Origin of the sequence: Rhizobium sp. SU303 (genome assembly GCF_021052345.1) — a bacterium.
GTDB classification, from domain to species: Bacteria; Pseudomonadota; Alphaproteobacteria; order Rhizobiales; family Rhizobiaceae; genus Rhizobium; species Rhizobium laguerreae.
In genome coordinates this window covers 675264-782988 of the sequence record NZ_CP088095.1, presented here as the reverse complement: position 1 = coordinate 782988, position 107725 = coordinate 675264, and the positions used below count along the sequence as shown (strand labels likewise).

Below are 107725 nucleotides of genomic sequence, written 5' to 3'. Positions count from 1 at the left end.
CCGCCCAGTTGTGTCGGCATCGTTTTTCAAGAAAAGTTGCGACATGAGTGAACACATCAAGATCGACATTGCCGCCCTCCGCAAAATTGGGTGGAATCATTGGGACCCTATCGGCATTCGCCAGCTCGATGATTCAGCTTCGCGAACCAACGCAGGCGATGAATACGACACCTATCTCCTTCAGGCCGCCAACATGATCCTGCAGGGCGCGACATGCGAAACGGTTGCTGCCTATCTCGATGAGATCATGTCCGGTTCGATGGCGCTCGGACCTCCAAGCGAGGCCGTTCATCGCGCTTCCCTGCTTACGGCCGAAGCAATCTCGGCCTATTTGCAGGTCGATCGAGCAAGCTTCTGACACAAAGGCATCCTCGAACGGTCTTCGCAAAGGAGAAAAAACTTGGCCGAGAATGATTACGACGCGTTCGCGGCGGCTTATGATGCCGATAACGAGGTCAACGCCTGGAATGCCTATTACGAGCGGCCGGCCATTCTTGCGCTGGTTGGCGAGGCCGCTGGGCTTTCCGTGCTCGATGCGGGATGCGGCGGCGGGGCGCATGCGGCAGCGCTGCTTGAGCGCGGGGCTGTCGTGATTGGGATCGACGCAAGTGCCGGTATGCTCGACATCGCGCAACGTCGCCTGGAAGGGCGCGCGCGGCTGCTGTCGGCGGATCTCAATGAAGCATTGCCATTTGCGGACAAAGCTTTCGATCTGATCCTTGCCTCGCTGGTCATGCATTACCTGCCCGACTGGTCGAAGCCCCTTTCGGAATTCAACCGACTGCTGCCCGAAGGCGGTCGCCTGGTTTTCTCCACCCACCATCCCTTCATGGATCACGCCTCGACCGGCCGCGACAATTATTTCGAGACCTACAGCTTCGATGAGATCTGGCAGCGCGGCGGCAAGGATATCACCATGCGCTTCTGGCATCGGCCGCTGCACGCCATGTTCGACGCGCTGAAATCGGCCGGATTTCAGATCGACATCGTCAGCGAGCCCCAGCCCGATCCTCGCGCCCGCACGCTTTTTCCGCAGGCCTATCAGAGCCTGACGACCAAGCCGCGGTTTCTGTTCTTTTCAGTGGTAAAAGCTTGACGAGGGGTAGACATCGTTTTTCGCCTCCTGCGCGGTCGTGCTCCATTGCGACCACACACCACGCCGCGTCCGAGTAACGAGCGAGTTCCGGTCGTTTGCCAAAATTGCGCCGGCCAGACCCCCGAAAGAATGAAGAGCCGTCGGCGAAGACCTGGTGTATGCTAGGCGACGGGATCCGTCACACGTGAGGATCGTCATGGTCGGTTCGCCAGCAACTGCCACCCTTATCCTCAACGACAAGGTTGTCGTCGACCTGGAAGGCGAGACGCTCCGTCTTGAGAACGGCGATGCAATCGCTCTCAGGCCGCAGGCCTTTGCGGTCCTTCGCCACCTCGTCCAGAACGCGAACAGGCTGGTCAGCAAGGCCGAGCTGCTTGAAGCCGTCTGGGGAGGCGTCGCCGTTACCGACGACAGTCTCGTTCAATGCATCCACGAGATCCGGCGAGCGCTCGGCGACGAGCGGTATGCGGTCTTGGCCACCGTCTCGCGGCGGGGCTACCGCCTGTCCCTGGAGCGTAGCGACGAGAGTGCGCTCGGGGGCCCTTCGATCGCCGTGCTGCCGTTCGCCACCATGCGCGGCGACGAGCCCAATGACTACTTTGCCGATGGCCTGGTCGAGGACATCATCACCAACCTCTCGAAGATCCCGGGTCTGTTCGTCATCGCACGCAATTCCTCCTTCGGCTTCAGGGGCGAGAAAGCCGATCTGCGCACAATTGCCGCCGAACTACGCGTTCGCTACCTGCTGCAGGGCAGCTTGCGGCAGTCCGGGGGGAGGCTGAGGATCAATGCCCAGCTTGTCGACGGCGCATCGGCCACTAATGTCTGGGCCGACAGGTTCGAGGGCGCGGCAACGGACGTGTTCGATCTCCAGGATCGATTGACTGAGCAGATCGTGGGCTCGATCGAACCGAGTGTTCGCCGTGCGGAGATCGAGCGTGCGCACCGCAAGCGGCCCGAAAGCCTGGACGCGTACGATCTCTACCTTCGGGCGCTGCCGCACGCCCACGCGAACACGCCCGTCGAGACGGACAAGGCCCTGCAATTGCTGGCGCGCTCGATCGAGCTTCAGCCCGACTATGTCGCTGCGCATGGCTATGCCGCATGGTGTTACGAGCAGCGCTACCTGCGCAACGGGTTGGATCCCGCAGACAAGGCGACCGCACTCAGCCACGCCGATATTGCGTTAGGCATCAACAGCGACGACCCGCAGGCGATGAGCATCGGCGCGTTCGTCCGCGCCAACCTCACCCGGGACTACGACGCCGCCGTCGAGGTGCTCGACCGGGCTCTCGCATTGAACAACAATTCGGCCCTGGCCTTTGGCTTCAGCGCTTTGGTCAGTGCCCACAGCGAGCGACACCAACGGGCGGTGGAACATGCGCACAAGGCGCTGCGGCTGAGCCCGCTCGACGATCCGCTGAGCTACCATCCCTACTGCGCACTCGCCCTGACCCACCTCTTTGCCGGCGCCTTCGCCGACGCAGCCAGATACGCCGCTCTGGCGGTCCGGGCAAATCCCGGCTTCAGCATCCCGTACGCCTATCTGGCGGTCAGCCACGTCGGCCTTGGCAATGTCGAAGCCGCGCACTCTGCGGCACGACGACTGATCGAGGTGGCGCCGAATTTCTCGGTCGGCGGCTACGTGCGAACGAACCTGTTTCAGCCGTACTTGATGGACGCGCTGGCAGCGGCCTTGCGAACGGCAGGGCTTCCCGAATGAGGCCGGCCAGCGGCGACCAAACCGCGCGTCAGATGCGGCGCTGTCACAAGCCGCCGGTCCCCAGATCATATCCGTTGGACGAATAGACCAGTCGAGCCGCGATGCGAACAACATCTGCGTCGTGAAACGTCCATGACGCATCCCCTGCCTTGGTCGGCGTCGAGGAATTCGCGGGCGACCATATCAGCAAACGATTTTCTAATTCGAAACAGGGTCGGGCAAAGATGCCGATCGGGGAAATATCGTCATTTGATCGGAGTCCGTTCGTTACATGCGGCAGGACCTCGCTCACAATTGCCGGCAGATTTGCGACCTGCCGCCCCCGGAACACAAAAGATGAATCGCGCTTTGTATTTCTCAGCTATCCTATCGACGCTGTCTTGCTGGAATGGCGCTACCGCCCACGACACCGAGTCGGGATGGATCTATCCACCCGCTTGCTGCCGAGGGGACAAAGAACGAGGCGATTGCCACGAAATTCCGAGTACCAGCGTGAGCACCGGTTCTGACGGTTTCAGAGTGCTGCTCAATCCGGGCGACCATCACCTCGTCACAAAGCAACACTTCTTCCGAATTCCGTATGGTGACACCATTCCGTCCGGAGACAGTCATTTTCACATTTGCTTGCACCCAACCGAAGACCACGCGAACTGCTTCTTTGCCCCTCCTTACGGATCTTGATTTGCGAGGCATAGGAGGCGCCGCCTGCGGGCGGGATGCTGACAGTCAGCTTATTGTTGGAGGCACCACAAAGCAGCCAGTAGGTTGGACGACCTCACGGTGCGCTCACCCATGCGCTCCGTCTTGACCCCCAAGCAGAGCGGTCCTACAAGACAGACCATGGCAACACACCTCTGATTGGCCGCGCCTTGCGGCCTTGAGCGAAGCGCAGTCCTGCACGACACCGCGGGGCGGCTTCCCCTTGCCAAGCCAAAATCAGAGATTTTCCAATGCCCACGCTCTACCTCACTTGCGGTCTTCCCGGTTCGGGGAAGACGTCGCTCGCCAAGATCATCGAACATGAAGCATCTGCCCTCCGTCTGACCGGAGACGACTGGATGCACAGGCTTTACCCCGGCATCTCCACGCCGGAAGCCGAAACCGGTCCGTGCCGAGGCAGAGTCGAGAGCCTGCAATGGCAGATCGCTCTGCGTGCCATCAGGCTCCAGTGCAACGTTGTCGTGGATTGGGGTGTGTGGTCACGGGCAGAACGCGACACCTGCCGGGAGGAAGCGCGCGCAGCTGGTGCCCGCGTCGTCCTCTGCTTCCTCGACGTTCCCTTTGATGCGCTTTGGGACCGGGTCTCCCGGCGAAACGCCGCGCTTCCTGCCGGCACGTTCGATATCTCGCGGGCGGACCTGCTCAGGTGGTCGAAGCTGTTCGAGCCGCCAACCGCCGAGGAGTTGGCGCTTTACGATCGGCAAACCCATCCAGCCATCACCGCCCTTAGATGAAACGCCACAGCGCTGGGGCTTTCAGCGCAGACCTGCCGCCAAAGAGCATTTCATTACTTGGGCGATCAACAATGGTGTTGCGCTCTGACCGAATCTGGACACGTGGTCGTCTCTTTGGGAACCCTGACATGGGGCTAAGCGACGGGCACCGACCCCGTCACTGCTTTTCCTCCCATTCTCAACACTTTCAGGGCGTCAGGTGAGTTGAGCGAGGATATCGTCGACGACACTTGGGACGGTACCCGTCGTGTCGATATTGATGCCGATGGGAAGATATTCCCGGGTATGATGGTAGCGGAGCACCAGCGCCCGCTCGGCCGGCTCGAAGCCCGGCTCATTTGGCCGCCCATCCAATCGTCGGTTCAAGGTCTCAACGTCTATATCGAGCACGAAAACCTTATCGAAAAGGTCCAGGAATTTGTGGAAATTGCGCGAGCCGCCACAGAAGAAGGTGGCAGGATGGGTGGTGTCGGCAGCAATAGCGCGGACCTTGTCGACAGGCCAGATCCAATGGGCGTATCCCCAAACGATGCGGTCCGCGCCTTCGGGTGGTCCTGCGAGTGCCTGGCCCGTCTCGGGGTCGCCGACATAGGCCAAGACCCGGTCACCATGAACGACATGGTAGCCCCGCCGCTCCAGTTCGGTAGCGACAGACGTTTTCCCAGTGCCGGAACCGCCTTCGATCAGATAGTTCTTGATTCCCATAGGCGCCGCTTATCATGGACTTCGATCTGGTGAAAAGACACTCTACCTGGGAACGCTTCGCCAACGAAATGACGGCGCGGTATCATAGCGGTGCAAGCTGACATTGCGACTTCCCCGGAAACCACTACTGTTTGGGCAGGCGACTGCTCAACGGAGTGTTCGATATGGATGAAGAAATTTCGGATCGTGTGATTGAACAACGGTTGCGAAATCGAGTGATCGACGCCATCGAAGTTCTCGCTCGGGGAAACGAAGGGCTCATTGAGGTCAATTACAATGAGTTCTTTTTAGCGTTTTACGACTGCTGGGATAATGGACGGTTGATCAGGTGGCCAAATAACGCGTTCACGGACGAGGAAGAACAGACCGTCAACGACCTGGGGGGAATGTTGGAGGGTATCACGACAGAAACACTGCACTTCCAAAGCGAGGCGGAATACATCCAATCAGGATGCGCTGAACGGATCAAACCAGTGGCGCAGCAAGCTCTGAAGTTGTTTCTGACGCGAGGCCGATTTAGCGAGGATTGCGAGGAGCTAACTCCAGCTCTCAATGCATCCCAAACATAAACCGAACTTCCGCTTTCACTCTCGTGAACTACATGGACAAAAAGCAAGTCTGCATTGATCGCTTCTGGCGCTTTGCGGTGACGTTTCGACCGCAAACCCGGCGGCGGGGCTGCTTCTGGTGGTTCATCTTCGAAAGTGGACGAAATGTTCCAATCCATGGTCACCCATTGACGTGAACAGGTTTCACCCCAATACGGTCAGGCCAGCCAGACGACAACAGGAGTGCAATTCGTGAGCGAACCAACCGTAGCAGATGCAACAAACCGCATTTATGAGTCGCTCCAGGCGGACAACGCCGACATCGACGTGCATATCGCGACGCTCAAGGCAGCGTTGACGCGGGCGGGTTTAAATGAGGCCGTATTCGACCCGGCTAAGCTCGTGCAGAATAACCGTTCCGGCAGGAAGCGAATGCAGGCCTACTTTCGCCAGCGCGGCGTCCTGGTGAAATTCTCAGCCTCGTGAAGCCTTCCAGACGGCTTCGCTACCCCCGCTGAATGGCGCGACAACGGTGCCAGAAATCGGGCGGCGCCGACCCCGTCACTGCTTTTCCTCCCAATATTTTTGCCAGAGGTCGAGCCTCAGCTTCAGCGGATCTGCTCCGAACGTCACGCCGTGATTGGTGAAGTCGATGACCCTGTGGACGAAGGGGTCGTGGTGAGGCCATTTTGGCCGTGAGCCTCCATTGGGGTCACCGCTCGTCGCAAATTGGACCCAGTAGGCACTCGCCAATGTGGCCATGGCCCAGTCGGCAGGCGTAACCTTGTCTTTCACCAGCGCGTCTGGAATGTTGAGCGTATAGGGAATTTCGAAGCCGTGCAGAGTGCCTTTCCATGCCGGATCGTTACGGAGGGCCTCGGCGACGTAGGAGAAACGATACCACCACGTCGGCTGACCAGCGCGGATCATCTCGTCAGCGAGGTGGCGAGACGGTTCGACAAGTGTTTTGTCGGCCAGAACCTGCTGCTTCAGCTCATCGAGCGTCTGTTGGCCGGTCGGATCGTAGAGGGAGCGGGCTTCGGCGGCATGGTTCCCGAACAGTGCGAAGAGATCGTCTTTCGTCGCGGCCTGACCGAGACCGAGATCTCGATTATTTGCCCCGACGATGACGGGAACCGGCGCCTGCCGGCCTGCCGCAAAAGCCGCTTCCGGCGTTTCGAGCAAAAACTTTCCGTCAATGATAGGGCCTGAGACGCCGATGACGGGCTTGCCGGTCGACATTCCCGCCAGCACGTCATGTGCCGATGCACCTTCGGTCAGCTTTTCCGCAGGCAGCGCCCGAAGGGCGGTGAGAGCGTCGGCATCGCTTCCATTGATACCCAGAGAAGCCGCATAGTCCAACGCGGTTTTCTCTGCCGCTGTCAAAGGTGATAAAGGCGTACTCTCAGCACGCGCGGTAGGCAGACCAGGCGACTGTAGAATCGCGCCGCGGAAAAGCCCCCGTGACAATGGCGATATCATGTGCGCCATCACCGAGCCGCCACCGGCCGACTCTCCGAATATGGTCACTTTCTTCGGATCGCCGCCGAAGGCTTCGATATTTTTCTGGACCCATTTCAGGGCTGCAAGCTGGTCCATGTAACCATAATTGCCAACGGGCTCGTCAGGGGATTCCTTCATGAGCGCCGGATGGGCAAAGTACCCCAATCGGCCTACACGGTAGTTCATGCTGACGAACACAACTCTCCGGGCGGCCAGCTGGTCACCGGGATATTGAAGGGTGTTTCCCTCGGCAAGAGCGCCGCCATAAATCCAAACCATCACCGGCAAGGGTGTCCGGGAACGTTTGGCGGGTGTCCAGACATTGAGGGTCAAACAATCTTCTGACTTCGGCAGATCACCGGCCTGCATGCAGGACGGACCGAAATTGCGGGCATCCTTGATACCGCTCCATGCCTCCATTGGTCTCGGATTGCGCCATCTCAGATCACCCACCGGCGGTGCCGCATAGGGTATGCCTTTGAAGCTGACGACCGTGCCCGACCTCTCACCCTTCAGCATTCCGCCGTCGATCGTCACGGTGTCTTCTGCCGCACCCAATGGTGGCGCCAACGTCAGTTGACACGATGCGACGGCCAAAAAGAGCAGGAACGTGCGACGGCCGTCCACAAACACTGCACTCTCCAGCGCCAATTGTGACAGTTTGGGAGCAAAATACTCCCATGGAGCGGCAACGAAAAGGGGCATGGCCTATCCCCTCGCCCGGTCTACTGGGTCCGAAGGGCGGGTCGAGACGAGTGGCTCTCGACCCCGGCAAGGCTAGGGCGAAGGGCGGCCCTCGGCATGAACCGGATAGCGCGGGAGCCCGGGCTTTCGCGGCTATTGCCTGGGGCGAACATCGATGATGTCGGTTCGACGCTCCTCGCCTTTGCGGGATCTTCTCCGTTGACCCGTCAGTTCGCCCTCGCCTAATCTCGGGTATGGACGAGCCAGAAATTCCACTTATCGGCGGCAAGGATTCGAACGTCGTGCGCATAGGCGAAACGGTGCGGCGTGGCGGACGTGCGTGGTCTCCCGCCGTTCTCGACCTGCTGCGGCACGTCGAGCGCCAGGGATATGATGGGGTCCCCTCGTGCGCTGGGCCTCGATGATCAGGGACGGGAAGTCCTCACCTATATCGAGGGTGAAGTCGGCAACGGCGAAGGCTTCCTTCCCGATAAAGGCGGTCGCTTCGACCTCCGTCTCCCGGATTATGTCTGGCGCGACAACGTCCTCGAGCGCTTGGGACAATGCTGCGATCCTACCACGATGCTGCAGCCAGCTTCTTATGGAGAGATCGCGAATGGCGACTTGAAGCCCGCCACCCCGTTGAAACGGTCTGCCACAATGACCTGACGCCGTGGAATACGGTCTTTCAAGCAGGGCTCCCCGTGGCCTTCATCGATTGGGACGCGGCAGCGCCGGGACCGCGCTCCTGGGACCTTGGCTTTGTTGCGTGGCGTTGGGTGCCGTTCTGGCGTGACGAGAAATGCGAGGCGCACGGCTTGCGAACGGGCGTCCGCGAGAAAGCCCGGCGCTTTCAATTGTTACTCGATGCCTACGGGATAGAGCCGGAGATCGGCATCATGCAGGCCGGCATCGAACGGGTTCGGCAAATGCAGCAGCATATGCGCAACCTTGCTGCAGCGGGCTCCGCATGGGAGATGGAATTAGCCAGCCGCGGTGTGCTTGACGAGGGGATGCTTGAGGTCGCCTGGATGGAAGAGCATGCGATGGACCTGATTCAGCGCCCGCGCGGATGAGCGTCAGGCCGAGTAGCGGCGTCCGGCGCAGGTATTCGGGTCGATCGGCACGGTTCTGGCGAAAACACATGCCCCACCCTCCGTCATCCCAGGCCTTGAGCCTGGGATCCATGGCCGTTGCTGATGGAGGCCGGCGTGGATCCTCGGGTCAAGCCCGAGGACGACGGAGGGTGGGGTGAGCTCTGCGGCAAGTACAGCGATGGCGGATGGGATGTACGCGAATTTCGCGTCCGTCGCCCCACTCCATCACCCACCCCTCGCCCCCGCAAAGCCGTCAGCCCCCGCCGCAGCCACAGCAACTGCTGCGGCGGCATCTGGCGCAGGTGGTCGTAGTCCATCACCGTGACGTTATAGACCATGCTGCGCACCTGCGGTCCATCCGGGCAGCGGAGCAGGATGCCCTGCAGGGCCATCATGCGGTTGCTGGCCTTGCGGGCGCGGTCGGCGAAGGTTTCGGTCTGCTCGCCTTCATGGCCTTTGACTGAGAACAGCGATTGCGCTCTCGGGCTCGGGGCGGGGATGCCTGTGGTCTTGTGGTAGCGGGCGATCGCCTCGGCATAGTCGTCGCCGGCCTGGCGCTGTTCGGCGGTGATCAAGCCGTCGAGGAACATGCGGCCGAGGGTGTAGCCGGCAAAGGGGCTTTTGACCGTCTCGTCGGCAACCGTGCGGCCGAAGCCGTGGATGCGCCTGCGGGCGGCGACCGCGACGCTGATATTATCCTTCTCGGTTTCGAAGGGCTTGATCTTGCCGCAGGGAAAACGCTCGACATTTTCCTTGCGCGGCCGGCCGGCGCCCTTGTTTGCCCGTCCTGTCTTCACCTTGGTGGCTTTGCCGCCCATGCTGATCGTCCTTCTATCGAATGATGCCGTTTCTGAGTGCCGCGGCGACCAGCGCCGTTTCCTTGAAGACGCCGAGCTTCATCTTGGCGTTGGCGATGTGCGTATTCACGGTGATCGGCGAGATGCCGAGAATGGTGCCGATCTCGCAGGCGGTCTTGCCCTCCGCCATCCAGCGGATCACTTCGGTTTCGCGTGGGGTGACGTGGCTCATGGCTCTGCAGGCCCATCGATGCTGGGCACCCGCGGCATCGTCACATGCGCGCCCGACAGGGTCACCCGCGTCACGCGGTCGGGGTGGCGGATCGGCTGGACGGGCGGGCCTGCCTTGGGATGCGGATGCCAGGTGTCCTGCCTCGAGGGGAACCTGTCGCGGTTGCGGTGCGCCATGTTGATGACGGTGTTCTTCTTCGAGCCGAACAGGTTGGCGATTTCTCTGGCCGACAGCCCTTCCTTCCAGAGCTTTTCCGCCTTGGCGATCTTGTCTTCCGTCCAAAAGGTGATGGTCACTTGGTGGCCTCCTGTGCGTCGCGCGCGGCGCGGGCAATGATCGGGTTGTCGGGAAACATGCGGGCGAGTTCCCGCTTGGCGTTGTGGCTGCCATTGGCCGCATCGCGCAGCAGCTGCATCTTGTAAGCCGGCACTTTCGGCCGTGGCATCTCGGGCTCGGCTTCCAGGCGCGGCCGGCGCTCAGCCTCGATCGCCGCCTGCTGATGGCGGCACTCTTCGGCAAAGCTTGCCGAGCTCGGGGCAAAGGCGCGGTTATGGTCCCTGACCTGGCCGGAGATGAAGCGTTTGGCGGCCCGCCAGACCGCCTCTGCCGGCAGGCCCTCGACGGCAACGAGATAGGCGCGGATCTGCATGTCGGGATCAGTGCCTGCGGATGCCGGGAAGCCAGAAAGCATCCCCGAAATGATCTTCACCAGAGGGGAAATCTCGTGCGGCATCCACTGCTGTCCTTCTCATGCTGCTGTTGATCGACCCGGCCTCCCTCGCCTTCTCCTTGAGGTACCAGTCGCATTTGATCGCCTGCCAGCCGCGGAAGATCTGCATCTCGGCGGCGCCGACCGGATCGCCGGTCATCAGATATTCCCTGGCCTGCATCCGCGCGGCGTAAGCTGTCAGCGGCTTCTTCAGCGTGCGCTTGCGATGCTCGATGATCGCTGCCGCCAGCTCTTCGCCCAGCACCGGGCGGAGGATCTCCATGATCTCCTCACTCACCATGTCCTTACCCATGCGATGTCCCTTTCCCGCTTGAGATGGCCTCTTCAAATCCGCAGCCCGCCGGCAAAATTGACTGGGGCACCGGGCCTGGCGGTGCGGCGGGGAAACCGCCTGATCTCTGAGCCGGCATGGTCCTGCTGGGCGGTGTCGCCCTTTTCCGCGCTTCGAAGCCGGTGGATCTCGGTTTCTACCGACGGCACCGACCTCCCGAGGAGGGCCGCGATCTCGATGTAGTCCCGGCCGCTGCGGAAGAGCTCGAGCGCGTTCATGTGCGTGCTGTGCTGCGCTGGCGCGGCCTCGGCCTGGATGCTCATCGCTTGATCCTTCTTTCCGATTTCGAACGCGCTCGCCGTTCCCGCCGAAGCGGGTGGCTCGTCCCGTGCTTGATTCAAATTCATCGATGACGACCGGAGCCGGCTCTTGCGCGAGCAAAGGCTCCGGTCGTCTGCCAGGCCGCCGCCTGGGTCGGGCACGACACAGTCGCGCCGGTGGGCACGACACAGTCGCGCCCGGGGATGCTGGCGTCGCCGAGGGAGGGCGACGACGCCAGCCACCGATAGCCGTCAGGGAGGGGCTGGGCTATCGGGGTCGGAGATCGGCAGAGCGCCGGGCGGGATCATCGTTTCCCGCATGTCTTCCGGGCTGGTCGACCGACCGCAATTCTCGCAGTGGCGCTCGATCACTTCAGCGATCGACAGCGCCTTGCCGCAGTTCGGGCAGCCGGTGTAGCGGGCGGCAGTCAGGGCGGAGATGGTCATATCGATTCCACCTCCCGGTTGGCGTTCAGCACCTGCTGCAGCGCCTTGGCGAGGAAGGGGATATCCTCGTTGCGAACTGATATCACCGACATCCGCCCTCCCCTTGGCCCTTGCGGCCGGTGAATGACGACGCCGGTCGGCATGACGTCCATGGCGAGCCGCTCTTCGGCTGATATGGTGAACCTCATGGCGCCGTCTCCGCAGCCAGAAAAGCTTTGTGGTTGTTGATGATGTCTCTGTTTGCCATGGCGATTAGGGTATAATTAATACCCGTAATGTCAAGCACATTAGGGCATGACATGTACCTTAATTTAGGGTATTTTTTATATCATGTTGAAAGATCAGGAACAATTTGAGCGCGAAGAACGCGCAAAGCGCCTCGTCATGGCCCGGAAGAATGCGGGCTTTGCCGGCCCGAAGGCGATCGTCGATCAGTTCGGCTGGAATGCGAATGTCTACAAGGCGCATGAATCCGGCCGCAACGGCTTCGGCATTGCCGATGCGAAGAAGTATGCCCGCGCTTTCAAGGTCAATCTCAACTGGCTGCAGTTCGGAACCGGCAATGCGCTCGATCCGGATGAGCTGCCCGCCTCCGTCGCCGATGTGCCGAAAATCTCCTGGGTCAGCGCCGGCCAGCTGAGCGAGCAGGCGCCGATCACCGATTTTTCGGAATTCCCGACGGTCGCCGCCCTCGATCTGCCCGATGGCGAATGGATCGCGCTCGAGGTCGAGGGCAATTCGATGAACAAGATCTCGCCGCCGGGCTCGATCATCTTCGTCAATCTGCGCGACAAGCGCCTGGCGCCGAACGCGCTCTATGTCGTCGCCGACGAAACCGGGGCCGCAACCTACAAGCGCTATCGCCCGAACGACGACCCGCCCTTCCAGCCGGCCTCCTACGAGGACGTGCCGCCGCCGGAATTCCAGGGCGCCGTCACCATCGTCGGCCGCGTCCGCCGATCGATCATCGAGATGTAGGGATGAGAGCGCAAGGCTCGGAAATAATGCCGCGAATCAATTACATTTCAACAGGGAAAACAGGATGATACGCCCTTCCTCACGCGCTGGCCGAATCTGGTTCTATATCGTCACACTAGCGGTGTTGCTCCTGGCGTACAGCGCCGCGCGCGAGATGTACGGCCTGTAGGATTTCGCTCCTGAGCTCGCCGATCCCCAGCCGGGATCAGGAGGGGTATCGGGAGGATTCATCCTCTGAAACCACAAATTGCGGAAGCTCGGGATGCCGTTCGCGCACCACTCTCGACACCGCCACCAGGATGGAACGGATGGCTGCGGGGAACATGTCCTTCGGCAGCGTCTCCTCCCATGGATCGTAAATTCGGTGATCCCAGGCCCGCCTCGATCACCTCGTCGGTGATTTCGATTTCGTTGCGCATGGCCGGCCTCCTTTTTCTCTTAGCTTCATACTCCAATTTCAGTTCTCTATCCTCTCTCTTAGGCTTGGGAGGAGAAGGTTCCTGAAGGCTGGTGAGGGAGGGTTCCGGCCAAAGCTTCCCCCTACCCCATGAGCAAAGCCCATGAAGCCGGGAGAGCATTGGCCAAGTCCTGAAGGCCGGAGCCGGGATGGGACACGTGCCAGAGGGGCCATTCGCTTCGCCCTCGTCCTGATTTTCTGACAGCGCACTTAAGGACTTTCGCTTCCCGCGCCGCTGGGCTTCGTCAGCTCGGGAGTTGCACCCGGTCGCCCAATCACTGGCGACAGACATACGCCTATGATTCGTACCCCGTCAATCTCTGAGGTATTTTTTATACCTTTCACAGTTGACGCAATCGGGTATTATTAATACCTTTCTCTCATAAGCCGATCAGAGGCGCGAGAGGACAAGGCGATGCAGCACATTCGCAAAATCGAGACCGAGGAAAGCAGGCGGGATGCCCGCTGGAATGGCGCGCAGACGATCGGCGACTGCCGCGCCTATATGGCGATCGAGGCCCAGCGCATGGGCGCGCTCGGCTTCGCGTTCCTCCGCCGCCCCGAACATTCGATCCGCGGCCCGTCCTGGCTTCGCGGGGCGGCGGCTTCCGTCGAGGAGCATTACCGTTATGCCCGCGAGATCATGGGCATTGCCAATAACGATCAATTCTACGCCTGAGGGGAACGGAGATGTCTGCCGCCAATCCCGCACCAGAGCCATCGACCGCGAGCCCTTCCCTTCCTGCCGCCCGGCGGGCCGGAGCAACCGAAAAGACCCGCGCCAACGCCCGCTTCACGGCCGGAGCGCCCGATCTGATGAAGGCGCTGGTGGAGGCCGAACGCTTTTTCGATGGCAGCGACGATCACGGCTGCCCGCTTCACCAGAAGATCCTGGCCGCCATCGACACGGTGAAAGGCGGTGCAGCGTGAGCGATTGCCTGATCAAAGCCTTTTCCGGCTGCGCCTGCCCGCCCGGCGAATGCGCAGAAAAGCCCGTCACCCCGGCGCCGGTAACTTTCATCTCGTGGCGAACCCAGGCCATCGCCTGCCTCACTTTCGGCTTCCTCGCGGCGATCGTCTCGGCCGCCTGGATGGAGACGCAGTTCAAAACCCGGGATCTGCGATACCAGGAGCGCGTGTCATGGAAGTGAGCCCGGGCTGTTGCCAACACCGCCGGTCAGGAACTGAACTTGATGTCGCTGGCCTTCGCCGCAGTAATGAATGCCCGCCGCACCTGCTCCGGCCCGGCCGCATCATTGAACACATCAAGCACAAGCCGTTCGGCCACCTTGGCCGCCGGCGTCTGCTCGGGCCAGTCATTCAGCAAAGTGTTGCCGGCCTGCACGACATTGTAGACGGTTCTGGTCTTCCCATTGATGGTGATCTTCACCGGCTTGAACCTTCGTCGCCTGCTCATGGCGCCGCCCCCTCACACTGGACACGCGACTCAACGAATCACTGCGGGACTCGTTCCGGTTGAGATGATTCTTCGTTCGCCAGCCGGGCGCCGAGCCCGATGTCCTCCGCCTGCATGACAGAGCCCGGCTCGGATGCGTGCGAGGATGCGGCAGATGAAGCCCGAACCGGGAGGCAACACAATGGACCTTCAGAGTCTCGTCGCCGCGCATATGCCAAACCGCCGCCGCCCGACGCAAATGGGTGCTTCGGTCGAGGACCGATACTACCGAAATCAGATCACCCTGCCGCGCCTGAGGCTTCGGCTCCTCGGGCTGATCGCAACCACCGCCGGCGCAGCGCTGCTTCTGGCCGGCGTCATCCAGGCATGAGGTGCCGCCATGCTCCGACAGAGCGATCATGCTATGCTGCGATCCGTTGTCACGGGGGACCGCGAGATGGACGACGGCGAGGCTGATCGGGCGGCGATCATGGCAGTGATCCGCGCCGAAACCGAGGCCTGGCTGCAGCGAGACTTCGAGGCGCTGGCAAGCCACTGGGTGCAGTCGCCGCAGACCCGGCGGATGGAATACTTCGCCTCGCTCGGCGTCCGGGTCGACGAAGGCTGGGACCCGATCGCCACGCGAATCAAGAAGATCGTCGAGCGATTCCCGGAGAAACACGCCTTTTCGGAGCGCGTCCGCTGGGAAAAGGTCAACATCGTCGTCGACGGCAACATGGCCTGGATGACCTTCGATCAGATCGGCAGCGACACCGGCGAGGATCGCAAGCGCCAGCTCCGGATCCTCCACCGGATCGACGGCGCCTGGAAGATCGGCTGCATGGTGATGATGGAGAGCAGCGTCGAGGAGGCGAGCTGCCCGCTGATCGAGGTCGACGCGGATGCGAGGATTCTCTGGACGAACCGGTTGGCGCGGGAACGGATGCATGGCCATCCCGGGCTGGTCGCCGCCGCCGGCCGCCTGCGTGCCAGGCAGCGCGAACGCGACCCTGCGCTGCGCGAGGCGGTGCGGCTGGCGTTCCGCGAGCTGCAGAGCCAGCGACCGCTGAACATCGCGCCGAAGCAGGCCTGGTCGGTGGTGCTCGGCGAGGACGCGGCGGGGATTCCGCTCCACTGCTGGGTTCTGCTCGAGGACGGCAAGGCGCTGGTCTCCTTCGACGACGCCGAGACGCTGGTGCGCCGGATCGCGAGCGCGCGGGAGGTCTTCGGCCTCTCGCCGGCGCAGACCCGGCTCGCGCGCCTGATCGTCGATGGCCATGACCTTGCCGCCGCCGCCGGTCTGCTCGGGGTCAGTGTCAACACGTTGCGCACCCAGCTACGGCGCATCTTCGACAAAACCGGCGTCCGCAGCCAGGTAGCATTGGTCCGGGCGCTGTTGAGCGCCGGGGCTCCGAGCCAATAGCCTCAAGCGCCGGCGTCTCGGCCGCGCTACGATTGCTACGCGTCGGCTCAATGATGTCCCGCCCCGATATTCATCTGAGGCACTCATTGCTGGCTAGCTAGGCCGGAGCTTTCCGCGTCCATCTGACCCGACCGGGGGCCAAGGCGCTCCGTCAAGTTCTGGAGGAGCCTATCCCGGGCGGAGTTCTGAACGAGATCGATGGCAAGGGTCAGGGCGCGGCGGCCTTCGTTGCTATCGATCTCACAGTGGTTCTTTGTACACCACTGCCCAACCGCAGTGATGACGACTTCGATGTCTTGATCGGACAATGTAATGAGGGACTGAAGCATTTCGATGCCTCCAAAATCCGAGAGCGCCTACGGTCCGCCAAGGGATGAAACCGATCGCTAAAGCGTGTCGCAATCTTTCAGATTCGCTCCTTGCGCTTTAGGTCTTTGTTTTTACGCATGTCGTTATCGCAAAACCGCAGCACACTTTTGCGCGACATGCTTTAGTGATGAGCAGTGGACGTCGCTGCGTTGACCTGCAGCGAATAGGGGCTATCAAACCTCGTGATCAGCAGCGTAGCCTGTTCCTCCGGCGTCCTGTGCCCTTGGCTATAAAGATCGGCAGCCGCGCTGCAGAGCAATTGCGTTGCTCGTTCCGTCGGCGTGACGCGATTATGCCGGTACCAGGTCCGAATAGCCTCCGTAAGCACGTTCACGTCTTTCGTCCGGAGCGAGAGATTGAAATCGATCATATCATCCTCCTACGTCACGCCGCTCCGGGTTAATCTTGAATTTAAGCTCGTGCTAAAATTTAATCCATTGGCTCCTCGCCGCCAACTATCAGTGCGGTTGCGCACAGTGGCCGTAAGGGCATCGGCAGCGATGACGAAAGCCATGCCCAAGGCTGTTGATTTGAACCCTGCTGAACGGCAAAATAAGCGACTTATCCTGCTGGGCTTTGAAGGATTTCGAATGCCACGCTTCTACTTCAACATTCTGTCTGAAGCAGGATCGCTCGACGACTGGGAAGGAACCGAGCTTGCTGATCTGGATGCCGCTCGCATGGAAGCGGTGTGTGATGCTCGCGCATTGATGAGCAGTGCCGTGCTGCTTGGATATGACATTGCGTCAAGAAGCGTCGAGATCAGAAACGAAACAGGCGATATCCTGCTCGTGTTGCCCTTTTCGGAAGCGATTAACCGAATGGGCTGATCTACCTGGCGCGGAGCGGAAGACCCAGCAGCTTTTCATATTCGCGCTCCGGCACTCCATAGCAGCCACCGGCAATTTCGATCAATTTTTCCCTGTCCATTATTCGCACGTTTCCGCGGGTCGATCGGATCGCGTGGACGCCCTCAAGGACGTGCAGTTCATTGGTGACGCCGGAACGCCGGACGCCGAGCATCAACGCCAGAAATTCATGGGTAATGGCCAGGTTGTTGCCTTCAAGGCGATCGTGGCACATCAGGATCCACCGAGCCAGCCGTTCGTGCATATTATAGCGGGCGTTGGCGAGCGCCGAATAGGCGAGTTGCAGCACGGTTGTGTGAACATAGCGAAGGAAGAACGCTTTCATCTCAGGATCATCGGCGAGTGCGCGCTGAAACGTCTCCATCGGCACCATAATTCCCGACCCTGCGACTTGCATGAAGGTGCGCGTGGGGGTGGTCTCTACCGCCAGGACGACATGCATGCCGGATGCGCCTTCGCGCCCGATATGGCCAATTTCCACCACCTCTTCGTCTATGCTGCTGACAACCATGGATGCCAGGCCTCTTTCCAAGAAGCAGACATGCGTGGTTGGGACGTCGCTGGCAACAAGAACGTGCCGTAATGGCAGGTCGACACGCTCCATCCCTTCTGAGAGGCGTGCGAAGCGGTCCGTGCTCAATATTTTCAGCAGAGTGTTTTCGACAGTCGATTGGTCGATGTCAGCCATAGCGGCTCCGCATAGGAGCTTGGATGTCAAACCAAACGCCTGTGAGTTGGTGAAAAACTAAGGGACGGTCGTTGGTTTGACCATAGGTCCCAAGGAACTGTGCGTTTATGACAAAACCGCACATAAGCCGCTGAAATTGTTGACAACCAGCGACGAGAAATCGGTAACGATCTTTCGATACCTGCCAAAGACCTTAGCACATTTTGCCTCGGCATGCGCGCGCGTTGCGAAAGGACGAGCGATTGCCAATATAGATATCTGCCTTTTGTGGATCGTTGATATAAGTCGCAATCAATCTCGCCAGCCAAGCCGGCGGCAATGCGCTTCGGCGGTCAGGACGGCCGCCTTTCGGTCAGCATAAGGACCTGGCAGATAGACCGTGACTCCGCGGAAACTGACGATCACCGCCTTTGTCGCGCTATCGAAGACGATAGCCATATCAGGCTCGTAAGCCATTTGTTTTCCTGACGGCGCTCACTCCATCGAGATGTGCTCTTATTCGAATGAAACAAGGTGCCGTCAGCCATCCTTCCGGCGCGGGGCGCTTGGTGCGGAACCGCACGGGAACTTTTCCGACTATCTATGGGTTAGGTCACAAGGATCGCACAGGTGCCCCCTCTTGTGACGGGGCCGTACGCCAACTCTTTCTTCCTGTGCGATCCGTCCGTTCCCATTTGCCCCGTTTCGGCGGGGCTCCTTTTTGATACGCGGCGCGCAACGCCCGAGGACGGTCAGGGACGCGGGCAGGGTTTGGCGATGATGTCACACGCACGTTCTGCGCCACACGGAGCCGGTACGCCGCTCCCCGTTCAGCCACGCCGCTGGTTATAACTTTTCTGCAGAAAAATTATAACCAAGAAAGCATGGCATTGCGAGGCGTGGGAACGCGGCCAGTCGTGGCGTGAGGCAATTGCACGCGGACTGTCGTTCCTGCGACCGGACCGCCGTATACAGCTCATGTCCGTTCTCACCGAAGGCATGGAGGAAATTGGCGAGGACGCCGTCCGTTACTGGGTTCAAATTGGCCATGACGGCGTCGGGGGAACTTCATGATGAAGACACTGAGAGGGCAGCCTGAACTGGCGGCCAATGCCAATGGCGCCGTCCCGCCGCGCTCAGTTAGCCGGAGCGCTCGTCAACCCAGTGATGTGCCACGTCGACCGTCGTTTAATACCAGCGTCCCCGGCCGTACCAGCCGCCGCCGCCTAGTAAAAGAAGTATCACAACGATGATGAGAAGGGTTGTGAGATCCATGTGCGTTCTCCTGGGAGTACCATCACCATCTCGTTTGCGCCTGACGGGCGTTGCTCATAGTGGGACTCCCTCGCGTACAACGGCGCTGGCCGGGGTTAGTTCCATTCCATGGCCCTACCCGGCCGTCGCCGACCTGGGTGGATAGACCGGCGCGGCGGCAAATTTTTCACGTCCGCAAAATTCGCAATTTGGAGTGTGGCGCCATGGCAGCGAGTCAATGCCCGCCCGCCAGCGCGCTGACGGCGACGACGTAGGATAAGGCAATCATGAGACAGACGAGTTGGAGCAAGGTCACGGTCCAGCCTTTCGTTGGTGGACCTCCCGCATATTCAGACTTTTGCGGCTGGTCATGTCCGCAAAAGCCCGGACTTATGTAGCAAATGCCACAAGACTCCAAGTCAACCAGGGCGTGAACTCATAAAAACGCAGCGATAATCGGATGAAGGCGACGGGGTCCGCTCGCCAGTGGTTGCATCTCCTGATAAGATCAGCATCACAAGCCCCGATCTGGAGGCCTCGCATGCCCTGCAGCAGCGCGCTCGCTCCGTTCGTCATCGCCGCTCTCGTGGCCCTCGGTCCGCTGCCGGCTAGAGCGCAGAACAATGCTGCGCCACCGCCGGCGGCAATCTCCCACAAGGCCAAGCTTTGCCAGATGTGTCACGGTAGGAAAGGTCTGCCGACTGTTAAGAACACGCCGATCATCGCCGGCCAGCACGAGTCCTCTTTGCTGATAGCTTTGCAGGAATATCGCAATGGAGCGCGCACCGACGACCTCATGGGCCGGATCGCGAAGAATCTTTCGACGACGACATGAAGGCGCTTGCGGCCTACTTCTCCGCACTGCCCTGGCCCGCCTACCGCGAGCCGGCCGACGCAGCGAGCATTACCCGCTTCCATGCGCTCGACGTCGAGAAGAAGTGCACCTCGTGCCACCGGGAGGGTTTCGTCGGATACGCCAACACTCCGCGCGTCGCAAATCAGAAGCTGGACTACCTGATCAAAATCCTCTCCGACTTTCACGATAACAAGCGCCCGAACATGCCCCGCATGACGGCCTTGGTGCGCAATTTGCCGGCCGACGACATCGCTGCCATGGCTCACTATCTTGCCGGCCTCTGAAGATCAGTTCGCGTCGGCGATCCACCGAATAGGGCCGCCGAAATAGAGTTCCGCGGCGGAGCCAGCATTTTGCTCTCTTGAGCCGGTGAGGACAAGCAATAAGTCGCCTGCTTAACAACCGCTCTGATTGCACTGCGTGACCTTTGTGGCAATTGCTACATAGGTCCGAAAAAGCCTGCTGACTTCCCTGGAGACGCTGGAGAAGACCTATGTCATCACCACCCGGATCACCAAGCCAATGTTGGCGCGGCATTCACTACGGGTAGAGCTGGTTGCAAGAGATGATCAATCGTTGCCGGGCAAAAATCGGCATAGCAGCGACACAAACGAAAAACCCCGCCGGAGCGGGGTTTCTAGCTGGTCGGAGTGGAGTGATTCGAACACTCGACCCCCACGTCCCGAACGTGGTGCGCTACCAGACTGCGCTACACTCCGTGACCAGCGGCGCTTCTATAGAACAGCCTATCTGGTTGCACAAGCACCAAATTCTAAAAAGCCGGCGGAAATTTTGACGGGGTTGTGACAGGTTTGGGGTCATGCGGCTGCAGCAAAAAGCCACACCTCTCGCAAATCGAACGGAAGTCTCTCAGGAGCAATTTTCTTTTGCCAGGTTCCGCGCTAAAGGGCAGACGGGACAGGCGAAACCGCTGCGACGGCGGCTTCGCAGCCAATGCGCTTGAGATCAGGGACGACACGATGAATTTCCGCACCATGACCGCGGCCGGGCTTGCAATTGCGCTTGCCGGATGCACGACCATTCCTTCCGCCGGCAATCCGATCGAGGCCCGCTGGGTCGGCAAATCGGCCGGCATCTTCTTTGCCGCCTACGGGCCGCCGATCAGCGACAGCGAGCAAGGCTCGAGCACCGTCTATACCTGGCGCGGCGGCTACAAGACCGTGCGCATTCCGGCGAAATATGCCGAAGGCGCCGATGGCAAGCGCGGCAAGCAGATCGCATCGGCCCGCACCGCCTATCTGCGCTGCCAGGCCGAAATCACCACCAACTCCGATTACACGATCCGCGACATCCGCACCGTCGCCGACATCCCCGGCGTCAACGGCCCGTCCTATTGCGCAGAGTTCCTGGCGCCCGAACAGAAGTAACGGACGGTTTGTCCGCAATGCGGAAACAGGCGGCCCGGATGCCGCCTGTTTTTGTTTTGGCAGGTGACCGCGCCGGTTCATTCATTTCATCGAAGCCGACTGGGTCAGCCCTGCGCCTCTTTTGGCCCGGAGCCTTGCCCAGAACCGATCGGTTTAGATCCTTTACGGCCGATCGGTTCCGCCTAAGCCGTCCTTGCGATTTATGAAAGTTTCGGCTTCATCCACCACGCGTTCCTTGACGGCATCATGAGCATCGGACGCAACATCCACGGCCTTTTGATAGACCTCCGACGCTACCTCTTTACCCTGCGCGACGGCGTCCTGCGCCTGATGGCTGAGGGTGTCTTTCGCGCTATCTGCGGCTTCCCCGACCAATTCATCCTCGGTGTCGGTGTGCGGCAGCGCCGCGCCGATCGCCGCTCCGACCGCGAAAGCCAGAGCTCCGCCAACCAGCGGCTGGTCGCGGAAATGGATGAGGATCGCCTCGTTGAGCTTGCTCGTTTGCTCCTGAAGACTGGTCGCCGCCGAAGAGGATCGGCTCGAAAGCGAGCTCGCCGCGCCAGACGCACGGGCGGTCAGGTCGCTCGCGGCGTTTTTCGCCTGCTCCCATTTCTCCGCCGCCCAGCCGGTTGCCGCGTCGAGCATTGCACCAGTCTCGTCGGTGATCTGACTGATCTGTTTTCCGCTAGCGTCGGCGAAGCCGCGATAGGTCTTGCCTGCCTCGTCCATGAAATGGCCGGCACGCCCCCCTGTTTCGTCAGTCAACGCTTTCAACCTCTTGCCGGATTCGTCGGCAAAATGGCTGTAACGCGCTCCGTTTTCCATTGCCGGCGGGCCAATCCTGCGGACCGGGCCAGTCGCCGGATAAAGCGGGTATTCAGGTTCCTCCCTCCAGGTCGCCGTGTCGCCTGATGACGGGCTGCCTTTTGCCATGAGCCAGGCTAGGCTCACGCCCATCAGCGCGACCGGCAGAGGGTTCGCCTTGAGGGCGTGGCCAAGATTGCTGACATATTCTGCGCCGCCGCTTCCCTTGGCGTAGGCAATCACCTCATCGATCAGCTGGCCTGGCGACATCCGTTCCTGGATAGCGTCAATCCGGTCGCCGATGCGGCGGCGGTCCTGGTCGATCTCCCGCTGAAGCTCGGCCGATGTTTTCTCCATTGGATTTTCCATCAGATTTTGTCCTTCACAACATCAACGTCGCGGCGAAGCGAGGCCGCAGTTCGATCCAGAGTCATGTTGCTCCCGCGAAGTGCGGCGAGGCCTCGGGAGACCAATGCCCACGCGATGCCGGCAATGATGATGCCGACGATAAGCGAGGCGAGCGCACTGGCCGTGGTTTCGCTAAATCCCTGTGTCACGAGAAAGGCCGCGAGACCGCCGACAAGGGCACTCAGCAGGACGCCGACCGCCCCGATTGCGAGGACCAATCCGAATAGGAGGATCTCCACGCCGCTGAGCGCCTGCGAAAGTTTTTCCGAAGCCTCCGTCTTGGCAAGATCGATTTCCTTGCGGAGCAGGCCCGTGACATCACTAACCAGGCCACTGACCAGTTCGGAGAGGGGCGTGTTCTCTGAAGATTTAGCCATTGTTCTCGCCTCCGGTCGTTGCTGGGCCGGAGCGACCGATTGATGGTTCGCGCGACGCGGCAGTTGTTTGCCTTTTCGCCGACGCTGTGAGGAAGCGGCTCGCGGCCAGGCCTGCAAGTGCGGCGATGCCGAGAAAGGCGAGCGGTTGTTTGCGCCCGAACTCTTCGGTCATGTTGGCGATTTCGCCGATGTTCTTGCCTTCCATCCGCCGAGCAACAGTCTGCACGCTCCGCCCGATTTGCTTGGCGTATCGTCCGACTTCTTCCTGACCGGAGCTTTCCATTTCGGCGCCGGCCTTCTCGAGCGCCATCGCAACACCGCCGACCTGGCGAGCGGCAAAGTTGGTGCGTTCGGAAATGACTTCCTTGGCTTTCTCGACGGCGGTGTCGGCACCGTCCCTGATCGTTTCCTTGACGGCGGAAACATCCTCGCTCACCTTCGCTTCCAGATCGGAAATGGACGTGCGCGTTCCCGGCGAAGAACCGGAACCTGGGGATGAGGACGGGGTCTGCGCGGACGCGCTCCGCCCCGCCGGATCTGTGAAATCGTTTTGCATTTCGAACCTCCCAATTCGTGCCGGCAACTGCCTAAGCCCCAAACCATGAATGGCCCGCTTTGTTCCCGGACGCGCTGTGGGACGTTCGCCTTCGCTATGGCTCAGAACTGCGACTGCGCGAAGCAGCACCGGCCCAGGCTTCTCCGCGTTCCTGATCTTTGGCGGGCGTGACAATAGACGCGGCTATGTAACGCTCCTCCCGGTCACCATCGTTGAAGTAGTAGACGGCGAGCAAGGATCCATCGCCGCGTTTTACGAGTCTCGGATAACCGAGATCAGCCGTGCCGCCGTCGCTCCGGATGATCTTCTCGGCGCCCCATGTCCGGCCGTCATCGAAACTCATGCGCATCCTGATCCCAAATGGCGGATCACGGTGGCCGTAGACGAGCAGCAGCATGCCTTCGATCCGCCCGAGCGCCGGCGGGTTGCCATTGCTGCCCGTGTTGTCGACGATGCAGCCTTCCGGCGTCCAGGTCCTCCCTTGGTCACGGGAGGTGAAGGCCTCTATCCAACCCTTGCCACCGCCTCTGCCCATGCAGCGCGTCAGCGTCAGGATGGCGCCGCCGGAAAGTGCCGTCGATGCCGGCATGATCGAATAGCCCTCAGGTTCCGGACCGACAAAGCATTGAAGGACGAAGCTTCGCCCGCCATCCACGGTGCGCGCGCAAAACACTCTTCCTTCCGCGCCGTCCTCTTTGGACGTGCCGAGCATGAAGAGCGCATCGTCCCTGCCGAGAGGAACGATATCGGTGCGCGCCGAGATCGGAAGGTGCAAACCGGCGAAACGAAACGGACCCTGCCATGTCAGGCACCGGTCCCGGCTGACATAGAACCAGCTGACAGCATCGCCCTGCACATCGGTTCTGGCGCACATGACGATCGTCTCGAGATCGAGGAAGTCTATGGGATCGTCAATCGAGCAAAGGTCTTCGCGGACCGACAGACGGGGGCGGACCTTGAGGTCGGCGTTCAAATGCTCGTCGGCCGAAAGCGAGAGCCCACCCGGCACGCGGCCGCGGAACGGCTCGCCCATCCATGTCAGTCCGCCGTCCAGACTGCGTGCCTGCCAGGGTACGAATGGGTAATCACGGTCCAATTCGTGCAACTCCCCTTTCGCTCCGAGTTTGCCGCGCGCGAAGACGACGACCATTTCGTCACCCCACGACCAGAGACCATAATTTGCCGGCCAGCCTGCGAACTCGCCGCGTCTGCGGTAGATTTCAAGATTGCGGAACTGCGTGTCCATGGAGGCTTCCAGACGGTCAGAGCGTTTCGACTGGAAGTGCCCGCACAAGCAATTCTTCCTGCCCGAGCAGCTCTTCGAGCTTGCGCCGGTATTGGCGCCACCAGGCCCGATCGAGACTGTCCACCATCACTTCGATCACGATGATCGTATCTTCTTCAGTGCCCTCGCCATTGGACCAAAACCCCTTTGCCGGGGAATTGAGGTATGAAGTCGCCCCGCCATGACGCTCCGTCATCTCGCGCTGAATCATCGCGATAATGTCTTCGATGTCGATCGCTGCTTGCGGCGCTGCCGGAATAAACAACTGTATCAGATGCATGTGGAATTCTCCTCGTCCCGCAAACTTCGGAGATCCGACGAGGTTCCGGCCCGGCTCGAAATCGGGTGCGATTTCATGGAACACTGGCCGCCGAAATCGCGGATATCCGGTTGGATGAAACCAATGCGGCGACGGACGGTCGTCGCCGTCGTTCAAGGATGCGCACCAGGCCCCTGCGGCAGCCGATGCTGGCGCTCTAAAAAGCCAGCCGCAGCTGCGGCGCCGCGGCCGGTGCTCGTCCTTCCAGCGAAGAGAGGGTGACGCCGAGCAGCCGTATGCCCTTTCGCGGCGGAAAGATCGGCGCGAGCAGCAGGTTGACCAGCTCCTCGAGGTCGGCGATTGCCGGCAGCGGTGCCGGAACCGTCTTGCTGCGAGTGACCTGGCTGAAGTCGGCATATTTCACCTTGAGCGTCACTGTCTTGGCGGCGATCCCGTTGGCCTCGCAGTAAGCCCACACCTTTTCGATCAGCGGCTGGAGACCTTCGCGAGCCGGCTCGAAAGCGTGGAGGTCCTGTGAGAAGGTATCTTCCGCGCCGACCGATTTGCGCACCCGGTCGGGCTTGACCTGGCGCTCGTCGATGCCGCGGGCGATGCCGTAAAAATAGGGGCCCGACTTGCCGAAATGCTCGACGAGGAACTCGAGTGTCTTCTCCTTGAGATCGGCGCCTGTTTCGATCCCGAGTTGATGCATCTTCTCAGCGGTTGCCGGTCCGACGCCATGGAATTTCCGGACGGGAAGCTGCTCGACGAAGGCCGGCCCGTTCTTCGGCGTGATGACAGCCTGGCCGTTCGGCTTGTTGAGGTCGCTCGCCATCTTCGCAAGAAATTTGTTGTAGGAAATCCCGGCCGACGCGTTGAGGCCGGTGACTTGCTTGATCTTGGCGCGAATCTCCAGAGCGACCTCGGTGGCGATCGTCATGCCTTTCAGATTTTGCGTCACATCGAGATAGGCCTCGTCGAGCGACAGCGGCTCGACCAGCGGCGTGTATTCGGCAAAGATCTCACGGATCTGCTGCGACACCGCCTTGTAGACGGCAAAGCGCGGCGGCACGAAGATCAGGTCAGGACATTTGCGCTTGGCAGTCACCGACGGCATTGCCGAGTGGACGCCGAATTTACGGGCCTCATAACTCGCCGCCGCCACCACACCCCGGGCGGCCGAGCCGCCGACGGCAATCGGTTTGCCGCGCAAGTCCGAATTATCGCGCTGCTCGACCGACGCATAAAAAGCATCCATGTCGACATGGACGATTTTGCGGACGGGGGGTGAGCTTATCTCGTTCATGGCGGTTTCAGCGATCGCGATGGGATCGGCATCTGAAATTGCGCGCCGAAACAAAAACAGAACATAGCAGGCCTGGGACGCGATATCAACAATTCCAATGGGCGGCTCGGACCTGCCGTCGAAACTACCAGCCGCCCAAGGCGTTCTCATCCTGTGAAAAATGAAAATAAGGAGGCAGCCAATGGCGGACGACAGCACGATCACGATCCGAGCCACATTCGAAACACGCGAAGCCGCTGATCTCGCGGTCGAACATCTGGTTCAGCAGCATGGGGTTTCGAGGCCCGACATCTTTATCCGGTCGGCAAGCGACCGGAACAGTGCGGGTTCGGCGCCATCAGGCGGGGATATCTCTCATGACGATGGCGCCCGTCGCGATGCGCCGCTCGAAGGCGAGATCGAGGTCTCGGCGGATATCGCATCCAGCCAAGTCGCCGCCGTCCAGCGCAGTCTCCGAGCTGCCGGCGCAGTGCGTGTATCGAGCCGCTGAGACCCAGCCTCAAGGCAGCATCCTCACAAACGGCAAATGCGGATCGAGGCGGGCGAGCAGATCGAGAGCGTAGGCGGCGCGCAGCAGGCGGTCGGGGCGCGTCTGGCCGGAGGCGGCGGCCAGCTGGCCGACGAGGCTGCCGGGAAGCGCCAGGCCTGCTTCGCCAAGCGTGCGCCCCAGGCGTTGCATGCGCTGCAGCCGCTCCGGATCCTCCATGCGGCCGCCGAGTTCGGCGAGCGCCAGGATTTCGTCGAAGGCGGTGGAGATCAGCCGCTGGCTGGCGGCCTGCGGGCGGGCCAGCGCTTCGAAGCGCATCGGTTTGCGCTCCGGCGCGCCGGGCAGCGTCAAGCTTTTGGTGAGGCGCGAGAGTAAGCTCGGCTTTTGCGCGGTCGTGGTTGCCGGCGCCGGCGGCAGGTCGAGGAGGGTCAGGCTGTCGGTTCCGAAACCGAGCGGCGAAAGCACGATGTCGGCGCCGCGGGCTTCGGCGAGGACGGTCAGCAGCGGCGGCTGGCGATCGCCGATCGAGCCAAGCAGCGCGAAATGGGCCTCCAGCCGTTCGTCGCCCTCTATCTCCAGCTCCAGCCAGGCCCCTTCGCGATCCCGCACCGGCCAGCGTCCGGCCTGCGCCACGCCGTCGAAGCGCAGCGAGCCGAAAGCGACTGGGCGCAAGATCAGCGGCAGGGCGCGGCGCGGCGGGGCCGCAAGTTTCGGCCGGAAGGCGCTCGCAAGACGGATGGCGCATTGTTTCCAGTCATCGATGACCGCGCCTTCGATCCCCTGCACGGCAGCACTCCAGCCGGCCTTGAGAAGCTCGGCGCGGCCGTTGCCGGTCTGCAGCCGGCCGTCCCCGGTGGCGGAGGCGCCCTCGAGGCGGAAGGCGCTGCCGGCGATCGCCGCGAGCGAACGGCCGAAGACCGGCTCGGCGGTGGCCGCCTGGCGCGGCACAAAACCCGGATCGCTGCCGGCCCCGCGCGCCAGCGTCGCGCTGAAGCTTCGCCCGTCCATGGAGAGATAATAGCCGGTCACCCCGCGTGCGCCGCTGTCGGCCTGCCACAGGCGCAGGCCGCAACCGACGAGGTCGATCGCCGGCAGCGGCTGCGGCGCTTCGGCAGCCGCGCCGGTGAGCAAAGGTTCATCGGGCGAGGCTTGAAGCGCCTCCGTCAAGGCATAGGCGCGCGCCAGCATGACGAGAAGCTCGGCGGGATCGGCCGCATCCAGCCGCTCGCGTCTTCGCCGGATCATCGCGGCGATGGTGCGAAGCTCGGCGGCAAGCCGCGGCATTGCTTCGGTGCGCGAGGACAGGACAAGATCGCCGATCCGCTCTTCGAGACCGGCAGGCGCCTTCGACAGCGCCTGGCGCGCGGCATCGCGCAGCAATGCGGCCGCGTCTTCGAGTGTGCCTGACGTGGCTCTGCCTGGCTCTTCCGGCGCTTGTTCGGCACCGGCGGTCATCTCACCGGGGCCGCGGACGGCGAGAAGCGCTGCCGCATGCAGCGCCGCGCGTTGCGAGGTCGCCGCCTTGGAGAGCATGCCGGCAGGACCGCCGCCGGCGGGATAAAGCACCTGATGATGGGCGCCGAGCGCGATGCGGACGGCATTCGGGCTCGTTTCAATCCTGATCGCGCCCGGTTCCAGTTCCGCCAGCAGCGTTTGCGCCTGGATAAAAGCGGCGCGGCCGAAGGCGCGGATGATGACGTCTTGCTCGAGCGAAAGGATTTCCGCATGTGGATCCGGAATGGCTTCAGCGCGGATCGGCTCCGCCGTCTCGGCTGCGCCCGGCTCCTCGGCCGGTCTTACCTCCTCCGCCTCGCGGATGAAAATGATGCCGGCGAGAATATGCCGGCAAAGGCCGGTTGCCGGGCAGCTGCAGCTTGCGGCAGCCAGCGGACCGGCGGTGAGCCGCACGCTTTCACCATCGGCTTCGGCAAGGGCTGTCCCGCCATCCCAGCCGGACAGGCGCACGAGCCCGGCCTCCACATCCCGGCGGGCGCGGCGCAGCAGGCCTTTGGAGGAGGCTGCCTCCAGCACCTCATCGCTGAGGGCTGCGGCATCGAAACGCTGGGAGTTTTCCGTCTTGCCCCGCTTCACCTGATATGCCCCGCAACCCAATCGGCAAAATGCTCCGGCGTCAGTGCGGCGATCTCCATTCCGGCATCGACGAGCCGGGCGGCGGTATCGCGATCATAGGCCGGCCGGGCGGCCTCATCGAGAGCGGCAAGCCCGAGCAGCTTCACCCGGGCGCCGGCAAGCCGCCGCACCGCGGCAAAGAGCGGGGCGGCGGGCGCACCTTCGCAAAAATCCGAGACCAGCACGAAGATCGTCCGCTGCGGCTCGGCAATATGGGTCGCCTCGCAATAGGCGACGGCCCGGCCGATATCGGTTCCGCCGCCGAGCTGGACCGACATCAGCACATCGACGGGATCGCCGACCTCGTCGCTGAGGTCGACCACCGACGTGTCGAACAGCACCAGCTTCACCGTCACCGCCGGCAGCGTCGAAAGGATCGAGGCCATCACGGCGCTGTAGATCAGGGAGGTCGCCATCGAGCCCGACTGGTCGATGCAGAGCACGATCCGCCAGGGCAGATGGCGGCGGGCGGCGGCGTGGAAATGCAGATGTTCGGCGATCAGCACACGCCGCGCCTGGTCCCAGTTCTTCAGGTTCTTGCGGATCGTCTGGTTCCAGGCGATGTCGCGGGCGCTGGAGCGGCGCGCCGTGGTCTCGCCGCGCCGTCTTGCGCCGGAGAGCGCCCGGCTCGTCTTCAGGCGCAGCTTCTTCGTCAGCTCCTCGACGACGCGCTTGGCGACCTGGCGGATTTTTCCCGCGATGACAGGATCGGAGCGGCCGCGATGGGCAAGCAGTGCCGCAAGCAGCGACGGGTCGGGATCGAGTTCGGCGAGTGCCTTCGGATCGTCGAGGATCTCGGTCATGCCGAACCGGCCGAGCGCATCCTTCTCGACCCGCTCCAGCACCGATTTCGGAAAGAGCGAGCGCATCTCGCCAAACCATTCCGGCAGCGTCATCTGCGGCGGCTCCGCACCGCCCTTGGGGTCCTTCCTGTTGCCTTCGGGGCCTCCGGTGCGGATGCCGCGGCGGCGATAGGATTCGCCGTAGATGCGGTCGAGCGCGGCATCGCGGCGGGCGTCGGCGCCGCTGCAGCTGCCGGAGAGCTGGCGCTCGGCAAAGCGGCCAAGCACCAGGCGCCAGCGGCGAAGACTTTCCTCGGGCTTGTTGTCGTTGCTCATGGCGCCCGCTCCTCCAGCCAGAGCCCAAGCCCATCTGCCTGCATCAGCTCGGCAAAGCTGGCATTGAGGCGGGCATTGGCGAGCATCTCGGCCTCTGTCAGGCCACCGGAGAAACGCGGCGCCAGATCGAGATCGCTGCCCTTCGCTTGCGCGATCACGGCGGCGAGCGCATCGGTTTCGTCAGGCGCAAGGGCGGTGAAGGCAAGGCGCAGCGCCGGCAGCACCTCGATGAAATCAGCCTCGTCGAAGCCGGCGAGCACCAGATCCAGCCTTTCCAGCAGCGCCGGCGTGCGCTTGAGCAGGGCCGGCTGCACCGCCAGCAGGCCGGCCAGCGCCTCCACCCGGGCGGGCGGTTCGCCGACGCTGAATTGCAGTGGGCCGATGACACGGGTGGCCAGCGCCTCCGCACTCAGCCTGCCCGACATATGCCCGATCGCGGCGACCGCGCCTGCCGCCCGCGGCGCCAGATCGGCGTCGATGAGGGCGGCGACCCCCTCGTCGAGCAGATCGAGATCGAGCGGTTGCTCGCCTTCTCCAGCCTGCGCGCCGGCTTCGGCGATCTCGTTCAGCGTTGCCAGCGCATCGACATAACGCGGCACGTCCTCGTCCCTGGCGGTCTCGAGGTCCGGCAGCAGGTCTATCGCGCGGCGATAGGCGATGAGGCGCAGTTCATCCGGCCCCGGCATGCCGGCAAAACCCAGCGCCTTGCGGCCGCGCTGGAGATTATCGAGCATCGACAGGCAGACCGAGACCCGGCCGAAATCCGGATCGGTGGCAACGGCCGGACCGATCGCGGCAATCAGCGCGCCGCAGGATCTGGCAAGACCCGCCTGGGCTGCAATCATCAGCAGGCGGATGGCCGCATGGGCGTTTTTCGCCTGGCCTTCCTCGCCGAGCGCCTGGACTCGGCGGGCGAGAACGGCGTCGGCGGCGCGCTCCACCGTATCGCCATCGATCGAGAGTGCCACCAGCCGGCTTTCGACGGCCGGCGACCATCGATAGGTCCATTCCTCGAACAGCACGTCGGTGGCAATGCCGCCCGCCCAATCCGGACCTCTGAGACAACGGCCAAAGCCGGTGCCGAGCAAGGTCATCACATGCAGGAAGCGGCTGGCGGCTAGATGCCGGGGCTTGCGATGGATATCGAGCAGGCGGTTGCGCTCCGTGCCGTCCTCAATGCGGAAACCGAGCGCCCGGGCCCGCCGGCGCACCGCTTCCACCAGCGGCGGAGCGCCGGCGCCGCTGGGCACCTCGCCGATGCCTTCGCCGGTGAGCTCGGCAAGCAGCGCCTCCATCAGCGGCGAACCGTTGCGGGGATCTTCCCCCTTCATGAGGCAGGAGCGTGCCGCATCGAGAATTTCAGCCCGCCCCGGACCCTGCAATCCGCGCAAATCGGCCAGCGCCTGCGCCTGGGCGACGGTTGCAGCAAGCGAGGGCAGCGGCGGGGTGAAATTCGGCCGGTCGCGGCGCAGGCGCTGGGTGAGGTCGAGAACCACATCGGTCGCCGCCTCGGTGAACGGATCGTCATGGCCCTCGGCGATCCGCTGCTGCAGCCGCTCGTACCAGCGCGGCGACGGCATGCCGGCGCCGTAGCCGTTGATCCGGTCGAGATGGTCGTGGGTGTAGCGGATCAGATAGGACTTCGTCTGGATGCCCGGCTTGGCCTGCACCTTCGTCTCCTCGGGCTTATCCGGCGGGGGATCGATCATCACAGGCGTATGGAATCCGCCGGTGATGACGGCGATCGGCCCGTCGCCGGAAAGCGCTTGAGCCTTTGCCATCGCCGCCCGCATGCAGGCCTCGCGGGCCAGCGTGTCGTCGGCGGCAATCTCCTCGGCCGGTGTGGCAAGCCGCGACAGCGCGCAGTGAATGCCGACGTCGCGGAAGAAACCGCGCCAGTCCTTTTCGGCCGCGCGGGATTCGAACAGCCGGTCCCAGGCCTCGTTGAAATCGCGCACGCCGAGGCGCTTCACCAGGCCATCGGCATAATGCGAATAGGCAAGCTGGCCCTCATCGGTCAAAAGGGTCGGCCCCGTTTCGTCCTGGCTTCGCTCGTCCTGTCTGGGCTCATCCTGTCTCGGCTCGTCCTGTCTCGGGGCTTCCTCACCGTCTTCCCCGGTCTCGCCCTTCTTCTCCGACCGCGCGGCGGCCAGGCGGGCGCCGCTCTCCCGGTCGGCCAGAATGACGGCGCTGCCGAATTCGCCCGCCAGCCGCAGGGCCGCCCATTCCGGCGAGGTCGCCGAAAACGGCCAGTATCCGACAGGAAGGCGCTCGTCGGAGGTCTTTTCCCCATCGGCGACCGAGACGATGGCGATCGGCAGCCTGATGTCGGGATGCGAGAGCAGCGGCAGCAGGGGCGCAAAATCCGCCGGCATCTCCAGCACGATGGCGCGCGGGCGGATTTCGGCCAGGGCTGCGGCAAGATGCAGCGCGCAGGCGGGGCTGTGGTGGCGGATCGGAAAGAAGAAAAACCCGCCCTCGCCCGAGGTCAGCCGCTGCCCGTAGGCGAGAAAGTCCTGACGTTCCGCCGCTGCCGCTGCCGCCTCCATTCAGTCGAGCCTTAAGGCGCGCGCCGCCTCGTAGAAGGAGCGCCAGTCGCTTCCCGAGCGGGCGCGGTCCTTGACGATATGATCGACATAGGACTTGAACTTGCGGCCGTCCTCCGGATCGTCCTTCATGACGATGCCGCCGATCTGGCGGGCGAGATGGGCGCCCGTCACCCTGCCGTCGCCGAGATAGGCGGCTTCGAGGGCGGCGGCATGGGCGACATTGACCGCTTCGGCGGTGGACATGACGGCCGTCGGCTTCTGCAGCGTCACGCCTTCGGCGGTGCGGCCGGCCCTCAGATCCTGGAAGCAGGAGACGAGGATGCCAAGGGCCGCGTCCGACATATCCGGCTTGATGCCTGAAGGTGCCAGGCGGTCGGCAAGACGGCGCTCGATCAATTCGCGTTCGAAGGCCGGGTCGGTGATCGGATGCACAGTCTCGAAATTGAAGCGGCGCTTCAAGGCGCTCGACATTTCGCTGACGCCGCGGTCGCGAAGGTTCGCCGTGCCGATGATGTTGAAGCCGGGTGCGGCGCGCACGATCGCGCCATCGCCGAGTTCGGGAATGGCGATCATCTTTTCCGAGAGGATCGAGATCAGCCCGTCCTGGATCTCCGGCGGGCAGCGCGTCAGCTCCTCGATGCGCATGACGAGGCCACCCCGCATCGCCTGCAGCACCGGCGATGGCACGAGCGCCTTTTCGCTCGGGCCTTCGGCAATCAGCAGCGCGTAGTTCCAGCCATAACGCAGATGTTCTTCCATGGTGCCGGCCGAGCCTTGCACGACCAGACGGGTCGAGCCGGTGACGGCTGCCGCCAGAAGCTCGCTCAGCATCGATTTCGCCGTGCCGGGTTCACCGACAAGCAGCAGCCCCTGCTCGCCCATCAGGCTGACGATCGCACGCTCGACCAGCGCATCGTCGCCATAGAATTTGCGCGAGATGCCGAGCGCGGGATCGCCGAGCACGAAGGAGCGCACCGCGCGCGCCGAAAGCCGCCAGCCCGGCGGGCGCAGCCCCTTGTCGGCCTGCTCGAGCTTGGCGAGTTCGGCGGCATGGAGGGTTTCCGTCGCCGGGCGAAGTGCTGTCTGATCCATGTTCACCATCCGCCCTTTTTCTGCCATTCGCTATCGAAGCCGGTGCCCTTGTCGGCAATGGCGCGCAGATCGTTCCATGTTTCGCTGAGCAGGACCGGCGGCACCTTGGAGAGCGTCGTCTCGCCGCCATAGATCACCCGGCCGCCCGGCAGAATTTTCGCAAAGCGCATTTCGGTCAGCGCCTTCGGCACACGTTCATTCTCGCCGATATAACTGCCGGTGAATTCGATGACGGCGGCAAAACCGCAATCGCCGAAGGCCTTCTCATAGGTGTAGAAGCCGGCGCCGTCCTCGACCGGCCCTCTGACATAGCCGAGCGCCTCGGCGGCCGAACGCAGCGTCAGATTGTCGATCATCCAGCCCTTGCGGTCGTCGATATGCTTGGCATTGGGTTTCTCGTCCGACAGAACCGGGCGGTCGAGCTGCTCGAACAGCGGCTTGACCTCGTAATCGTCGAGATGGGTCTTCCAGGCCTTGGCGCCCGCCTCGCCGAGGCTGACGCGATGGGCGATCGAGATGCCGGAAAAAGTGTCGAGCACAACCGGCTCGTCTTCGGCATTGGTGAAGCTGCCGTCATCGAGCGCCCGGAAGCTTCCGATGATCTTGCCCTTGTCATCATGGCCGGCAAGAACCAGGCGGCGCAGCAGCCGGCCGACGATCGGGTGGGCGAGCAGGAAGGTTTCGAAATCCTCACGCGGCCAGATGCGGGCCGCACACATTGCCTCATAGAGACGGCCGCTCTGCAGCTCCACCGTCTGCTTCAGCTCCTTCTTGGCGTTGGAAAGCAGCTTCTTGCCCTCCTTTGCCTCTTCGGCCTCTTCAGGATCGGTCGGGGTCGGCAGTGAAGCGATCGGCTTGCCGTCGGGATTTTCAACGGTGAGCTTCAGCTCCTGCGCGCCGTTCTTCGCGCGCTCCGCCACCAGCCGCGCCCGGAAAAGCCGCTCGCCGATCGGCAGTTCGAGAATGCCGTCCTCGTCGATGCCGGCAGAGGGCATGGTGCGGTCGCCGAGCTCGGCCGGCGTCCAGCCGCGGGCCTCGGCAAAGGCGGTGATCACTTCGCCGGCATATTTGCGCATACCCGGCTGCTTGTGGCGCTGCGAGGCGATCAGCACCAGCTGCAGCACCTGGGGAACCGGGTTTGCCATCAGCGCATCGATCAGCGCCCGGCACTGGTTCGGCCGCTTGCCATGCTCGCGAAGGTACCGCTTGACGAGCAGCGTGGTTTCGGCCGGCGGCGCAAAACGGGCAAGCGCCAGCAGGCCGCGATGATCGAGCGCGCTGTTTAAATAGATGGCGAGCTTTTCGCGGCGCAGCTCGGCGAAGGCCAGTTCCTCGGTAAAATCCTTGCGCCATTGCTTGGTATAGTCGTAGCGCTGCTTGGCATTTTCCGCCGCATAGGCATTGGCCTCTTCGCTGGTCGGCCGCTGGGTGTCGTAAGAGATGAAGGCGGAGACGACCGCCGCCCCCAGCCGCTCGGCATCCCTGCGGTCGAGACGTTCGAGCGCCATGTGGATCATGGGATCGCCGCCGGCCATTTTCAGCTTGTGCGACCGGGCAAACCACCATTTTACCAGCTTGGCCGAGACCTCGCGCCCATCCGCCCAATGCAGCACAGGCAGGTTTTCGGCATCGAAAAGCGGGGAATAATCGACCTTGGTCGAGGCCAGCCCCTTTTCGGCTTCGGCCAGCAGCGTCTCTTCGGCGAAGAGATCGGAGGTATCGTCGCCGCAGGCGGCGAGTGCCGACATGGCGGCCGCCTTGACCGTGACCGATTTCTCCTTGGCCAGGGCCGCCCGCAGCGGCGCGATCGCATTGCCGTCCCGCCGTTCCGCCAGCCAGCGGGCAGCGGCAAGCCGTTTGGTTTCCGGCCCTGATGTCAGCATCGGCGTGATCAGCGGCGTCAGATCGGCGACTTCGCGCAGGAGGTAACGGGCAAACTCGCGCTGGCGGACGCCTCCTTGCACGGCGCGGTCGGCCACCAGCGGGAAATAGCGGCGCGGCAGGTGCGGAAACATCCTGAGCCAGGAGAAAATGAAATCCTCGCTCCAGCGCTCCTTCAGGCCGTCGCCGGCGAGCGCCGCGTCGAGCGCGGCAAAGTTCTCGGCCAGCAGCGGCCAGACATTGGCGGGCGCCGGCTCGTCGATCATCTCGGAAATATTGACATAGGCCTTGTCGGCGAGCGCATCGACCATGGTCCCGAATGCCGGCGCTCCGGCCTCTGCGGCGATATCAGCGAGGATGCGGATATCGGCGCCGGCCTTGATGCGGGCGAGGATTTCATTGTCGGGACCGCGCATCCAGTAATTCGTCGTTCCCAGCACGATACGCAGGATGTGCTGCCAATGCCGCCCGTCCGTCGCCTGGAAAAGCAGCCGCGACAGCGCCTGAAAGGAGATATCCGTACGGGAGAAGATCGCCTTCAGCCCGTTGCCCAGGAGCTGGCGCGTCTGCCGCATCCAGTTATCGGTGCTCTTGTCGTCGACCGCTTTCCAGATCTCCCGGCGCTGCGCCTCGCTGAGGCGTTCACCCCGCATGGCGGCGACGATATGTTTTGCAATCGCCGGCTCGAAGGGTGGCGAAAACGGACGGGCCGGCCGCTGGTTCCAGTCTTTGCCCGGCGGCGTCTGGTCGTAATCGATGCGGGCCGCGGCATTAGCTTCGGTCAGAAGCTTGCGGAACGCCTCTTCCAGATCGGCCGGCAGCGGCTCCTCCTTGGCGGCGGGCGGCGGCGCGGCAACGAAGCTGCCGTCGAAGGCGAGGTAACCTGCCTCGCCATCCCCCTCGCCCTCGCCTGCCTCGGCGCCGGCAACCTTGCCTGCCGCATAGGTCGCCCGGATCGTTGCGATCGCCGCCAGCACCGTATTGGATTTTTCCTCGCCCCCGTGCCGGTCGAGGATCGGCAGGGAGCGCTCGCGCAGCAGGGCGGCCAGAATATTGACGCCGGCCAGCCGTTCGTTGGCCTTGCGGGAGGCGAGAAATTCCTCGGCCTTTACCTGCACCTTTGCCTCGTCGGCCACCTTCAGCGCATTCGAAGCCGCCTCGCGCACCGTCTTGGCGCCGTCGCTCGCCATCTGGAAGGCGAAGTCGAAGAAGTGGCGGTCGCGGTCGATCAGGCCGTTCTGGCCGAGGAAACTGACCATGACCTCGCGGCCGCCTGCCGCCAGCGTCCCGATCGTCCTGGTCGCTTCCTCGGGCATGGCGGCGATCGCATCGGCAAGGCCGGGCAGTTTCAGCATCCGCTGGGTCAGATATCCGTAGGGCACGTCCTTATCCGAAAAGGCGCAGTCGATCAGCGGCGCGACCGAGGGGGCAAGCTCGGCAGCTTCCATCATCTCGGAAATGCGCGGCGCTGTGAGAAAGCCAAGGGGATTGCGGCCTTCCGGTGCCGAGGTGTCGAAGAGCAGGCTTGCCGTGCGCAGCCAATGCGGCGATTGATCGCTGCCGGGAAAGCGCCACGCCCGGTTTTGCGCATTAAACTGGCTGTGCAGATGGAGATAGCGATAAAGCGCCGCCGGATCGAAGCCTTCGAGTTCGAAGAGCACCCTTTCCCTGGCCTTGTGGCGCTTCTCGCGCTCGACCTTGTTATTCCAATCGTCAGCCACGGCGATGAACACATTGTGAAGCTTGGTGCGGATATCACCCTGGGTGGTCTTCAACAGATTGCTCACATGAAGCACGCTCGCTTCGTCGGCGCCTGTCAGGACATAGCAGGCAAGCGCCTTGCCGAGACCCTTTTCGACGCTGTCGAAGAAGGCGAGGTCCGCCGTGATGGCGTCCCTGTCCCTTGCCGTCAGTGCGCCTCCTGCCGGACCGTCGTCCCTTTCCGAACGGCCACGGAAAAGCTTCTTCAAACCCTCTACGAACATCGTCAATCCCTCCTCACCAGGGCTAATTCTGCGCGGTCATGTCTTTTGGGTGATGCTGCGGCCAGGGGCGATGGGAAAACAGTGTCAGCGCGCTGGCATCAAGCATGGGCGGCAATCCGAAATTTATTGAACGAGTAAAAACTAATCATGCAAATCAACGGTCGTATGACGATGCTTGCAGCTAGCGCGCATCCGGCCGTTTTCAAGCGTCAGAGAGGTCTTTCAGTTTGCGCTTAGAGCAGCCTCTTGCGTCCTGCGCCACTCCCGCCAACTGTCCTTTCGTCATGCTCGGGCTTGTCCCGGGCATCTACTGCCGGTTGATAGGTAGCAGATCCTCGGCACAAGGCCGAGGATGACGCCGAGGTGGTAGAGGTGGCGCTACAGGCAGCTAACCTGACCGGCGGCCGCATAGGCTGAATAATTGCACACCAGCAATCCCGCCGTCAGAATCATTCCATGGCAGGCTGCCCAGAAGCTCGCATGTCGACATATCGAGGGACGAAAAATCGCCGCCAGCACCACGAGGAAGCTAGCGATCGCGATTGCCCAGAGCAGCATGTTCAGCGGCGGGAAATAGATTGGTATGATCTGCCAGCAGCTGGCAAACTTATAGGCTCCAGCCGTCCGGTAGGCCTGCAAAGCGAGTGCTGCCCATAGCAAGACGTGGAGCAAGATCACCGCCCCTTTCCAGCCCACCTTCACCGCATCGCTGCCAAGTGTCATTGGAAATCCCCTCGATGTTTCGAAGCGCGACAACGCAGCGGGGCGAAGATCGATCAACTTTTGCTGGAGCATGGTCGACATGGGAGTAGATTGCCGGAATAGCCACGCGGTGCCTGGCACCCCCCTCTGCCCTGCCGGGCATCTCCCCCACAGGTGGGGAGATCACAAGTGGCTTGAACTTCCTGCCCATCTACCGTTTCGCCGTGCTGTGACACCAGTTGTTTGGGGAAGCCAGTGCGCCCAGCCAATCTCCCCCCTTGTGGGGGGTCCGAAGGACGGGTCGAGACCCGTGGCTCGACCCCGGGCCTGGCAGGGCAGAGGGGGGTGCCACATGCCCCCCCGAACCCTACCCTCACGCCGCCACTTCCCCCTGCGCCGCACTTTCCGCCAGCTTCCGCGCCGCGACGAAATCCACCTTGCCGGAGCCGAGCACCGGCACCTTGCCGATATTGACTTCGGCCGGCACCATCATGTCCATGGCGCCCTTGGATTTGGCGAAGGCGAGGAATTCGGCGCGGGTGGCTGTCGGCGCGTCGGTGAGGAGCACCAGGCGCTCGCCCTTCTTGGCGTCGGGCAGCGAGGAGACGACGGAGAGCGCGCCCGGCCAGAGTTCGGCGGCCAGCGTCTCGACGGCGGCAAGCGAGATCATTTCGCCGCCGATCTTGGCGAAGCGTTTGGCGCGGCCGCGGATCTTGACGAAGCCGTCCTCGTCGATGGTGACGATGTCGCCGGTATCGTGCCATCCGTCGACGAGAGGCTCGAGCACGCCGGGCTTTTCGGCGCGCAGGTAGCCTGCCATGACATTGGCGCCGCGCACATGCAACCGGCCGCCCTCTTCGATGCCGGGCACCGGCTCGAGCTTCCATTCCATGCCCGGCAGGATTTTGCCGACCGTGCCTGATTTATTGTACATCGGCGTGTTGATCGAAATGACAGGCGCCGTCTCGGTGACGCCGTAGCCTTCGAGAATGCGCAGGCCGAATTTTTCCATATAGGTCTGGCGGGTCGCGGCCTTCACCGGCTCGGCGCCTGAGAAGATATAGCGGATCGAGCGGAAATCGTAAGGATGCGCGGTCCTGGAATAACCGTTGAGGAAGGTATCGGTGCCGAAGATGATCGTGGCATTGGAGGCATAGATCAGTTCCGGCACGATGCGGTAATGCAGCGGCGACGGATAGAAATAAACAGGCACGCCCGAAATCAGCGGCAGCACCGTACCGGCCGTCAGCCCGAAGGAATGGAACACCGGCAGGATGTTGAACACCTTGTCGCCGCTGTGGAAATCGATGCGGGCAGCCGCCTGTGCGGCGTTCGACAGGATGTTGCGGTGGGTGAGCACCACGCCCTTCGGCGTGCCTTCGGAGCCCGAGGTGAAGAGGATCACCGCCGGATCATCCGGCTGGCGTTTGACGAGCGGCCGCGCCTTCCTGAGATAACCCAGGATCTTATCCTTCAGGCCGATTTCGGTCCTGAGATCATCGAGCCAGACGATCTTTACCTGCTTTTCCATCTCGGCGATCACGGGGCCGAGCTTCGCCTGGGTGACGAAGGCGCGCGAGGTCAGCACATGCTTGACCTCAGCTGCCTTGCAGGCGGAGAGGATATTGGCCGCACCCGCGGTGAAGTTCAGCATGGCCGGCACCTTGCCCGCGCTCATCACGCCGAGAAGGGTGGCTGCAGCGCCATTGGCATTCGGCAGCATGACGCCGAGGTTGTTTTCCGGGAACATGGTGCGGAATTTGGCGCCGAGCACGGCTGCCCCGGTCAGCAGCTTGCCATAGGTCAGCCGGCCGGTGACCGGATCTTCGACGGCGAGCTTTTTCATGCCAAATTCATGGCCGGCCTGAATGACGCGGTCGAGTACGGTCGACGAGGTATCGGCGGTCTGGAACAGCAGGTTCGACATCACCTGGTAAAGGGCAGCCCCTGCCGCCGTGCGGCGTTTGCGGCCCTTCAGCTCCGGCGCCACTTCCAGCTTCACCGGCTCGAGAATGGTGACCTTGACCTTGGGGAACAGCCGGCGGCGGATCTTGCCGTTGTCGAGATAGGAGAGATAGCTCTTCTCCAGCCCGTCGATCCTCACCGGCACCACCATCGAGCCGGTCTTGTCGGCGACCATGGCGGCGCCATCATAGACCTTCATCAGCGTGCCGGTCACCGTCAGCCGACCCTCGGGGAAGATGCCGATCGGGTTGCCGTCTTGCACCACCTTGATCAGCGACCGCGTCGCCATCGGCTTTGTCGGGTCGAGCGGCAGGAATTTGCACATCTTCAGGAAGGGCCGCACCCACCAGGCCTGGGCGATCTTGTAATCGACGGCAAAGGTGGGCTCTTCCTCGGTGATCGCAAGCGCCAGCGCGCCGTCGAGCAGGCTGACATGGTTGAGCGCGATGATCGGCGCGCGGCCGGCCTTCTTGATATTCTCCAGCCCCTCGACCTCGAGCCGCATGAAGGCGCGGAAGAGGATCGAGATGAAATCGCGGAAGGGATTGGTCGGCAGCGTCTTCAGCATCAGCCAGGCGACGGCAAAATTGATGATGCCGAGGCCGATCAGAATCTCAGGAATGGAAGCGCCGAGCGCCTGGACGGCGGCAACGAGGCCGAGGCCGACGGTGATGAACAGGGCAGACAGCACATTGGCGGCGCCGATGACGCGGGCGCGGCGGTCCTCATGCGCCCAGGTCTGCAGGGCGGCAAAGGTCGGCACGGCGATGAAGGCGCCTGCTATCGCCATGCTGGCGAGATCGATGGCGACGCGAATGGTATTCTCACCGGCAAAGAAGGTGGCGATCGTCGTTGCATGGCTCACCGAAGCCAGGCCCCAGAGGTTCCAGGCGAGATCGAGGCTGAAGAGGCCAAGCAGCGCCGTGCCGACAGGGGCCGGCAGCAGCACGATGCGGCCGGACGACATCCAGGCGGCAATGGCCGAGCCGACGGCAACCGCGATCGCAAAGACGGTGAGATAGGCCGGCACGACGAGCTCGGAGCCGCCAAGCAGCTCGGTCACCATGGTCGGCAGGATGGAGAGAACGAAGGCGCCGACCAGCCAGAACCAGCAATTCATCAGCGCCGAACGCCACAGGCGCTTGTCCTCGCGGATTTCCATGACCAGGGTGTAGCTGGAGCGGATGACATTGCGGTCGATCTGAAGATCCGGCGCCTTGGAGCCGGTGGGCGGGATCATGCGGCTCGCCAGCCAGCAGAGCAGCGAAAGCCCCATCATCATCGTGCCGAAGAGCAGCACATTATCGCCGCTGGAAAAGGCGAGTGCGGCGATGATCGTGCCGCCGAGGATGGCAATGAAGGTGCCGCCCTCGATCCAGGCATTGGCCTTCGGCAGGTCGCGACGCTCGAGATGATCGGGCAGGATGCCGTATTTGATCGGCCCGAAAAGTGCTGAGACGACGCCGAAGCCGAACAGCGCCGCCATCAGCACGAAGATCGAGGAGAAGGCGAGACCGACAACGGCAAGCGCGGCAACCGCGATCTCGCAGCGTTTCAAGAGCTCGGCGATCTTCGCCTTGTCATGCTTGTCGGCGAGTTCGCCGCCGAGTGCGGAGAGCAGCAGGAAGGGCACGATGAGGATGACGCCGGCAAGCGTCACCAGGGCGGCGCCTTCACTGGCCGACATCTTGAAGAGAATGAGGAACACCAGGGTGTTCTTGAGGAAATTGTCGTTGAAGGCGGTCAGGAACTGGGTCCAGAACAGCGGCGCGAATTTCCTTGAGGTCATCAGATTGTGTTGCACGGCAGGGTTCCTCTTTCGGCTCGCAGAGAAGGCCACAGAGTTGTTACGCAAAAGTTGAATGCGATAACAACTCTGCGCTGTGGTTAACCAAGATCAATCTTCATCGTTACGATTGAACTTGACCAGGAGTTTCTCGGTGCGGGCATCCTCGACCTTGCGGATCAGCTTCTCGGATTCGGCATTGTCGCGCAGCGTCTTGGTGATATTCACCGTGGTCTGCACCAGCATCAGAATGCCCATGGCGAGGTAGCCTTTGCCCCAGAGATCGAGCGGCATCATGTAGAGGCCGAGCGCCAGCATGAAGGCGGCCGAGCCGAAGGAGATGTAGGAGAAGCTGACCCAGCTGGCGGAATGTTTCTGGAAACTGTCGTTCATTGTCGTAATCCTTGATGTTCGATGGATGGATGGACCGATGGATGCAATTTCAGGCAGCAGGCGTGATGCGGCTCTTCAGCCGCGCCAGCACATCATCGGCGGATGAGCGCAGCGGCGCGCCGAAGCCGGCATTGGCAAGCTTTTCGATGATGCCGGCCGGGCGGATGGCGCCTTCCATGTCCTTCAGGGCGGCGGCCGTCAGCTCATTCTGGCTCTGGCGCAGGCGAAGGCGCGCCAGCGTCTCCTCGGCATCGTCGAGCGTCGCAAAGCCTGGACCGGCGACGACGACATCGAGCTTCTGCGCCTCCTGCGTGGCACGTGCCAGCCGCTCGCCGCGCTGCAACTCCTGCAGCCTTGCCTCGGAAGCCCGCACGATGCCCTTCAGCTTGTCGATCGCGCTGGTGAACTGGCTCTGCGCCTTCTCGGACGCATCGCGCTCGACTTCGAGATAGGCGATCGCCTCGGCCGCCTCGCGGGCCAGCCCCTCATTGCCCTTCGTCAAGGCGGCGGAGGCGCGGATTTCGAGATCGGCGATGCGGGCAACGATCGTTGCATGCTGCCCCTTCTCCTGCTCGTTCTGGGCGATGGCGACCGCCACACTGCGCCGCGCCGACTGGATCGATTGGGCGGCATCGCGGATCTGCTGGGAAAGCAGCGGCACGGCGTGGCAGTCGGCGAAAGCCTGTTCGGCATCATGCGCCCTGCCCCGCAACAAAATGGAAATCAGTTTGAACATTTCCTTCCTCCGGTTTATGAACGTTGTTCACGAGAGGTGTTATGCCAGAATCATGAACGTCGTTCAAGATAAATTTTGAACGACGTTCAAAAAATCGAAGTGGAATGGTTAATGGCCGGTAGGCGAGAAGAAAAACGCGAAGACCTGAAGGCCCGGCTGATCGAGGCGGCGCGCGAGCGGATCGCCAGAGACGGGCTTAATAATCTCAGAGCCCGCGACATCACCCAGGATGCCGGCTGCGCGCTCGGCGGCCTCTACACGGTCTTTTCAGACCTCGCCGAGCTCGTCATCCACGTCAACTCCGCGACGCTGAAGGCGCTGGAGGCCAGGCTGACCCTGCCCGAGGCCAAGGACCGGCCGCCGACCGACCGGCTGCGCAACCTGGCGCAGGGCTATCTGAGCTTCGCCGTCGAGCACCGGAACCTCTGGAAGGCGCTGTTCGACCACTTCCCGCCGGAATCGAGCCCGACGCCGCAATGGCATCTTAACGAGCACCTCTTCCTGATGGATGTGATCGCCGAACCGCTGGCCGAACTGCAACCCGACATGCCCCCCGAAGACCGCGCCATCCGCGCCCGCACCCTCTTCGGCGCCGTGCACGGCGTCGTCAGCATCAGCCTCGAAGGCCGCTTCGTCGGCCTGCCGCTGGAGCGGCTGGCACGGGAGGTGGATGAACTGGTGCAGACGATCGCGGCGGGGGCGGAGCGGCGGCGGGGGTGAATGGTGGCTGGTGTCGCATGGGTAGAGGGCGTGGAGTGGCGTTGGGGGGAATGGCGCGGTGAGCTGACGGCTTTACCGTTTTAGCCGAAGCCCCACCCCACTCTCCGCCATGCTCGGGCTTGACCCGAGCATCCACACGCAGCACTTGGCGCGCATATGTTCTTCGATGGATGCCCCTGCCATTCCCGGGGCCGACGGCCAGCACCGTGCTCGCCACATGGATCCTCGGGTCAAGCCCGAGGATGACGGAATATGAGGAAACCTATGCGCAAGCAGCGCTTCGCGCTTCCGCCGGACTTGCTCCTGGCGTCCCGCCTCTTGCCGGTCGCGTCTCCCCACCCTCCGTCCTCCTCGGGCTTGACCCGAGGACCCATGGCCGAGCACTCTGTGCCCTCCACGCCACCGCGAAAAGGACACCCCATGAGCCGCATATTCATCACCGGTTCCACCGATGGCCTCGGCCTTGCCGCCGCCCGCACCCTCATGAAGGAGGGCCATGACGTCGTGCTGCATGCCCGCTCCCGCGAGCGCGCCTCCGCCATCGCCGAGATTTCGCCCGCCGCCCTCGGCATCGTCATCGGCGATCTCGCCAGCGCCACCGAGACACGATCGATTGCCGAGCAGGTCAACGCCATCGGCCGCATGGACGCCGTCATCCACAATGCCGGCATCTACCTCGAGCGGAGCCGGGGCGAAACGCCTGATGGTCACGCCAAGACGCTGGCGGTGAATGTGCTTGCCCCCTATCTGCTCACCGCATGGATCGCGCGTCCCGATCGCCTGGTCTATCTCACGAGCGGCATGCACCGCAGCGGCAGCAGCGCCCTTGACGATATCGACTGGAAGAAGCGACCGTGGAACGCAAGCCAGGCCTATTCGGAAAGCAAGCTCTACATCGCCACACTCGCAGCGTCTGTCGCCCGCCATTGGCCGGATGTTCTGAGCAACGCGGTGGATCCCGGCTGGGTACCGACAAAGATGGGCGGCGCCGGCGCGCCCGATGACCTCGAAATGGGGCACCTCACCCAGACATGGCTTGCGGCAAGCGATGAAGGGGCTGCGAAGGTCAGCGGCGGGTATTGGCATCATCGGCAGCGGCGGGAGGCGGCGGTGGAGATGACTGATGCTGGGTTTCAGGATGCGCTAGTGGGGAGGCTGGCGGAGTTGACGGGTGTGCGGTCGTTCGCGGAGCGCGGGTAACGGACAGGATGGGGGTAGCGAGCGTTTCCGCTCGATGTTTGCCGGCGGGCTTTTCTTAAGCAATCGCGCAGCCGGCGCCTTGTCTAAATCGCCAATTGTGGCCCGGAGTGGTGACAAGGTGCCGCCTGAGGTGCGCGTAGCTCCACACATCGGTAAAAAGAGCCAGAGTCAAAAACCAATGAGAACTTGAGCCCCCGTCAGCTTCGAACTGCTTCTAACAATTCATGCTCTCTTGTGGCGTCGACCACTTGGATGTCGCTAGCCCTGAATTGGTCAATCGCTTCCTGGAACGCCCGCCTCCGCGACGATTGGCCGGTCGGTCCTTCAACAGCAAAAACGATATCGCGCGGAAGAAGCTGCTTCAGGCGGTTAACAGTGAACAGCCACTTATTACCATGATCAAGGATGCGGCTCGGATCGTCTTGCCCGAGGTAAATCGGTTTCAGAATTTTGACGGGTTTATCATTGGCGAGCTCAACAAAAGGAAATGTCGCCGAATATACGCCGTCGTTGAATGAACGCCGTTTAAAATTTCGATCGATCTCTCGAAGCTTAAGCATCGTTCGAACGTGTCGCTCCAAGAGTCCCTCCCGGTAGATTGAGCTCGCGAAATTTCTTCTCACATAATGATCGAAGAGCTCATCGAGCTTATTCTTAGGATCCTCGGTCATCGCAAACTCGGCACTTCCTGCGCGAGCACGAGGACCATATCGCCATCGCCAAGCTACGTCACGGCAGGCCGCTGACGCCGACCGATATAGAGGAACTGCAAGCCATGCTGCTCACCGCCGGCATCGGCGACGCCAAGCACCTGGAGAAGGCAACTGAAATTGCCCACGGTTTCGGTGCCTTCGTCCGCTCACTGGTCGGGCTCGACCGCGCCGCCGTCGCCGAGGCCTTCTCCGGCTTCGTCGCGGGCAGTGGTGTCACAGCCGACCAGATCGAATTCATCGACATGGTCATCGAGCACCTCAAGAGAAGGGCGCAATGGATCCAGGCCTGCTCTACGAGAGCCCCTTCATCGATGTCGCGCCAGAGGGTCCGCAGCAGGTCTTCGACTTCGAGAAGACGAAGAAGCTCGTCGAGGTGATCAGAGGATTGAACGAGAGCGCGGCAGGGTGAGTAAATCGATAGCCGATAGCCGTCTTCGGTATCGACGTCGGCTTTTCCAGATCATCCGCCGCCATAGCCAGCTCATAAAGATATAAATACAATCCTATAAATAAGTATAGGAGACGGCCGGCCCGCTCAAGCCATTGGAGACCGAGCAGGTAACGTGGCCATCGGTCTTGACCTAAGCAACCATTCCGCTTCGCCCTCGAAACTCAGCTTGCACCTGGAAGAATCGGAAACCGAGGGAAGCATTAAAGCGTTGGCTGTGGCTCAGCTCTTTAGAAAACTTCCTATAGGTCAACTGAAAATTGACCTATTGTGCACTTCATAAAGTCACATCGACATTTTTGCCGCCACTGCGAGCGTTTCGTTCGCTTTGAGGGACGAAAGTTCGGGGGTATGTGGCGAGCAACAAAGAAATGGCTGGGGCGCCTGGATTCGAACCAGGGGTGACGGTACCAAAAACCGTTGCCTTACCGCTTGGCGACGCCCCACCAGAGCTTGAGCGGAAACCGCTTGCTCAAATCGACGCCTGATTAGCAAAGCTCTTCGCTTGTCACAATGACTAAGTTTAACCCGGCGCAGATTTATGCGCTGCACAGCACCCGCCGTCGTGCTAGGAATTGGCGACGTCATCGGCCCGAGATCATTCCTTCATGGACAGTCCCGCATTCGACCTCGCTTTCGAGCCGGCCTATGGGCAGGCCGTGCCGGTTGTTTCGAGTGTCGAGCGGGTTACAGTGAACAATCCCGGCCCTTTCACCTTTTTCGGCACCAACAGCTATATCGTCGGCTCCTCTTCCGTCGCGGTGATCGATCCCGGGCCGGAGGACGAGGCGCATTATCAGGCGCTGATGGCAGCCCTTGGCGGCCGCGCGGTGACGCATATCTTCGTCAGCCACACGCATCGCGACCACTCGCCGCTGGCCAGCCGCCTGCAGGCGGCAACGGGGGCGGTGACGGTGGGGCAAGGGCCGCATCGGCCGGCGCGACCGCTCAGGGATGGCGAGGTCAATCCCTTCTCCGAAAGCTCGGATCTATCCTTCGTGCCCGATATAACGCTCAGTGACGGCGAGACCCTGTCGGGCGATGGCTGGGCGCTGAGCGCGGTGCTGACGCCGGGGCATACGGCCAATCATGCCGCCTTCGCGCTTGCGGGCCGCGACATCCTATTGTCAGGCGATCACGTCATGGCCTGGTCGACCTCGATCGTCGCGCCGCCGGATGGTTCGATGGCGGATTACATGGCCTCGCTCGATCGGCTGATTGAGCGCGAGGACCGGCTGCTGCTTCCCGGCCATGGCGGACCGGTGACGGAGCCTGCCAGTTTCCTCCGGGCGCTGAAGGCGCATCGGCTGAAGCGCGAGCAGGCCGTGCTGGCGCGTGTCCAGGCGGGCGATGGGCGCATTGCCGAGATGGTGAAGGTGATCTATCGCGATACCGATCCGAAGCTGCATGGGGCGGCCGCCCTTTCCGTTCTCGCCCATATCGAGGATCTTCTGGAGCGCGGTATGATTGCGGCGGATGGGCCGCCAACGCTTGCCGCCACCTATCGGCCGGCGACACCGAAGTGAGGACGGGGGACATGACGATGAAGCCTCGAGCCGATTACAGCTATCGCGACGATCCCGATGTGCCCGTCTTTGCCGATGACCGGCCGCTGATCATCTTCGATGGCGAATGCGTGTTCTGCTCCGGCTGGGTGAAATTCGCGCTGAAACATGACAAGCAGCAGCGATACCGCTTCCTCGCGGCGCAGACGCCGCTCGGCGAAGCGCTTTACCGGCATTACGGGCTGCATGCGCGCGACTACGAAACCAATATCCTCATCGAAAACGGCCGCGCCTTCTTCAAATCCGACGGCTCGATCCGCATGGTGGCGGGCCTCGGCTTTCCCTATTCGCTGGTGAAGATCTTCCGGCTGCTGCCGCGGCGGGTGGCCAATGCGCTCTATGAATTCATCGCCCGCAACAGGCTGAAGATTGCCGGGCGGCAAAGCTGCATGGTGCCGACGCCCGAGCAGCGAAGCCGCTTCATCACATGAGCGACGACCGGTTTTCGCTGCTCATCATCGGCGGTTACGGCACTTTCGGCGGGCGGCTGGCCCGGCTGCTTGGCGATGAACCGCGGCTGAGGCTGCTGGTTGCGGGGCGCTCGCTTGAAAAGGCTGACGATTTCGTTGCCGATCTCCGGACGCCGAAGGATGGCGCCGAGGGTCTCGGAAGCAACAATCTCGGCGCGATGGTGCAGGCCGTTCGCTTCGACCGTGATGGCGATCTCACCGAACAGCTGACGCGGATGAGGCCTCATCTCGTCGTCGATGCCTCGGGGCCGTTCCAGAGCTTCGGCAAGGATGCCTATAAAGTCGCCGAGGCCTGCATCGATCTCGGCATCGATTATGCCGATATTGCCGACAGCACCGGCTTCGTCGCCGGCATTGGTGGGCTCGATGCCGCTGCCAAGGCCAAGGGCACCTTCGCTCTGTCAGGGCTCAGCAGCCTGCCCGCCCTCTCCTTCGCAGCACTGGAGGCAATGGCGCCGCATTTCTCCCGGATCGAATCTGTCGCGGCGGGCATTGCCCCCTCGGCGCATGTGCGGATCGGGCTCAATGTCGTGAGGGCGATCGCGAGCTATGCCGGCAAGAAGATCACCGTTCGGCGCGATGGGCGGCCGGCCGCCGCGCGCGGGCTGATCGATGCGATGCGGGTGACGGTGGCGGCGCCGGGGGTGGCGCCGCTGCGCAGCCGGAAATTCCTGCTGGTGGATGCACCTGATCTGGCGCTGCTGCCAGCCCGTTTTGCCGATCTCAAATCCAGCTTCACCGGGGTCGGAACGGAGCCGCAGCCGCTGCAGCACTTGCTCAGCCTTGCGGCCAGGCTCGTCCGCCTCCGGCTGCTGCCGTCGCTGCTGCCGTTTGCGCGGCTGCTGCAGCGCGCCAGCCACGCTCTTGCGATCGGCGAACATCGCGGCGGCATGTTCGTCCGCATCACTGGCGTCGATCACGCGGGCAAGCGGCTGACCTGCGGCTGGCATCTGATTGCCGAAGGTGATGATGGGCCGTTCATACCCATCATCGGCGTGGACGCGCTGGTGCGCCGGCTGCTGAGCGGCGTCCGGCCGGAGGATGGTGCGCGGCCGGCGGCGGGGGAATTGCAGCTTGCGGATTTCGAAGCGGCTTTCCGGCGGTTTTCGATCACATCCGGCATCAGGATGGAAAACGAGGAGACGCCCCTGCCGCTTTATCGGCAGATTCTCGGCAGCGCCTGGGAGCGGCTGCCGCCCGCCATTTCAGCTCTGCATGCCGGCGGCGCGCGTGTCGCCTCCGGCCGGGCGCGGATCGAGCGCGGCGGCGGGCTGCTGGCGAGGATCGTCGCTGGGGTGATCGGATTTCCGAGAGCCGGCGAGGATGTGCCGGTCACGGTGCGTTTCGTGCCCGATGGCGACAGGGAGGTCTGGACGCGGGATTTCGGCGGCACGGTCTTCCGCAGCTGGCAGGTCGAAGGCAAGGGCCGCGACCGGCATCTGCTCGCCGAGGTCTTCGGGCCGTTTCGGGTGCTGATGGCGCTGGTGCCGGATGGGGAAAAGCTGCGGCTCGTGGTGCGGGGATGGCGGTTCTGCGGCATTCCACTGCCGATGTTTCTGGCGCCGGGTGGCGATACGTATGAGGAGGAGCGCGATGGGCGATTCCACTTTCACGTGGAGATCGGCGGGCGGCTGACGGGGTTGGTGGTGCGGTATACGGGGTGGTTGGTGGCGGAGTGAGGGGGCTACCCTTCGCGCGAATGGCTGCCCCTCACCCTAACCTTGGCGGGGTCGAGCCACTCGTCTCGACCCGTCCTCCGGACCCCCGTAAAAACGGGGAGAGGGGACGTGCCCTGCGAGAGATGGGCTAGGAACGGAGAGGTTGCGGCGATTTCCCTTCTCCCCTCGGGGAGAAGGTGCCGGCAGGCGGTTGAGGGGGCCACACGGCACACCCCTCTCGTAACAACCTATCGGCGACGCCCTAAGACGATGCGGTCGAATCCCGCATAGGCGTTGTAAGGAAAGACCGGCTCGGCGGCCCCCTCATCGCAAGCGCTGTTTCCTCGCACATTGACCAAGCGCGTTGGGCCGTTTCGAACACTACCGCTGTGACAGAGATGGCAAGAATGCGCCATTTCCAGACCTTACCTCGGAAGCTGCGATCGTCCGGTCTCGGCCCTAACCGGTCGGCCGCGATGAATGCGATGACCGTCTCGATTTTGAGCCAAAGCGGAAAAATGCTGTTTTCAGAAGCGTCCTGTGATCCGCCATTGTGCCGCCTTGATGATCCCGCGGCCGGCTCGTCGAGATGGGCTTGTCACACATACCGTTCGACAAGCACGTGCAAGGGCTCATCAGGTAATTGGGCCAATCCAGCAATGTCATTGCTTCTAACGTAGCGCCCTCGATGGCCAGGCTGCCGGAACATCGTTTTATGTAAAGTTTCGATAAAACCCACCGTGGGTAAGCCCCGCTGCCTTCATGATGGAAAGCACCTTCACAAAGTCCTGCAGGTCGGCCGGCTCTATTCCCTCAAGATCGTGTCACTCATCAAACGATGTCCATGGTCCGCGCACCGTCTTGTCACCCGCTCAGATCAAGCTCCTGAAACCAGCGTGTCGATTTCGGCCGATCCTGTTCGATTAAGACGGAGCGCCGTGAGCCAGTCAAAGGAGAGACAAGTATGGCTGCCACTAAGCATTCCGAACACGTCGAACTACAGTCGCCACACCTCAGTGTCGTGGGCACCTTGCAAGCCATTTGGATGCTGCTGAAGCATCAGCGAAGGTACCGCCGAAGCTTGAGCGAGCTCTCGCGGTTTGACTCTCGCCTGCTCCGTGACATCGGCTTGGAGCCCCCAGAGATCTCCGCTGGAAAGATCGCAGAGCAGCAAGGAACTCTCGCCGGATAAGCAGAACTGGCAGCATTTTTTGCTCTTTGTCGAATCGCGGTGTTCAAGTTCGACTAACATCGACAGCACCATGGAGGAACCGGATGCGCTACCTTTGTCTCTTCTACATCGATCAAACACTTGCTGATGCCGCCAGCAAGGAGGAATGGGCCGAGATCGACCGGGAGTCCTTAGCTTCCAATGAAGAACTCCAACGTTCAGGCCACTATCTCGCCTCCAACGCTCTTGCCGACCCAAAGACCGCAAAGACATTGCGCGTTCGCGCCGGCAAGGTGAGTTGGACCGACGGGCCCTTCGCAGAGACCAAGGAGCATCTGGGTGGCTTCCTGCTCATCGAAGCGAAGAACCTTGCGGAGGCAATGGAGATCGCGGAGCGGGACTCGCTCGCTCGGATGGGGGCGATCGAGGTGCGCGAGACCGCCGGCTTTTAGATTCGAAGTGCCCCGGCTACTTCCCCTCATCCGCCCTACGGGCACCTTCTCCCCGAGGGGAGAAGGGTGAATCGAGAGGTTGCGGCCCGCAGGTTGTCGAGTTTGCCGCACCCGCTCCCGGCCCTTCGCTTTGGGCTCAGGGCGTTCGCCGCTGCAATCGATTCACTGGATCGATTGCTGCCGCCTTTGGCGGCACCGGTATGGGCGTTGAGTTTGCCGCACCGTATCCCGGCCCTTCGCTTTGGGCTCAGGGCGTTCGCCGCTGCAATCGATTCACTGGATCGATTGCTGCCGCCTTTGGCGGCACCGCGGCTCACCCACCCGCAATTCCTAAGAGTTCAGCATCCAGCGCCTTCAGATAATCGCCGGCGATTTCGGCGCTGAAGCCGAGGTCGTGTTGGCCGTAGCGGGAGGCGACGCGGATGTCGACGAAGGTGGTTTCGGCCTCTTCGCGCAGCCGAATGATGAAATCGAAGCGCAGGCCGAGGATCAGCGTGCGGGTGGTGCCCTGCAGCGTCACGCCGTTGACGCCGCGGATCAGCTTGGCGACGTCGTCGTCATAGGGGCGCGGCGTCGGCACGGGGATGGTATCGGGCGCATCGGCCACGGCATCGTCGCCGGCCTGCGGCGGCTTGACCGGTCTGTCCTCGGGGTCGCGGCCGGGCTCGGTGTCGCCGCTGCTCTCGGTGATGGTCATGCCGCTCATCTTGGCAACCTTGCGCACCGCCTCCAGCACGCGGTCGAGCGCGCCCTCATAGCGCCGGCCGGTGAGTTCGGGATAGGCGGCGAGCTGCTTTTCGCGATCCTCCGGCGTCACCTGCACCTTGCGCTTCAGCCAGATCTGGTCGAAATACGGCTGCGAAAGCCAGTCGGGTGCGGTGACCAGATCGGTGGAAACGTCATAGATATCAGGCAGCGTCATGTAACGCTCGGTGGCATAGGCGCCAAGCGCCAGCGGAAAAGCGGCATAGATCAGCGCCGCCAGCGCCGCCAGCCCGCCTTCAGCCCCGATCATCCAGAGGCTGCGCAGCCCGAGGGCTGCGAGCATGGCGGAAAGCAGCGCGCCGCCGGCGGCGGCAATCAGCAGCAGTACCAGATAGGGTGTGGCGAGGCCGCCGAAGCGATGGGCGATCATCACGGCCAGCGCCAGCACCAGGGAAAACGCCCCGATGAGCCGCGAAGAGCGGGCGGCGCTGGAAACGGGGCGGTCATAGCGGATGGCCATCAAACTTACCGGTTGCTCGTCAGCGCCCGCGCGTTCGACCACGCAAATCGCCTCAACCCTGTTTAGAGCATGATGCCGAAAAGTGTGAAGCGGTTTTCGGACGACATCATGCTCTATTCTTTGATTTAGATCCGGATTCAGATTTTAGGCCGGCCCGGCCTAAAATCATCCGGATCTGGGTCAAGATTCGGCTAAATTGAAACTATTGTCTGAGGCATCGCGTTGGAATCCAAGGCGATGGCCATGGCGAAACGGCGACCTCTTCATAAGCCCTTGCTGATATGTCAAAAAAAGGCCATTCTGCCGCGGTTTCATCTCCAGATGCAGAGGAGAGACGGGATGATTTCACCCGAAACGGCAGCAAGGCCGCAGGCGTCTGCGCTTGGCGGGATCGACCACCAGTCCGAGCCGATGCTGCCTTTGGAGCTGCTCGAGCTCGAACTCTCGCTCGAAGGTTATGCCGGCGGCGATGCCGGCTTCTGCGAGGCCGTGCGCCAGGCGGCGGCACGCTCGGGCGGCGAATTGCTGTTCGACCTTCCGGCCGGCGGCCTCATCGATGATTGCCGCCGCATCGCCGTGCTGCGCATTCCAGGCGACGGCCAGAAGATGCGCGTCGTGCTGGCGCTGCTCGACGATAACGGCACCGAAATCCGCATGCAGGCGCCCGATGAACAGACCGCGCCGCTGGTGCGTTTTGCTGATGCCTTCATCGAGGTGCTGGAGCGGATCTGAGGTTCAGAGCACGGGCGGTCGTTGCGTCAGTTCCTGGTCCCGCTTCTCGTCATCAGGCCGACAAGGTCCTCGTCGCCACTTTGCCGCGCGATACCCAAGGCTGTCACGCCGCTATCATCCTTGGCATCGGGATTTGCGCCGTTCTCCAGAAGCGCGGCGATAACATCAGGCCCATTCTGCCGGTTGAGCATTTGGACGATAAGAGGCGTTCGGCCGCGATTGTCGCGAGCCTCGATGTCGCCCCCCTTCTCTATGAGGAGGCTCGCCGCCTCAGGGTCGGTGATGATGTGGAGAATGGTTATCCCCTCGTCATTCCTGGCGTTGATATTGGCTCCGTTCGCTAGCAGAAGCTGCAGGATTTCCCGCTCGAAATACATGTCGAGAAGGTGGATAGGCTGGAATCGATATTCATCGACGGAGATCGCGAGAGATGGATCCGCCGCAAGCATGGCTCTTACCGTGGTGAGATCTCCCACCTGGACGGCATCATGAAATTTCTCGGCGACTTCGGCGTTGGTAGCAGTGGCTGAACTGAATGAAAGTGCCAGGACGGCGATCACGCGCAGGAAAAAGCCAAGCATTGTTACTCCGAAAAACTATCGGCGCTCGGCCGCGGCTTCCGCAACGCTGCGGAAGGGGAACTTGCGCCCGCATTCGCATTTGATGACGAAATTTTCCTGATGGTTGGAAGGCCGCTGCACGCCAAAGCCGCGCGGCAGCTGATCGACCTTGAAATCCGGATGCTTGCGCTTGGGATCATCGACTTCCGAGGCTTCGGCAAAGCCCTCATTGCCGCATTGCGGACAGTTCAGTTTTTTCGAAAATCGATCGCGAAGGGCCATGCTGGTTCCAGAGTTTGCTAGCTTTCCTCATACATAGGAATGTCCCTTATGCATAGAAAGGTTGGCCGGAGAAAGTGGAACCAAGTGCGGACGATGCCGTTCCTTTTTCGAAAAGGAGGCACTCATGCCGAACAGAGACCCGATCCCCACACCCAATGCCGATACGCCGCGCGGCCCGACGCCGACGCCAGGCATTCCCGACCGCATCCAGGAAAAACCACCGCTGACACCGGCACAGGACCCGGGCGACACGAAGAATCCTCAGGACCCGCCGCTTAATCCGGCGCTGCTGCCGATCGGCGATCCGGCTGGGGCGGCGTGATTCTGTTTCTCGGTTTCGGTGGTTGCCCCTCACCCTAACCCTCTCCCCGTTCTGACGGGGAGAGGGGACGTGCCCTACGCGAGGTTAGTGGGGAACGGAGAGGTCGCGGCATACCCCTTCGCCCCGCAAGCGGGGAGAAGGTGCCGGCAGGCGGATGAGGGGCTGGCCTCAGCGATCTCCCGGGCCAAGAGCAGCTTGACGCCCTCGCCCGAATGGCCTTTCCTCAGGGAAATGCATTCCAAGGAACACACCGATGCGCATCCACATTCTCATCACCGTCATGGCCACCATCGTCGCCGGGCTTTCGGCCTGCCAGACGATGACGCCGGAGGAGCGGCGGGCGGCGGATGAGCAGCGGTGCCTGAGCTATGGTTTCCGGCGCGGCACGGATGGTTTTGCCACCTGCCTGCAGCGCATCGATCTCGACCGGCGCGCCGAATCACGGGCGCAGAGCGCTGAGATGATGAACCGCATGGCCTGGGATCTGAACGGACCCTACGTTTACCGCGATCGTTGGCGCTATCGTTACTGAGTACCCGGGCGCCCTGCCCCACACTCAACCGAATATCCTACACGGTTGCCCGCAGGTCCTTCGGACCCCGCCGGATCTCGTCCAGACCGCCTGCAATCACCGCCTGCGCTGCCGCCAGCCTTGCGATCGGCACGCGGAAGGGCGAGCAGGAGACATAGTCGAGGCCGATCGTTTCGCAGAAGCGGATCGAGGCTGGGTCGCCGCCATGTTCGCCGCAGATGCCGAGCTTCATGTCGTTGCGGGTGCGCCGGCCGCGTTCGGCGGCGATGCTGATCAATTCACCGACACCGTCGAAATCCAGCGAGATGAAGGGATCGTGCTCGATGATGCCCTTGCGCTGATAGGTGGGGATGAAGGCCGAGGCGTCGTCGCGCGAGATGCCGAAGGTCGTCTGCGTCAGGTCGTTGGTGCCGAAGGAGAAGAATTCGGCGGCTTCGGCAATCACATGGGCGCGAAGCGCCGCACGCGGCAGCTCGATCATCGTGCCGACGAGATAATCGATCTTCATGCCTGCCTCGCGCATCACGTCGGCGGCGACCTCGTCGATGCGCGCCTTGACGTAATCGAGCTCGGTGCGCAGGCCAACGAGCGGCACCATGATCTCCGGCACAACGGCTGCCCCGGTCTCCTTGGCTGCGGTGACCGCCGCCTCAAAAATGGCGCGGGCCTGCATCTCGACGATTTCGGGATAGGAGATCGCCAGCCGGCAGCCGCGATGGCCGAGCATCGGATTGAACTCGTGCAGCGCATCGACGCGCTGGCGAAGCACGGATGCCTCCATGCCCATGGCGAAGGCGACTTCGGCCACCTCGTCATCGGTCTTCGGCAGGAATTCGTGCAGCGGCGGATCGAGCAGGCGGATCGTCACCGGCAGGCCGTGCATGACGGTGAAGAGGCCGGTGAAATCCAGCCGCTGCATCGGCAGCAGCTTGTCGAGCGCCACCCGCCTGCCCTTCTCATCGACGGCCAGGATCATCTCGCGCATCACATGGATGCGCTCGCCCTCGAAGAACATGTGTTCGGTGCGGCAAAGGCCGATGCCTTCGGCGCCGAAGGAGCGGGCGGCGAGCGCATCGGCCGGCGTATCGGCATTGGTGCGCACGGTCATGCGCCTGGCGCGGTCGGCCCAACCCATGATGCGGCCGAAATCGCCGGACAGCTCCGGCTGGATCATCGGCACTTCGCCCTTCAGCACCTGGCCGGCCGAACCATCGATGGTGATGATATCGCCTTTCTTGAGCGTGACACCGACGCCGAGTAGCCGCTCGTTGCGCGCGTCGATGCGCATGGTGCCGGCGCCGACGACGCAGGGGATGCCCATGCCGCGGGCAACGACCGCCGCATGGCTGGTCATGCCGCCGCGGGTCGTCAGAATGCCTTCGGCAGCATGCATGCCATGAATATCCTCGGGGCTGGTCTCAACCCTGAGCAGGATGACCTTGCGGCCCTCGGATTCCGCCTCGACGGCCTCTTCGGCGGTGAAGACGATGGCGCCGGTGGCAGCGCCGGGCGAGGCCGGCAGCCCGGAGCCGATCACCTGGCGGGTGACGCGCGGATCGATCGTCGGATGCAGCAGCTGGTCGAGGCTGGAGGGCTCGATGCGCAGCACCGCCTCGTCCTCGGTGATCACCCCCTCGTCGACCATATCGACGGCGATCTTCATTGCCGCCCGGGTCGAGCGCTTGGCCGAGCGGGTCTGCAACATCCACAGCTTGCCGCGCTCGATGGTGAATTCGATATCCTGCATGTCGCGGTAATGGATCTCGAGGTCGGTGCAGATGCGGCAGAGCTCGCGGAACGCCTCCGGCATCAGCTTTTCCATCGAGGGTTTTTCGGAGCCGGAGGAAATTCGCCCATCCTCGGTGATGCTTTGCGGCGTGCGGATGCCGGCCACGACATCCTCGCCCTGGGCATTAACCAGGAATTCGCCATAAAGCGCTCTCTCGCCGGTCGAGGGGTTGCGGGTGAAGGCAACGCCGGTGGCGGACGAATTGCCGAGATTGCCGAAGACCATCGCCTGGATGTTGATCGCGGTGCCCCAGCCTTCGGGAATATTGTGGAGCTGGCGGTAGGTGACGGCGCGCGCGCTCATCCAGCTGGAAAAGACGGCGCCGACGGCACCCCAAAGCTGGACTTCGGGATCCTGCGGGAATTCCTGCTCCAGCTCCTCCTCGATCAGCTTCTTGTAGAGGGAGACGATATGCTGCCATTCCGAGGCGCTGAGTTCGGTATCGAATTCATGGCCGAGCTTGGCCTTCTCGTCTTCCAGGATCTCCTCGAAGGCGTCGTTGCCGAGGCCCATGACGACATCGGCATACATCTGGATGAAACGGCGGTAGCTGTCCCAGGCAAAACGCGCGTCGCCGGCATCATGGCCGAGCGCCTGCACCGTCTCGTCGTTGAGGCCGAGATTGAGCACCGTGTCCATCATGCCAGGCATGGAGACGCGGGCGCCGGAGCGCACCGATAAGAGCAGCGGCTGGCTGACGGAGCCGAAGCGGCGGCCGGTGATTGCCTCGATCGCCGATATGCCGGCGCGCACCTCGGCCTTCACCGCATTCTCGATGTGGCGGCCGTTCTTGTAATAGGTGTTGCAGGCATCGCTGACGATCGTCAGCCCCGGCGGCACCGGAAGTCCGAGCGCGCACATTTCCGCGAGATTGGCGCCCTTGCCGCCCAGAATCTCGTGATCGCGCGCCCGGCCCTCAGCCTGCCCGTCGCCGAACCTATAGACCCACTTGGTCATCTTCCCCCCAAAACCACAAAGGGATCAGCTTAATCCCTCAGACTGCCGACAACGCTGCGCCCTCTTTCGTCATGCTCGGGCTTGTCCCGAGTATCTGCTACCGGTTGATGCGCAGCAGATCCTCGGCACAAGGCCGAGGATGACGCCGAGCAGGGAGCGACGTCTGTCAACAAACTTAGGGATTAGCTTAATCCCTTGGAGTTGAAATGAAAATCGACAAATGCGGCAAAATGTTGCGTTGCACAATAAATCTTGCGGCAGCCGGCGGTCAAAACGTTTGAAACATGGCTGACATGAAAAAAGGCACAAAAAAAGCTTTGCGGGACTGCAACAATGTCCCGCAAAGCCTTGTTTCCGTCCGGCCAGGAAAACCGGACGGGGGGTCCCTCAACCCAAAAACGGCTCAGCTTTTTCTCAAAACAGAACCGCTGTGACCTCGTCATACGCAATTCCTGAGAAAATAGATCGCTACTTCCCAAGATTTGCTCTCGGTTTCCGGTTCTTGCCCTCGCCCGGAAAACCGCACGCAAATTCGACAATGCGCAACCTCTGGTCGCCCGCTTTCCAGCAGAGTAATTAGGTTGCGTTGAAACAACTTCTAATGCAAGTCAGCGAAAAGAGCATCACCCAAATGGGGTACAGACGGCAAGAGAGCCGACCTTTTTTGGTGTTTATTGCTTGACCTTTGATTTTACGCAATTTCTAGGCGCGAAACCGCGCCATAGCTTTGCTGAAATTGCGTCGGCGCTCGGCGTCGACGTGGATGCTCGGGTCAAGCCCGAGCATGACGGAGACGGAGGGCGCGATGGCAAGAGGGGAAACGCCCGGAGCATTGTCTTGGTCAGCAGGTTCCCCACCCTCCGTCATCCTCGGGCTTGACCCGAGGATCCACACCGCGAGCACTGCCGGACCGTGAAAGTAAGAAATGTCGCCCTTCCCTAACGCCAGGAGAGACCGCAAAGGCTCTCCTCACGAAAACCTCAGGCAATCTCGCGCAGGCGCTCGGCCATTTGCAGGTCGACGGAGACGAGCTGGGAGACGCCCTGCTCGGCCATGGTGACGCCGAACAGGCGGTTCATGCGGGCCATGGTGATCGGATTGTGGGTGATGATGACGAAGCGTGTTTCGGTGGAGGCCGCCATTTCGTCCATCAGATTGCAGTAGCGCTCGACATTGTGGTCGTCGAGCGGCGCGTCCACTTCGTCGAGCACGCAGATCGGCGCCGGATTGGTGAGGAACACCGCAAAGATCAGCGCCATCGCCGTCAGCGCCTGTTCGCCGCCGGAGAGCAGCGTCATGGTCTGCGGCTTCTTGCCGGGCGGGCGGGCGAGGATTTCGAGGCCGGCTTCCAGCGGATCGTCGGATTCGATCAGCTGCAGTTCGGCGGTGCCGCCGCCGAAAAGATGGGTGAATAGCCGCTGGAACTGGGCGTTGACGATGTCGAAGGCGGCGATCAGCCGTTCGCGGCCCTCGCGGTTGAGGCTCTGGATGGCGCCGCGCAGCTTGCGGATCGCATCGATGACATCGTCGCGTTCCTTGATCAGCGCTTCGAGCTTCTCGCTCAGTTCCTTCTGCTCCTCGTCGGCGCGCAGGTTGACGGCGCCGAGCCGCTCGCGCTCGATCCTCAGGCGCTCCAGCTCGCGCTCGACTTCGCGCGGATCGGGAAGCGCCTGCATGGTCGGGCGCCCGGTCAGCTGCAGTGCCTCGTGCGGCGCGACGTTCAGGACCTCGCGGATGCGGCCTTCGCTTTCCTGCCGCTTCTCGCGAGCCGAAACCAGGCGCTCCTCGGCGCGGCCGCGGCGTTCACGGCATTCGGCAAGTTCCGACAGGGCCGTCGTCGCCTTCTGGTCGGCCTCGCGCTGGATGCGTTCGGCCTCGGCCAGAAGGTCGCTCGCCTGGCGGCGGGCCTCCTCGGCCTTCTGCAATTCGCTGAGCAAAGCGCGGCGCTTGTCGTCGAATTCATCCGGCGCCAGTTCGAGCTCGGCTGCCTCGTCGCGCGCCTCTTCCTCACGTTCGCGCAGTGTCGCAACATGGTCTTCAGCACTTGCCGCCCGCTGGCGCCAGGTCTCGCGCTCCTGGCCGATCGCCATGATGCGGCGCTGGCGGGCCTCGTTTTCCCTCGCCAGGCTTTCATGGCGGGCGCGGCTTTCGGCCAGCGCGCCGCGATCGGTCGCAACTTCCGCCTGCTGGAACCGCAGCCGCTCGTCGATCGCAGTCAGATCGGGCGCGTCCTCCAGCTCGATGCGGGCATTCTCTTCCTGGATGGCGATTTCTTCCAGCTGCGACCGCAACTGGCTGGCCGCCTCGCTGACGACATCGCGGCGGCGGATCAGATCGCCGGAGGCACGCTCGGCGAAAGCGAGAGCGTCGCGCGCTTCGGCCAAATGACGCGCCGACAGGCGGCTCATGTCGCGCGCCTCGGCAAGCCGGCGCTCCTCGGCGCGGATCGCTTCGGCAGCGGCTGTCTGCCGCTCTTCGGCTTCGGCAAGCACGTCGCGAGCAAGGACGGCTTCACCTTCGAGCTCGGCCAGGCGGTTCTTCTGGGCAAGGCGCAGTGCCGCCGCACTCGGGGCATCGGCACCGGTGACATGGCCGTCCCAGCGATAGACGGCGCCCTCTTTCGTCACCAGCCGCTGGCCGGGCTTCAGCCCCGCCATCAGCGACTGCGCCTCCCCTTCCGCCACCAGGCCGATCTGGCGCAGGCGGCGGGTGAGTGCCGCCGGCGCACGGACATGGGCAAGCAGCGGCGCAACACCGGATGGAAGCGCGGGATCGCCAGCACCGTCGCCATTGTCCGACCAATGGGCCGGCGCCTCGGCATCGAGCGGCGATTCCAGATCGTCGCCGAGGGCAGCGCCGAGTGCGGTTTCGAAGCCGCGATCGACCTTCAGCTCGTCGGCAACCGGCGGAAATTTGCCGGCCGCAGCACCGGCGGCGAGCATGCGGGAAATGGTGCGGGCCTCGGTTTCCAACGCATTCAGGCTCGAACGGGCCTGATCGACCGGCGCACGCGACAGCGCCTCGGTCTGGCGGGCCGCGGCAAGCGCCTGGTCGACCGCCTGCACCGCGGCCTCCGCATCGGCGACGGCGATCTCGCCGGCTTCGACGATGGCGCGTTTCTCGTCGGGATCGGGCAGGCCGGCGATCTTCTCGCCGACGGCTGACAGTTCCTGGTTTGCCTCGTCCATCTGCCGTTCGAGGCGCATCCGCCGGTCCGTGAGATCGCGGATGGCGCGTTCCAGCTGGTTGCGGCCGGCGGCAGCCTCGGCGCGCTCGGCAGTCAGCTGGGTAAAGATGCGCTCGCTGTCGGCAAGTTTTGCCGCCGCCTCCTCGAAGGCCTCGCGGGTTTCCTCGGCATAACGGCCGGAATCGGCGAGGATCTCCGAAATCTCCGCCTCTTCCGCATCGAGCCTCGCCAGAATGACGGCATTGTCGGCCACCAACCGCTGCTCGCGGCTTATATCCTCGGCAAGCTGGGCGAGACGGCGGGTCAGCTCGTCGCGGCGGCGCAGGATGCGGCCGGCATCTTCCTCCAGCTGGCTTCTGGCGATCTGCAGGCGCTGCAGGGCTGCGGCCGCACGCGCCTCGCCCTCGCGCAGTTCCGGCAGCTTCAAGCTGGCGACAGCCTGGTTCTTCGCCGCCTCCATCTGCATCTGCGCCTTTTCGGCGACGACGGAGGTCGCCTGGTTCAAGGCGCTGTCGGCCTCGGCCTCGGCTTCCTTGGCCTGCACCCAGCGGATATGCAGCAGCATCGCCTCGCGGGCGCGGATATCGGCAGACAGCGTCTTGAAGCGGTTTGCCTGGCGGGCCTGGCGCTTCAGGCTCTCGATCTGGCTTTCGAGCTGCGAGGTGACGTCGTCGAGACGCTCGAGATTGCCTTCGGCGGCACGCAGTCGCAGCTCGGCCTCGTGGCGGCGGGAATGAAGGCCGGAAATACCGGCCGCCTCTTCGAGCAGCTGGCGGCGGGCCTGCGGTTTTGCCTGGATCAGTTCGCCGATGCGCCCCTGCCCGACCATCGAGGGTGAACGCGCGCCGGTGGAGGCGTCGGCAAACAGCAGCTGCACGTCCTTGGCGCGGCTTTCCTTGCCGTTGATGCGATAGAGCGAACCCTGTTCGCGCTCGATGCGGCGGGTGACCTGGATCTCGTCGCTGTCGTTGAAGGCGGCAGGCGCGGTGCGCTCGGCATTATCGAGATAGAGCGCCACCTCCGCGGTATTGCGCGCCGGGCGGTTGCCGGAACCCGAGAAGATCACGTCGTCCATGCCGGAGGCGCGCATGTTCTTGTAGGAATTTTCGCCCATCACCCAGCGCAGCGCCTCGACGAGGTTCGACTTGCCGCAGCCGTTCGGGCCGACGACGCCGGTCAGCCCGCGTTCGATGATGAATTCGGTCGGCTCGACGAAGGATTTGAAACCGACCAGGCGCAGCTTGTTGAACTTCATGCAGCCGCTCCGCAGCGCGGGGCGGGCTCGTCATGCAGCCACAAAAAAACGGGCGCGCGGCTTTCGCCGTCGCCCGTTCTATCGAAACGATCCGGTTCAGAGCAGGCTGTCGATGAGCTTCGACAAAGTGTCAACCGGCATGTCTCCAGAGTAGCGCTTGCCATTGATCAGGAAAGTCGGGGTGGCGTTGACGCCGAAATCCTTGGAACCTCTTTCCCGCGTGGCGTTCACTTCATCCAGAAGCTTCTGGTTCGTCAAGCATTTCGTGAAGCTATCCTCAGTAAATCCGGCAAGCTTCGACATCTGCAGCAGTGCGGCGCGGCCATCGTCGGCGGCGGCCCAGACCTGCTGCTGCTTGAAGAGCATCGAAACCATCGGGAAATACTGTTCCGGCGTGCTCAACTGCTCCGGATTGGAAGAATTGCAGCGGGCGAGCATGAAGGCAGCGGCGGCGCGCGGGTCGAAGGGGAATTCGCGGATGATAAACTGCACCTTGCCGCTGTCGACATATTTCTGCTTGATCGTGTCGAAGACGGTGTTGTGGAAATGGGCGCAATGCGGGCAGGTCATCGACATGTATTCGACGATCTTGACCGGGGCATCGGCCTTGCCGAGCGCCATTTCCGGCAGCACGCCGGGCTTCAGCACTTCGGCCATGTCGACATCGCCGTCGGACTCCGGCATTTCGGTCGCCGAGGTGGCCGCCGTCTGCATGGTGTCGACATTGGTGCCATCAGCCATGGTCTTGCCGGAGGACGAAGCATCGGCAGCGTCCTTGCTGTCGTTGCAGGCGACAAGCGCTACGGCAGCTGCGGCGATGGCGATACCGCTGAGCAGGCGGCGTTTCGTCAGTTGCATTTCGGACATCTGCATGAATTCCCCATAAATAATGAGATTGACGGCATGACTGTGCGATATAACGGCTGGCGGCCACTCACAAGGCACGGTTCGCCAACTTCCTTCAAAGAATTGTGACCGTGGTGGGACGACTAGACCAAAAATTGCAGGATTGGAGGCTTTGCCGATTTCATCGGCAGACATCGCGGCGGCTGCCAGCCCGTATCGGCTGGTCGCTCAGTTGTCCACCCCGTAACGCGCCGTCAGCTCGGCCAGCGGCACCGTATCGCCCTCATCGCGGCGAAGTTCTTCGAGGCGCCTTTCGGCAAGATAGATATCTTCGACGTCGTCGAGATGCGCAAGGATGGCTTGACGCACATAGAAACTCTTGCTGCGGCCGGTACGCCTCGAAAGCTCAATCAGCCGCGTTTCGATATCAGTGGGCAACTGCAAGACCAGCATGATTTTTCTCCCGTCTGCGATACAAGTATAGCAGACGACTGTTCAGAGGGATATTTTAATGCATTCTTTGACGAAGACTTTTCTCTATTACGTTCTTATTGCATCTGTCGCATTGGCGATAAACGTCAAGAGCGTGCTCGCGTCTGAAGACAGCGGTAGTATTGTTTTCAGATGCTTAAATGTCTAAAGCTGCCTGCGGACGCGCCGAGTGCTTATAGCTTCCTGATTGTAGCGGTCATCAAGGATGGATCTGCCGACTTTTTATCCATCAACTTCCGCACTCCACCATCCGAATGGGAAAAAACCGCAGCCCCGTTGATCGCTGATGCGATCACACAGTGCGAGCCTTATAGCTCTGTCTCGGGCAGGATGGAATTTGCTGTTACCCGCGAGCTTGTCGAAGCACGATCAAAAAACTAAGCATGCGGAGATAGGGCGTTTTGCTGATCAGCGTTGATTCCCCCGTTTCCCCATCACCGCGGTCCCCAAGCGCTGAATCGCCTGGCGCAGCTTGTCGTTCTCTATCCCCTCCATCATGCCTTCGAGCTTGCGGGCGGCTTCGCCCTTCAGCGGCGGCGGGGTGCGGGAGCGACGGATGGCTTGTGAGACCGGCTTCTGGACGATGCGGATCTGGTGGACGGCGGCAAAGCCGAAGAAGCTGTTGATGCGCTGGATGAGTTCGCCCTGGGCATGGGTGAGGAAGAGCGCACGCGCGCCTTCGCAGGCAATGGTCAGCACGCCGGGGCGGAAGCCGCCGGTCTCATCGCCGCCGCGGGCCCAGGCGATCTTTTCCGGCCGGGTGCAATCGGCGAAATCCTCGCCGGCAATTTCACTCCACGAGCCGAGCAGAGCCGTGTTGATGCCGGCCCGCCTGGCAAGCACGGGATCGATCAGCCCGTTCGCTAGCTCGGAAATCTGCTTTGCACCTTTACGTGGATAACTCATCGAAACCCTTCAGCGACGCCCCCAATTCGCATGCCAATTCGCACAGGCGACTTGATCGCGCGGCATTGCTTCGCCAAGTATAGGCACTTCCCCCCATCGCGGCAAATCATGACGATCACCACACTCGACACGCCCTCAGCCAAGCCCCTGCTCGACTGGTACGATCGCCACCACCGCGACCTGCCCTGGCGCGTTTCGCCCCGCATGGCGGCCCGCGGCGTCAAACCCGATCCCTATCGCGTCTGGCTGTCCGAGGTGATGCTGCAGCAGACGACGGTGCAGGCGGTCAAACCCTATTTCGAAAAGTTTCTGCAGCGTTGGCCTCAGGTGACCGATCTGGCCGCGGCGGAGACCGATGCGGTGATGGCCGCCTGGGCGGGGCTTGGCTATTACGCGCGGGCCCGCAACCTGAAGAAATGCGCCGAAGCCGTGGCGACAGAGCATGGCGGCATCTTTCCCGATACCGAAGACGGCCTCAAATCGCTCCCCGGCATCGGCGACTATACGGCAGCCGCCGTCGCCGCAATCGCCTTCAACCGGCAGGCGGCCGTCATGGACGGCAATGTCGAGCGGGTGATCTCCAGGCTCTATGCGATCGCCACGCCGCTTCCGGCCGCAAAGCCGGCGATGAAGGAGAAGGTGGCTCTGCTGACGCCCGAGATACGGCCCGGCGATTTCGCCCAGGCGATGATGGATCTGGGTGCCACGATCTGCACGCCGAAACGGCCGGCCTGTTCGCTCTGTCCGTTCCGAGGTGCGTGCGCGGCGCTGAAGCTTTCCGATCCCGAACTCTTTCCCGTCAAGGCGGCGAAGAAGGAAAAACCGGTCAGATACGGCGCGGCCTTCATCGCGGTAACAGGTGATGGCGAGATCCTGCTCAGGCGGCGCATCGACAGCGGCCTGCTCGGCGGCATGACCGAGGTGCCGACGACCGCCTGGACGGCGCGCATCGACGGCGAGACCTCGACCAAGGCGGCGCCCTTCGACGCAGCATGGCAGGCCTCCGGCACCGTCATCCATGTCTTCACCCATTTCGAGCTCAGGCTTTCCATCTGGCGTGCGGCCATCGCTGCCAAGGTCGGCACGAATGACGGATGGTGGGAGCCGGTTACAAATCTTGAAGCCCAGGCGCTGCCGACCATCATGAAAAAAGCGATCGCAGCGGCTATTCCTCTCGCGTTTAAAACATCCAAGGGATGACCATGACCAGCGACATAAGACATATCGTTTTCGACATCGGCAAAGTCCTTATTCATTACGACCCACATCTCCCTTTCAGCCGCCTCATCCCTGATGAGACCGAGCGCAACTGGTTCTTCGCCAATATCTGCACCCATGACTGGAACATCGAGCAGGACCGCGGCCGCACTTGGGCGGAGGCCGAAGCGCTGCTGATCGAACAGCACCCTGCCCGCGAAGAGCATATCCGCGCCTTCCGCAAATATTGGCATGAGATGGTGCCGCACGCCTATGACGACAGCGTCGCGATCATGGAAGGGCTGATTGCCGAAGGGCGCGACGTGACGATGCTCACCAACTTTGCCTCCGACACGTTCCGCGAGGCGCAGGCGCGCTTCCCTTTCCTCAACCTACCGCGCGGCGTCACCGTTTCCGGCGATGTCGGCCTGATCAAGCCCGATGTCGCGATCTACGAGACGCATACGAAAAGTTTCGGCCTCGATCCCGCCGCAACGATCTTCATCGACGACGCGCCAGTCAATGTCGAAGGCGCTAAAGCCTTCGGCTGGAATGCAGTTCTGTTTTCGGGCGCCGACAAATTGCGCAGCGATCTCGCCGGCTATGGGGTGAAGGTCTGAGATCCATGGCTTTCGACCCGACAAAGCAAATCGAACTCTTCCACGCCGCGATCAACGCCCTCGATTTTCCCGCGATCGAGAATTATTTCGCCGAGGACGCGACCTATGTCTCGAACGGCGTCGGCGATCTCACCGGCCGCGCCGAGATCATGGCTGCCTTCCGGCGCTATTTCGAGGACTATCCCGATCAGACGGCGGAAAATTCGCTGGTGGAAACATTGACGCCGCTTTCCGGCCGGTCGGTCTGGTCGGTACGCGCCACCCACAGCAAGACGGGCAAGCCGCTGATCCGCGAGGGCGAGGAGACGATCACCTTCAACGCGGAAGGCCGCGTCACGAGGGTCGAGGTCACCGACTACCAGGAGTTCTGACTAGAGCAATTCCAGCAAAAATGTGCAGCGGTTTTGCGTCCGGAATTGCGCAAAAACAAAAAGAGGACGCCCGGGGGGTTGACCCCGGGCGCCTTGGTCTTCTTCCGCAACTGGAGGGAAATCGGAAGAAGGTGGTTTCGATCCGTCAGAGGCGTTGCTCACTCCGCCTTTGCCAGATCACTGCGGATGACGGACCTGAGATCGTCGATCGGGCGCAGGGACTGCCCGTCTTCGAAATGCCAGAAGGTCCATCCGTTGCATGCATCGAGACCCTGCACCTTGGCGCCGAGACGATGAATGGAGCCGGCCTCGCCGCCGGAAGCTACCGTGCCGTCGGCGCGGACAATCGCGCTATAGCGGCGCCTGGCGTCGGTCAGCACCTGGCCGGGCTTGATCAGGCCGCTTTCAACAAGCACGTTGAAGGCGACGCGGACTTCCGCCTTCTTGCCTGTCATGACGGTCAGTTCCGCCTTACCGAGCGGCTCGACGGCGGCGATGCGGGCTGCGGCCGCATCGATATAATCCTGTTCGCGTTCGATACCGACGAAGTGACGGCCGAGACGCTTGGCGACGGCGCCCGTCGTTCCCGAGCCGAAGAACGGATCGAGCACGATATCGCCGGGCTTGGTCGAGGCCATGATGACGCGGGCAAGCAGCGCTTCCGGCTTCTGCGTCGGATGCGCCTTCTTGCCGTCCTCGCCCTTCAGCCGCTCGCTGCCGTTGCAGATCGGGAACAGCCAGTCGGAGCGCATCTGGACGTCGTCATTGGCGGCCTTCAGCGCATCGTAATTGAAGGTATAGCCCTTGGCCTTGGCGCTGGGACTTGCCCAGATCATCGTCTCATGGGCGTTCTGGAAACGGCGGCCCTTGAAATTCGGCATCGGGTTGGTCTTGCGCCAGATGATGTCGTTGAGGATCCAGAAATTCAGATCCTGCAGCGTGGCGCCGACGCGGAAGATATTGTGGTAGGAGCCGATCACCCAGATCGAGCCGGTCGGCTTCAGCACGCGGCGGCAAGCCAGCAGCCAGGCGCGGGTAAACGCGTCATAGGCCTCGAAGGAGGCGAACTGATCCCATTCGTCATCGACCGCATCGACCAGCGACTGATCGGGACGATGCAGCGTTCCGCCGAGCTGGAGATTATACGGCGGATCGGCAAAGATGATATCGACGGAGTGGCTGGGCAAAGCCTCAAGGGCGCTGACACAATCACCCTTGATGATCGTGTCAACCCAAGACCCGGCCCTGGAATCCTGCCGGGAATCCGACTTGACGGAAGCCTTGAGGTCGGCAAGCGGAAAAACTGATGCCATTCTGATACTCACTCATACGCTCTACGCTTAACTGTCCGTTATGGTTACGCAACTTAGTTACCAAAGCCTGAAGCGGTGGCCGATTTCGGGAATTTATTCGGGCGGCCGATGAGTGAGCGGCAGACTTTGCCGCCGCCGGCGATCAGGCGGCGTCGTGAACCCTACGGCTGTCGGCCGGCGCCTCGTCGCGTTCGAACATGCCGTAATCGCGGACGACACTGGCAATCCGCAGGCGATAATCGGCGAAGATGCCGCCGCGTGCGGCCTGCTGGGCTGCCCTATGAGCCTCGAGATTGCGCCATTGCTTGACGGCCTCTTCGTCGCGGAAGAAGGAGAGCGACAGCAGCTTGCCGCGCGTCGTCAGGCTCTCGAAACGCTCGATCGAGATGAAGCCGTCGATCTTTTCGAGTTCGCCGCGCAACTCGCCGGCAAGATCCAGATATTTGTGGCGTTCGCCCATATAGGGCACGACTTCGAAGATGACGGCGATCATGACAGCACCAGCTTTGCGTGAGGAGCGGAGACATTTTTGAGGAAGATGCGATCCTCCTTCAGGATGAAGCCTTCGCGTCTGGCAAATTCATAATTCTCACGGCCGAGCGGGTCGGAAGCCAGCCTGGCGCGATAGGCTTCGTAAGCGGCGAGGCTTTCGATATTGTAGACGCCGTAGGCCGTCGTTGCCGATCCCTCATGCGGACCGAAATAGCCGATCAGGTCGGCGCCATTCTTCGGGATTGCCTGGCCCCAGTTGCGGGCATAGTCAGCAAACGCCTCCTTCTTGAAGGGGTCGATCTGATAGCGGATGAAGCAGGTGATCATATCGTTTCTCCTTTGGCTGCCCACCAGTTTTCGCACATTGCCTGACGGCGATGCTTCGGTTACGATCGAAGTATGAAGGAAGGCCCAGACATTGCGCAGATCGGCGCGCTCATCGGCGATCCGGCGCGTGCCAACATGCTGGCGGCGCTCACCGGCGGCCGGGCGCTGACGGCGACCGAGCTTGCCGGCGTCGGCGGCATCACCGTGCAGACGGCGAGCACGCATCTCGCCAAGCTCGAAGCCGGCGGGCTGCTAACCCAGCGCAAGCAGGGGCGCCACCGCTATTTCACGCTGGCCGACGAGGCCGTCGCCCGGCTGATCGAAAGCATGATGGGCTTTGCCGCCGGACGCGGGCATCTGCGCCACCAGCCGGGACCGAAGGAGCCGGCGCTGCGCAAGGCGCGCATCTGCTACGATCATCTTGCCGGCGATTACGGCGTGCGCATGCTCGACAGCCTGATTGCATCAGGCGCGATCGACGCGGTCGGAGACGGTCTGGCGCTGACGGAAAAGGGCGAAAGCGAGCTCAAATGCATCGGCATCGATGTCAGCGACCTCAGATCCTCGCGCCGGCCGCTCTGCCGCTCCTGCCTCGACTGGAGCGAAAGACGAGCCCATCTGGCCGGCAGCCTCGGCAAGGCCCTGCTTTCAAGCTTCCTCGACAAAGGTTGGGCGCGGCGCACGGCGGAAAGCCGGTCGATCCTGTTCTCCCCGGAAGGTGACAGGCAGTTCCTCATGCTTTTCCCGGTCGATCCGTAGGTTATTGCGGATATGCAAGAGGTTCCGAGGCAGTCTCCAGCGCCCTCACGCACCTGCCCTCTTTTCATCTTCCTGCCGCACATGCGCCCGCAGCGCCGCGAGCGTGAGCGCCAGCGCCGCGTGATTGCTCTCGGCCTCGCCGAGGATGCTTTCGTCCTCCTTGATCTCGCGCAGCTGCGCACCGTAAAGCGACTCGTCTGCTGTCTGGCGACCGCGGGCGAGGTGCCAAACCGCATCCGGCCGGACTTCCCGGCACAGATCGATGGCGTGATTGACGTCGTGTGTGAAGGGCCGCGCCATCAGGAAGCCGTGCTCAGATTTGATACTGCTCGGCAGGTAATCGTGAGGACCGTCGAAATCGTTGGGCTCGGCCGGCCGGAGTTGCTTCAACAGAAAGGCACAGGTGATGAAGGCGTCGATCCGGCTGTCGGGCATGTCGGTCTTTTCCAGGGTTTCGATAATATCCTCGATCGTCATGCAGTCTTCCTCTTCATTCATTCTTTGGCATGCCGCTTCTCTTCCCAATAGCGGCGGTGGCGTTCTCCTCCCGATCGCCATCTAGTGCATGAGATTGCCAAAGGTAGGCCCGCCGCTGCGGTTCTCCCGACATGACGCGGAATTGATGGGCGTCGCTCCACCGGCCAGCGATGACGTCGCCTGCAGCCAAGCCTTCTTCGGCGCCGTCGAAGCCGCCGAGATTGAGGTATTCCGACCCGTCGGCCGGCTCATGAAACCCTCCCAGAACGCTCGAATGTCGACCATGACGGCGCGGTCGGACCAAGGTCCGAGGCCCATCCGACTGAGTGCCTAAGGCAGGAACAGTGGTGTGAGAGCGAAGTTTGTCAGGCAGCTATCCATCCATTCCGGATGCGACGGCAAGTTCGAAACAAACGGAGGAATACACCATGATGAAGGCAACACATCTGGCTTTGGCGGCCGCTCTTTTGGCCGGCACGGCTGTTTCCGGCTTCGCTCAATCGTCTAGCACCGTCGGCACAGGCGGTTCGTCGGCCGGCGGCGGAACTGCGAGCAGCACGATCGGTACTGGTGGCAGCTCTGCCGGGGGCGACTGCCCGGCTGGTTCGACCAACTGCAAATCCGGCACGTCCTCGACGGTCGGCACGGGCGGCTCATCGGCCGGTGGCGGCACTTCGAGCAGCACGGTCGGCACCGGCGGCTCCGCTGCGGGTTCGGGCTCCGGCTCGGGCTCTGCTTCGACGCTTGGCACCGGCGGTTCGTCGGCCGGCGGCGGCACCTCCAGCAGCACGGTCAGCACCGGCGGCTCCGCTGCAGGTTCGGGCGACGCGAACTCGGCCTCGAGCGTCGGGACTGGTGCTTCGTCTGCGGACGGAGACAAGACCGGCAGCACAGTCGGCACCGGCGGCAGCGCCGCAGGAAGCTCTGACAACAAGGGCAAGAAGGGCTGTGCACCCGGACAGGTCAAGAAGGACGCCGCCGGCACCAAAGGCTGCTGACGATGTCGGCCGGCGCCTCCATGGCGTCGGCCAATCCCTTGGAGATAGACCAATGACCAACTTTTCCACAATCGCACTGGGCGCTTCACTCGCCCTAGTCGCCGGACAGGCAATGTCCGAGGAGATCAAACTCGACGACGGAACGACATGCACCGTCGTCCAGTCTCAGTCGTCGCAGGGAGACATGTCCACCACCGTGACGGCCGGCAACGGACAGGTTTCGTCATCGACCACGACCGACGGCGGATCGGCCGGCTCCTCTTCGTCATCCTCCTCTGCCGGCTCCTCGGCCGGATCGGGAAGCGTCGACAGCTTTTCGACGGCAAGCATCACCCGGCCTGACGGCACCGTCATCACCAAACGGTCCGACGGAACCTGCTCGGTCACGAAACCCAAGAAGTAGGAGATGGCAATGAAACCTATCAACCTTATCGCGGCCGCCTCGATCGCGCTGCTCGCCTCGAGCTCGGGCGTTATTGCAGAGGAGTGCAATGCGGCCGGAACGGTCGGAACTGGCGGAAGCGCTTCGGCAGGAGGCACATCCGCAAGCTCGGTCGGAACGGCGGGCACCTGCCGGACCGACGACGGCACGACCTCTTCGATCGGATCGGGCGGAAGTGCAGCCACCACCGATGGAAAGGCGCAAAGCAAGACCCACGTCAACGACAGTGGCGACAAGCTGAAGGCGCAGACGAAAGCCCAGGCAGTCGACAAGGGGACGTTCAGCAAGTCTCGCACAAAAACCAGCACCGACGGCAGTACGCTGGATAGCACGACCCACACGATGTCGCATGTCCCGGGCGAGAAGCCGGTCAAGAACACCACCAATCAGAAGATCATCCTGCCGGAACAATAGTTGGATGGGGCTCGCCCTTTGCACAAGGAAGAGCCCCACCCTTTTTGCATCTTCCGGCGCTCGATGCAGCACCGGTCATCCGGTCGACGCACAAAGAGCTCAACTTTTCATCGAAACTGAAATATCCACTGCAACCTCTTGTTTTCGCGCCACTAAGCGGCATGGCGCTAAGAAAATAATTAAGCATATTCGACTACTCTCACCTTCTGAATTAACGAGAGAGTCCTGTCATGGCATCGATCCAGCATAAGATCATCATTGCGAGCATTGCGATTTTCGCCCTGGCGGCTGGCGCCACGGGTGTCGGCATCTGGTCCGCGTCGATCCTCTCCGAAAACAACGCCGAGGTTGCCCGGACGGCGCACATTCTGCGCAACCACATGCAGGCCGACATGATGCATGACGCGCTGCGCTCGGATGCGCTCGCATCATTGCTGGCGTCCAATCCGGCAGCAGGCATCGACGTCGACACGGTGAAGGCCGATCTGGCTGAGCATGAGGCGGCGTTCCGCGAGATGCTTGATGCCAACAAGGCTCTTGCCGCCGACGACAAGACGAAAACGATCCTTGCCAGCGTCGAACCTCCCCTGCTTGCCTATATCGCAAGCGCCACTCAGATCGTCGAACTTGCCGGTAAGGACCCTACGGCAGCTATGAAGGCATTGCCTGACTTCATGGCCCAGTTCTCGACGCTGGAAGCGGCAATGGAACAGGCCGGCGATCAGATCACGGCTGCATCCGAGGAAATTTCCAATCGCAGCTCTGATATAAATGCGTCGGTCGATATTGTCCTGGAAGCCCTTTTGGCTTCGGCCGCGCTCTTCGCCTTCGGTCTCTATTTCATCACCCGCAAGACCGTCACCAAGCCGATCCTTTCGCTTTCCAACGATATGCAAAGGCTTGCCGGCGGCGACACGGCGATTGCCTGCACCGGGATCGGCCGCACCGACGAAATCGGGACGATGGCATCGGCCGTCGAAGTTTTCCGCCAGGCGGCGATTGCCAACAAGCAACTCCAAAAAGATGCCGAGGCCGCCCGATTGCAGGGTGAAACCGAGCGGGTCACGGCGCGAAAGCAGGCCGACGAAGATGCAGCCGAACGGCTGCGGGCAGCGACATCCGGCCTCGCCGCAGGCCTGAAGAGGCTTGCATCCGGCGATCTCGCCTTCCAGATCGACGAGCCCTTCGCCCCGGACTTTGAAAACCTCCGGCATGATTTCAACATGTCGATCCGGCAGCTCGATCAGACGCTCAGCGCGATCGCGGCCGCCATTGCAGCGATCGACGAAGGCACGCGGGAAATCGCATCCGGGGCCGGCGATCTGTCGAAACGAACCGAACAGCAGGCGGCCTCGCTCGAAGAAACGGCCGCAGCGCTCGATCAGATCACCGCCAATGTCTCGAATTCGAGCAAGCGGACCGATGAGGCGCGCACTGAAGCGACCGATGCGAACCGCAATGCCGCCAAGTCTTCCGAGGTCGTGTCGCATGCCGAAGAGGCCATGCGCCGCATCGAGGCCTCGTCGCAGCAGATTTCCAGCATTATCGGCGTGATCGACGAGATCGCCTTCCAGACCAATCTGCTGGCGCTGAACGCCGGCGTCGAAGCGGCGCGCGCCGGAGACGCGGGCAAGGGTTTTGCGGTGGTCGCCCAGGAAGTTCGCGAGCTCGCCCAGAGATCGGCTCAGGCGGCCAAGGAAATCAAAGGCCACATTCAGAAATCCTCGGTGGAAGTCGAAAGCGGCGTCAAACTGGTTCTCGACACCAGCCAGGTTCTGAAGGCGATCAGCGAACAGATTGCCCGCATCAACCAGCACATGGATGCAATCGCCGTGTCGGCCAGAGAGCAGTCGACCGGCCTTGCCGAAGTCAATACGGCGGTCAATTCCATGGACCAGGTAACCCAGCAGAACGCGGCAATGGTGGAGCAATCGACAGCGGCATCCGGTCATCTCGCCGAGGAAGCTGCCAAGCTGCGTGAACTCGTTTCCCGGTTCAGGCTTCGTGCGACCGCTTCGACGCCATCTGCAGCTGGACGCCGGGGTGGGCAGCTGGCGGCCTGACGGCTGCTATCTCATCGCCATTCTTCATTCCCAAGCCAAGCCGACACGACCGGTCCGGCAGCGACGCCGTAGCCGGTCGCTTGCCGCATCGCAGCCATGCTTGAGATCTGGTTGAGCTTTGGCCGGGCATCGTGTAAAGCCGCAGCATTCCCGGACAAGACCCAGACTTCCAGCCCAGACTTTCAGCAAGGCGAACATATGGACGGCTTCGACCTCATCATCTTCGACTGCGACGGCGTTCTCGTCGATTCGGAAATCATCGCGGCGGAAGTCGAATCCGCGCTTCTGACCGAAGCCGGATATCCGATCGACGCCGAGGAAATGGGCGAGCGCTTCGCCGGCATGACGTGGCGCAACATCCTGCTGCAGATCGAGCGCGAGGCAAGCATCCCGTTTTCGGCCTCCCTGCTCGACAAGTCTGAGCATCTGCTCGACCTGAGGCTGGCGCAGGACGTCCAGGCCATCCCAGGCGTTGAATTCGCCGTCTCCAGGCTGCCGATCAAGCGCTGCATCTGCTCGAATTCGAGCATCAAGCGGCTCGACATGATGCTGACCAAGGTGGGGCTGAAGCCGCTGTTTGCGCCGAACATCTTTTCCGCCAAGGATCTTGGCCCCGACCGCGTCAAGCCGAAGCCCGACATCTTCCTGCACGGCGCAAGCCAGATGGGCGTTTCGCCTGACAAGGTCGTCGTGGTCGAGGATTCCGTCCACGGCGTACACGCGGCACGCGCCGCCGGCATGCGCGTCATCGGCTTTACCGGCGCCTCGCACAGCTATCCCGCCCATGCCGACAAGTTGACCGATGCCGGCGCCGAAACGGCAATCTCCCGCATGAACGACCTGCCGGGCGTCGTCGCCGCACTGGCGGCCTGGGACAACGTTCTCTGAGGCGCCTCAGGCCCGCGATCCGCGGGCTATGCAGAGAGCATTCTGGTTTCTCCGAGTCACTGACGTAAACGGCTGCGCAGTTTTGCGCTGGTGGCAACTGCCGCCAGACTTCGAGCTGCTACCGGCAGGTATCGATCGGATTCCGTGCGATCGATTTCGCGCGATTGAGATCGGAGATAATTGCTATTATATTGGCAATTATGTCCGATATCTGATATAAGCACTATTATGTTCACATTTAATATGACCTCTCCCGCTGAGGTGATCGGCGGCCTGTCGGAACGGATGAAGCGTCGACGTATTGATGCCGGCCTCACGCAGAGGGAGTTGGCAGCAGGAGCTGGCGTTTCCTACGGATCGCTAAGACTGTTCGAGGAGACGGGAAAGATTTCGCTCGAAGCTCTTGTGAAGATTGCCTTTGTTCTGGAAGCCGAAGCTGAGTTCGAGCACTTGTTTCCGCCTCGCCCGCCCAAGACAATTGACGATGTCATTGGCCGTCCTGTCAGGCAGAGGGTGCGCAAGAAAGCGCCTACACACTCGCGGAAAAAGCGCAGTGATGACCACGGCTACGATCCGGCCGGTGGCTTCGGGCTGCGGACATCGGTGTTCTGTAGAACCTGAATAACGAAGCTGAGGGGGGTTTGGTTACCTCTGCCACTCGGCGCTTGAATTAGGGACGGCAATGACGCTGTCGTTCGATCTTGCCTTGATAGCCGCTTAAATCATCCCTATATTGGAGATCAATTAGCAAGGAAGTCCTTATGCCTGCTGCCCACGCTCTCACTTTGACTGAGGCCGGTTACGTCCTGAACCGGTCGGCGACCGCTCTCAACAAGGCTGTCGATACAGGTGTTATCCGGGCGCGCCAGCGCAAGGTCGGCAGCGCTGTTCAGAGGCTTTTAGGCCCGGCAGAAATGCGATTTTTGCTCGTTGCCGACGGCCTCGATAAGGACCTGACTCCTGCCGGCCGTCGCAGACTATACGATGCGATCCGCCAACTCTCTTTCGACGCCCATCGCGTCAGTCTCGGGGAAATCGAGCTCGACCTGGGGAAGATAGATGCAGATCTCGAAACTCGGCTTCAACGCCTGGAAGCTCTGAAGGAGTGGGTAGACCTAGAGCGTGGCGAACCGCTGATAAAGGCTACCCGCGTTCCGGTCCATATGGTGGCAGCACTTGCCCGCGGACAGACTGTCGCGGAGATCGTCGAGGACTTTCCTTCCCTCAGCCGCGAGCAGGTCGAGGCCGCCATTGAATACGCGAAAGCATATCCGAAGCGGGGGCGACCCTATCCATCCCGCAGCCTCAAGCGATCGCTCGCCGATCTCGCCGAACTTGGGGCCTTCGATGAAGTCGACGAAGCAGCGGATGTTGCAGGCCCGCGGATAATTCCGTGACCGGCTATTTGCTGGACGAGAATGTCTTGCGTGAGTTCAGCCCGCGAGGCAACGCCAACGTCCGCAAGTGGATAGCCAGCGTCGATGACACGGAACTGCGCCTCAGCGTAGCGACGCTATTCGAGAAGCGCCGAGGTGCTGAAATGCTCAAGCGGCGCGACCCGGGGCGCGCCGCCGCTATCATTCGGGGAATTGCCACCCTGGAGAAAGCGTTTGCAGATCGGATTTTGCCGGTGGATGCCACGATTGTGGAAGAATGGACGCGCCTGCTCGGAGCCAAGAACAAGGACCGCTGGGACTTGGCGCTTGCAGCGACTGCGCGCGTTCACCGCCTTGTGCTTGTCACACGCAACATCAAAGATTTCGAGGGCCGCGGCGCACGGCTGCTCAATCCGTTCACCGATCCCCCGGAGCGGATCGAGCCCTAGCTAGAACAGGATGTCGTCCGAAAACCGCTTCCCACGTTTACTGAAAATAGCTCACATCTAGCTGCTCTTCTTGGTCTTTGCCGGCTGGGTGTCGAAGCCGATGTTGACGCGCACCAGGGCGCCGGAGCCGACCGGCATCGTGATGCCGTCCTTGCGGAAGATCACCTGCGTGCCCGGCGCGCCCGGCGGGATCTCGGTCGGGAACTTGGTGACCTCGGAATAAAGTACGGTCTCGCCGTCGACGACGGAGATGCGGATCGGCAGCGTCACCGGACCGGGCGTGCCGGCCGGGCCGGTGATCAGGCGCAGCTGGGCGACGATGGTCATCGTCAGGTTCGTGTCGTTCAGCGTGCACTGGCGGGTGTAATCGCCGAAGGAGGCCTGGAAGACGATCTGCTGCGGATCGTCCTTCTTGCCCTTTGCATAGGTGCGGAAGATCGCATCCTGGTCACGCATGAAGATCTGCGGGCAGGCGCCCTGGACGACCGGGGCAACCGTGCCCTGCGCCGTCGTGGCGGTGCCGATCGAAGGATTGTTCGAGGACGGGTTGGCCGGCGCCAGCGGCATGATCTGGGCGGTGCCGTTCGGCTGGGTCGCCGGCGTTGCCGGCTTGCTGTCGCCGCCTATGCCGAGCGAGTTGCAACCGGTAAGCAGGGCAAGAAAAGATGCGGAGACGATGAGACGCGAGACCTTGCCGAGCACCATATTCCATCCCTTGTATAAGCGTTTCTTGGAGGCCCTATGTCTTTTCAGCAGGGCCTTTCATGACGGTTTGCGATGGTCTATATCAGCGGCGCAAACAAAAATCGATTGGGTAAGCGCCGTTTTGATGCACTTTTCGACGCCGGATGCGGGCAACTTCAAAAGCATACGAGCAAAGCCCTGCCCGCAGGGCGGCCCCTTTTTGATTTCCGGCCCGATTTCCAGCCAAGACTTCCGGCAGAGCGGGCAATCGCCGCGCCCGGCCGGATTTCCTCCAGCGATAGATCAAGGATGACGAACGTGGATTATATCTCGACCCGCGGCGAGGCCCCTTCCCTCGGCTTTTGCGACGCCCTTTTGACCGGGTTGGCGCGCGACGGCGGGCTCTATGTTCCGCGCAAATGGCCGAGCTTTTCCAAGAAGGAGATCCGCGCGCTCCGCGGCAAGACCTATCAGGAAATCGCCTTCACCATCCTGTCGCCCTTCACCAATGGCGAGATCCCCGACGACACGTTCCGGGCGATGATCGACGAGGCCTACGGCACCTTCCGTCATCCGGCGATCGCGCCGCTCGTCCAGACCGGGCCGAACAGCTTCGTCATGGAGCTCTTCCACGGCACGACGCTCGCCTTCAAGGATGTGGCGATGCAATTGCTCGCCCGGCTGATGGACTATGCGCTCGAGAAACGCGGCGAGCGGGCGACGATCGTCGGCGCCACTTCGGGCGACACCGGCGGGGCTGCGATCGACGCTTTTGCCGGCCGCGAGCGCACCGATATCTTCATCCTTTTTCCGCATGGCAAGGTCTCGCCGGTGCAGCAGCGGCAGATGACGACCTCGTCGTCACCGAACGTGCATGCGCTTGCCGTCGAGGGCAATTTCGACGATTGCCAGAACCTCGTGAAAGCGATGTTCAACGACGTGGCCTTCCGCGACAAGGTCGGCCTATCCGGCGTCAACTCGATCAACTGGGCGCGCATCATGGCCCAGATCGTCTATTATTTCACGGCGGCGGTGGCGCTCGGCGGTCCGGACCGGAAGATCTCGTTCACGGTGCCCACCGGCAATTTCGGCGATATATTCGCCGGCTACTGCGCCAAGCGCATGGGTCTGCCGATCGACCGGCTGGTGATCGCCACCAACGAAAACGACATCCTGGCGCGGGCGCTGAAAACCGGCCGCTACGACATGAAGGCGGTCAAGGCGACGAGCTCGCCGTCGATGGACATCCAGATCTCGTCGAATTTCGAGCGGCTGCTATTCGAAGCCTATGACCGCGACGCCTCGAAGGTGCGCGCGGCGATGGAAAGCCTCAAGCAATCCAACGGCTTCGAGATCGGCGCGCAAGCGCTGAAGGCGATCCGCCGCGACTTCCGCTCCGGGCGCGCCAGCGAGAAACAAGTCGCCGAGACGATCCGCAAGACCCATGCGGAAACCGGCTATCTGCTGGATCCGCATTCGGCGATCGGCGTCTTCGTCGCTGCCAAGAAAGAAAAGCCGAATACGCCGATGGTGACGCTTTCGACCGCGCATCCGGCGAAATTCCCCGCCGCCGTAAAATCCGCCTGCGGTATTGACCCGGCGCTTCCGACGTGGCTTGCTGATCTGATGCAAAGGGAGGAGCGTTTCCAGATCATCAAACCGGAGCTGAAAGCCGTTGAAAACTTTATCGGCAAGCACGCCCGCGGCGAGACGACAGCAGGCGCAGAAAGATAGCCAATGACAGTTGAGTGCACCCGGCTGAAATCCGGGCTGACAGTAGTCACAGAGACCATGCCGCATCTTGAAAGCGTTGCGCTCGGAGTCTGGATCAAATCGGGATCGCGTAACGAGACGGACAACGAGCACGGCATCGCTCACCTGCTCGAACACATGGCCTTCAAGGGCACGGCGCGCCGCACGGCCCGCCAGATTGCCGAAGAAATCGAGGATGTCGGCGGTGAAGTCAATGCCGCCACCTCGACCGAGACGACCTCCTATTACGCCCGCGTGCTCAAGGACTACGTGCCGCTCGCCGTCGATATCCTCGCCGACATCCTGACGGAATCGGCCTTCGAGGAAGAGGAGCTGGAGCGCGAAAAGCAGGTGATCCTGCAGGAGATCAACGCCGCCAACGACACGCCCGACGATGTGGTGTTCGACCGGTTCTCCGAGGTCGCCTATCGCGACCAGACGCTCGGCCGGGCGATCCTCGGCACGCCGGAGACCGTCGTCTCCTTCACGCCGCAGCAGATCCGCGGTTATCTCGGCCGCAACTACACGACCGACCGCATGTTCGTGGTCGCAACCGGCGCCGTCGAGCATGAAGCGTTCCTGCGTTTGGTCGAGGACCGGTTCGCCAGCCTGCCGACGGCCCCTTCCGCCCCGCCCGTCATGGACGCGGCGCGTTACATCGGCGGCAGCGTGCGTGAACCGCGCGACCTGATGGATGCGCAGATCCTGCTCGGCTTCGAGGGCAAGCCCTACCACGCCCGCGATTTCTACTGCTCGCAGATCCTCGCCAATATCCTCGGCGGCGGCATGTCGTCCAGGCTATTCCAGGAGGTGCGTGAATTCCGCGGCCTCTGTTATTCCGTCTATGCCTTCCACTGGGGCTTTTCCGACACCGGCATCTTCGGCATTCATGCCGCAACCGGCGGCGAAAACCTGCCGGAACTGGTGCCCGTCATCATCGACGAGCTGCACAAGTCAGCCGATGCGATCCACCAGAACGAGATCGAGCGCGCCCGCGCCCAGATCCGCGCCCAGCTGTTGATGGGTGCGGAAAGTCCGGCTGCCCGCGCCGGCCAGATCGCCAGGCAGATGATGCTTTACGGCCGGCCGATCTCCAATCCGGAGATGATGGAGCGGCTGGAAGGCATCACCATCGAGCGGCTGACCGACCTTGCCGGACGCCTGTTCTATGACACGGTGCCGACGCTTTCGGCGATCGGACCACTGGAACAGCTCGCGCCGATGGAAGACATCACTGCCTCGCTTTCGGTCCCGGCGTCGAAGACGCTGCAGGCAAGCCGCTGAGCGACGTCCGTCCTGCCGGGAGTGATCGATGCCAAAATCGGTTTTTCGGTTCCTGCAGCGGCAGCCGGAAGCGGTGCAGCTGGAGAACGACAGATATCTCCTGCGCCTGCCGCGCTACCAGGATTTCAACCAGTGGCACCGGCTGCGCGCCGACAGCCGCAAGTTCCTGGAACCCTGGGAGCCGACCTGGCGACGCGACGAGCTGACGGAGGGCGCCTACCGCGCCCGCGTCGTCCGCGGCAAGCAGGAATATGCCTCGGGCCAGGCGGTGCCGCTGTTCATTTTCCTGAAAGACGACATGACGCTCGTCGGCGGCGTCACCATCGGTTACATCAGAAGGGGTGCGGCACAAAGTTGCATGATCGGCTACTGGATGGGCGAACGCCATGCCGGCCAGGGGCATATGTTCGCCGCCCTTCAATTGGTTATTCCTTACATCTTCACCGGGCTTGAGTTGCACCGTATCGAAGCAGCCTGTATTCCAGATAACGCGCGCAGCATCCGTCTGCTTGAAAAAGCCGGGTTTCAACAGGAAGGCTATCTGCGCGGATATTTGAAGATCAACGGTCAGTGGCATGACCATGTGATGTTTTCACGTCTCGCCACCGATACGGATAAAGGCAGGAAAACCGACAGCCGATGACAAGAGACCGCATGCTGCCCAAGTCACCGTCCGGACGAGTGATCGCGGTGATCGCAGCCCTTTTCCTGGCGGCCTTCGCCTTCGTGGCGGGTGTTGCCCAGGCGGCCGAACCGGTAAAAATTTCCCGTGACGATACCGCGCTCGATCTGACGGCAACGACCGAGATCTACGTCAACCAGGGCGAAGCCTTCCAGGTTTCGACGGCGGCTGGCGCCGACGGCATCCGCCGCCGCATCGAGGTCAGGGCAAGCTCGGAGAACCATCAGGGCGACTGGGCGGTGTTTGCGCTCGCCAACGTCTCCGAAGAACAGCTCGAGCGCGTCATCGTCGCGCCGCATTTCCGTCTGGTCAATTCCAAGCTGTTCTGGCCGGATCTCGGCTCGCAGCGCATCAGCGCGATTACGCCGAGCGAAGGCTTCGCGCTCGATCGGCAGCCGAGCGACGAAGCCGACGTCTTCCGCATCACGCTGAACCCCGGCGCCGTCATCACCTTCGTCGCCGAACTGTCGACGCCGGAGCTGCCGCAGATCTATCTCTGGGAACCGAACGCCTACAAGGACACGATCAACGCCTTCACACTCTATCGCGGCATCGTGCTTGGCATTGCCGGCCTGCTCGCGGTGTTCCTCACCATCCTCTTCGTCGTCAAGGGCACCTCGATGCTGCCGGCGACCGCAGCACTCGCCTGGGCGGTGCTCGGCTATATCTGCGTCGATTTCGGTTTTCTCGGCAAGCTGATCAGCGTCGCCTCGGCCGACCAGCGAATATGGCGCGCCTGCGCCGAGGTGGCGCTGGCCTCGAGTTTCGTCATCTTCCTCTTCACCTATCTCAATCTCAACCGCTGGCATGCCCATCTCGGCTACGCCACGCTTGCCTGGGTGCTCGGCCTTGCCCTGCTCTTTGGCGTCGCGATCTACGACCCGTCGATCGCCGCCGGCATCGCCAGGCTTTCCTTCGCGTTGACGGCCGCGACGGGGCTGCTCTTGATCATCTATCTCGGCTTCAACCGCTACGACCGCGCCATTCTGCTGGTGCCTGCCTGGGCGCTGACGCTCGTCTGGCTGTTCGGGGCGTGGCTGACCGTTACCGGCCGGCTCGACAATGACATCATCCAGCCGGCACTCGGCGGCGGCCTGGTGCTTATCGTGCTGTTGATCGGCTTCACCGTCATGCAGCATGCGTTCGCCGGCGGCGCCTATCAGCAGGGGCTGTTTTCCGATCTCGAGCGGCAATCGCTGGCGCTGACCGGCTCCGGCGACATGGTCTGGGATTGGGATGTGGCGCGCGACCGCGTCGTCACCATTCCCGACGTCTCCATCAAGCTCGGTCTGTCGCCGGGCGCCATGCATGGCGCGGCGCGCAACTGGCTGCCGCGGCTGCACCCCGACGACCGCGACCGCTTCCGCGCCACGCTCGATGTGCTGCTCGAACACCGGCGCGGGCGGCTGAACCACGAGTTCCGCATCCGCGCCGAGGACGGGCATTTCCACTGGCTGTTGATCCGCGCCCGGCCGGTGCTCGGCTCGAACGGCGAGATCATCCGCTGCGTCGGCACGATCGTCGATGTGACCGAGCAGAAGAATTCCGTCGAACGGTTGCTTCACGATGCGCTGCACGACAATCTGACCGGGCTGCCGAACCGGCAGGTCTTCCTCGACCGGCTGCAGTCGGTGCTGGCGCTGGCGCCGGGCAGCGACACGCTGCGGCCGACGGTGATGGTGATCGATATCGACCGCTACAAGCTGGTCAATGATTCGCTCGGCGTTGCCGCCGGCGACAACATTCTCATCGCGCTGACGCGGCGCCTGCGCCGGCTGTTGAAACCGCAGGACACGCTGGCGCGGCTTGCCGGCGACCAGTTCGGCCTCATCCTGGTTTCCGAGCACAATCCGGCCAAGGTCGCCGATTTTGCCGATGCGATCAGCAAGGCGATCATGGTGCCGATCAACTTCGCCAATCGCGAGATCATCCTGACGGCCTCGGTCGGCCTCGCCTCCTGGGTGGACAGGCAGGAGAGCGCCACCGGCCTGCTCAGCGATGCGGAACTTGCGATGTACCGGGCAAAACGGGCCGGCGGCAACCGTGTCGAGCCGTTCCAGCCGGCCTTCCGCGACTTCGGCACCGACCGGCTGCAGCTGGAAACGGATCTGCGCCGCGCCATCGAGCGCAAGGAATTGTCGATGGTCTACCAGCCGATCGCAAGGCTGGAGGATGTCGAGGTCGCCGGTTTCGAGGCGCTGATGCGCTGGGAACATCCCAAACGCGGCAACATTCCGCCATCCGAATTCATCCCGATCGCCGAGGCCTCCGATCTTATCGGCCCGCTCGGCATGTTCGCACTGGAACAAGCGACCAACGATTTGATGAGCTGGCAGCACCAAACCGGCGAACTGCCGATCTTCGTCTCGATCAACCTGTCGAGCGTGCAGCTGCTCAACAACGAACTCTATGACGACGTGCGTTCGGTTCTCGCCAAGACGCATTGCCAGCCCTCGCGCCTCAAGCTCGAACTGACGGAATCCATGGTGATGGAAAATCCGGAACAGGCCCGCCTCGTGCTGCAGAAGCTGAAGGAAGCCGGCATCGGCCTGGCGCTCGACGATTTCGGCACCGGATATTCGTCGCTCGCCTATCTCACCCGCTTCCCCTTCGACATGATCAAGCTCGACAAGGCCCTGGTGCGCGACAGCAGCGACAAGAAGGCGACCGTGCTCCGGTCGGTGATATCAATGGCGCGCGAGCTTGACATGAAGGTGGTGGCCGAGGGGATCGAATCCAACGAGGATGCGATCGAGCTTGCCAAGATGGGCTGCAACTACGGCCAGAGCTACCTTTTCGGCCCGCCGATGCCTTCGGAATCGGTGCTGCGGCTGCTTCGCGACCGGTTTCCGCTGACGAAACGGGCCTGATCGGAGCGGCTGGTCTCAGGGTTTTCCGGAAGCAACAAAGGCCGCCTTCGGCCCGAGGCGGACACCTGCTCGTTGTTGAACGATGCGGCTGATTTGCGGCCTTGGTCTGTCGTCAAGCGCGTTTTGCTGTACCCGACCTGCTCAGATCGGGTACACCGTTTCGACGGAACCTTAGACCTGCCGCAAGCCGCCGTCGACGCACAGTTCGGCACCGGCGATGTAGCTCGCGTCATCGCTCAACAAGAACAAGGCGGCCGCAGCCACTTCTGAAGGCCTCGCCATTCGTCCCATCGGGATCGGAGCGACAAGTGCCGCGCGAGTGTCTTCCGGAACCGCAGCCATCATTTCCGTATCGGTTGGACCGGGCGCAACAACGTTGACGCGTACACCTTTGGGCGCGAGTTCTGCCGTCCAGGTTCGGGCATAGGAACGGACGGCCGCTTTGGTGGCGGCATAGGTTCCGTACGAAGAGTAGCCCGCGTTATCGGCGATGGATCCGACGAGGACGACCGCCCCACCTCCTGTCATCACCGGGAGAGCCGCCTGCAGGCCGAAAACCATCCCGCGGACGTTGACGCCGAAGTGGCGGTCGAAGTGGTCCGGCGTTATTTCGGCGATCTGCGCTGGCTCGGAGAGGCCTGCATTCAATACGAGCGCGTCAATACGCCCGCATGCCTTTCGCACTTTTTCGACAGCCTCCACCATATCTTCGGGGACACTGGCATCGGCGGCAATGCCGACCGCGTCATTGCCGATACCCCTGGCCGCCTTCTCGGCATCTTCACTTCTACGACTGGTGATGAAGACCTTCGCGCCTTCGGCAGAAAGCCGCTCTGCAATTGCCAAACCGATGCCCTTGGCGCCACCGACGACCAGGGCAATCTTGTTACTCATTCGAGCCATCGTAAATCCTTTCAATTGATGATGGTCTCGCCATGATATACGTTGTATATCTGGTATCAATTACGCACCTGAAGTAGCCTAGATATGGACGAGTATACTGACCTGGAAGCACTTTCTGATAGCGCGTTTGGCGACATGGCGCAGGTTCGCCCGGTGCTCGACAAGATCGCTGACAAATGGACGATCCTGATACTGACAGTGATCTGTCCCAAACCCTCGCGCTTCAACGAAATCAAGCGGCGTCTCGATGGGATCACGCACAAGGCTCTGGCCGACGCTTTGAAGAGGCTTGAGCGGAACGGCCTTGTGACGAGAACCGTACTCCCAACGCAGCCGATTGGCGTGGAATATGCAATTACTCCGCTAGGCCATTCACTGCGGGAGCCGTTTGAAGCACTGTGTTCATGGGCAGCGGCCAACGGCGACAAGGTCGAGGCGGCCACGCTACGCTATGACAACAGCGAATATCGTCGCTGAAAATGTCGCTATGTCCGCTTCTGGCGGATACTGTTGAAAAACACCACTGAGCGTTGGCAAGACCACTCTCCGCCGTGATCGTCGAGGATAGTTTTCCGGGTCTTCCGAGCTACCCGAAACCGATTGCGATAGAGTGTCAGCGGCGCCGCCTACGCGCAATTTCATTTCAGCGAAAACCTGCGAGAAGCTGTCAACTGTCGCGAAAATCCTGACTTTTGCGACACTCCGGTCTTTGAAAGCGTCGAGGATTCTCGCCGCAAGGCTCTGTCGCAAGAGCTGGAGTTTCGCGGCGGATTTTTTGCGACGCCAGTGACCGGTTTGCGCCCCCTTGTCGGCTATAACGGCGACTTTTGCCCTCACCTGGAAGCAGACATTGCGGCTACCACCTCAACGCGCCTACTTCGCAGGTCCAGAATGGTGCTCATGTGCGACCCGCCACGCGCCATCTTGTTTGACAAAACCAACCGTCAATCGCGCGGTTGCCTCCGGGACACCTTCGCATCGAAGCAAAGCGTGTGCCCACGCGAGATCGGAGCCGCAGACCACGTGAAGGTCCTGCAGCTGAAACTCTCTCGATCCTTCGAACGCGAAATATTGCACCCATGAGCTTCGGTATTCACCCATGCCTGCCAGCCGAATTGGCTCAGGAACATCGAACATCACAATATCGTCGGTCCTTTCCGCGCAAACGGCGTCGAGATCGTGCGACCGGATGGCTCGGACCCACCGGTCCAGAACGGCTCTCACTTCGCGCTCGTCGGCCGAGGTGGCGACTTCAACCTGCGCTCCGGTTGGATCGTTTGATGCGGATGCAATCATGGTCGACTCCTTTGTTGGCGTTCAGCTGCCGGAGTTCTGACAGATGGATCGGTTCTCAATGCACCGCAGTGGCCTTGGCCATCAACCGGAATCGAGACGAGATGTTCGGATGATCAAAATAGAGTAGCCTGGCTGATCGCGCTCACTCGAGACCTTCGCCATCAGCCATTTTGATCATTAGCGTTGTCACCAATCTTGACGGATCGGGTTCAATCGAGGGATTATTCTCGCGGATTTCGAGGCGGCAGGCGAATAAATCACCCTCCTCTGTCGGCGTGACGTCCCATTTTATTCCTTTTTCCTTCGCCCAGCCGATCAGCATCGCGGTTGCATCGTAAAGTCCGTCGTATGAGCCGGTGTAGGTCGACCTGACATATCTTCCGCTGGGCAACTCGCCATGGACCAGGCGCCCGGAGAGAGGGAGCTTGCTGTCGGTCGTCATGCCCACTTCGATTTCGAGGCGCGGCATGTCGATCAGGTTGAATTTCATGAATTCGATGCCATCAGGCTCAACTCCCGCCCGTGCAAAGGCATCCCAAAGTTCGTCGAATGCAGGGTCAACCTCGTTATCGAAAGGAATGACCACACTCAGACGAGTGGCAACATATTTTCGTGCTTGGAACTCGATAATTTCGGGCAAAGTCAGCATGTCTATCTCCGTAGGCTTCGCAATATGACGAACGACCAACGGCTTTCCCGACACCCCGCTACGAAAATTCTTAGCTAATTTTCGTACTGCAGCCGCTTTGATTGGATCACCTGAGAAGCGGTGCCAGCGTGGGCGTCATATCACGCTCGCCTATCTCACCCGCTTCCCCTTCGACACGATCAAGCTCGACAAGGCCCTGGTGCGCGACAGCAGCGACAAGAAGGCGACCGTGCTCCGGTCGGTGATATCAATGGCGCACGAACTCGACATGGGACTAACCTCGATTTGGGTTGGGCAAATGGGGCAGAGGAAGCCCGGATCGGCAATACTTGCAGTCCGGACGCCTGGCATATAAATTGGCTCAATGCTTGATCGTTCATCCCAGTCTTCGACGCATATTCCCACGGACGCACTAAGCGAAGTTCTACAGGACTTTCGCCTGAGCGGCGTCAACTACGGCCGTTGTGAGCTGCGCGATCCGTGGAGCATCGCCTTTCCGCAGCAACAGCTGCTGCGATTTCATTTCGTTAGTGAGGGGCCATGCTGGATTTATACAGAAACTCAGGGATGGCAGGAACTGCAAGCTGGCGATCTTGTATTGTTGCCACAAGGGGTCGAACACCGACTGGCCAGTAGGCCGGATGTTGTGGAGGACTCGCTAAAGAGCTGCCAGGTCATCAAGTTGGGGGGGAACGTCTGCGAAGTGGTGCAGGAAGGAACAGGCGCGACAAGCACCCTGTTCTGCGGTTCCATGGCCTTGGGTGCGAATGCGCTCAACCCGTTGATCGCTCTGATGCCGCCGATCATCAAGGGTTGTGATGTTGCTGGCAATGATCCAGTCGTCGGCCCGCTTCTCGCCGCGATGACGACGGAGGCGTCCCAGCCCCAGATAGGCAGCGCCACGGTTTTGTCACGCATGGCGGACGTACTCGTCGCACGGCTCATTCGCTGCTGGGTCAATTGCAGCGGGGCCTCGACCAGCGGCTGGCTCGCTGCGATCCGTGATCCTCATATCGGTCGTGCGCTGGCAGCCATGCACCGAGATCCCGGCCATGACTGGACGCTGGAGACCCTTGCTGGCGTGGCAGGTCAATCGCGCTCGATCTTCGCGGAACGCTTCAGTGCCATCTTAGGAGAAGGCGCGGCGCGGTATCTCGCCCGTCTGCGCATGCAGCTTGCACGAGAGTTGCTTGGTCAAAACATGTCGGTTGCCGAGGTCGCCTCTCAACTGGGCTATGAGTCTGAAGCCTCTTTCGCTCGCGCCTTCAAGCGCATCACCAGCGTATCGCCTGGCGTTATGCGTCGCACCATTTCCGGACGAACGGACATGGAATTCGGACTTTAGGATACATATCATCCTGAAAGACTCCGCTATGAAGACCTCCAAACCTTGGAGGTATTTCAATGACGGACACAACATCACAGCTCGACAGCACCGCGATCGGCCTCGATACTACCGTTCCGAGTTCATGGAGCCGCACTACCTGGTTTGCCGTTATTTCGATGGCGGCCACAAGCTTCGCGCTTGTGTCAGCTGAATTCCTGCCGGCGGGCCTGTTGACGCCGATGGCGCGTGACCTTGGCGTCAGCGAGGGAACAGCTGGTCAGGTTGTCACTGCAACCGCGTCTGTCGGCGCGGTAACGGCCTTGTTGAGCAATGTTTTCATCGGCAAGCTGAACCGGAAGACTGTCCTGGTTGGCTTAAGTGCCTTGGCTGTCGGCTCCAATCTCCTGGCCGCCCTCGCGACGGATTTTTGGCTATTGTTGTTGGGGCGAGCCGGGCTGGGAATCGCGCTAAGTGGCTTCTGGGCACTTTCAGTTGCCGTTGTGGCGAGATTGGTTGGCGCCAATGCGACAGGGCGGGGTATGGCTATAGTCACCCTGGGCGTCTCTCTTGCCACCATAGCTGCACCATCCATGGGTGCTTTGGTTAGCGATTGGCTTGGGTGGCGTGCCGCCATGGCGATGACCGCAGGCCTCGCGGTAGTTGCGATGCTGCTTCAGGTTCTCAGTTTGCCGACGCTACCCGCAACCACGAGCAACAGTCTTTCTGACGTCTTCGGGCTGACAAAACGGCGCACTGTTCAACTGGGAATGCTTGCCATCGTCTTGCTGATGACGGGACATTTTGCCGGCTCAGTCTACGTGCGACCCTTCCTCGAGCAGGTAACCCTCCTTGGCACCGGGCCGATTGCCTTGGCGCTGCTCGGGTTTGGCATTGCCGCTGTGATCGGTAATATCGCCGGCGGACGAATGGCAGACGCCAATATCCGCACGGCACTCGCTGTGACCGGCGCACTGATGGCGTTTGCGGCGCTTGCTCTCGTACTGTGGGGTTCATATAGCGGCATCGCGTTTGCCCTGGTTACACTTTGGGGTTTCGCCTTCGGGATGGCTCCGGTAGTACTGCCAACCAACTTGTCCCGCGGCGCAACGGATGCCTTGGAGGCAGCTGGCAGCCTGATGGTCGTTTCCTTCCAGGTCGCCATCAGCATCGGTGCGGTGTTCGGCGGCTACGTGGTCGATCACTACGGTCCGGCAGCGCCATTGACACTTACAGCCATGTTGGCGTTATCGACTATCGTTCTGGCGTTGCTGCAGCCCCGGGGCTGAATCTTCGAGCTCCGGCCACGGTGCGCAGAAGAGGCGAGGTCCAAAGTGCCCGGAGTGCCGGAGCAACGCTAAGCCGAGACGCGACGGTGCTTTCTCGTTTCGGCGAGGAAGCACCGTCCGATCGCCGATGACCGCGACCCACCTAGAGTTCATGTTCGCGCCACAACCGGCCATTCCCGCAAGTTCCATGTGCGTCACGCCCGACTCGCCCGAACGCTCAGCCAATGATCATGGGGCTTTCCGACGCACCGACGTACCTCGCTGACGATCCAGCCCGCGTCTCTGAGTGCGGACCGCAGGGCAGACTCGCGCCAGTATGTCTCGACGTAGCGCCTCGGCGCTGCAGCAGTGCCGTGGGTGGAGGCATCCTCACCATCGCCCTCTCTTACCGAGGCGTGCAATCGGCCACCGGTCCGGGTCGCCTCGGCAAGCCGTCCAAGCACCGTGCCGAAATCCTCGCGCGCGACATGAATCAGGCAGGCACAGGCCCAGATCCCGTCGTACGGCGTGCCGGGACGCTGCGGGTCGGCCAAGTCATCGGTCAGCGGGTCCAACAGGTCGGCTTCGAAGCCACTTTCGCGAAGCAGTTCGACAAAACCCTTTGCAATGTCGGTGCGCCGGACGCTCATTCCCCGCTTCTCAAGCTCAAGTGCATCGCGCCCGCCACCGCTTCCGATCTCCAGCACCCTGCCCGAGCCGCCCAGCTCGGTGACGAACGCATCGATCTCTGTCGCGACCCATTCGGGCATCGCCGCGGCCTCGGCAGCATAGTCCGCCGCGACCCTATCATAGGACCGCACGGTATCCAGGTCGGTGCTCATGCTAGCGCTCCTCCTTCAAGACAAGAGGCCTGATGAGCGACAGGCCCATCAGCCCGTTGCGCCCCTCACACTTCGGCAGTTGGTGACATCGCGGGCGATGCTTCCGAACTTTAGCAGAAATGCGGTCAGAGACCACCGACCGAGCCAATGCTGCCGGGCGGCAATGCGCCCCCATATTGGTCATCGAGCCACCCGTCGCTGTTGCTGCAAAGCGGACATGACGCAGTGACAACGCGGGTCGCAGTTGCGCCAAAAGCCGCCATTCCGCCCCATGCGGGTGACGAGAGCCTTTCCGGGTTAGATTGAAGCATTCTGCCGGAGCAGATTTTCGTCAGGACAAAGGCGATTGGCGACGGGCATACCCCAAGGTACGTCCGAGCCGATCGCCTTTGTCCTGGCGAAAAGATGCCCGGCCCTTCGGGTTGGCTGAAACGGGCCGGCTGATCGACCGGCCGGCTTGGCCGTAGAGCTTGGCTACGACGCGCGCCGGCCGGTCGACCATCCGACTCCGCTTGAGCCAACAGAATGCTTCAATCTAACCCGGAAAGGCTCTAGATCACGAATTCCTCCTCGTACGCCTGTGGCTCGGGAACGACCGTGACCTCCACCGGAACGATCCAATTGGCCGCGTAGCTCTCGCAGTCGGAACGCTGGAGGTCGGGCTGCACGCACCCCGCCCCATCGATCGCGCGACATCGCAGTATATATCGCCCCACTTTTTCAGGGGTCCACATGTACTCCCACAAGCGCCATGCAAAGGGACGTTCTGTTTCGAGGAGCCTTCCCTCGCGCCAGCCCCTGCCATCTCCGGTGCAGACCTGCACCTGCCGGATAACAGCCTCTCCGCTCCAGGCGGCTCCGAAAATCCGGTACGGTTGGCCGGCGATGAGACGCGCCCCCTGTACGGGACGCGCGATCTGCGCTTTGACCTCCATCTCCGCAAGGGGGACCAGCCTGGGTTCCCCGAGGCTGCGCTCCCAACGGAAATAGTCGCGCGCCTGCCAGTAGCCAAGGAACGGTTGCTCCACAACCGTGATATGCGTGATCCACTTGACCCAAGCCATGCCGAACCAGCCACCCACGACCGCGCGTAGCGGGTAGCCGTGATCGCGCGTCAACGGTTCCTCGTTCATCGAATAGGCAAGCATCGTGCTGTCAGCTAGGGCCTTCTCAAGCGGTAAACTGCGCGCAAAAGCGATGGGGCCGGGAGAAGCCGTTTTCTTGTTTGTGTCGACGACGCCGCTGTCGGCGCCTGCGAGGAGAACCTCACGTGCGGTTCGCTTAACGCCCGCCATTTCCAAAATCTCGCGCAGAAGAACACCTGTCCAGGCGGCATTGCCGACGGCTCCGTTCTGCCACTGCAACCCCTCCTTCGGCGGCTCATAGTAGACGCGCCCGTTCCCTGCACACTCGACGACGGCGGTGAGAGTCGTGCTCCGCATCGCCTTGATGCTGTCGAGGTCAAGTTCGAGCGGCCGCTCTACCGCCCCGCCAACGCGCAATCTCCAGTCTCGCGCATCGAGGTCGGGCGACGGGAAATGGTTTCGCACGAAGAACAGCTCGGTTGGGATCAGCCAATCGGAGAGCGACGCAAACGGAAACTCGATGTTCTGTGGGGATTTCTGTCGAACTATTAGACTGGGTTGCTGTGGTGTCGGCATCGTCCTCGTCGCCCCTTTCAAGAGCACAATGTCGGCTTTCGGTCGCGCGAATTCCGGTACGATCACACCGCCCCTCGCAGTGGGTCCGTCGCATTCCGCCTTCGGGCCGCATTCTAGCACATACCGCACGTTCCGCAGCTCGACCTCGAACGGCAGCAAAGGGGTCGACGGCGGTCTTGACCGCTTGCGCCCTCTTAGCAGTCGTTCAGCAACGGGATTCTCGCGCTAATAGCGGACGTTGTCCAGCGATCCGTAGCTCTTGGCTGGCAATTGATCCTTTTGACCACGGGCCGGGCTGAAGGATTGCAGTTAGTGGGCGCAGCGGGCTCCCACCGTGCGACCTGCGCGGATCACACTCGTCAAACCCACCACGCGGTACCTCGGAGCACCCCGAGGGGAAGGCCAGTGTGATTTCAGGGGTTCCCGCTGTGTCAGATTTTCTTGAGAAGTGTTAACAAGGTTCCGCTGGTTGCCCGGTGTGACGGCGATACGCGCGAGCCGAATGGCCGTGTTACGGTCCATTCTTGATCGAGAGAGGATGGCAAGAGATGGAGGCCGCAGAACTTCGATATAATTGGGCTGATCCCGACGTCTACGAGACATTCATAGGGCGCTGGAGCGAACATCTGGCAAGCCCATTTCTCACACGTGCCAATATTGCTCCGGGCAGTCGCGTGCTCGATGTAGCATGTGGGACAGGTGTGTTGTCGAAAGCACTGGCCGAGGCGGGAGCGCATGTGATCGGTGTTGACGCATCGGAGGGATACCTGGAAGGAGCCCGCCGTCGACGATCCCACCCCAATATCGCCTATGAACACGGCGATGTCCGGCACATGCGGTTCGACACTAACTTTTTCGATGCGGCCGTTTCCACGCTGGCCTTGGACGTTATCCCGGAAATTGAACAGGTAGTTGCCGAGATGAAGCGCGTGACCCGCCCAGGTGGCGTCGTCGCGTCCGCCGTTACTCAGTTCTTGGGCGGCATGCCCGCCTTCGATCTCGTCATTAACACCGGCGCCGTGCTTGAGACCGATTTCGCCAGGCTGAGATCCATGCGGGCGGGGCGCCAGCTCTTCTGGCCTAATGGTCAGGCGACGTTGTGGCGGAAGATCGGCCTCGTCGACGTGACGGAGATTCCCGTTGTCGTGGATTGCGAGTATGCGTCCTTCGCGGATTATTGGGCTACGTTCACCGACGGCCCAGGCAGCATCACAAGCATATTGATGGCACTTTCGGACGACGCCCGCGATTCGATCGAACAGCGTGTTCGTCCCGGGTATCTGGTTGGCTTGCCCGATGGACCCCGGTCATTTCCCATGATGTTCCGTGTGGTGCGTGGCTTGGTCCCAGCCTGATTCTGGAGAGCATGCAATGGGTCTGTGTGGGCCGTTCTCAGACCTTAACCCCGCGGGTTGATCATCAGCTGTCGTTCCTCGGCAGCCAAAAAGCTGCCCGTCCGCTCCCGGCCCCGTAGCGGTCGTCTACCCAAGTCGAGCCAATGTCCGTTGTTGGTGCAATCCGGTCGAAGACGCGCGGCGCTGTAGAGATGCCGCCTTTGCACTGATCTACTTCGCGCTCGCGGAAGCTTACCCATTATCGGCCACTTGTTGAGGTCTTGAAACCAGCTATCTCAAGCCGGAAAATATCTGGAATGTTGAGGAGCACGCATGACGAAGCATCGCATCTATTCCATCAGCGTCGCGAGCGTCTATCCCCACTATGTCGCCAAGGCAGAGAAGAAGGGGCGCACGAAGGCCGAGGTCGATGAAATCATCTGTTGGCTGACGGGGCATAACCAGCAGAGCCTGGACCATCAGTTGGCTGCGAAGACCAACTTCGAGGATTTCTTTGCGCAAGCGCCGCAGATGAATCCCTCCCGATCGTCGATTACAGGCGTGATCTGCGGCGTTCGCGTGGAAGACATCCAAGAAACGACGATGCGGGAAATCCGCTACCTGGACAAATTGATCGACGAACTCGCGAAGGGGAAAGCGATGGAGAAAATCCTGCGGAAATAGCCGGGAAACCGTGTCGCCGCGGTACCCGCAATCACCCGCGGCACGCGCAGAATCCGGCACCGTCCCCAGGAAATGACGAATGTTCACTGGCGCGGAGCGAGGCCATCGAGCAGGAAGTCGAGGCCCTTCCTGAAAGCGCCATCCCAATCATTATCCAGCAGCAGACGAGAGCGTTCGATTGTCGGGTAGTGCTCGCTCAGACCTGTCAGGCGCTGCTGCGCGGCCGCCCTGTCGTCGTCCGAGAGGTCGAAGTTCGCCCGGGTGATGGTGGCGCCGATCACAAAATTCCAGAGCGACCAGATCGCGGCGTTCAAATCCGCATCCGCCACACCGGCTTTGGACAAGGCCTTGCTCAGCAGTTCCAGGCGGGCGAGGATGTTCGGGCCGAGCGCCCGGCGCGGCAGCAGCGAGGCCGACCAGGGATGGCGCAGCATGCTGGCGCGCCAGTCTTCGAGCATATGAACGATGTCGCCGCGCCAGTCTCGGGACTCGACGATGTCAGGTGGTCCGCGATATTCGAGCACCGAATCCAGCGCCAGATCGAAGACCTTTTCCTTGTTGTCGACGTGCCAATAGAGGCTCATCGCGCCCGAGCCGAGGCGATCGGCCAGCCGGCGCATCTTCAATCCGTCGACGCCCTCTGCATCCAGCAGTTCTACCGCGGTCGCCACGATCCGCTCCAGGGAAAGAGTCGATTCACTGCGCGGCTCCTGCCCGGACTGCGGTGACGCACCTCTCCGCCCAGACCCTTTGCTCTCAGCGCCGCTGCGTTTGGCTGCCATTCGTCTTCCTTATCGATCAGACGTCGATCTAAGCCGACAATGCTGGGAATGTCGATGCTGACCAATTGACTCGTACGCTGTACGATGCAATTTAGTCGTACGCCGTACGAGTCAATCACGTGGCGATAAGATTCCATCCTGCAGGCCGCGAGGATCCGTCGCTCGCAGCCCTCAGATGCCCGAGAGAAAGTCATGTCACGCGCAATCAAGCATCTCATTATCGGAGGACTCATCATGACCATCAGCGTTCCCACTGCGGCGACAGCCAATGAGGACGATCTCAAGCTGACCATCGTCAATCCAAAAAACCTCTACGACCCCTCGCCGAATGGCTACAGCACGGCGGTGATCGTGCCGCGCCAAGGCCGGCTGGCCTACATCTCCGGACAGGGCGGCCAGGACAGCACGGGCGCCTTGTCGCCCGACTTCGCCGTCCAGGTGAAGCAGGCCTATGCGAACCTGCGCACCGCCCTTGATGCGCTCGGCGCAAAGCCGGATCAGGTCGCCAAGCTAACGGTCTTCGTGGTCGATCACGACATGTCCAAGCTCGAGGTGTTGACCAGGAACGTCAAGGACATGTTCGGCGAAGCATTGCCGGCGCAGACGCTGATTCCCGTTCCCAAGCTTGCCATCGACCCCATGCTCTTCGAGGTCGAAGCCGTGGTCGTTCTGGAATAGCGGCGGCGACAGATCTGCACAATTTCGGATTTTCCCGGTGGCGCGCCAACATCTGCTTGGCGCGCCACCCTTCCTTTTTTTGATGGCCATTGACCAACGGCCTGGGATGTGCGTCTCTCATTGCTTGCACAAGGAAAATCCCATGCTCAAGTTTCTGCTCGCCCTCTCGATGGGTGTTTTTTGCGTATCGCCGCTTCAGGCCGCTGAGATCACTCCGGTCACCAAAAGCTGCCAACCGGGGGCAAAACAGGCGCAATGCGAGCGATGGGTCACGGATATCAAGAAAGCCGTCACGCTGGCTTATAAAGGCGACCACGGGGCGCAGGTGACCGTTGCCTTCTGCCTGTCCACCGGTTGCCATGGTGCCGTTGCCATCGACAAGGTCGCCTCCTGCAGCTGGCATCTCGTCATCGCCAATTCCGGTTCTACGACCGTGCTCGACAGTTCAAACACCAGGAACACCTGCCGGCCGATGACGGCGGCCGAGAAAGACCAAGCCCGCGCGCTGGCGAGCGATCTCGTCCAGAAGATCTACAAGCGGCCCCTGGTCAAGACCGACCAGATGTAATCTGCCCGGCTCACGGCTTGCGGCGCAACGCCTGCGTGAAAATAAATCTCGTTGCTCTCCCGGCTTTCGCCGCTATTCTCCAGCCAATGAAAATCGGCCAAAGAAAATCCGGCCAAAGAAATCGGGAGGACCACTGATGATCCTGCACTGCGTATTCCTGCGGCTGAAGACCGCGGTCACGGCCGAAGACAAGCAGTCGCTTTTTGCGGCGATCGTCGCCCTGAAACAGCTCATTCCCGGCATACTGGATATCAAATACGGGCCGAATGTTTCGCCCGAAGGGCTGCATGGCGGCTTCGTCGACGGGTTTGCCGTGACCTTTGAAAGCGCCGAGGCCCGCGACGCCTATCTCATCCACCCAGAGCACGTGACGGTCGGCGAGCGGATCGTCTCATCGACGGATGGAGGCCTTGCCGGCATCCTGGTCTTCGACCTCAATTTGTGAGGGCCGCAGGACAGGCCTGCAGCCCTCGATTTCCTCAGCTCGATTTCGCCATGGCGGCGGCGAGTTGGTCGACATTGTACTTGAACATCTTCTCGTAGGTCGGCGCCGGCCCCTTGGCGTCGGATAGGGATTCGACATAGAGCTCGCCGCCGGGCTCGGCCCCGGTTGCCTTGGCGACCTGCTTGACCAGGCGCGGATCGTTGGAGTTTTCGAAGAAATAGGCCTTCACATGCTCGCCCTTGATCTGCTCGATCAGCTTGGCGACGTCGGCGGCCGATGCCTCGCTTTCGGTGGACAGGCCAAGCGGCGCCAGGAAGCTGACATTATATTCGCGCCCGAAATAACCGAAGGCATCATGGCTGGTCAGCACCTTGCGGCGATCGTCGGCCACCTTGTCGAATTTCGCATGGGCGTAGGCGTTCAATTCGTCCAGCGTCTTGGTGTATTTCTCGGCGTTGGCCTTGAAGGCGGCGGCGTCCGAGGGATCGGCCGATGACAGCGCCTTTTCGATATTGGCGACCCAGACCTTGACGTTGACGGGGCTATTCCAGACATGCGGATCGGTGATTTTTTCGCCGTCCTCTTCCATCGTGCGGGTGTTGATGCCTTCGGAGACGGTGACCGGCTTGCCCTTGTAGCCCGAGGCGGTGATCAACCGGTCCATCCAGCCTTCCAGCCCCTCGCCGCTGACGAAGGTAACCTGCGCTGCTTTCAAATTCTTCGCGTCGGCCGGCGACGGCTCGAATTCATGGGGATCGCCGTTCGGCCCGACAAGGCTCGTCACCTTGACGTGCTCGCCGCCGACCTGTTTGACGACATCGGCTAGCACGGTGAAGGAGGCCACAACCTTCAGCGTTTCGGCAGAGGCCGGCATGGCCGACAGCGCCATCAAAGCGGGGATTGCTGCGGAGAGAAGCAGTCTGTGCGGTGTCATCGAAGTCTCCTTGGGATCAGCCCTTCAAATGCGGGCGGGGGAAGAAGCGCCGGGCTAAGCCGGAGGGCGCGAAAAGGATAGAAAAGCCGTAGAGGACCGCCGCCGTCATGATGATCGTCGGGCCGGAGGCGAGTTCGAGATGGTAGGAGGCGATCAGGCCGAGATAGCCGGAGGCGGCGGCACTGACAGCCGATATCGCCATCATCACGGCCAGGCTGCGCGACCAGAGCTGGGCGACGGCTGCCGGCAGCATCATCAGGCCGACTGCCATCAGCGTGCCGAGCGCCTGGAAGCTGGCGACGAGGTTCAGCACCACGAGCAGCAGGAAGAGGACATGATAGACCGGCCCGCGCCCGCCGACGGCGCGCAGGAACCCCGGATCGAAACATTCGGCCACCAGCGCCCGGTAGATGAAGGCGAGGACGACGAGGGTCAGCGAGGTGATCGCGCCGATCAGATAAAGGGCGGGAGCATCGATCGCCAAGATGGTGCCGAAGAGCACATGCAGGAGATCGATATTCGAACCGCGCAGCGAGACGATCAGCACGCCGAGCGCCAGCGACGCGAGATAGAAGCTGGCAAAGCTTGCATCCTCCTGCAGCACGGTCATCCGGCTGACGGCGCCCGAAAGCAGCGCCACCGACAGGCCGGCGATGAGACCGCCGAGGCCCATCGCCGTCAGCGACAGCGAGCCGGCGACGAGGTAACCGATGGCCGCCCCCGGCAACACGGCATGGCTCATGGCGTCGCCCATCAGGCTCATGCGCCGCAGCATCAGGAAGACGCCGATCGGGCCGGAGCCGAGCCCGAGGCAGAGGCAGGCGATGAGCGCGCGGCGCATGAAACCGTAATCGGTAAAGGGTGCGAGGAAGAGATCGTAAGCCGTCATGCCGCCGGCGCCTCTTCGGGTGCGCAGGCATTCGCATCTTCGTCCCAGCGCTCGGCCATGGCGCGGGCCTTCAAGAGATTGAAGGAGGACATGACGTCTGCGGTCGCACCCCAGCCGACCAACTCGCGGGCGAGCAGCAGGGTTTGCGGGAAATGGGCGCGAACGAGCTCGAAATCGTGCAGCACGGCGATCACCGTGCGGCCCTCGCCATGCCAGCGGGTGACGATATCGACGAGGTCCCTGGTCGTGCGGGCATCGATTGCCGTAAACGGCTCGTCGAGCAGGATAATGCCGGCATCCTGCAGCAGCAGGCGGGCAAAGAGCACACGCTGGAACTGGCCGGCCGACAGCGACCCGACATGGCGGCGCCCAAAGCCTTCGAGCCCGACGGCCGATAGCGCCTCGCCTGCCCTTTTCACCTCGGCGGGCGCGATGCGGCCGAAGGCTCCCGTCTTCTTCCAGGCGCCGAGCATGACGGTGTCGATGACCGAGATCGGAAAGCGCCGGTCGATCTCGGCCGCCTGCGGGAGGTAACCGAATTCCGCCCGCCCCAGCCGGTGCTCGACCCTGCCTTCGGCGGGACGAAGCTCCCCCATGATCGCCTTCAGCAGCGTCGACTTGCCCGCCCCGTTCGGCCCGGCGATCGCCGTCAGGCTGCCTGCGGCGAAGGCGCCGGAGACATGATGGACGGCGGGGTGCCTGTTATAGGCGACGGTCAAATTCTCGATACGGATCAGCGGCGTCATGGCAAGACAACCGCCCAGTGGATCGCCAGCCACAGGAGCGCAATGACCAGCGCCATGCCGATCACTCTGGATAAAGCCGACTGCCCGAGCAGGCTGACGGAGGGGCGGTCGGGGCTCGGGGGCATGGCGCATCCTGCAATGTAATAACATTACTGTTATGTTATAACGATTGCGGCGAGATTGAGGCGGGATTTGCTATAAACGAGAGGAAGGGTGCGGCCATTTGGCCGTCAGCCTTCGATGCTGCCGCGGCTGCACACAAGGCGCGTGCATCCTGCTATACTTTGCTGTCTTGCTCCGGAAGCCACCGACGTGCCGCGCCAGTTGCGTTCGGTTTGGCAGATCACGATGTGAACTTGTTCCAGCAGACGTTGCTGTCTTGCTCCGAAGTTCACCCCACCCTCCGTCCTCCTCGGGCTTGACCCGAGGATCCACATTGACCTTCGCAAGCCCGGGCATGGATTCCAGGCTCAAGGCCTGGAATGACGGAGATTGGGGGTAGCGTTTCTGCCAGACCGCCGTTGGCGATGCCATCGCTATCGAGAGATCAGAGCTGTTCCAGCATCGCGGCAGCACCCGAGACGGTTGCCTGGCCGGGGCTTTCCTCGACGTTGAGGGCTTTGACCACCCCGTCTTCCACCAGCATCGAATAGCGCTTCGAGCGGAGGCCGAGGCCGCCGGCGGAGAGGTCGGCGTCGAGGCCGACGGCCTTGGTGAAGCCGGCATCCCAATCGGCGAGGAAGTGGATCTTGCCCATACCGCCTGACGATTGCGCCCAGGCGCCCATCACGTGCCAGTCGTTGACGGCGACGACGGCGATGTCGTCGACGCCCTTGCCAAGGATGGTGTCCCGGTTTTCGAGATAACCCGGAAGGTGGTTCAGCGAGCAGGTGGGCGTGAAGGCGCCCGGCACGGCAAAGAGCACGACGCGCTTGCCGGCGAAGAGCTGATCGGTGGTGATTTCGACGGGGCCGTCAGCCGTCTTTTCCTTGAAGGTGGCGGCAGGAAGCTTGTCGCCGATCGCGATGGTCATGGTCTTCTCCTTGGTTCTGTCCTTAGCGGTTTCCGGCTCCGGGGGGTTCCGGGCTTTGGGTTCTGGCTTTGGAAATTCCGGCTTGGCGGCGGCGGGCGCCGCAGGGATCGGAGGCGACTATAGGAGCCCATTATTGAAAGGCAAGTGTGGTCTCCATCGCCCTTTCGCCGTCAATGACGAGCACGCTCCATTGCTTGCCTGCTATGTCATAATCCTTCGGCAGCTTGCCGATTGATATATCGACCTTGAAGGTCCTGCCGTCGCGTTTGCCGCCGATCTGCTCGGTGAAGGCATAGCCGCTCGGACCGGTGACGATGATATCGGGCGCGGTCTTCCCCTCACCCGGCAAGACGAGATCAAGCGACAGCGTCTTCCTGTCAGGCGACATCGCATGCGCAGTCACGTCGAAATCCTCAGATGGCGGCTTCGGCAGGCTCGCATCGGCGGCCTGAAGGATCGCCTCCTCTTGCGGGTGCGACTGGATGGCGGGGCCAAGCTTCAATTCAAAACTCGCCTGGAAGGGAATGCAGATATCCTTGCAGATGCCGATGAAGGCGGCGGCGTCGATGGTAACCGGGCCTTTGCCGGGCGCCGTCAGCGACAGCGGCAGCGTCACCGGCGCGTCATAGGCGATATCCTCGATCGCGCCCTTGAAAAAATGCTTCGGAACGGGATAGGCGATGGCATCGAGGCTGACGCCGCTCTCCGGCGCGATGGTGATTTGCGGCGGAATGCCGCTGTTGCCGGGCTCCTTCCAATAGGTGATCCAGCCGGGCTTCGGCTCGATCTGAAGGGCGGCGCGGATTTTGCCGCCGGCATCGGGTGCGAGCGCCACGAGGCGCATGCGGCCGCCCTCGTTTTCCGCCCAGGCGCTCATTTCCGCATGGGTGGAAGAAAACGGCACAAGGGCTGCGACCGCTGACACAACCGCGATTAAAAGCCTGCGCGGGCCTGAGGAAATAATCATCATGGAACAAAGGTTTACCGAATGTGCTGTTTGGCCGCCAGAAGTCGCGGCGATTTAAATCTTCATTTTCAGTTGATTGATGTGTGACATTGGCCCATGTTTCTTTTGTCGAGGCCTTGGTGCGGTCTAGCAGCAGGAGGAACGATGTCCTTATTGACGCTGAAGAACAGACGGGAACGTGGCTTCTTCGATGGCCAGTTCCTCATCGCCATGCCGGGCATGGAAGATCGCAATTTTGCGCGCACTGTCATCTACATCTGCGCGCATTCGGATGCCGGCGCCATGGGCTTCGTCATCAACCGGCCACAGAGCCTCACTTTCACCGATGTGCTGCTGCATCTCGATATGATCAAGCAGGAAGATTCGATCGTGCTGCCGAAGCGGGCCCGCGATTTCCCGATCCAGACCGGCGGCCCGGTGGAAAGCGGCCGCGGCTTCGTGCTGCATTCGGACGATTATTCCAGCGACTCCAGCATTCCCGTCAGCGACGACATCTGCCTGACGGCGACGCTCGATATCGTGCGCGCCATCTCCAAGGGCGATGGGCCGACGCGGGCGACGATGCTGCTCGGCTATTCCTCCTGGTCGGCCGGCCAGCTCGAAAGCGAGGTCGTCAACAATGGCTGGCTCACCTGCCCGGCCAATGAGGAATTGATCTTCGACCGCAGCCTCGACGACAAATATGAGCGGGCGCTCGCCGGCATGGGCGTGACCGCTGCCATGCTTTCGGCCGAAGCCGGCCATGCTTGAGGGGCTGGCCTGACAGCAGCTGACCTGACGGCAGCGGGAACGAATAGCTGCAAGTGACGTTTCATTTCGGCAAGCATGGACAAAAGCCCATGCCGACCAAGGAGACATCACATAATGGGTAGCACCAGCGACAAAATTTCCGGTAAGGCAAACGAAATTGCCGGCAAGACCAAGCAGGCCGTCGGCAAAGCGACGGACGATCGCGAAATGCAGGCCAAGGGCGCCGTCCAGGAAGCCAAGGGCAAGGGACAGGTCGCAACCGGCAAGGTCAAGGACAAGCTCAAGGGCGCCGTCGACCGGCTCTGAGCGACAGCGTCTCTTCACACACGCAAAGACGCTGTGATTCCGATTTAAGGAATGCGCAGTAGACGCTCATCCTTTATCACCATGCCTGCTGCGCCCCTCGTGCGGCAGGCATTTTTCAATCCCCCCACCCTCATGCTTTGCAGAGATAGACACGATGAAGCTTTTTGCCTGCGACAATTGCGATCAGGTCGTCCACTTCGACAATCGTCGATGCGTGCGTTGCAACCATCGCCTCGGCTTCCTGCCCGGCGATCTCGCCATGCATGCGCTGGAACCGCGCGACGAGACGCTCTGGCAGCTCGTTTCCAATCCCGATCGCGACGTCCGCTTCTGCGCCAATGCCAGCCTCGACATCTGCAACTGGCTGGTGGACGATGATGGCGAGAGTGAATTCTGCGTTGCCTGCCGCCATAACCGGCTGGTTCCGAACACCGATACCCAGGACGGCATCGATCGCTGGCGGCGCATCAGCCAGGCGCAGCGTCATCTGTTTTATTCGCTGCTGCGCTGGAAGCTGCCGCATCCGGATCGGGCGCAAGACCCGCAAGGCGGCCTGGTCTTCGATTTCCTCGAGGATTCAATCGAGAGCAACGGCTTTATCGTGCCTGCTATGACCGGTCACGAGGAAGGCCTGATCACCATCCGCGCCGCAGAGGCCGACGATGCGACGCGCGAACAGGCGCGCAGCTCGATGAACGAACCCTACCGCACGCTGCTTGGCCATTTCCGCCACGAGGCCGGCCATTTCATCTGGAACAAACTGGTGCGCGATCGGGGCGGCCTTGCCGATTTCCGCGCCGTCTTCGGCGACGAACGGCAGGATTATATGGCAGCCCTCCAGACCCATTATGCTGGCGGCGCGCCTTTGGGATGGCAGGACAATTTCATCAGCGCCTATGCGGCGTCGCACCCCTGGGAGGATTTCGCCGAATGCTTCGCGCATTACCTCCATATCGTCGATACGCTCGAAACCGCACGCGCCTTCGGCATCGCCATCGATCCACGCGGCCATGAGGAAATCGCAGGCGAGGTGGATTTCATCCCCTACAGGGCAAGGAGCGCCGAACAGCTAGTCAGCGCCTGGGTGCCGCTCAGCATCGCGATCAATGCCATCCAGCGCAGCATGGGCCAGCCTGACTCCTATCCCTTCGTGCTGTCCTCACCTGTTGTGGCAAAACTCGAATATCTGCACCGGCTGATCCAGGGCGCGGCGACGGCGCCGCAGCAGCGGGCGGCTTGAGTTGCTGGAAGGCCGTCGCATCGCTGCCGTCAGGTAAGTGTCCGCCCGATGGAACCCCATCGGCTATCTGGTCCGCCGGCGGAGAGATTGGGCGAGAACGCCAAGCGGGCTTTTCCCTGGCGGATGCGTGAGGCTGCACACTTAAAACGAAACCGCCTTACCCTTCTTGAACGGCTCCATGCCCCGGCGGGCGAGTTCGTCGGCGCGTTCGTTTTCCGGGTGGCCGGCGTGACCCTTGACCCAGTGCAGCGTCACCTTGTGGCGATCACGGGCCGCCTCCAGCGCCTGCCAGAGCTCGGCATTCTTCACCGGCTTTTTGTCAGCGGTCTTCCAGCCGTTTTTCTTCCAGCCGAAAATCCACTTGGAGATGCCGTCCTTGACATAGGCGCTGTCGGTATAGAGATCGACCTCGCAGGGCGTTTTCAGCGCCGATAGCGCCGAGATCGCCGCCAGCAGCTCCATGCGATTGTTGGTCGTATCCGCCTCGCCGCCGCAAAGCTCCTTTTCGACATCGCCGTAGCGCAGCACCGCGCCCCATCCGCCGGGGCCGGGATTGCCGGAGCATGCGCCGTCGGTAAAAATATCGACGTGTTTCATAGGCTCAATCCATATTCGGCGGGCGATTTGATCTGGCGGTGGAACCGCAGCTTGCGGAGATATTCGAGCGGGTCCTTCTTGGTGACCATGGCGCCCTCAGGCGTCGTCAGCCAGTCATAGAGCCGGGTCAGGAAGAAGCGCAGCGCCGACCCACGCGACAGCACCGGCAGGGCTGAGATTTCGGCATCGCTCAGCGGCCGAACGCTCTGGTAGCCTTCGAGCATCGCCGTGCCCTTGGTGATGTTATAGGCGCCGTCCTTCTCGAAGCACCAGGCATTCAGGCAGATCGAGACGTCATAGGCGAGCAGGTCGTTGCAAGCGAAATAGAAATCGATCAGGCCGGAGAGCTGGTCGCCGAGGAAGAAGACGTTGTCGGGGAAGAGGTCGGCGTGGATGACGCCGGCCGGCAGGCCACTCGGCCAGGCGGCGGAGAGGAAGTCGAGTTCGCTGCGGATCTCGGTCTGCAGGCCGGGCTCGACCTCGCCGGCGCGCGCTTCGGATTTCTCCCAGAGCCCCCGCCAGCCGTCGATCGACAGCGCATTCGCCCGCTTCAACTCGAAACCATCGCCGGCCACATGCATCTCGGCCAACGCCCTGCCGACCTCGCGGCAGTGCTTGGCCTCCGGCTTTCTCAGCCACATGCCTTCGAGGAAGGAGATCAGAGCCGCCGGACGGCCGGAGAGCGAGCCGAGCAGCGCGCCGTCCCGACGGGGCAGCGGCAGCGGGCAGGACAGGCCGCGGGCGGCAAGATGCTGCATCAGGCCGAGGAAGAACGGCAGATCGCTCTTTTCCACGCGCTTCTCATAGAGCGTCAGGATCAGCGGGTCCTTGGAGGTGTGAAGCAGGAAGTTGGAGTTCTCGACGCCTTCGGCAATGCCCTTGTAGGAGAGCAGCGTGCCCGCGTCATATTCCGTCAGGAACCATTTCAGATCGTCTTCGGCGATATCGGTATAGACTGCCAAGTGAGGTCTCGTCTCTGCATTATGGATGAAGGATTGCCCAGGCCGCAATGACGACCTAGCCGTTGACGAAGGCCATGTCGGCGGCCGTCAGCTCGATATTGCGCAGTTCGCGGTTGACGAGGAAGTTTTCGGTTTCCTGTACCGTTTCGGCCAATTCGACGCGGGCGTCGAAGCGGGCGCGGAAAGCCTCGATGATCTCGTTGACGATGACTTCGGGGGCCGAGGCGCCGGCGGAGAGGCCGAGCGTCGAAATCGCGCCGATCTCGTCCCAGTCGAGCTCGGCGGCCCGCTGCACGAGGATCGATTTCTTCGCTCCTGCCCTGAGCGCCACTTCGACGAGGCGCTTGGAATTGGACGAATTCGGCGCGCCGACAATGATGAAGAGATCGCAGCCGGGCGCTGCCTGCTTCACCACTTCCTGGCGGTTGGTCGTCGCATAACAGATCGAATCCGCTGCCGGCGCCGTCAGGTTCGGGAAGCGCTCATGCAGGCGGGTGATGACGCCGGCCGTATCGTCGACCGACAGCGTCGTCTGGGTGACATAGCCGAGATTGTCGGGATCAACAGGGACGTAGGCGTCGGCATCCTCGATCGTCTCGATCAGCGAGACCGACCCCTCCGGCAACTGACCCATCGTGCCGATCACCTCGGGATGGCCGGCATGGCCGATGAGGACGACATGGCGGCCGAGGCGATTGTGGCGCATTGCCTGCTTGTGGACCTTGGAGACCAGCGGGCAGGTGGCGTCGAGATAGAAGAGGTTGCGGCTTGCCGCATCCTCCGGCACGGATTTCGGCACGCCGTGGGCGGAGAAGACCACCGGCTGGGCGCGATGTTCGGCCGGGATCTCGTCCAGCTCCTCGACGAAGACGGCGCCCTTGGCTTCCAGCCCTTCGACGACATAGCGATTGTGGACGATCTCGTGGCGCACATAAACCGGCGCGCCATAGGATTTCAGCGCCAGCACGACGATCTGGATGGCACGGTCGACGCCGGCGCAGAAGCCGCGCGGACCGCAGAGCCTGATCGTCAAAGGAGGTTTCGCCGCAATATTCATGTCTGTTCCGGGTTTAGAGATTTAGGGACCTCTAGCCCAATATGGTCGAGAATTGAAGTGATACTATTGCTGAGGTGCGTTGCCCCCTTTGCGGAACCAGGAGATCGCCACCACGACGACAAGCACGGCGGCCAGCCCGTACCAGGTGAAAGCATATTGCAGATGGTCGTTGGGCAGATCCACCTGGGTGACGCCGCCGATCGGCAGGCCGGCCGGATTGGGGGTGGAATCGGCATCGACGAAAAAGGGAATGACGCTCGCTTTTTCCAGCCCGACGCTCTCGGCCATGACGTCGAGATCCTTCCAGTAGAAGATGTTCTTGGCGACGTCGTTGTCGGGCACCACCCAGGAAGGCTTGCGGGCGAGCTTTTCGCGGGCTAGGCCGGTGACGGTCTGCTCTCCCGTCAGCTGGCCCTGCATGCGCATTTCCGGCTCCTTATTGTCATAGGGAACGAAGCCGCGATTGACGAAGAGAATGTGACCGCCGGCAACCTCCAGCGGGGTATAGACGTAAAAGCCGGTCTGGCCGCGCCATGTGGCGAAGAAGTGTCGCTCCTTGTTGTTGATATAGCGGCCGGTGGCGGTCACCTTGCGGTATTCAATATCGCCGCCTGCAGCCGCCATCGCCTCGATGTCGGGAAGCGGCACGGGGCTTGCTGCCTGCCGCGCGGCAATATCGGCGATCAGGCCTTCCTTCCAGTGCAGGCGCTCCACCTGCCAGGTGCCGAGCGAAATCAGGATGGCAAGGGCAATCAGCACCAGGATGCCGGTGAAAATCGGCAGCCGGCGGCGCGGCGCGGCATGGTCGATATCAGTCACTCAGGCGTCCTTCGCGGGCATTATGGCGGTATTGCATGGCGATCAGGATGCCCTTGAACCAGCGCAGCGTCAGCAGCGACAGGATAATCGTCAACGGAGCGAAGAGCAGGATATGCACCCAGATCGGCGGCCCGTAATTCACCTGCAGCCACAGCACCATGCCGATGACGATGAAGCCGACGATGAGGATGACGAATACGGCCGGGCCGTCACCGGAATCGGCAAAAGAATAATCGAGGCCACAGGCGGCGCAGCGCGGCTTCACGCCGAGCAGACCATCGAAGAGTTTGCCCTGGCCGCAGCGCGGGCAGCAGCCCTTGATGCCGGTCTTCACCGGATCGACGGGCGGAAAATGGGCGCTGTCCTCGTTCATTCCATTCCTTCTGGCAGCCTTGGCGGCGCGGCTTTTTCGATGCTGCCTTAACTCTCCCATAAATTATTCGCAGGACGAAGGGAAATGCCTGCGTGATTTCGTCCCGCTGATAGTTCCTCACATCGGAATCTATGTGAGGAACTATCAGCAATTCAAAATGTTACAGCGTCTTGGCCGCGTCTGAAAAGTCGCGCGGCGCTGCAATGATTCGCGCCAAACAGAAGAAGAAGACTGATGACCAATGATAGCCCTTCCGTGCAGATCATTATCCTGAACGGCGCGCCGCGGAGCGGCAAATCGAGCATTGCGCGCGCTATCCAGGAGGAGTTCGAAGGCCCGTGGATCAACCTCGGCGTCGACAGCTACAACGCCATGACACCGAAACGCTACCTTCCGGGCATCGGACTGCGGCCGGGCGGTGAACGACCGGACCTGGAGGAACTGGTGCCGTTCTTTTATGCGGCGCTCTACGAATCGATCGCCATCCATGCCAGCCTGGGGCTTAATGTCATCGCCGATCTCGGCCACCACGACAGCTATTCGCAGCCACTGGGCATCCTCGGCGATTGCGCCCGGCGACTGGAAGACTTTCCCG

At 62.0% G+C, this 107725-nt stretch carries 121 protein-coding genes, 2 tRNA genes and 3 pseudogenes (1 of these 126 running past the window's edge); 60 read left to right on the top strand and 66 right to left on the bottom strand.

The window, feature by feature from the left end:
• Positions 1–43: 43 nt before the first annotated feature.
• The 4 genes from RlegSU303_RS03835 to RlegSU303_RS03815 all read left to right on the top strand — a co-directional run bounded on the left by RlegSU303_RS03835 (position 44) and on the right by RlegSU303_RS03815 (position 4273).
• Positions 44–358, top strand: coding sequence for a hypothetical protein (locus tag RlegSU303_RS03835; protein WP_131720311.1), 315 nt, complete (start codon positions 44–46; stop codon positions 356–358).
• Positions 359–400: 42 nt separating this feature from the next.
• Positions 401–1096, top strand: a complete 696-nt coding sequence (locus RlegSU303_RS03830) for a class I SAM-dependent methyltransferase (RefSeq protein WP_131720312.1) — start codon at positions 401–403, stop codon at positions 1094–1096.
• A 196-nt stretch (positions 1097–1292) separates the two neighbouring features.
• Positions 1293–2819 carry a winged helix-turn-helix domain-containing tetratricopeptide repeat protein gene (locus RlegSU303_RS03825; protein ID WP_131720313.1) on the top strand — a complete coding sequence of 509 codons (1527 nt, stop codon included), beginning with the start codon at positions 1293–1295 and terminating at the stop codon, positions 2817–2819.
• Between the two features lie 950 nt (positions 2820–3769).
• Positions 3770–4273, top strand: coding sequence for an AAA family ATPase (locus tag RlegSU303_RS03815; RefSeq protein WP_131720314.1), 504 nt, complete (start codon positions 3770–3772; stop codon positions 4271–4273).
• A gap of 195 nt (positions 4274–4468) precedes the next feature.
• On the opposite strand, the gene RlegSU303_RS03810 is transcribed toward RlegSU303_RS03815, so the two are convergent.
• A complete protein-coding gene (locus RlegSU303_RS03810) occupies positions 4469–4978 on the bottom strand; it encodes a nucleoside kinase (RefSeq protein WP_131720315.1) in 510 nt (169 codons plus the stop codon).
• A 164-nt stretch (positions 4979–5142) separates the two neighbouring features.
• Between RlegSU303_RS03810 and RlegSU303_RS03805 the strand changes: the two genes are divergently transcribed.
• Both RlegSU303_RS03805 and RlegSU303_RS03800 read left to right on the top strand, forming a co-directional pair.
• Positions 5143–5547 carry a hypothetical protein gene (locus tag RlegSU303_RS03805; protein ID WP_131623503.1) on the top strand — a complete coding sequence of 135 codons (405 nt, stop codon included), beginning with the start codon at positions 5143–5145 and terminating at the stop codon, positions 5545–5547.
• A 231-nt stretch (positions 5548–5778) separates the two neighbouring features.
• Positions 5779–6012: a hypothetical protein gene (locus tag RlegSU303_RS03800; RefSeq protein ID WP_131645294.1), complete on the top strand. Its 234-nt coding sequence runs from the start codon at positions 5779–5781 to the stop codon at positions 6010–6012.
• 75 nt (positions 6013–6087) lie between these two features.
• On the opposite strand, the gene RlegSU303_RS03795 is transcribed toward RlegSU303_RS03800, so the two are convergent.
• Complete coding sequence (locus tag RlegSU303_RS03795) at positions 6088–7662, bottom strand: carboxylesterase/lipase family protein (RefSeq protein WP_131720320.1); 1575 nt, start codon at positions 7660–7662, stop codon at positions 6088–6090.
• A gap of 378 nt (positions 7663–8040) precedes the next feature.
• On the opposite strand from RlegSU303_RS03795, the gene RlegSU303_RS03790 reads away from it, so the two are divergent.
• Together RlegSU303_RS03790 and RlegSU303_RS03785 are read left to right on the top strand one after the other, a co-directional pair.
• Positions 8041–8382, top strand: coding sequence for a hypothetical protein (locus tag RlegSU303_RS03790; RefSeq protein ID WP_231283856.1), 342 nt, complete (start codon positions 8041–8043; stop codon positions 8380–8382).
• Positions 8277–8789 carry a phosphotransferase gene (locus tag RlegSU303_RS03785; RefSeq protein ID WP_231283472.1) on the top strand — a complete coding sequence of 171 codons (513 nt, stop codon included), beginning with the start codon at positions 8277–8279 and terminating at the stop codon, positions 8787–8789. Before RlegSU303_RS03790 ends, RlegSU303_RS03785 begins: the two co-directional genes overlap by 106 nt.
• 260 nt (positions 8790–9049) lie before the next feature.
• Here the strand turns inward: RlegSU303_RS03785 and RlegSU303_RS03780 are convergent.
• From RlegSU303_RS03780 to RlegSU303_RS03745, 8 genes and pseudogenes are all read right to left on the bottom strand, one after another.
• Positions 9050–9628: pseudogene (locus RlegSU303_RS03780) on the bottom strand (hypothetical protein); the annotation flags it as partial.
• Positions 9629–9641: 13 nt separating this feature from the next.
• The gene (locus RlegSU303_RS03775) at positions 9642–9839 is read right to left on the bottom strand and encodes a response regulator transcription factor (protein WP_094086521.1); all 198 of its coding nucleotides are present in this window, start codon (positions 9837–9839) and stop codon (positions 9642–9644) included.
• Entirely contained in the window at positions 9836–10135 is a 300-nt protein-coding gene (locus RlegSU303_RS03770; protein WP_131720408.1) for a GcrA family cell cycle regulator, read from the bottom strand. The genes RlegSU303_RS03775 and RlegSU303_RS03770 overlap by 4 nt, the downstream gene beginning before the upstream one ends.
• On the bottom strand, positions 10132–10530 hold the full coding sequence (locus RlegSU303_RS03765; protein WP_094086522.1) for a hypothetical protein: 399 nt from the start codon (positions 10528–10530) through the stop codon (positions 10132–10134). The genes RlegSU303_RS03770 and RlegSU303_RS03765 overlap by 4 nt, the downstream gene beginning before the upstream one ends.
• The gene (locus tag RlegSU303_RS03760) at positions 10496–10861 is read right to left on the bottom strand and encodes a hypothetical protein (protein ID WP_026158561.1); all 366 of its coding nucleotides are present in this window, start codon (positions 10859–10861) and stop codon (positions 10496–10498) included. The genes RlegSU303_RS03765 and RlegSU303_RS03760 overlap by 35 nt, the downstream gene beginning before the upstream one ends.
• 32 nt (positions 10862–10893) lie before the next feature.
• Positions 10894–11163: a sigma-70 family RNA polymerase sigma factor gene (locus RlegSU303_RS03755; RefSeq protein WP_131720407.1), complete on the bottom strand. Its 270-nt coding sequence runs from the start codon at positions 11161–11163 to the stop codon at positions 10894–10896.
• A 249-nt stretch (positions 11164–11412) separates the two neighbouring features.
• The gene (locus tag RlegSU303_RS03750) at positions 11413–11607 is read right to left on the bottom strand and encodes a hypothetical protein (protein ID WP_131720406.1); all 195 of its coding nucleotides are present in this window, start codon (positions 11605–11607) and stop codon (positions 11413–11415) included.
• A complete protein-coding gene (locus RlegSU303_RS03745; protein WP_131624359.1) occupies positions 11604–11795 on the bottom strand; it encodes a hypothetical protein in 192 nt (63 codons plus the stop codon). Before RlegSU303_RS03745 ends, RlegSU303_RS03750 begins: the two co-directional genes overlap by 4 nt.
• 142 nt (positions 11796–11937) lie before the next feature.
• Between RlegSU303_RS03745 and RlegSU303_RS03740 the strand changes: the two genes are divergently transcribed.
• Complete coding sequence (locus RlegSU303_RS03740; RefSeq protein ID WP_131624361.1) at positions 11938–12585, top strand: S24 family peptidase; 648 nt, start codon at positions 11938–11940, stop codon at positions 12583–12585.
• A 227-nt stretch (positions 12586–12812) separates the two neighbouring features.
• On the opposite strand, the gene RlegSU303_RS03735 is transcribed toward RlegSU303_RS03740, so the two are convergent.
• Positions 12813–13004, bottom strand: a complete 192-nt coding sequence (locus RlegSU303_RS03735) for a hypothetical protein (protein ID WP_231283471.1) — start codon at positions 13002–13004, stop codon at positions 12813–12815.
• A 453-nt stretch (positions 13005–13457) separates the two neighbouring features.
• Between RlegSU303_RS03735 and RlegSU303_RS03730 the strand changes: the two genes are divergently transcribed.
• Genes RlegSU303_RS03730 through RlegSU303_RS03720 form a run of 3 tightly spaced genes read left to right on the top strand, consistent with a single transcriptional unit; the run spans position 13458 to position 14193 of the window.
• Positions 13458–13721, top strand: a complete 264-nt coding sequence (locus RlegSU303_RS03730; protein ID WP_029872768.1) for a hypothetical protein — start codon at positions 13458–13460, stop codon at positions 13719–13721.
• An 11-nt stretch (positions 13722–13732) separates the two neighbouring features.
• Positions 13733–13972 carry a hypothetical protein gene (locus tag RlegSU303_RS03725; RefSeq protein WP_131720405.1) on the top strand — a complete coding sequence of 80 codons (240 nt, stop codon included), beginning with the start codon at positions 13733–13735 and terminating at the stop codon, positions 13970–13972.
• Positions 13969–14193 carry a hypothetical protein gene (locus tag RlegSU303_RS03720; RefSeq protein WP_131720404.1) on the top strand — a complete coding sequence of 75 codons (225 nt, stop codon included), beginning with the start codon at positions 13969–13971 and terminating at the stop codon, positions 14191–14193. Before RlegSU303_RS03725 ends, RlegSU303_RS03720 begins: the two co-directional genes overlap by 4 nt.
• A gap of 26 nt (positions 14194–14219) precedes the next feature.
• Here RlegSU303_RS03720 and RlegSU303_RS03715 read toward each other — a convergent pair whose 3' ends face one another.
• On the bottom strand, positions 14220–14459 hold the full coding sequence (locus tag RlegSU303_RS03715) for a DUF982 domain-containing protein (RefSeq protein WP_130666756.1): 240 nt from the start codon (positions 14457–14459) through the stop codon (positions 14220–14222).
• Positions 14460–14640: 181 nt separating this feature from the next.
• Here RlegSU303_RS03715 and RlegSU303_RS03710 point away from each other — a divergent pair, with 181 nt between their 5' ends.
• Both RlegSU303_RS03710 and RlegSU303_RS03705 read left to right on the top strand, forming a co-directional pair.
• Positions 14641–14829 carry a hypothetical protein gene (locus tag RlegSU303_RS03710; RefSeq protein WP_131720403.1) on the top strand — a complete coding sequence of 63 codons (189 nt, stop codon included), beginning with the start codon at positions 14641–14643 and terminating at the stop codon, positions 14827–14829.
• Positions 14830–14838: 9 nt separating this feature from the next.
• On the top strand, positions 14839–15861 hold the full coding sequence (locus RlegSU303_RS03705; protein ID WP_131720402.1) for a LuxR family transcriptional regulator: 1023 nt from the start codon (positions 14839–14841) through the stop codon (positions 15859–15861).
• A gap of 83 nt (positions 15862–15944) precedes the next feature.
• On the opposite strand, the gene RlegSU303_RS03700 is transcribed toward RlegSU303_RS03705, so the two are convergent.
• Both RlegSU303_RS03700 and RlegSU303_RS03695 read right to left on the bottom strand, forming a co-directional pair.
• Positions 15945–16190, bottom strand: a complete 246-nt coding sequence (locus RlegSU303_RS03700; protein ID WP_131710347.1) for a hypothetical protein — start codon at positions 16188–16190, stop codon at positions 15945–15947.
• Between the two features lie 161 nt (positions 16191–16351).
• Positions 16352–16600 carry a hypothetical protein gene (locus RlegSU303_RS03695; RefSeq protein WP_231283470.1) on the bottom strand — a complete coding sequence of 83 codons (249 nt, stop codon included), beginning with the start codon at positions 16598–16600 and terminating at the stop codon, positions 16352–16354.
• On the opposite strand from RlegSU303_RS03695, the gene RlegSU303_RS03690 reads away from it, so the two are divergent.
• A complete protein-coding gene (locus RlegSU303_RS03690) occupies positions 16587–17060 on the top strand; it encodes a DUF6894 family protein (protein ID WP_231283469.1) in 474 nt (157 codons plus the stop codon). The two genes, RlegSU303_RS03695 and RlegSU303_RS03690, sit on opposite strands and share 14 nt — an antisense overlap.
• Before the next feature lies 1 nt (position 17061).
• Here RlegSU303_RS03690 and RlegSU303_RS03685 read toward each other — a convergent pair whose 3' ends face one another.
• On the bottom strand, positions 17062–17787 hold the full coding sequence (locus RlegSU303_RS03685; protein ID WP_131720400.1) for a Crp/Fnr family transcriptional regulator: 726 nt from the start codon (positions 17785–17787) through the stop codon (positions 17062–17064).
• Between the two features lie 291 nt (positions 17788–18078).
• Positions 18079–18243 (bottom strand): hypothetical protein, encoded by a 165-nt coding sequence (locus tag RlegSU303_RS03680; RefSeq protein ID WP_017959352.1) that lies wholly within the window; start codon positions 18241–18243, stop codon positions 18079–18081.
• A 1318-nt stretch (positions 18244–19561) separates the two neighbouring features.
• Here RlegSU303_RS03680 and RlegSU303_RS03675 point away from each other — a divergent pair.
• Positions 19562–19855, top strand: a complete 294-nt coding sequence (locus tag RlegSU303_RS03675; protein WP_231283468.1) for a c-type cytochrome — start codon at positions 19562–19564, stop codon at positions 19853–19855.
• Positions 19852–20160: a c-type cytochrome gene (locus RlegSU303_RS03670; protein WP_231283467.1), complete on the top strand. Its 309-nt coding sequence runs from the start codon at positions 19852–19854 to the stop codon at positions 20158–20160. The genes RlegSU303_RS03675 and RlegSU303_RS03670 overlap by 4 nt, the downstream gene beginning before the upstream one ends.
• Positions 20161–20518: 358 nt before the next feature.
• Here the strand turns inward: RlegSU303_RS03670 and RlegSU303_RS03665 are convergent.
• Positions 20519–20595: transfer RNA gene (locus RlegSU303_RS03665), tRNA-Pro, on the bottom strand.
• 261 nt (positions 20596–20856) lie between these two features.
• Here RlegSU303_RS03665 and RlegSU303_RS03660 point away from each other — a divergent pair.
• Complete coding sequence (locus tag RlegSU303_RS03660) at positions 20857–21264, top strand: hypothetical protein (protein WP_131713945.1); 408 nt, start codon at positions 20857–20859, stop codon at positions 21262–21264.
• A 162-nt stretch (positions 21265–21426) separates the two neighbouring features.
• Here the strand turns inward: RlegSU303_RS03660 and RlegSU303_RS03655 are convergent, their stop codons facing one another.
• The 6 genes from RlegSU303_RS03655 to dinB form a co-directional block, all read right to left on the bottom strand.
• Entirely contained in the window at positions 21427–22437 is a 1011-nt protein-coding gene (locus tag RlegSU303_RS03655; RefSeq protein WP_131720399.1) for a DUF3618 domain-containing protein, read from the bottom strand.
• Entirely contained in the window at positions 22437–22853 is a 417-nt protein-coding gene (locus RlegSU303_RS03650; RefSeq protein ID WP_131624382.1) for a phage holin family protein, read from the bottom strand. Before RlegSU303_RS03650 ends, RlegSU303_RS03655 begins: the two co-directional genes overlap by 1 nt.
• Complete coding sequence (locus tag RlegSU303_RS03645) at positions 22846–23409, bottom strand: nutrient deprivation-induced protein (RefSeq protein WP_131720410.1); 564 nt, start codon at positions 23407–23409, stop codon at positions 22846–22848. The genes RlegSU303_RS03650 and RlegSU303_RS03645 overlap by 8 nt, the downstream gene beginning before the upstream one ends.
• A 94-nt stretch (positions 23410–23503) precedes the next feature.
• The gene (locus RlegSU303_RS03640; protein ID WP_131720398.1) at positions 23504–24655 is read right to left on the bottom strand and encodes a sialidase family protein; all 1152 of its coding nucleotides are present in this window, start codon (positions 24653–24655) and stop codon (positions 23504–23506) included.
• A 16-nt stretch (positions 24656–24671) separates the two neighbouring features.
• A complete protein-coding gene (locus tag RlegSU303_RS03635; protein WP_131624388.1) occupies positions 24672–24974 on the bottom strand; it encodes a hypothetical protein in 303 nt (100 codons plus the stop codon).
• Positions 24975–25170: 196 nt separating this feature from the next.
• Positions 25171–26259 carry a DNA polymerase IV gene (gene dinB / locus RlegSU303_RS03630; RefSeq protein ID WP_131624390.1) on the bottom strand — a complete coding sequence of 363 codons (1089 nt, stop codon included), beginning with the start codon at positions 26257–26259 and terminating at the stop codon, positions 25171–25173.
• Positions 26260–26440: 181 nt separating this feature from the next.
• On the opposite strand from dinB, the gene RlegSU303_RS03625 reads away from it, so the two are divergent.
• Positions 26441–26749, top strand: coding sequence for a hypothetical protein (locus tag RlegSU303_RS03625; RefSeq protein ID WP_017959343.1), 309 nt, complete (start codon positions 26441–26443; stop codon positions 26747–26749).
• A gap of 9 nt (positions 26750–26758) precedes the next feature.
• Here the strand turns inward: RlegSU303_RS03625 and RlegSU303_RS03620 are convergent, their stop codons facing one another.
• From RlegSU303_RS03620 to RlegSU303_RS03580, 9 genes are all read right to left on the bottom strand, one after another.
• On the bottom strand, positions 26759–28837 hold the full coding sequence (locus tag RlegSU303_RS03620) for a hypothetical protein (RefSeq protein WP_131720397.1): 2079 nt from the start codon (positions 28835–28837) through the stop codon (positions 26759–26761).
• Positions 28834–29994: a VWA domain-containing protein gene (locus RlegSU303_RS03615; RefSeq protein WP_231283466.1), complete on the bottom strand. Its 1161-nt coding sequence runs from the start codon at positions 29992–29994 to the stop codon at positions 28834–28836. Before RlegSU303_RS03615 ends, RlegSU303_RS03620 begins: the two co-directional genes overlap by 4 nt.
• Complete coding sequence (locus RlegSU303_RS03610; RefSeq protein WP_131624396.1) at positions 29991–32543, bottom strand: DUF5682 family protein; 2553 nt, start codon at positions 32541–32543, stop codon at positions 29991–29993. The genes RlegSU303_RS03615 and RlegSU303_RS03610 overlap by 4 nt, the downstream gene beginning before the upstream one ends.
• A complete protein-coding gene (locus RlegSU303_RS03605) occupies positions 32544–33635 on the bottom strand; it encodes an ATP-binding protein (protein ID WP_231283465.1) in 1092 nt (363 codons plus the stop codon).
• Between the two features lie 2 nt (positions 33636–33637).
• The gene (locus RlegSU303_RS03600) at positions 33638–37501 is read right to left on the bottom strand and encodes a DUF4132 domain-containing protein (protein WP_131720395.1); all 3864 of its coding nucleotides are present in this window, start codon (positions 37499–37501) and stop codon (positions 33638–33640) included.
• Positions 37502–37879: 378 nt separating this feature from the next.
• Positions 37880–38305, bottom strand: a complete 426-nt coding sequence (locus tag RlegSU303_RS03595; RefSeq protein ID WP_017959337.1) for a hypothetical protein — start codon at positions 38303–38305, stop codon at positions 37880–37882.
• 271 nt (positions 38306–38576) lie between these two features.
• Complete coding sequence (locus tag RlegSU303_RS03590; protein ID WP_094086543.1) at positions 38577–41972, bottom strand: acyl-[ACP]--phospholipid O-acyltransferase; 3396 nt, start codon at positions 41970–41972, stop codon at positions 38577–38579.
• A gap of 93 nt (positions 41973–42065) precedes the next feature.
• Entirely contained in the window at positions 42066–42347 is a 282-nt protein-coding gene (locus RlegSU303_RS03585) for a YiaA/YiaB family inner membrane protein (RefSeq protein WP_003546080.1), read from the bottom strand.
• A 49-nt stretch (positions 42348–42396) separates the two neighbouring features.
• Complete coding sequence (locus RlegSU303_RS03580) at positions 42397–43083, bottom strand: PspA/IM30 family protein (RefSeq protein ID WP_017959335.1); 687 nt, start codon at positions 43081–43083, stop codon at positions 42397–42399.
• A gap of 111 nt (positions 43084–43194) precedes the next feature.
• Between RlegSU303_RS03580 and RlegSU303_RS03575 the strand changes: the two genes are divergently transcribed.
• Together RlegSU303_RS03575 and RlegSU303_RS03570 are read left to right on the top strand one after the other, a co-directional pair.
• Positions 43195–43803, top strand: a complete 609-nt coding sequence (locus tag RlegSU303_RS03575) for a TetR/AcrR family transcriptional regulator (RefSeq protein ID WP_017959334.1) — start codon at positions 43195–43197, stop codon at positions 43801–43803.
• A gap of 420 nt (positions 43804–44223) precedes the next feature.
• Entirely contained in the window at positions 44224–45003 is a 780-nt protein-coding gene (locus RlegSU303_RS03570) for an SDR family NAD(P)-dependent oxidoreductase (protein WP_131720394.1), read from the top strand.
• Positions 45004–45200: 197 nt separating this feature from the next.
• Here the strand turns inward: RlegSU303_RS03570 and RlegSU303_RS03565 are convergent, their stop codons facing one another.
• Positions 45201–45674 carry a hypothetical protein gene (locus RlegSU303_RS03565; protein WP_017959332.1) on the bottom strand — a complete coding sequence of 158 codons (474 nt, stop codon included), beginning with the start codon at positions 45672–45674 and terminating at the stop codon, positions 45201–45203.
• 17 nt (positions 45675–45691) lie between these two features.
• Here RlegSU303_RS03565 and RlegSU303_RS03560 point away from each other — a divergent pair.
• Positions 45692–45922: pseudogene (locus RlegSU303_RS03560) on the top strand (type I restriction-modification enzyme R subunit C-terminal domain-containing protein); the annotation flags it as partial.
• On the opposite strand, the gene RlegSU303_RS34190 reads toward RlegSU303_RS03560, so the two are convergent.
• Positions 45863–45991 carry a hypothetical protein gene (locus RlegSU303_RS34190; RefSeq protein WP_261337856.1) on the bottom strand — a complete coding sequence of 43 codons (129 nt, stop codon included), beginning with the start codon at positions 45989–45991 and terminating at the stop codon, positions 45863–45865. The pseudogene RlegSU303_RS03560 and the gene RlegSU303_RS34190 sit on opposite strands and share 60 nt — an antisense overlap.
• On the opposite strand from RlegSU303_RS34190, the gene RlegSU303_RS34185 reads away from it, so the two are divergent.
• Positions 45991–46125 carry a hypothetical protein gene (locus tag RlegSU303_RS34185; RefSeq protein ID WP_261337855.1) on the top strand — a complete coding sequence of 45 codons (135 nt, stop codon included), beginning with the start codon at positions 45991–45993 and terminating at the stop codon, positions 46123–46125. The two genes, RlegSU303_RS34190 and RlegSU303_RS34185, sit on opposite strands and share 1 nt — an antisense overlap.
• A gap of 411 nt (positions 46126–46536) precedes the next feature.
• Here the strand turns inward: RlegSU303_RS34185 and RlegSU303_RS03555 are convergent.
• A tRNA-Gln gene (locus RlegSU303_RS03555) sits at positions 46537–46610 on the bottom strand.
• Between the two features lie 162 nt (positions 46611–46772).
• Here RlegSU303_RS03555 and RlegSU303_RS03550 point away from each other — a divergent pair.
• The 5 genes from RlegSU303_RS03550 (at position 46773) to RlegSU303_RS03535 (ending at position 51480) form a co-directional block, all read left to right on the top strand.
• On the top strand, positions 46773–47690 hold the full coding sequence (locus RlegSU303_RS03550; protein ID WP_017959330.1) for an MBL fold metallo-hydrolase: 918 nt from the start codon (positions 46773–46775) through the stop codon (positions 47688–47690).
• Between the two features lie 11 nt (positions 47691–47701).
• The gene (locus tag RlegSU303_RS03545) at positions 47702–48160 is read left to right on the top strand and encodes a thiol-disulfide oxidoreductase DCC family protein (protein WP_017959329.1); all 459 of its coding nucleotides are present in this window, start codon (positions 47702–47704) and stop codon (positions 48158–48160) included.
• On the top strand, positions 48157–49878 hold the full coding sequence (locus RlegSU303_RS03540) for an SDR family oxidoreductase (protein WP_017959328.1): 1722 nt from the start codon (positions 48157–48159) through the stop codon (positions 49876–49878). Before RlegSU303_RS03545 ends, RlegSU303_RS03540 begins: the two co-directional genes overlap by 4 nt.
• Positions 49879–50821: 943 nt before the next feature.
• Positions 50822–51049, top strand: a complete 228-nt coding sequence (locus RlegSU303_RS34470; RefSeq protein ID WP_017959327.1) for a DUF1127 domain-containing protein — start codon at positions 50822–50824, stop codon at positions 51047–51049.
• 83 nt (positions 51050–51132) lie between these two features.
• On the top strand, positions 51133–51480 hold the full coding sequence (locus tag RlegSU303_RS03535; protein ID WP_027666739.1) for a YciI family protein: 348 nt from the start codon (positions 51133–51135) through the stop codon (positions 51478–51480).
• Positions 51481–51793: 313 nt separating this feature from the next.
• Here RlegSU303_RS03535 and RlegSU303_RS03530 read toward each other — a convergent pair whose 3' ends face one another.
• A complete protein-coding gene (locus RlegSU303_RS03530; protein ID WP_131720391.1) occupies positions 51794–52705 on the bottom strand; it encodes a DUF1499 domain-containing protein in 912 nt (303 codons plus the stop codon).
• A gap of 339 nt (positions 52706–53044) precedes the next feature.
• Between RlegSU303_RS03530 and RlegSU303_RS03525 the strand changes: the two genes are divergently transcribed.
• Positions 53045–53437 carry a hypothetical protein gene (locus tag RlegSU303_RS03525; RefSeq protein WP_017959324.1) on the top strand — a complete coding sequence of 131 codons (393 nt, stop codon included), beginning with the start codon at positions 53045–53047 and terminating at the stop codon, positions 53435–53437.
• A gap of 26 nt (positions 53438–53463) precedes the next feature.
• Here RlegSU303_RS03525 and RlegSU303_RS03520 read toward each other — a convergent pair whose 3' ends face one another.
• Positions 53464–53997 carry an ankyrin repeat domain-containing protein gene (locus RlegSU303_RS03520; RefSeq protein ID WP_231283464.1) on the bottom strand — a complete coding sequence of 178 codons (534 nt, stop codon included), beginning with the start codon at positions 53995–53997 and terminating at the stop codon, positions 53464–53466.
• Between the two features lie 36 nt (positions 53998–54033).
• The gene (locus RlegSU303_RS03515) at positions 54034–54279 is read right to left on the bottom strand and encodes a hypothetical protein (protein ID WP_003546063.1); all 246 of its coding nucleotides are present in this window, start codon (positions 54277–54279) and stop codon (positions 54034–54036) included.
• Between the two features lie 124 nt (positions 54280–54403).
• On the opposite strand from RlegSU303_RS03515, the gene RlegSU303_RS03510 reads away from it, so the two are divergent.
• Positions 54404–54601, top strand: a complete 198-nt coding sequence (locus RlegSU303_RS03510; protein WP_065282354.1) for a hypothetical protein — start codon at positions 54404–54406, stop codon at positions 54599–54601.
• A gap of 253 nt (positions 54602–54854) precedes the next feature.
• A complete protein-coding gene (locus RlegSU303_RS03505) occupies positions 54855–55133 on the top strand; it encodes a hypothetical protein (RefSeq protein WP_094086547.1) in 279 nt (92 codons plus the stop codon).
• A 37-nt stretch (positions 55134–55170) separates the two neighbouring features.
• On the opposite strand, the gene ppdK is transcribed toward RlegSU303_RS03505, so the two are convergent.
• The 6 genes from ppdK to RlegSU303_RS03475 all read right to left on the bottom strand — a co-directional run bounded on the left by ppdK (position 55171) and on the right by RlegSU303_RS03475 (position 64565).
• Positions 55171–57879 (bottom strand): pyruvate, phosphate dikinase, encoded by a 2709-nt coding sequence (gene ppdK / locus RlegSU303_RS03500; protein WP_231283463.1) that lies wholly within the window; start codon positions 57877–57879, stop codon positions 55171–55173.
• A 182-nt stretch (positions 57880–58061) separates the two neighbouring features.
• Positions 58062–58322: a hypothetical protein gene (locus RlegSU303_RS03495; RefSeq protein ID WP_231283462.1), complete on the bottom strand. Its 261-nt coding sequence runs from the start codon at positions 58320–58322 to the stop codon at positions 58062–58064.
• Positions 58323–58859: 537 nt separating this feature from the next.
• Complete coding sequence (locus RlegSU303_RS03490; protein ID WP_222372535.1) at positions 58860–62321, bottom strand: chromosome segregation SMC family protein; 3462 nt, start codon at positions 62319–62321, stop codon at positions 58860–58862.
• A 96-nt stretch (positions 62322–62417) separates the two neighbouring features.
• On the bottom strand, positions 62418–63188 hold the full coding sequence (locus tag RlegSU303_RS03485; protein WP_017993213.1) for a DsbA family protein: 771 nt from the start codon (positions 63186–63188) through the stop codon (positions 62418–62420).
• A 207-nt stretch (positions 63189–63395) separates the two neighbouring features.
• Positions 63396–63620, bottom strand: a complete 225-nt coding sequence (gene relB, locus RlegSU303_RS03480; protein WP_017959316.1) for a type II toxin-antitoxin system RelB family antitoxin — start codon at positions 63618–63620, stop codon at positions 63396–63398.
• A gap of 447 nt (positions 63621–64067) precedes the next feature.
• The gene (locus tag RlegSU303_RS03475) at positions 64068–64565 is read right to left on the bottom strand and encodes a DUF721 domain-containing protein (protein ID WP_011650811.1); all 498 of its coding nucleotides are present in this window, start codon (positions 64563–64565) and stop codon (positions 64068–64070) included.
• A 108-nt stretch (positions 64566–64673) separates the two neighbouring features.
• Here RlegSU303_RS03475 and mutY point away from each other — a divergent pair, with 108 nt between their 5' ends.
• Genes mutY through RlegSU303_RS03460 form a run of 3 tightly spaced genes read left to right on the top strand, consistent with a single transcriptional unit; the run spans position 64674 to position 66753 of the window.
• Entirely contained in the window at positions 64674–65765 is a 1092-nt protein-coding gene (mutY, locus tag RlegSU303_RS03470) for an A/G-specific adenine glycosylase (protein WP_231283461.1), read from the top strand.
• A gap of 2 nt (positions 65766–65767) precedes the next feature.
• Complete coding sequence (locus RlegSU303_RS03465) at positions 65768–66382, top strand: HAD family hydrolase (RefSeq protein ID WP_222372501.1); 615 nt, start codon at positions 65768–65770, stop codon at positions 66380–66382.
• 5 nt (positions 66383–66387) lie between these two features.
• Complete coding sequence (locus RlegSU303_RS03460) at positions 66388–66753, top strand: nuclear transport factor 2 family protein (RefSeq protein WP_222372492.1); 366 nt, start codon at positions 66388–66390, stop codon at positions 66751–66753.
• Positions 66754–66911: 158 nt separating this feature from the next.
• Here RlegSU303_RS03460 and RlegSU303_RS03455 read toward each other — a convergent pair whose 3' ends face one another.
• The 3 genes from RlegSU303_RS03455 to RlegSU303_RS03445 all read right to left on the bottom strand — a co-directional run bounded on the left by RlegSU303_RS03455 (position 66912) and on the right by RlegSU303_RS03445 (position 68885).
• Positions 66912–68066: a site-specific DNA-methyltransferase gene (locus RlegSU303_RS03455; protein WP_222372490.1), complete on the bottom strand. Its 1155-nt coding sequence runs from the start codon at positions 68064–68066 to the stop codon at positions 66912–66914.
• 142 nt (positions 68067–68208) lie between these two features.
• Entirely contained in the window at positions 68209–68559 is a 351-nt protein-coding gene (locus RlegSU303_RS03450; protein ID WP_231283460.1) for an antibiotic biosynthesis monooxygenase family protein, read from the bottom strand.
• Entirely contained in the window at positions 68556–68885 is a 330-nt protein-coding gene (locus RlegSU303_RS03445; protein WP_222352470.1) for an NIPSNAP family protein, read from the bottom strand. The genes RlegSU303_RS03450 and RlegSU303_RS03445 overlap by 4 nt, the downstream gene beginning before the upstream one ends.
• Positions 68886–68957: 72 nt before the next feature.
• Here RlegSU303_RS03445 and RlegSU303_RS03440 point away from each other — a divergent pair, with 72 nt between their 5' ends.
• A complete protein-coding gene (locus RlegSU303_RS03440; protein WP_222372487.1) occupies positions 68958–69644 on the top strand; it encodes an ArsR/SmtB family transcription factor in 687 nt (228 codons plus the stop codon).
• 45 nt (positions 69645–69689) lie between these two features.
• Here RlegSU303_RS03440 and RlegSU303_RS03435 read toward each other — a convergent pair whose 3' ends face one another.
• Positions 69690–70121: a hypothetical protein gene (locus tag RlegSU303_RS03435; RefSeq protein ID WP_231283459.1), complete on the bottom strand. Its 432-nt coding sequence runs from the start codon at positions 70119–70121 to the stop codon at positions 69690–69692.
• Between the two features lie 428 nt (positions 70122–70549).
• On the opposite strand from RlegSU303_RS03435, the gene RlegSU303_RS03430 reads away from it, so the two are divergent.
• The 8 genes from RlegSU303_RS03430 to RlegSU303_RS03395 all read left to right on the top strand — a co-directional run bounded on the left by RlegSU303_RS03430 (position 70550) and on the right by RlegSU303_RS03395 (position 76751).
• Positions 70550–71119: a hypothetical protein gene (locus RlegSU303_RS03430; RefSeq protein ID WP_222372473.1), complete on the top strand. Its 570-nt coding sequence runs from the start codon at positions 70550–70552 to the stop codon at positions 71117–71119.
• A gap of 52 nt (positions 71120–71171) precedes the next feature.
• Positions 71172–71522: a hypothetical protein gene (locus RlegSU303_RS03425; RefSeq protein ID WP_222372471.1), complete on the top strand. Its 351-nt coding sequence runs from the start codon at positions 71172–71174 to the stop codon at positions 71520–71522.
• Positions 71523–71531: 9 nt separating this feature from the next.
• Entirely contained in the window at positions 71532–71975 is a 444-nt protein-coding gene (locus RlegSU303_RS03420) for a hypothetical protein (RefSeq protein WP_222372469.1), read from the top strand.
• Between the two features lie 230 nt (positions 71976–72205).
• Complete coding sequence (locus RlegSU303_RS03415) at positions 72206–74038, top strand: methyl-accepting chemotaxis protein (protein WP_231283458.1); 1833 nt, start codon at positions 72206–72208, stop codon at positions 74036–74038.
• Positions 74039–74236: 198 nt separating this feature from the next.
• Positions 74237–74926 carry an HAD family hydrolase gene (locus tag RlegSU303_RS03410; RefSeq protein ID WP_222372458.1) on the top strand — a complete coding sequence of 230 codons (690 nt, stop codon included), beginning with the start codon at positions 74237–74239 and terminating at the stop codon, positions 74924–74926.
• A gap of 228 nt (positions 74927–75154) precedes the next feature.
• Entirely contained in the window at positions 75155–75547 is a 393-nt protein-coding gene (locus RlegSU303_RS03405; protein ID WP_231283457.1) for a helix-turn-helix domain-containing protein, read from the top strand.
• A gap of 140 nt (positions 75548–75687) precedes the next feature.
• Positions 75688–76323: a DUF433 domain-containing protein gene (locus tag RlegSU303_RS03400; RefSeq protein ID WP_222372456.1), complete on the top strand. Its 636-nt coding sequence runs from the start codon at positions 75688–75690 to the stop codon at positions 76321–76323.
• Positions 76320–76751, top strand: a complete 432-nt coding sequence (locus RlegSU303_RS03395; protein ID WP_231283456.1) for a type II toxin-antitoxin system VapC family toxin — start codon at positions 76320–76322, stop codon at positions 76749–76751. The genes RlegSU303_RS03400 and RlegSU303_RS03395 overlap by 4 nt, the downstream gene beginning before the upstream one ends.
• Positions 76752–76808: 57 nt before the next feature.
• Here RlegSU303_RS03395 and RlegSU303_RS03390 read toward each other — a convergent pair whose 3' ends face one another.
• The gene (locus RlegSU303_RS03390; protein ID WP_017959299.1) at positions 76809–77456 is read right to left on the bottom strand and encodes a hypothetical protein; all 648 of its coding nucleotides are present in this window, start codon (positions 77454–77456) and stop codon (positions 76809–76811) included.
• A 288-nt stretch (positions 77457–77744) separates the two neighbouring features.
• Here RlegSU303_RS03390 and thrC point away from each other — a divergent pair, with 288 nt between their 5' ends.
• The 4 genes from thrC to RlegSU303_RS03370 are packed head-to-tail and all read left to right on the top strand — an operon-like array spanning position 77745 to position 84023.
• Positions 77745–79169: a threonine synthase gene (gene thrC / locus RlegSU303_RS03385; protein WP_151518364.1), complete on the top strand. Its 1425-nt coding sequence runs from the start codon at positions 77745–77747 to the stop codon at positions 79167–79169.
• A 3-nt stretch (positions 79170–79172) separates the two neighbouring features.
• Complete coding sequence (locus RlegSU303_RS03380) at positions 79173–80471, top strand: M16 family metallopeptidase (RefSeq protein ID WP_027666710.1); 1299 nt, start codon at positions 79173–79175, stop codon at positions 80469–80471.
• 28 nt (positions 80472–80499) lie between these two features.
• Positions 80500–81114 (top strand): GNAT family N-acetyltransferase, encoded by a 615-nt coding sequence (locus RlegSU303_RS03375; RefSeq protein ID WP_017959296.1) that lies wholly within the window; start codon positions 80500–80502, stop codon positions 81112–81114.
• Positions 81111–84023, top strand: coding sequence for a sensor domain-containing phosphodiesterase (locus RlegSU303_RS03370; protein ID WP_179040330.1), 2913 nt, complete (start codon positions 81111–81113; stop codon positions 84021–84023). Before RlegSU303_RS03375 ends, RlegSU303_RS03370 begins: the two co-directional genes overlap by 4 nt.
• A 171-nt stretch (positions 84024–84194) precedes the next feature.
• On the opposite strand, the gene RlegSU303_RS03365 is transcribed toward RlegSU303_RS03370, so the two are convergent.
• A complete protein-coding gene (locus RlegSU303_RS03365; RefSeq protein ID WP_027666707.1) occupies positions 84195–84926 on the bottom strand; it encodes an SDR family NAD(P)-dependent oxidoreductase in 732 nt (243 codons plus the stop codon).
• 84 nt (positions 84927–85010) lie between these two features.
• Here RlegSU303_RS03365 and RlegSU303_RS03360 point away from each other — a divergent pair, with 84 nt between their 5' ends.
• Complete coding sequence (locus RlegSU303_RS03360; RefSeq protein ID WP_231283455.1) at positions 85011–85403, top strand: winged helix-turn-helix transcriptional regulator; 393 nt, start codon at positions 85011–85013, stop codon at positions 85401–85403.
• Between the two features lie 396 nt (positions 85404–85799).
• Here RlegSU303_RS03360 and RlegSU303_RS03355 read toward each other — a convergent pair whose 3' ends face one another.
• The gene (locus RlegSU303_RS03355) at positions 85800–86222 is read right to left on the bottom strand and encodes a YybH family protein (protein ID WP_231283454.1); all 423 of its coding nucleotides are present in this window, start codon (positions 86220–86222) and stop codon (positions 85800–85802) included.
• Between the two features lie 142 nt (positions 86223–86364).
• The gene (locus RlegSU303_RS03350) at positions 86365–86871 is read right to left on the bottom strand and encodes a GyrI-like domain-containing protein (protein WP_231283453.1); all 507 of its coding nucleotides are present in this window, start codon (positions 86869–86871) and stop codon (positions 86365–86367) included.
• A 142-nt stretch (positions 86872–87013) separates the two neighbouring features.
• On the opposite strand from RlegSU303_RS03350, the pseudogene RlegSU303_RS34465 reads away from it, so the two are divergent.
• From RlegSU303_RS34465 to RlegSU303_RS03335, 3 genes and pseudogenes are all read left to right on the top strand, one after another.
• Positions 87014–87142, top strand: a pseudogene (locus RlegSU303_RS34465) (EAL domain-containing protein); the annotation flags it as partial.
• A 93-nt stretch (positions 87143–87235) separates the two neighbouring features.
• Positions 87236–88216, top strand: a complete 981-nt coding sequence (locus RlegSU303_RS03340) for an AraC family transcriptional regulator (protein ID WP_231283452.1) — start codon at positions 87236–87238, stop codon at positions 88214–88216.
• Positions 88217–88275: 59 nt separating this feature from the next.
• Positions 88276–89484 (top strand): MFS transporter, encoded by a 1209-nt coding sequence (locus RlegSU303_RS03335; RefSeq protein WP_017959288.1) that lies wholly within the window; start codon positions 88276–88278, stop codon positions 89482–89484.
• Positions 89485–89678: 194 nt separating this feature from the next.
• Here RlegSU303_RS03335 and RlegSU303_RS03330 read toward each other — a convergent pair whose 3' ends face one another.
• Positions 89679–90305: a class I SAM-dependent methyltransferase gene (locus RlegSU303_RS03330; RefSeq protein WP_131709940.1), complete on the bottom strand. Its 627-nt coding sequence runs from the start codon at positions 90303–90305 to the stop codon at positions 89679–89681.
• Between the two features lie 551 nt (positions 90306–90856).
• A complete protein-coding gene (locus RlegSU303_RS03325; RefSeq protein WP_206106460.1) occupies positions 90857–92032 on the bottom strand; it encodes a sulfite oxidase in 1176 nt (391 codons plus the stop codon).
• 482 nt (positions 92033–92514) lie between these two features.
• On the opposite strand from RlegSU303_RS03325, the gene RlegSU303_RS03320 reads away from it, so the two are divergent.
• A complete protein-coding gene (locus RlegSU303_RS03320; protein ID WP_017959284.1) occupies positions 92515–93321 on the top strand; it encodes a class I SAM-dependent methyltransferase in 807 nt (268 codons plus the stop codon).
• Between the two features lie 312 nt (positions 93322–93633).
• The gene (locus RlegSU303_RS03315; protein WP_017959283.1) at positions 93634–93984 is read left to right on the top strand and encodes a DUF2200 domain-containing protein; all 351 of its coding nucleotides are present in this window, start codon (positions 93634–93636) and stop codon (positions 93982–93984) included.
• Positions 93985–94067: 83 nt separating this feature from the next.
• Here the strand turns inward: RlegSU303_RS03315 and RlegSU303_RS03310 are convergent, their stop codons facing one another.
• On the bottom strand, positions 94068–94766 hold the full coding sequence (locus RlegSU303_RS03310; RefSeq protein WP_222372439.1) for a TetR/AcrR family transcriptional regulator: 699 nt from the start codon (positions 94764–94766) through the stop codon (positions 94068–94070).
• Positions 94767–94958: 192 nt separating this feature from the next.
• Here RlegSU303_RS03310 and RlegSU303_RS03305 point away from each other — a divergent pair, with 192 nt between their 5' ends.
• The 3 genes from RlegSU303_RS03305 (at position 94959) to RlegSU303_RS03295 (ending at position 96457) form a co-directional block, all read left to right on the top strand.
• Positions 94959–95444: a RidA family protein gene (locus tag RlegSU303_RS03305; RefSeq protein WP_131622994.1), complete on the top strand. Its 486-nt coding sequence runs from the start codon at positions 94959–94961 to the stop codon at positions 95442–95444.
• Positions 95445–95586: 142 nt separating this feature from the next.
• Entirely contained in the window at positions 95587–96012 is a 426-nt protein-coding gene (locus tag RlegSU303_RS03300; protein ID WP_043294428.1) for a hypothetical protein, read from the top strand.
• 136 nt (positions 96013–96148) lie between these two features.
• Positions 96149–96457 carry a Dabb family protein gene (locus RlegSU303_RS03295; protein WP_017959279.1) on the top strand — a complete coding sequence of 103 codons (309 nt, stop codon included), beginning with the start codon at positions 96149–96151 and terminating at the stop codon, positions 96455–96457.
• A 34-nt stretch (positions 96458–96491) separates the two neighbouring features.
• Here RlegSU303_RS03295 and RlegSU303_RS03290 read toward each other — a convergent pair whose 3' ends face one another.
• The 6 genes from RlegSU303_RS03290 to RlegSU303_RS03270 all read right to left on the bottom strand — a co-directional run bounded on the left by RlegSU303_RS03290 (position 96492) and on the right by RlegSU303_RS03270 (position 101029).
• Positions 96492–97391 (bottom strand): metal ABC transporter substrate-binding protein, encoded by a 900-nt coding sequence (locus tag RlegSU303_RS03290; RefSeq protein WP_131630174.1) that lies wholly within the window; start codon positions 97389–97391, stop codon positions 96492–96494.
• Positions 97392–97407: 16 nt separating this feature from the next.
• Positions 97408–98280, bottom strand: coding sequence for a metal ABC transporter permease (locus RlegSU303_RS03285; protein ID WP_231283451.1), 873 nt, complete (start codon positions 98278–98280; stop codon positions 97408–97410).
• Entirely contained in the window at positions 98277–99026 is a 750-nt protein-coding gene (locus RlegSU303_RS03280; protein ID WP_017959276.1) for a metal ABC transporter ATP-binding protein, read from the bottom strand. Before RlegSU303_RS03280 ends, RlegSU303_RS03285 begins: the two co-directional genes overlap by 4 nt.
• On the bottom strand, positions 99023–99151 hold the full coding sequence (locus RlegSU303_RS34180) for a hypothetical protein (RefSeq protein ID WP_017959275.1): 129 nt from the start codon (positions 99149–99151) through the stop codon (positions 99023–99025). Before RlegSU303_RS34180 ends, RlegSU303_RS03280 begins: the two co-directional genes overlap by 4 nt.
• Positions 99152–99573: 422 nt before the next feature.
• Positions 99574–100059 (bottom strand): peroxiredoxin, encoded by a 486-nt coding sequence (locus RlegSU303_RS03275; protein WP_011650769.1) that lies wholly within the window; start codon positions 100057–100059, stop codon positions 99574–99576.
• A gap of 130 nt (positions 100060–100189) precedes the next feature.
• On the bottom strand, positions 100190–101029 hold the full coding sequence (locus RlegSU303_RS03270) for a protein-disulfide reductase DsbD domain-containing protein (RefSeq protein WP_017959274.1): 840 nt from the start codon (positions 101027–101029) through the stop codon (positions 100190–100192).
• A 141-nt stretch (positions 101030–101170) separates the two neighbouring features.
• Here RlegSU303_RS03270 and RlegSU303_RS03265 point away from each other — a divergent pair, with 141 nt between their 5' ends.
• From RlegSU303_RS03265 to RlegSU303_RS03255, 3 genes are all read left to right on the top strand, one after another.
• The gene (locus tag RlegSU303_RS03265; protein ID WP_017959273.1) at positions 101171–101776 is read left to right on the top strand and encodes a YqgE/AlgH family protein; all 606 of its coding nucleotides are present in this window, start codon (positions 101171–101173) and stop codon (positions 101774–101776) included.
• Positions 101777–101890: 114 nt separating this feature from the next.
• Positions 101891–102082, top strand: a complete 192-nt coding sequence (locus tag RlegSU303_RS03260; protein ID WP_003546001.1) for a CsbD family protein — start codon at positions 101891–101893, stop codon at positions 102080–102082.
• Positions 102083–102236: 154 nt separating this feature from the next.
• Positions 102237–103322 (top strand): zinc-binding metallopeptidase family protein, encoded by a 1086-nt coding sequence (locus RlegSU303_RS03255; RefSeq protein WP_017959272.1) that lies wholly within the window; start codon positions 102237–102239, stop codon positions 103320–103322.
• Between the two features lie 141 nt (positions 103323–103463).
• Here RlegSU303_RS03255 and rnhA read toward each other — a convergent pair whose 3' ends face one another.
• The 5 genes from rnhA to RlegSU303_RS03230 all read right to left on the bottom strand — a co-directional run bounded on the left by rnhA (position 103464) and on the right by RlegSU303_RS03230 (position 107130).
• Positions 103464–103919 (bottom strand): ribonuclease HI, encoded by a 456-nt coding sequence (gene rnhA, locus RlegSU303_RS03250; RefSeq protein ID WP_017959271.1) that lies wholly within the window; start codon positions 103917–103919, stop codon positions 103464–103466.
• Complete coding sequence (locus RlegSU303_RS03245) at positions 103916–104881, bottom strand: homoserine kinase (protein ID WP_017959270.1); 966 nt, start codon at positions 104879–104881, stop codon at positions 103916–103918. Before RlegSU303_RS03245 ends, rnhA begins: the two co-directional genes overlap by 4 nt.
• Positions 104882–104936: 55 nt before the next feature.
• Positions 104937–105938 carry a 4-hydroxy-3-methylbut-2-enyl diphosphate reductase gene (gene ispH / locus RlegSU303_RS03240; protein WP_011650764.1) on the bottom strand — a complete coding sequence of 334 codons (1002 nt, stop codon included), beginning with the start codon at positions 105936–105938 and terminating at the stop codon, positions 104937–104939.
• 63 nt (positions 105939–106001) lie between these two features.
• Positions 106002–106757: an SURF1 family protein gene (locus RlegSU303_RS03235; RefSeq protein WP_131720371.1), complete on the bottom strand. Its 756-nt coding sequence runs from the start codon at positions 106755–106757 to the stop codon at positions 106002–106004.
• Entirely contained in the window at positions 106750–107130 is a 381-nt protein-coding gene (locus RlegSU303_RS03230) for a DUF983 domain-containing protein (protein ID WP_003545995.1), read from the bottom strand. Before RlegSU303_RS03230 ends, RlegSU303_RS03235 begins: the two co-directional genes overlap by 8 nt.
• 234 nt (positions 107131–107364) lie before the next feature.
• On the opposite strand from RlegSU303_RS03230, the gene RlegSU303_RS03225 reads away from it, so the two are divergent.
• Positions 107365–107725: the 5' portion of a chloramphenicol phosphotransferase CPT family protein gene (locus RlegSU303_RS03225; protein ID WP_131720370.1), read on the top strand. It continues 281 nt past the right edge of the window; only the first 361 of its 642 coding nucleotides appear in the window; the start codon lies at positions 107365–107367; the stop codon falls past the right edge of the window.

Coding starts and splice junctions, on each gene's coding strand:
- RlegSU303_RS03835 (WP_131720311.1), top strand. CDS start 44: ATGAGTGAACACATCAAGATCGACATTGCCGCCCTCCGCAAAATTGGG.
- RlegSU303_RS03825 (WP_131720313.1), top strand. CDS start 1,293: ATGGTCGGTTCGCCAGCAACTGCCACCCTTATCCTCAACGACAAGGTT.
- RlegSU303_RS03815 (WP_131720314.1), top strand. CDS start 3,770: ATGCCCACGCTCTACCTCACTTGCGGTCTTCCCGGTTCGGGGAAGACG.
- RlegSU303_RS03810 (WP_131720315.1), bottom strand. CDS start 4,978: ATGGGAATCAAGAACTATCTGATCGAAGGCGGTTCCGGCACTGGGAAA.
- RlegSU303_RS03805 (WP_131623503.1), top strand. CDS start 5,143: ATGGATGAAGAAATTTCGGATCGTGTGATTGAACAACGGTTGCGAAAT.
- RlegSU303_RS03785 (WP_231283472.1), top strand. CDS start 8,277: ATGCTGCGATCCTACCACGATGCTGCAGCCAGCTTCTTATGGAGAGAT.
- RlegSU303_RS03775 (WP_094086521.1), bottom strand. CDS start 9,839: ATGAGCCACGTCACCCCACGCGAAACCGAAGTGATCCGCTGGATGGCG.
- RlegSU303_RS03765 (WP_094086522.1), bottom strand. CDS start 10,530: ATGCTTTCTGGCTTCCCGGCATCCGCAGGCACTGATCCCGACATGCAG.
- RlegSU303_RS03760 (WP_026158561.1), bottom strand. CDS start 10,861: ATGGGTAAGGACATGGTGAGTGAGGAGATCATGGAGATCCTCCGCCCG.
- RlegSU303_RS03755 (WP_131720407.1), bottom strand. CDS start 11,163: ATGAGCATCCAGGCCGAGGCCGCGCCAGCGCAGCACAGCACGCACATG.
- RlegSU303_RS03750 (WP_131720406.1), bottom strand. CDS start 11,607: ATGACCATCTCCGCCCTGACTGCCGCCCGCTACACCGGCTGCCCGAAC.
- RlegSU303_RS03745 (WP_131624359.1), bottom strand. CDS start 11,795: ATGAGGTTCACCATATCAGCCGAAGAGCGGCTCGCCATGGACGTCATG.
- RlegSU303_RS03740 (WP_131624361.1), top strand. CDS start 11,938: ATGTTGAAAGATCAGGAACAATTTGAGCGCGAAGAACGCGCAAAGCGC.
- RlegSU303_RS03735 (WP_231283471.1), bottom strand. CDS start 13,004: ATGCGCAACGAAATCGAAATCACCGACGAGGTGATCGAGGCGGGCCTG.
- RlegSU303_RS03730 (WP_029872768.1), top strand. CDS start 13,458: ATGCAGCACATTCGCAAAATCGAGACCGAGGAAAGCAGGCGGGATGCC.
- RlegSU303_RS03725 (WP_131720405.1), top strand. CDS start 13,733: ATGTCTGCCGCCAATCCCGCACCAGAGCCATCGACCGCGAGCCCTTCC.
- RlegSU303_RS03715 (WP_130666756.1), bottom strand. CDS start 14,459: ATGAGCAGGCGACGAAGGTTCAAGCCGGTGAAGATCACCATCAATGGG.
- RlegSU303_RS03710 (WP_131720403.1), top strand. CDS start 14,641: ATGGACCTTCAGAGTCTCGTCGCCGCGCATATGCCAAACCGCCGCCGC.
- RlegSU303_RS03705 (WP_131720402.1), top strand. CDS start 14,839: ATGCTCCGACAGAGCGATCATGCTATGCTGCGATCCGTTGTCACGGGG.
- RlegSU303_RS03700 (WP_131710347.1), bottom strand. CDS start 16,190: ATGCTTCAGTCCCTCATTACATTGTCCGATCAAGACATCGAAGTCGTC.
- RlegSU303_RS03695 (WP_231283470.1), bottom strand. CDS start 16,600: ATGATCGATTTCAATCTCTCGCTCCGGACGAAAGACGTGAACGTGCTT.
- RlegSU303_RS03685 (WP_131720400.1), bottom strand. CDS start 17,787: ATGGCTGACATCGACCAATCGACTGTCGAAAACACTCTGCTGAAAATA.
- RlegSU303_RS03680 (WP_017959352.1), bottom strand. CDS start 18,243: ATGGCTTACGAGCCTGATATGGCTATCGTCTTCGATAGCGCGACAAAG.
- RlegSU303_RS03675 (WP_231283468.1), top strand. CDS start 19,562: ATGCCCTGCAGCAGCGCGCTCGCTCCGTTCGTCATCGCCGCTCTCGTG.
- RlegSU303_RS03670 (WP_231283467.1), top strand. CDS start 19,852: ATGAAGGCGCTTGCGGCCTACTTCTCCGCACTGCCCTGGCCCGCCTAC.
- RlegSU303_RS03660 (WP_131713945.1), top strand. CDS start 20,857: ATGAATTTCCGCACCATGACCGCGGCCGGGCTTGCAATTGCGCTTGCC.
- RlegSU303_RS03655 (WP_131720399.1), bottom strand. CDS start 22,437: ATGGAAAATCCAATGGAGAAAACATCGGCCGAGCTTCAGCGGGAGATC.
- RlegSU303_RS03650 (WP_131624382.1), bottom strand. CDS start 22,853: ATGGCTAAATCTTCAGAGAACACGCCCCTCTCCGAACTGGTCAGTGGC.
- RlegSU303_RS03645 (WP_131720410.1), bottom strand. CDS start 23,409: ATGCAAAACGATTTCACAGATCCGGCGGGGCGGAGCGCGTCCGCGCAG.
- RlegSU303_RS03640 (WP_131720398.1), bottom strand. CDS start 24,655: ATGGACACGCAGTTCCGCAATCTTGAAATCTACCGCAGACGCGGCGAG.
- RlegSU303_RS03635 (WP_131624388.1), bottom strand. CDS start 24,974: ATGCATCTGATACAGTTGTTTATTCCGGCAGCGCCGCAAGCAGCGATC.
- dinB (WP_131624390.1), bottom strand. CDS start 26,259: ATGAACGAGATAAGCTCACCCCCCGTCCGCAAAATCGTCCATGTCGAC.
- RlegSU303_RS03625 (WP_017959343.1), top strand. CDS start 26,441: ATGGCGGACGACAGCACGATCACGATCCGAGCCACATTCGAAACACGC.
- RlegSU303_RS03615 (WP_231283466.1), bottom strand. CDS start 29,994: ATGAGCAACGACAACAAGCCCGAGGAAAGTCTTCGCCGCTGGCGCCTG.
- RlegSU303_RS03610 (WP_131624396.1), bottom strand. CDS start 32,543: ATGGAGGCGGCAGCGGCAGCGGCGGAACGTCAGGACTTTCTCGCCTAC.
- RlegSU303_RS03605 (WP_231283465.1), bottom strand. CDS start 33,635: ATGGATCAGACAGCACTTCGCCCGGCGACGGAAACCCTCCATGCCGCC.
- RlegSU303_RS03600 (WP_131720395.1), bottom strand. CDS start 37,501: ATGTTCGTAGAGGGTTTGAAGAAGCTTTTCCGTGGCCGTTCGGAAAGG.
- RlegSU303_RS03595 (WP_017959337.1), bottom strand. CDS start 38,305: ATGTCGACCATGCTCCAGCAAAAGTTGATCGATCTTCGCCCCGCTGCG.
- RlegSU303_RS03585 (WP_003546080.1), bottom strand. CDS start 42,347: ATGAACGACAGTTTCCAGAAACATTCCGCCAGCTGGGTCAGCTTCTCC.
- RlegSU303_RS03580 (WP_017959335.1), bottom strand. CDS start 43,083: ATGTTCAAACTGATTTCCATTTTGTTGCGGGGCAGGGCGCATGATGCC.
- RlegSU303_RS03575 (WP_017959334.1), top strand. CDS start 43,195: ATGGCCGGTAGGCGAGAAGAAAAACGCGAAGACCTGAAGGCCCGGCTG.
- RlegSU303_RS03570 (WP_131720394.1), top strand. CDS start 44,224: ATGAGCCGCATATTCATCACCGGTTCCACCGATGGCCTCGGCCTTGCC.
- RlegSU303_RS03565 (WP_017959332.1), bottom strand. CDS start 45,674: ATGACCGAGGATCCTAAGAATAAGCTCGATGAGCTCTTCGATCATTAT.
- RlegSU303_RS34185 (WP_261337855.1), top strand. CDS start 45,991: ATGGATCCAGGCCTGCTCTACGAGAGCCCCTTCATCGATGTCGCGCCA.
- RlegSU303_RS03550 (WP_017959330.1), top strand. CDS start 46,773: ATGGACAGTCCCGCATTCGACCTCGCTTTCGAGCCGGCCTATGGGCAG.
- RlegSU303_RS03545 (WP_017959329.1), top strand. CDS start 47,702: ATGACGATGAAGCCTCGAGCCGATTACAGCTATCGCGACGATCCCGAT.
- RlegSU303_RS03540 (WP_017959328.1), top strand. CDS start 48,157: ATGAGCGACGACCGGTTTTCGCTGCTCATCATCGGCGGTTACGGCACT.
- RlegSU303_RS34470 (WP_017959327.1), top strand. CDS start 50,822: ATGGCTGCCACTAAGCATTCCGAACACGTCGAACTACAGTCGCCACAC.
- RlegSU303_RS03535 (WP_027666739.1), top strand. CDS start 51,133: ATGCGCTACCTTTGTCTCTTCTACATCGATCAAACACTTGCTGATGCC.
- RlegSU303_RS03530 (WP_131720391.1), bottom strand. CDS start 52,705: ATGGCCATCCGCTATGACCGCCCCGTTTCCAGCGCCGCCCGCTCTTCG.
- RlegSU303_RS03525 (WP_017959324.1), top strand. CDS start 53,045: ATGATTTCACCCGAAACGGCAGCAAGGCCGCAGGCGTCTGCGCTTGGC.
- RlegSU303_RS03515 (WP_003546063.1), bottom strand. CDS start 54,279: ATGGCCCTTCGCGATCGATTTTCGAAAAAACTGAACTGTCCGCAATGC.
- RlegSU303_RS03510 (WP_065282354.1), top strand. CDS start 54,404: ATGCCGAACAGAGACCCGATCCCCACACCCAATGCCGATACGCCGCGC.
- RlegSU303_RS03505 (WP_094086547.1), top strand. CDS start 54,855: ATGCGCATCCACATTCTCATCACCGTCATGGCCACCATCGTCGCCGGG.
- ppdK (WP_231283463.1), bottom strand. CDS start 57,879: ATGACCAAGTGGGTCTATAGGTTCGGCGACGGGCAGGCTGAGGGCCGG.
- RlegSU303_RS03495 (WP_231283462.1), bottom strand. CDS start 58,322: ATGACGAGGTCACAGCGGTTCTGTTTTGAGAAAAAGCTGAGCCGTTTT.
- RlegSU303_RS03490 (WP_222372535.1), bottom strand. CDS start 62,321: ATGAAGTTCAACAAGCTGCGCCTGGTCGGTTTCAAATCCTTCGTCGAG.
- RlegSU303_RS03485 (WP_017993213.1), bottom strand. CDS start 63,188: ATGTCCGAAATGCAACTGACGAAACGCCGCCTGCTCAGCGGTATCGCC.
- relB (WP_017959316.1), bottom strand. CDS start 63,620: ATGCTGGTCTTGCAGTTGCCCACTGATATCGAAACGCGGCTGATTGAG.
- RlegSU303_RS03475 (WP_011650811.1), bottom strand. CDS start 64,565: ATGAGTTATCCACGTAAAGGTGCAAAGCAGATTTCCGAGCTAGCGAAC.
- mutY (WP_231283461.1), top strand. CDS start 64,674: ATGACGATCACCACACTCGACACGCCCTCAGCCAAGCCCCTGCTCGAC.
- RlegSU303_RS03465 (WP_222372501.1), top strand. CDS start 65,768: ATGACCAGCGACATAAGACATATCGTTTTCGACATCGGCAAAGTCCTT.
- RlegSU303_RS03460 (WP_222372492.1), top strand. CDS start 66,388: ATGGCTTTCGACCCGACAAAGCAAATCGAACTCTTCCACGCCGCGATC.
- RlegSU303_RS03455 (WP_222372490.1), bottom strand. CDS start 68,066: ATGGCATCAGTTTTTCCGCTTGCCGACCTCAAGGCTTCCGTCAAGTCG.
- RlegSU303_RS03450 (WP_231283460.1), bottom strand. CDS start 68,559: ATGATCGCCGTCATCTTCGAAGTCGTGCCCTATATGGGCGAACGCCAC.
- RlegSU303_RS03445 (WP_222352470.1), bottom strand. CDS start 68,885: ATGATCACCTGCTTCATCCGCTATCAGATCGACCCCTTCAAGAAGGAG.
- RlegSU303_RS03440 (WP_222372487.1), top strand. CDS start 68,958: ATGAAGGAAGGCCCAGACATTGCGCAGATCGGCGCGCTCATCGGCGAT.
- RlegSU303_RS03435 (WP_231283459.1), bottom strand. CDS start 70,121: ATGACGATCGAGGATATTATCGAAACCCTGGAAAAGACCGACATGCCC.
- RlegSU303_RS03430 (WP_222372473.1), top strand. CDS start 70,550: ATGATGAAGGCAACACATCTGGCTTTGGCGGCCGCTCTTTTGGCCGGC.
- RlegSU303_RS03425 (WP_222372471.1), top strand. CDS start 71,172: ATGACCAACTTTTCCACAATCGCACTGGGCGCTTCACTCGCCCTAGTC.
- RlegSU303_RS03420 (WP_222372469.1), top strand. CDS start 71,532: ATGAAACCTATCAACCTTATCGCGGCCGCCTCGATCGCGCTGCTCGCC.
- RlegSU303_RS03415 (WP_231283458.1), top strand. CDS start 72,206: ATGGCATCGATCCAGCATAAGATCATCATTGCGAGCATTGCGATTTTC.
- RlegSU303_RS03410 (WP_222372458.1), top strand. CDS start 74,237: ATGGACGGCTTCGACCTCATCATCTTCGACTGCGACGGCGTTCTCGTC.
- RlegSU303_RS03405 (WP_231283457.1), top strand. CDS start 75,155: ATGTTCACATTTAATATGACCTCTCCCGCTGAGGTGATCGGCGGCCTG.
- RlegSU303_RS03400 (WP_222372456.1), top strand. CDS start 75,688: ATGCCTGCTGCCCACGCTCTCACTTTGACTGAGGCCGGTTACGTCCTG.
- RlegSU303_RS03390 (WP_017959299.1), bottom strand. CDS start 77,456: ATGGTGCTCGGCAAGGTCTCGCGTCTCATCGTCTCCGCATCTTTTCTT.
- thrC (WP_151518364.1), top strand. CDS start 77,745: ATGACGAACGTGGATTATATCTCGACCCGCGGCGAGGCCCCTTCCCTC.
- RlegSU303_RS03380 (WP_027666710.1), top strand. CDS start 79,173: ATGACAGTTGAGTGCACCCGGCTGAAATCCGGGCTGACAGTAGTCACA.
- RlegSU303_RS03375 (WP_017959296.1), top strand. CDS start 80,500: ATGCCAAAATCGGTTTTTCGGTTCCTGCAGCGGCAGCCGGAAGCGGTG.
- RlegSU303_RS03370 (WP_179040330.1), top strand. CDS start 81,111: ATGACAAGAGACCGCATGCTGCCCAAGTCACCGTCCGGACGAGTGATC.
- RlegSU303_RS03365 (WP_027666707.1), bottom strand. CDS start 84,926: ATGGCTCGAATGAGTAACAAGATTGCCCTGGTCGTCGGTGGCGCCAAG.
- RlegSU303_RS03360 (WP_231283455.1), top strand. CDS start 85,011: ATGGACGAGTATACTGACCTGGAAGCACTTTCTGATAGCGCGTTTGGC.
- RlegSU303_RS03355 (WP_231283454.1), bottom strand. CDS start 86,222: ATGATTGCATCCGCATCAAACGATCCAACCGGAGCGCAGGTTGAAGTC.
- RlegSU303_RS03350 (WP_231283453.1), bottom strand. CDS start 86,871: ATGCTGACTTTGCCCGAAATTATCGAGTTCCAAGCACGAAAATATGTT.
- RlegSU303_RS03340 (WP_231283452.1), top strand. CDS start 87,236: ATGCTTGATCGTTCATCCCAGTCTTCGACGCATATTCCCACGGACGCA.
- RlegSU303_RS03335 (WP_017959288.1), top strand. CDS start 88,276: ATGACGGACACAACATCACAGCTCGACAGCACCGCGATCGGCCTCGAT.
- RlegSU303_RS03330 (WP_131709940.1), bottom strand. CDS start 90,305: ATGAGCACCGACCTGGATACCGTGCGGTCCTATGATAGGGTCGCGGCG.
- RlegSU303_RS03320 (WP_017959284.1), top strand. CDS start 92,515: ATGGAGGCCGCAGAACTTCGATATAATTGGGCTGATCCCGACGTCTAC.
- RlegSU303_RS03315 (WP_017959283.1), top strand. CDS start 93,634: ATGACGAAGCATCGCATCTATTCCATCAGCGTCGCGAGCGTCTATCCC.
- RlegSU303_RS03310 (WP_222372439.1), bottom strand. CDS start 94,766: ATGGCAGCCAAACGCAGCGGCGCTGAGAGCAAAGGGTCTGGGCGGAGA.
- RlegSU303_RS03305 (WP_131622994.1), top strand. CDS start 94,959: ATGTCACGCGCAATCAAGCATCTCATTATCGGAGGACTCATCATGACC.
- RlegSU303_RS03300 (WP_043294428.1), top strand. CDS start 95,587: ATGCTCAAGTTTCTGCTCGCCCTCTCGATGGGTGTTTTTTGCGTATCG.
- RlegSU303_RS03295 (WP_017959279.1), top strand. CDS start 96,149: ATGATCCTGCACTGCGTATTCCTGCGGCTGAAGACCGCGGTCACGGCC.
- RlegSU303_RS03290 (WP_131630174.1), bottom strand. CDS start 97,391: ATGACACCGCACAGACTGCTTCTCTCCGCAGCAATCCCCGCTTTGATG.
- RlegSU303_RS03285 (WP_231283451.1), bottom strand. CDS start 98,280: ATGACGGCTTACGATCTCTTCCTCGCACCCTTTACCGATTACGGTTTC.
- RlegSU303_RS03280 (WP_017959276.1), bottom strand. CDS start 99,026: ATGACGCCGCTGATCCGTATCGAGAATTTGACCGTCGCCTATAACAGG.
- RlegSU303_RS34180 (WP_017959275.1), bottom strand. CDS start 99,151: ATGCCCCCGAGCCCCGACCGCCCCTCCGTCAGCCTGCTCGGGCAGTCG.
- RlegSU303_RS03275 (WP_011650769.1), bottom strand. CDS start 100,059: ATGACCATCGCGATCGGCGACAAGCTTCCTGCCGCCACCTTCAAGGAA.
- RlegSU303_RS03270 (WP_017959274.1), bottom strand. CDS start 101,029: ATGATGATTATTTCCTCAGGCCCGCGCAGGCTTTTAATCGCGGTTGTG.
- RlegSU303_RS03265 (WP_017959273.1), top strand. CDS start 101,171: ATGTCCTTATTGACGCTGAAGAACAGACGGGAACGTGGCTTCTTCGAT.
- RlegSU303_RS03260 (WP_003546001.1), top strand. CDS start 101,891: ATGGGTAGCACCAGCGACAAAATTTCCGGTAAGGCAAACGAAATTGCC.
- RlegSU303_RS03255 (WP_017959272.1), top strand. CDS start 102,237: ATGAAGCTTTTTGCCTGCGACAATTGCGATCAGGTCGTCCACTTCGAC.
- rnhA (WP_017959271.1), bottom strand. CDS start 103,919: ATGAAACACGTCGATATTTTTACCGACGGCGCATGCTCCGGCAATCCC.
- ispH (WP_011650764.1), bottom strand. CDS start 105,938: ATGAATATTGCGGCGAAACCTCCTTTGACGATCAGGCTCTGCGGTCCG.
- RlegSU303_RS03230 (WP_003545995.1), bottom strand. CDS start 107,130: ATGAACGAGGACAGCGCCCATTTTCCGCCCGTCGATCCGGTGAAGACC.